Genomic DNA, 115,343 nt, shown 5'->3' on the forward strand with positions numbered 1-115,343 from the left:
ATATTATGAAAAAGTTTGATTTAATAATTATAGGAGCAGGACGAGCTAGTAACCTTGCAGCAAAAGCTGGAAAAATGGGTAAAAAAGTTGCCATAATAGAAAAGTCAAAACTAGGAGGAACATGTCCAAATAGAGGATGTGTTCCATCAAAACTTCTAATTGGTTATGCACATGTAGCAAGATCAATTAAAGAATCAGACAGACATTTCATAGATTCAAGTATAAATAATATAGATATAGAAAAAATATTTGAAGAAACAAATAAATATATATCAAAAATAGACCCTATATATAAAAAGAAATTCAATGAAAATGTAGAAGTATTCTATGGAACTGGAAAATTTGTATCTAATAATATAATTTCTGTTAATGGTGAACAATTAACAGCTCCAAAAATTGTAATAGCAACAGGAACAAAAGCTATAAAAGCCCCACATCCTAAAGCTTGGACAAGTGATGATATATTTCCTTTAGAAGGAGAAATTCCAAAATCAATAACAATTGTTGGTTCTGGCTTTATAGCATGTGAATTAGCAAACTTTTTCTCTGCTGTTGGAATTGAAACTAAACTACTTGTAAGAAGTCAAAGAATTTTAGGAAATGAAGATAGTGATATCTCTGCAATATTTAAAGAAGAGTTTGTAAAAAATGTAGATATTTTATTTGATACGAGTATTGATACAATTGACTATAAAGATAATCAATTTAACTTAGAATTAATAAACAAAGATAATAAAAAAACAAAACATAGCTCACAAGCACTTCTTTATGCAACAGGAAGAGAATCAAATACCAATAGTTTAGACTTAGAAAATACGGATATAGAAGTAAATGATAGAGGTTATATTAAAAGAGATAAATTCTTTGAAACAAAAGCTAAAGGTGTATACGTAGTGGGAGATGCAAGTGGAGAAAATATGCTTCAACACGCAGCGGCACAAGAAGTTAATCATTTAGGTAAGATTTTATTAGAAGATGAAAAAGAAGCCTTAAAGTTTAAATATATACCTCATGGAGTATTTACAGAACCTGAAATTGCGAGTGTTGGAATAACTGAACAAAAAGCAAAAGAGTTAAATATAGAATATGTAACAAGTATTACACCATGGATTGCAAGTGCTAAAGCTATGTCTACAAGATTAAGATATCCAAGAACAAAGTTTATTGTAAATCCAAATACTTATGAAATTTTAGGATGCCATTTAATAGGTCCCGAAAGTACTACTATGATGCATCAAGTTCTTACAGTTATGCACTTAGATAATGATATAAGACATTTAAAAGAGATGCTATATATTCATCCAGCACTAAGTGAAGCCTTACTTCCAGCTGCTGTTGATGCTGTAAGAGAAATTGAAAAGCTAAGTAATTAAAAGTTATCTTTCATCTTTTCAAGAAGAAGACAAAGGTCTTCTTTCTCTTTTTTAGTAAAGCCTTTATAACTTTGTTCTAAAAGTTTTGTTGAAATTTTATCTAATACTATGGGTTTAGTATCTAATCCTTTTTTAGTAAGACAGATAAGAGTACTTCTGTTATCTGTATTAGATTTTAACTTCTTTACTAACTCAAGCTTTTCTAATTTATTAACTAAAGCAGTAATTGTAGACTTATCTTTATTAATACATTCAGATATTTCTCTCATACTTACTGCACTTTCACAGTTATAAAGTTTGATTAAAATATCTCCATGTGATGGTGCAAGACCATTTAAATTATTCTTTTTAAGCTCTTCTATAATAAGTTTGTTTGCACCATTATGAATTTTTGAAATAGTTGAAATAATCGCGTTTATATTTTGCATAGGCAATTATAGTTACTTTTTATTTAAAGTATAGGCTAAGACCTTTACTTTAAAATTTTCCATTTTTATTTTGCCATTTATCTTGAGATAAAATCTCTTCAATAGTATCCCAATGCTCTACGATTTTATTATTCTCAATTCTAAATAAATCATAAAAAGAGACATGTTTTTTCATAAATTCGCCCTCACTTACGCTTAATACAAAATTACCTTCACCTAAAATCATATGATTCTTTTTATAAACCATTGGCATATTTGCTTTATTTAAAGCTTCAATTGCTTCACCAAGTCCTGCTAAACCATCTTTTACATGTGGATTATGTTGGATATATTTTTCTGTTGATATATACTGAGTGATTTTTGAAGGATTTTTACCCATTAATACATCACTTATAAAGTCTTTTATTAAACTCTTATTTTCAATAGTTTTATCTAAATCTGTAATTTTAGCACTTCCATCAAACTGAGTTCTTCCACTTGCAGTTTTCTCTACAATTTCTTGTAAATTATCCCAATGCTCTACGATTTTTCCATCTTCAAATCTAAAAATATCAAACCCTGCTTTTGGTCCAAAAAAATTATATTTTGTATGAGTAAAAACAAAATTCTCGTCTTCAAATGATCTTTGTACTTCCACTTTTGCACTTCCTTTTGGAAGATGTGATAATACTTCACTAAAACCAGCTAAACCATCTTTTACAGATAAATTATGTTGAATATATTTATTTGCATTTACATATGCTATTGGTGCTGTTGCACCTGTTTGAATTGAGTTTAATAACTCAACAGCTTTTTCTTTGTTTGTTAACATTCTATTTTCCTCTTGTTTATTTGTTATTGAACATCCTGTAAATAAAGATGTCACCAAAAATATTACTAATAAAACTTTATTTTTTTGTTTCATAATAATTCCTTTTAATTAATTTAGTTTGATATCAAACTTTATATGTCGAATTATAGTTTGATATCAAACTAATGTCAAGTCTTTTAAAATTTACTTTTTATTTTTCTATATTTTTATAAGAAAAACTAATAATTGATTAATATCATTTTTTTATTTAAATCATTTAAATATACTTCGAAAACAAAGGATATATAATGAAATTATTACAAATATTTATCATGGTTTTATTTATAACTATGAATCTAAATGCAGAAGATTTTATAAGTAGTAATACTTGTAAAGCATGTCATCCAACTATCTATGGAGAGTTTTATAATTCATCACATAGAAAAGCTTCAATCTTTGAAGACCCTATTCATAAAGCTGTTTGGGATTTACATCCAAATAAAGAAAAAGAGTCTTATACTTGTGCAAAGTGTCATACACCAAGTGATACTAAACTAATACAAAAACTTAAAGAAAATAAAAAAGCAATACCAGAAAAAAATAGTATTCAATCACATGAAGCAATCTCTTGTGTATATTGTCATAGTATTAAAAGTATTGAAGAGCATGAAAAAGTAAATACAAATGTTTTAACTAGTGAGAAAAAAGTATTCTATTCTGCAAATGAAGATAATAGAATAGTAAAAGATAAAAAGTATAAAGATGAAGTATCATTATTTGGGATGATGAAAAAGAAATCTGGTTCTCCATATCATACAATAGATTATTCAAATGAAGATTTCTATACAGGTAAAATGTGTATGGGATGTCATCAAAAGCTTCAAAATGATAATAAGTTTGATTTATGTAGAGTTGATATGAAAGGTGCCCAAGATGAAGAGAAGAATTGTATAACATGTCATATGCCAAAAGTAAAAGGAACGGCTACATCTATTAAGATTACAGATAAACATAGGTTCCATGGCTTTGCAAGTGCTTCAAATAATCAAGACTTATTAGCAAAATATATAAAAATAAATTTTGAACAAAAAAATGATAGTTTTGAAATCTCAATTAAAAATGAATCAAGTCATAATCTGTTTTTACAACCTTTAAGATTAGCTCAATTAAAAGTTAATGTTTTAAAAGGAAATGAAAGAATAGAACTTCCTACAAAATCTTTTATGAGAATTATAGGAAAAGATAAAAAACCAACAATGCCATGGCTTGCAAATAGTGTAGTTAAAAACAATATGATTAAAGCAAATGAAAATAGAGTTATAAAATATGATTATATTTTAAAAGCTGATGATTCTATTGAAGTTGTATTTGGATATTACAAAGTAAATCCTAAAATGTGGAAAAAACTAAAACTAGAAAATGATGAAACAAGCACTAAATTTAATGTTTTAAAAAGTGAATTTTATAAGGGGGAGTAAATTGGTTGCGGAAACTGGATTTGAACCAGTGACCTTCGGGTTATGAGCCCGACGAGCTACCGTGCTGCTCTATTCCGCGACTTTTAAGATTAAGCAGACATGATAGCTGATTAACCTTAAAGCAATATCGTATATCTTATAAAGTAAATTAATCTTCCTTCAAGTATTCGTGAGCCATGTAAGAACTTCTTGCATATGGGCTTGCTTTAACATACTCAAAACCTAAATCCATTGCTAACTTTTCATATTTTGCAAACTGTTCAGGTTTTACATACTCAATAACTTTTTCGTACTCTCCTGAAGGTGCAAGATATTGTCCAATACTTAAAAACTTACAACCAACTGCAAGTAAATCTTTGAAAACAGCAATCATTTCTTCTTCTGTTTCACCTAAACCTACCATTAAAGCTGATTTTGTTTTGATTTTATCTCCACCAAGTTCTTTTAATCTTTTTAAAACTTCTAGAGATCTTTCATATTTTCCATTTCTTCTTACTCTATATAAACTTGGAACTGTTTCAACATTATGTCCAATGATTGTAGCTCCCGATTCAATAACTCTTTGAAGACTCTCTTCTTTAGCTTTAAAATCAGGTATTAAAATTTCTACTTTTGTACCAGGAGCTTTTTGTATAATATCTTGTGTAACTTTGTAAAATTGCTCTGCTCCACCATCTTTTAAATCATCTCTTGCAGGACTAGTAATTACTACAAATTTAAGACCCAGTTTTAAAACGGAAGTTGTAACTTTTTTAATCTCACTTTCATCAACACCACTTGGTACTCCTGTTTTAACATTACAATAAGTACATCTTCTTGTACAAGTATCTCCTAAAATTAGAAATGTCGCATTCTTATTTGCAAAACATTCACTAATATTTGGACATTTTGCTTCTTGACAGATTGTATGTAATCCTCCCACATCTTTTAAAAGGTTTTCCATTTCTATTTGAGTGTGTGGCGTTAGTTTTTTTCTTAACCATTCAGGTTTTTTAAATTTTATTTCTTTTGTCATATTATTTTCCCTCGTATAATTCATCATATATATTTTGTTCATTCTCACATAATTTTGATTCTATAAATTCTGCATTAAAAGTCTTTTCAAATGCTTTTTGTAAAGTATCAGCTGCATCATTAAAATTTAACTTAATATCAAAATCTTCTAATGAAGACCCATGTTGTTTATCTTTTTTAATTGTTTTTAGTGGTATTGAGCCATGTTGAAAAATCACGTTTTTCGTTCTTTTTTGCGCATTCCCACCAATCTTTTGTCCATTAATTATAATATCATAAGCTTCAAATCCCACTTGGCAAAATGCATCTTTGCTTAAAACTATCTCTTCTACATCTTTTGCAAAATTAGCTTTTAGATTAAGACTTGCATAAAAATTAAGAATAAATGAGCAAATCAACTCGTAAGTTTCCTTTACCCCTTTTTCTTGAATATAGCTTGATGGGATTATTAAAGAGTATGAAATATCATGCCCATGAAATAAAACTCCACCACCTGTAATTCTTTTTGCAAAATTATTTTTATACTCTTTTAATAGTGTTACATAATCACTTGGATTTTGAGAAAGACCAAAAGTAACACTAGTTTGCCAAGAATAAAGTCGTAAAACGGGTAAACTATCTTTTGTAAAAGTTTTAAATAGTGCAGAATCTAAACAAGAATTAGCTTTTGCACTAAGATTTTGAGATTTAATTAATCTAAACTTATTGTTAAAAATCATTTTAGCCCTAACTTATTTTTTTATTTATATATTTTTATAGTATTTTTATTTAAGAAGAGTTTAAATTTATTACAAATTTCGATAAAAACTAAGTCTATTATAATTTAAAGTCTATTATAATTTAAAAAAATTAATTAATAAAATTAATTATATTTTAAGAATTAAACATTATTTCAAAGGATATTTATGTCGTTGTTAAATTTAGAAGATATTAATCCATTAGAGACAGAAGAATGGATGGAAGCCTTAGAGGCAGTAATTGAAGAAGAAGGTGCAGATAGAGCACACTTTTTACTTGAAAAACTTATTGACAAGTCAAGAAGAACTGGAGCAGATATACCACATAGTGGAAATACGGCATATCTAAATACAATACCTGTTAATCAAGAACCTAAAATGCCAGGTGATAGAGATTTAGAACGAAAAATTAGATCTATTATTAGATGGAATGCACAAACTATGGTTTTAAGAGCTTCTAAAAAGAATTTAGAACTTGGTGGTCATATTGCATCATTCCAATCATCTGCAACTTTATATGATGTTGCTTTTAATCACTTTTTTAAAGCACCAAATGAAAAAGATGGTGGAGATTTAGTATTTTATCAAGGACATATAGCACCTGGTATTTATGCAAGAAGTTTTGTAGAAGGAAGATTAACTGAATCACAAATGGATAATTTTAGACAAGAAGCTTTTGCTGATGGTTTATCTTCATACCCGCATCCAAAACTTATGCCAGATTACTGGCAATTTCCAACAGTTTCAATGGGACTAGGCCCTATTCAAGCAATTTATCAAGCAAGATTTTTAAAATATCTTACAAATAGAGGAATTAAAGATTGTAGTGGTCAAACAGTTTATTGTTATATGGGTGATGGTGAATGTGATGAACCTGAATCTTTAGGAGCAATAGGCCTTGCGGGACGTGAAGGTTTAGATAACTTAGTATTTGTTATTAACTGTAACTTACAAAGATTAGATGGTCCTGTTCGTGGTAATGGTAAAATTATCCAAGAATTAGAACGTGAATTTAGAGGTGCTGGTTGGCAAGTTCTTAAAGTAGTTTGGGGAAGAAAATGGGATGAGCTTTTAGCAAAAGATACATCAGGTAGATTACTTCAACTAATGGAAGAAACTGTTGATGGTGAGTATCAAAACTTTAAACAAAAAGGTGGAGCATACACTAGAGAAAAATTCTTTAACAAATATCCTGAAACTGCAAAACTTGTTGAAAATATGAGTGATGATGAAATTTGGGCACTTAATAGAGGTGGTCATGATCCAATTAAAGTATACTCAGCTTATAAAAAAGCACTAGATACGAAAGGTTTACCATCTGTAATTCTTGCTAAGACTGTAAAAGGTTATGGTATGGGTGAAGCTGCTGAGGGTAAAAATATTGCTCACGGTGTTAAAAAAGTAGATACATCTGTATTAAGACAGTTTAGAGATAGATTCGATATTCCTATTTCAGATGAAGATGTTGAAAATTTAAAATATTATAGACCATCAGAAGATTCTCCTGAATATAAATATATGCAAAAACATAGAGAAGACTTACATGGTCATGTTCCACAAAGAAGAGAAAAATTCTCTCAAGCTCTAGAAATTCCTACACTTGATAAATTTGATGCTGTATTAAAAGGAAGTGGAGATAGAGAAATTTCTACAACTATGGCATTTGTAAGAGTTTTAAATATCTTAGTAAAAGATAAAAAAATTGGTAAAAATATTGTTCCAATTGTTCCTGATGAAGCAAGAACATTTGGTATGGAAGGAATGTTTAGACAATTAGGTATTTATGCAAATGAAGGTCAAAAATATATCCCTCAAGATAAAGAACAAGTTGCTTACTATAAAGAAGATAAAAAAGGTCAAGTACTTCAAGAAGGTATTAATGAATTAGGTGCAATGGGTTCTTGGACTGCAGCAGCTACATCTTATTCAGTAAATGATTGTCCAATGATTCCGTTCTATATTTTCTATTCAATGTTTGGATTCCAAAGAACTGGAGATATGTGTTGGGCAGCAGCAGATCAAAAATCTAGAGGTTTCTTAGTTGGTGGTACTTCAGGTAGAACTACACTTAATGGTGAAGGTTTACAACATGAAGATGGTCACTCTCATATTATTGCAAATACTATTCCATCTTGTGTATCTTACGATCCAACATACGGATATGAAGTTGCAGTTATTGTTCAAGATGGTATAAATAGAATGTATGGTGAGTCTCAAGAAGATATTTACTACTACTTAACAACATTAAATGAAAACTATAAACAACCTGCAATGCCAGAAGGTGTTGAAGAGGGTATTTTAAAAGGTATTTATAAATTTAAAACTTATGAAGCTAAAAATGATTATAAAGTTAAATTATTAGGTTCAGGTACTATTTTAGAACAAGTTAGACTTGCAGCTGAAATTTTAGCTCACGATTATGGAATTGCATCAGAACTTTACTCTGCTACTTCATACAATGAACTAACAAGAGAAGCACAAGATATTGAAAGATCTAACTTATTAAATATTGAAGATGAAGATAAAATAGCTTATGTAGATCAAGTACTTGGAAGTGATGATGAAAATATCATCATTTCTGCAACAGATTATATGAAAGCTTATTCTGAACAAATCGCACCATTTGTAAAAGGTTCATTTAAAGCACTTGGTACTGATGGTTTTGGTAGATCTGATTCAAGAGCTAATTTACGATCTTTCTTTGAAGTTGATACAGATTTCATCGTATTTACAACATTAGCACAACTTGCTAAAAATGGTAAAATTGAGAAATCAGTGGTAGTTGAAGCTATGAAAAAACATAATATTGATCCTACAAGAATCAATCCATTAAATGCCTAAGGAGTAAAAGATGAGTACAATTCAAGATATATTTATTCCAGATTTAGGTGGAGATACTGATGTTGATTTAATTGATATTATGGTTTCTATAGGAGATACGGTTGAAGTTGAAGATGGGTTAATTACCTTAGAAACTGAAAAAGCATCTATGGATGTTCCTACAACACATAGTGGTGTTATAAAAGAAATTTTAGTTGAAGTTGGAGCAAAAGTTAATTCTGGTGATTTAATTGCTAGAGTTGAAACACAAGATGAATCAAGTACAAATGAAGAGGTATCTACTCCTTCACCTGTTTCTTCTGATTCACCTTCATTACAAGAAGCAGAAGCTAAACTTGAAGCAGTTTCAAATGCTAATGCAGAAATTTCTTGTCAATTTGTTGATGAACAAACAATTTGTACTGTTATTGAAGAAGTTAGAATTCCTGATTTAGGGGAAGATAAAGATGTTGATTTAATAGATGTATTAGTTTCTGTTGGAGATACAGTTGCAAAAGAAATGGGTCTTGTAACACTTGAGACAGAAAAAGCATCTATGGATGTTCCAGCTACTTTTGGTGGAGAGATATTAGAGTTATATGTAGAAGCAGGAATGAAAGTAAATTCTGGAGATTTAATTGCTAAAATGACAAAAACTGTTGTTATGGAAAATAAACTTCCAACTCCAGCAAAAACTACTGCTCCAACACAAACAGAAGTTCCAAAAGAGACAAAACAAAAATCAACAATTCAAGAAGCAATGGCTAAAACTTCTCAGGTAGAAGTATCAGCAGATTCAAAAGTTTTATCAACTAAATCAGCTAAAGTATATGCAAGTCCAAGTGTACGAAAAGTTGCACGTGAATTCGGTGTTGATTTAGGTTTTGTTAAAGGTAGTGGTAAGAAAAATAGAATTTTAAAAGATGATATTAAAGCCTATGTAAAAGAGCAATTAAATAAACCAGCAACTTCAGCTGGTTCTGGACTTGGATTTAATCTTCCAGAATTAAAAGAGATTGACTTTAGTCAGTTTGGTGAAATTGAAACTGTAGAGTTAAGTAGAATCCAAAAAATTTCTGGACCTTCTTTACATAGAAACTGGGTTTCTATTCCTCATGTAACACAATTTGATGAAGCAGATATTACTGAACTAGAAAAATTTAGAAAAGAACAAAATGCAATTGCAGATGGATTTAAATTATCTCCATTAGTATTTGTTGTAAAAGCAGTTGCAAAAGCTTTAGCTATTCATCCTAAATTTAACGCTTCATTAAGTGCTGATGGTGATAGTATCATTATGAAAAAATACTTTAATGTTGCAATTGCTGTTGATACACCAAATGGATTAATGGTACCAGTAATTAAAGATGTTGATAAAAAAGGTTTCAAAGACATAGCAATTGAAATGGCAGAAATATCTTCAAAAGCTAGAGAAGGGAAACTTAAATCAGCAGACTTACAAGGTGCTTGTTTTACAATTTCTTCTTTAGGTGGAATTGGTGGAACTAAGTTTACTCCAATTATTAATGCTCCAGAAGTTGCAATTTTAGGTCTTTCAAAATCTGAAATGAAACCTGTTTGGGATGGAGAAACTTTCCAACCAAGACTTACTTTACCATTATCACTATCTTACGATCATAAAGTAATCGATGGTGCTGATGGTGCAAGATTTACAACTACGTTATCACAGTTATTAAGTGATATCAGATTATTAAGCTTATAAGGAGTAAATATGAGTAATATTATTGATATTGTTATTCCCGATTTAGGTGGAGATACTGATGTTGATTTAATTGACATTATGGTTGCAGTTGGAGATACTGTTGAAGAAGAAGATGGTCTAATTACATTAGAAACAGAAAAAGCTTCAATGGATGTACCTACTACACATAGTGGAGTTATTAAAGAGATTTTAGTAAATGTTGGAGATAAAGTAAATTCTGGCGATTTAATTGCTAAACTTCAAGTTACAGATTCAAAAGAAGAATCTGCTTCTGTTGAAGAAGCACCAAAACAAACGCAAGAAAAACAACAGCCCCAAGAAACTCCTACTCCAACAGTAAGTGAAAATGCAAAAGAAGTTAAAGGTCAAGTACTAGTAATTGGTGCAGGTCCTGGTGGATACTCTGCTGCATTTAGATGTGCGGATTTAGGTCTTGATGTTGTTTTAGTAGAACGGCACCCTACTTTAGGAGGAGTTTGTTTAAATGTTGGATGTATTCCATCTAAAGCACTTCTTCATGTTGCAAAAGTTATGGAAGAAGCTGAGCATATTGAACATGCAGGAATTAAATTTCCTAAACCAGAAGTTGATTTAGCTGGTGTTGCTGCATATAAATCAGGAGTTGTAAAAAAACTAACAGATGGTTTATCTGCAATGGCTAAGATGAGAAAAGTAACAGTTATTCAAGGTACTGCCCAATTCTTAGATACACATTCTGTTATTGTAAATCATACAAATTCAGATGAGCAAACTACAGTTAAATTTGACAACTGTATTATAGCAGCAGGTTCTCAGAGTTCTAAAATGGGATTTATTCCACATGAAGATCCAAGAATTTGGGATTCAACTAATGCACTTGAAGTAAAAGAAGTTCCTAAAAGATTACTTGTAATGGGTGGTGGAATTATTGGTCTTGAAATGGGTACAGTGTATCAAAAACTTGGAAGCCAAGTAGATGTTGTAGTTCGAGGTCCTCAAGTTATGACAGGAACGGATAAAGATATTGTAAAAATTTATACAAAATCAAATGAGAAGAGATTTAACTTTATGTTTAAAACTCAAACTCAAGCTATCATTCCTAAAACTGAAGGTATCTATGTAGAGTTCAAAGGTGAAAATGCACCATCTGAACCACAAGTTTATGATGCAGTTCTAGTTGCAATGGGAAGAACTCCAAATGGATTAAATCTTGGCTTAGATAAAGCTGGAGTTAATGTAAATGAAAAAGGTATGATTGCAACTGATAATCAACTAAGAACAAATGTGCCTCATATATTTGCTATTGGTGATATTATTGCTGGTCCTATGCTAGCACATAAAGCTGTACATGAAGGTCATGTTGCAGCTGAAGTTATTGCAGGACATAAAGTATACTTTGAACCAAAACAAATTCCAGGAATTGCTTATACATTCCCTGAAATTGCAACAGCTGGTCTTTCTGAGATTGAAGCTAAAGAAGCTGGCATTAACTATGAGGTTGCAACTTTCCCTTGGTCTGCTTCAGGACGAGCTTTAGCTGCTGATGTTTCAAAAGATGGTATGACTAAACTTATTTTTAATAAAGATACACATCAATTAATTGGTGGTGCTTTAGTTGGAGATAATGCAGGTGAATTACTTGGTGAAATATCATTAGCTTTAGAGATGGATTGTGATGCAGAAGATATTGCACTTACTATTCATGCTCACCCTACTTTACACGAATCTGTAGGTATGGCAGCTGAAATATTTGATGGTGTTATTACAGACCTTCCAAATGCAAAAGCAGTAAAGAAAAAATAGTAAACTATTAACTATCCTTATCTTTGTATATTTTTCTCTAACTTAAAGGAAAATATACAAAGTAATTCTTTTATATTCTCTTAAAACAAAATTATATTTTAAAAACTTTTTAATTCACAATTTTTTAATTGTCAAGAATATGTTAAGAAACTACTCCTAAAAAACTCATCAATTTCATTTATACTTCAAGTATTAAAGATAAAGGAATGAAAATGAAATTAATATATTTATTATTATTTACATTTAGTTTAAGTTATGCATCTGTTGTTACGGATTATTTAAACTCATTAGAGAATGAAGTTAAAAAAGAGAATTCAAACTTCAAAGGTTTTGATAAGAAAAGAGGTGAGAAAATATTCACAGCTAAGCATCTTGGTAAAAAAGGCAAAGAAATATCTTGTGTATCTTGTCATACAAATAACTTTACTCAAAATGGAGAAAACATCTTTACTGGAAAAGTAATAAAACCACTATCTCCAAAAGTAAATCCAAAAAGATTATCAGAATTAAAAACAATGAAAAAATGGCTTAAACGAAATTTTAAAGATGTTTACGTAAGAGAAGGTACAGCACTTGAAAAAGGTGATGTAATCACATATATTTTATCAAAGGATTAAAAATGAAAAAAATCATCTTTACAACATTTACGATACTAACACTTGGTGTAACACTATTTGCAGCTAATAATAAAGAAGTTTATACTTCACAAAACACTTTATATAAACAAGAATGTGCTTCTTGTCATATGGGATATCAAACTGAATTTTTACCAAAACGTTCTTGGGTTAAAATGATGGATACTTTAGAAAATCATTTTGGAGTTGATGCAACATTTGATAAAGTTGACGAACAAAAAATAAGAGAATATCTTATTTCAAATGCAAGTGATTCAAAAAGAGCTTATGGCAAGATTGCAAAATTTTCAAGATCAATTTCTAGTCAATCAACTCCATTAGCTATTAGTGAAATACCAAAATTCAAAAGAGAACATAATGAAGTACCTAAAAGGTTAATAATTCAAAAAGATGTTAAAACTATAAGCAATTGTATGGCCTGCCATACTGATGCAAAACAAGGTTTATATAAAGAGAGAAATATTCTTATTCCAAATTTTGGAAGATGGGATGATTAAGGAGTAAAAATGCAAAAATCGTATATTTGGTCAATACCTACAAGAGTTTTTCATTGGCTTTTTGTAGGGTTCATATTATTAGCATTTATAAGTGCAGATGAAGATAGACTACTTAACTACCATGCAATAATTGGATATGCAATTTTAATACTTTTAGCATTTAGACTTATATGGGGAATATTTGGTCCTAAATATTCAAGATTTAAAGACTTTCCAATGTCAATGAAGAGTATAAAAGAGTTTCAAGAAAATATACTAAATACGAATCAAAAATTTATAGGTCATAATCCAATTGCCTCATATGTGATGATTGGGATGTTTATTACAGTATTTATAATCATTTTAACAGGTGCATTAACTTTAGGTATACAAGAAGGAAAAGGAGTTTTTTCTTATTTAAATTCTAGTTTTTTTAAAGAGATGGAACTATTTGAATCACTTCATGAATTATTTGCTACTTGTTTAATTTTACTTATTGTAGCTCACTTAGGGGGAATCTTATTTGATAAGATATTTCATGGCAAGCATGAAACATTAAACTCTATATTTAATGGATTTAAAAAGACAAAAGAAAAAGAAATTATAAAATTAAATATTTATCAAAAAATTATTGCTTTTATTTTTTTAATAATATTTATAGGGTTTTTAGTATTTAATTTGCTACAACCAAAGAATATTTTAGTTGCGTCAAGTTATAAATCAACTTATTATGAGCAACATAATGAATTATTTGTTAGTGAGTGTGCAGCTTGTCATACTCTCTATCCTCCAAATCTTTTGCCAAAAAGATCATGGATAAAATTAATGTCAGATTTAGAAAATCACTTTGGAGATGATGCATCTTTAGAAAAAGAGGATTACTCTTTAATACTATCTTTTTTAGTTGGAAACTCAGCAGAGACTTCAACTATGGAAGCTAGTGTAAAAATATTAGATTCAATAAAAAATAAAGATATAATAGCTATAAGCCAAACTATTTTTTGGAAAAAAAGACATAATGAAATAGATTCAAGCATATTTGAAGATAATAAAATTAAAAGTAAAGCAAATTGTAAAGCCTGTCATACAGATATAGAAAAAGGATTAATTGAAGATGAAAATATTAAAAATATTAATGATTTTATGTAGTCTAAGCCTTATTAGCTCTTCTTTTGCAGATGAAGATTATGATGATGACAATTATAGAATAAGAAAGCATGGAAAAACACATATATCTAGAAGTTTAGAACATCTTAATCTAAACAAAAATCAATACAGAAAAATTGAAAAAATATTAAAAAAACATAAAAAAGATTATAAAGAATATTATAAATATAAATCCTTAAAACAAAAGGAACTTCAAAAAATCATGAGAAACACCATATTTGATAAAGAAAAATATTTAGAAGTAAGTAATGAAATAAAAAACTATTCTCTTGAACTTGAAGTAAATAGGCTTGAGAAAATTCATGATGTTTTAAATAATAAACAAAAAATAAATTTTTCATATTTTATAGGAGACTAAAATTGAACAATAATATTCTATTAATTGAAGATGATACTCAGATGAAAGATTTTATTGTTGATTATCTAAAAGACTTTAATTATAATTGTAAAGCCTTTGAAAATGGTAAAGATGTTTTATCAGAACTAGAAAATAATAAAAACTATGACATTGTAATTTTAGATTTAATGCTTCCTGATATTGATGGTTTTGATTTATTTAAAAAGATAAAGAAAGTATTAGATATTCCGGTCATAATATCAAGTGCAAGAGGTGATATTGGAAATAAAATACATGGTTTTGAATTAGGGGCAGATGATTATTTATCTAAACCTTATGAACCTAGAGAATTAGTTTTAAGAGTAGAAAATATATTTAAGAAAAACCTTTCAAATAAAATAAAAATTTCTAATTTGATAATTGATCAGAGTACTAGAAGTGTAAGTATAGATGATTTTGAAATAGATTTAACAAAAATAGAGTTTGAGATATTAATATTCTTAGTATCAAATTTAAATATAAATACATCAAGAGAACAAATTCTACATGCAACATCTTTAGATGAAAATACAAAGAATAGAACAATAGATACTCATATTTCAAATCTTAGATATAAGATTGGAGATGATTCAAAAGACCCTAAATATATAAAATCAGTTTGGGGTCACGGATATAAGTTTATAGGATAAAGATGTCATTATTTAAAAAAATTACTATTTTATTTATTATTAGTTTTATACTTATGACAATAATTGGATTATGGATAGATATTATTAATAATAATAGATTAAATAATTTAATTAAAGATAAATATAAAAAAGTTGCTAATGAACTTTTTATAAATATTTATAATAATGAAGACATAAAAATAATTGAAAAAAAATATGGCTTAAAAAAGATATCAAGTGAAAAATCAATTAATATTTTACATAAAGAGAATCTTACTTTTGGATATATAATTATAGGTAAACAATCTTTTAGTGATGAATTTATAATTAAGATAAAATATTTAGATGAAGAATTAACTTATGAGACACAAGATGAAGATGATATAAGAGATAAAAATATATTGAATGTCTTAATTTTTCTTGATATTTTTGTTCTCATTCTTATCTTTCTTTATATTTTTAAATTATTGGCGCCACTAAAAAAAATAAATCTTAAAATGAAAGACTTTTCTCAAGGTAAACTTGAAACAAGAATTAATATAGAATCAAATGATGAAATTGGAGAATTAGCAAGCTCTTTTGACTCTATGGCTTCAAACTTAGAGAACCTAATAAAAACCAGAGAAGTTCTTTTAAGAGATATAGGACATGAACTTAGAACTCCTATTGCAAAAGGGAAATTTGCAATAGAAAAAATAGAGAACAATTCACAAAAAGAAGTTTTTAAAAAGATTTTTTCTGATTTAGAAATTTTAACAAATGACTTAATTGAACTTGAAAAACTTAATACTCAAAGTTTAGAAATTAAAAAATTTTCTGTTGATACTTTAGTTTTAAGCTCTTTACAAAAACTATATATTGAAGATGAATCTTTAGTACAATTACAAATTAATGATAATTTTACAATTAATGCAGATTTATATTATCTAAGTATTGCTGTAAAAAATTTAATTGATAATGCCTTAAAATATACTAAGAAATACCCTATTATCATAAAAGCAGAAAACAATACTCTAAGTATAATAAATAATGCAGATAGATTAAATAAAGACATAAATCACTACTTAAAACCATTTACACAAGAAAATTCAAAAAAAGAAGGTTTTGGTTTAGGATTAAGTATCGTTAATAAAATATTACAAAAGCATAAACTAAACCTAGAATACGATTATCTAGATTCTAATAATATTTTTAGTATCAAATATAATTAACATAAATCTTATATGAATTTTTATTCATATTGTATTCATAAAGCTTTCATATTCATAAGTTAAACTTTCCATAATTAAAAAAGGAAAGATTTGATTTCATTAGCACTTAAAGCTTTAAAAGCGAACCCACTAAAAACAATATTAATATATTTTAGTCTAATTTTTTCTATTACAGCAATATTTTTAATTAGCTCAATTTCAAATGGAATTATAAATATGTACTCATCTATATTAAAAAATGATGGAGATATTATTGTTACTCAAAAAGACATATCAGATACATTTTTTTCAAATGTAGATATAAAACTACTTAGTAAAATAAATACTATCAAAAATATAGAAAGTTCATCTGCTTTAATTGTAGGAGCATCTCCTATTGAGAAACTACCTATTGTTGCTGTTTATGGCGTAAGTAAAAATAGATTTCTAAACTACAAACTAAGTGAAGGTAACTATCCAATAGATAAAGAGGTTTTAGTAGGTGAATCAATTTATAAACAACTCTCAAATAAACAATTTATAAATATTGCAAATAAAGATTATAAAATATCAGGTGTTTTTAAAAGTGATATTGGTTTTGAAAATGGTGGTGTAGTTTTAAATATTAAAGATGCAGGAAAAATATTTAATAAAAGTGCTTCGATGATTATGATTAATACCAAAGTTGATACTAATATTGATTTAATTTTAAAACAAATCAATTCTTTTAGTGAAGAAATTGAAGCAAAATCAACACAAAGTTTTGTAGATAATTATAATCAGTTTAAAATTATACAAAGCTCATCAAATGCAATATCATTCATCGCTTTTACAATGGGACTACTTGGAATTGTAAGTATTATGAGTATTACTATAAATCAAAGAAAAAGTGAGTTTGGAATAAAAAGAGCTATTGGAATACCAATGAAGAAAATAGTTTTTCAAATTATTACTGAGAGCTTTATCTTAGGAGTTTTAAGTTTCCTAAGTTCCTTATTATTATCTCAAATAGTTTTATATTTTATAAAAAATTCAACTTTACTACAAGGTTATGTAAATGGTGAGATTACATCCATTTTAGCTTTATATATTTTTATTACTTCAATTTTAATGGCAATGATTGGTTCAATTATACCTGCATTAAATGCAGCAAAAACAGACCCTATAATTTTAATTCAAGGAAATAGAATATGATTAAGGCAAAAGATGTAAGTCATTCATACAACAAAGATATTGCTTTAAAAAATATTAATCTTGAGATTAAAAAAGGCGAGTTTATATCAATAGTAGGAAAAAGTGGCAGTGGAAAATCTACACTACTCTCAATTCTTTCAACACTTTTAAAACCAATATCAGGTGAAGTTTTTTTTGAAAATATAAATAGTAAGAATATTAAAGATATTGATAGTTTTAGACAAAAGAATATTGGTTTTATTTTTCAGTTTCACTATTTGATTAATTACCTAAATATAAAAGAAAATATCCAAATTGCAAATGAAAAAGCGACACTTCAAGAAATTGAAAAGCTATTAGATTTACTTGAAATCAAATCAATAATAAATAAATATCCAAATGAGATTTCAGGAGGACAAAGACAAAGAGCAGCAATTGCAAGAGCTTTAATAAATAAACCAAAAATAATTTTTGCAGATGAACCAACAGGTAATCTTGATTCAAAAAATTCAAAAAATATATTTAAAATATTTAAGAAACTATCAAAAAAAGGAACAACAATTATTGTTGCAACTCACGACTTGAACTTAGCTTCAAAAACAGATAAAACTTATGAGGTAAACGATGGACAACTTTAATACATTTATTCAAACACATTTTAAAATATCTTTAATATTTTTTGCAATAGGACTTATTTTTGGTTTTATATACTCTATAAACTTATTAGGGTTTAATATTAATTCACAAACTTTACTTCCTTCAAATATAAGATCACTTCATATTTCGTTAATGCTTTATGGCTTCGTTCCTTTAATGCTTTCATATTTACCATTTTTACTTATAAATAAAGAAGTTGGAAGTAGTAAAAAAGGCTTACGTTATCTAAACTTATTCACTATTTTTTGGTATATATTCTTAGTATTTATGATTAACTCACTACTTTTTGGAAATACAAGAGGTTTAGCATTTTATGATTTTCCATATGAGTTAAATTTTATACTTGCACTTGCTGGAGTATTTTATATATTTGCACTATATGATTTTATGAAACAATATAAAACATACCCTACTTGGGTTAGAGTATGTTTAAAAATTGTAGTAATAGCACCAATTACACTTTTGATTTTAATGAATCCAATTATTGGACAAGTAGAAAGTACTGTAAGTGGTCCACATGGAGATAATACTTTAGGAATGAGTTTAGCTTTAATTCCTTTATATTATTTAATTATCAAACTATTAAATAAAGATGAGTTTATAGCTAGATGGAATATCTTATGGCAAATACCAACAATATTCTATTTTACATCAGTTTTATATAGAATATTTTTTGAACCTTTAACATATAATCAAGAGTGGTTTTTGCAATACTTAACACTACTTTATATTCCCCTACTTTACAGATGGTATAAAGATTCTAATATTGAAAAATTTGCAAAGTTCTCTCTTCTTATATCTATTTGTGCTTTTCTTTTTGTTGATATTCAAGGAAATATCTTATTTGTTCCTGAGATTAGATGGTTATTTCATAGAAATGATTTAATTGTTGCTCATGCTCATGTAGCTATGGGAATTGGTGTATTTTTCATGGTTTTATCTATGTTTACTTCATATATAAAAAATTTAAGAAAAATAGGCTTTTATATTCTTTATCTGCTTGGAATTATTGGAATATTTATAAGTTTAAGTATTGCAGGTTTTATAGAAGCTGGAATATTAAAAATGGACGTATCCTTGTTTTGGACTATAAGAACTTTATTTGGTCTTGTTACAATATCAAGCTTAATATTTTTTATTCAAAATAAATACCAACTAACTGCACTTCAAAAGTATAACTTAATGGGTATACTAAGTGATGGTTTAGGTGGAATATTCTTAATATTATTTGCAAGTTTTATCTATCCACTTATTGGCTTTTCTTTTACAGGACAATATGAATATGTAGTATTCTCTTTTGTTAGTATGACGGGTATTTTACATTTTGTAGCTTTTAAATATAAAGAGTATGAAATCATACTAACAAATATTACAGTAGTAATAAGAGTATTTATAAGTTCAGTATTTTTCTCACTATACGTTTCAAAATCATTAGGCTTTGAAGCCTTAGGTATCAGTGCATTTGATATTTCATTTGTACTAATTTATTTAATCTTTTTTTATCAAAAGGAGTCATTATGCAAAAACTAGATTTTAAACAGGATTTTATAGCAAGATTTGCTTTAATACTTTTTATAGCCTCGGAGTTATGTTATTATTTACTTATTGCACAAACAGGTGTAGTCGAGTATTTTTCATCTGATATTATCGCAATAGCGCCATTACCAATTGGAGGGATGATTGGTTCATTTCTAACTTACTATCTTAAAATATCAAATAAAAACAAGATAGCAATATTTTTAAGTTTACAATTATTAATGAGTTTCTTTTATCCTAATTTTTCAATTTATACACTTTTTATTTTAGGAATAAGTGTTGGAGCATTAGCACCTTTACTTATAAACGAACTTAAAAAAGCAAGAGCAATTGATTTAGGATTAGCATTAAGTATTTCATATGCTTTTGGAACATTGTTATTTAACTATGAAGTTTCATTAAGAGGGTCATTAGCTATTATTTTAACTATTATTCCTTTAATTTGTTTATTTTTCTTAGCAACAAAAAAACTTCCTATATCTCTTAAAAGTGAATATTCTTTATTTGTAATGGTCTTATGGATATTTTTAGACTCAGCATTATTTGAAACACTTTCAAGGGATATAAATATTTCAATATGGAGAGATGGATATACACTTGAAATTGTATTATTTCATATCATTGGAGTTTTTACAGCACTAAAATATCAGTTGTGTAAAAATCATAAAGAGTTAATAATTATAGTTTTATTTGCACTTTCATATCTATTATATTTTCTACAAGAGGCTTTTATTTTATCACTTGTTTACCCTTTTGTAATCTCTTATTACAATGTTGCAATACTTCAAACAATTCTAAAAAAAGATTTAAAAGTTATTGCTGTTTACATGATATTTATAGGTTGGATAGCATCAGGTGCAGGTTTATTTGTTGCATTAAATGGCTTGACATTATTTGTACCTATTATCTTTTTATTAGCGTTTCTAAATATATTAAATTCAGAAAAAAAGGAGTTAAATTATGCATAAGTTATTAATGTTAGTTTTTTTAAGTGTATTTGCATTTGCAAATAATTTGGTTTTACAAAATGGAGAGATAGAAGTACACACTGAGGTTTTTGGAGATAATGAAATTAATCCAAAAACACAAAATATTGATTCAAGTTTAAATTATAAAAATAGTATTGAATCAATAAGAGGTAAAATAAATATTCTTTCTTCGTCTTTAAAAAGTAAAAAAGAAGATAGAGATAAAAATATGTATGAACTACTAAATAGTAGTATTTATCCAAATATTACTTTTAATATTACAGATATAAAAAAAGATAAAAACAAGCAATTTCAAATTAAAGGAAATCTAACTTTAAATGCAGTTACAAAAGAAATCATATCTTTAGTGACTATAGAAGAATCAGAAAATATATTTTCAATTAATGGTACATTTTTTATAAAACTAACACAATTTAATATGAAACCTCCAAAAATGTTTTTTTTAACAGTTAGAGACAAAATAGATATAAAGTACAATTTAATCTACAAAAAGGATAATAAATGATAAAGAAACTAATCATCTTTGTATTGTTTACTACATATTTGTTTTCAAATACTTTTGAAGTAAACAAAAAAATAGATAATTTTTCACTTGTAGATCAATTTGATAAAAAACATACTGTAAAAAATGATATAAAAATAATAATTGTTTCATTTGAAAAAGGAACAGGTGCTGATATAAATGAGTTTTTAAGTAAAAAACCTTCAGATTTCTTAGTGACTAATCAAGCTGTTTTTATTGCAGATATTTCAGGAATGCCTTCAATAATTACAAGTATGTTTGCACTTCCTAAAATGAGAAAATATAAACATACCATATTACTTATTTATGATGAAGAGGACAAAAGATTTATTCAAAAAAATGATTATTCAACTTTATATAAATTAGACGATGGTGTAATTAAAAGTATAAGTTATATAAAGAAAGAAGACTTAAAAAAAGTTTTTTAATATGAAGTTACCAATAACACTAACACTTGAAGTATCAGTATACCACGAATCATTAAATGGACTAAAAATACTTCACTTAAGCGATTTACATATAGATAAAAGATTTAAACTATCAAGTATCAAAGAGTTATTATCTATATGTAAAAATTTAGACTATGATTTTATTGTTATCACTGGAGATATAATTGATTGTAAAGTTAAACATATAAAAAATAAATTAGAACTTTTTAATGATCTGGCATTAGAAAAAGCTGTATACTATATAAGTGGAAATCATGATATATTTTATGGCTTAAAAGATTTAAAAAAAGAACTTAGTAACTTTATACTATTAGATAATAAAATGAATACTATTAATTTTAAAGGAAAAGAAATTAATATTGTAGGTATTTCTGATAGATTTGCTAAGTTTTTTAATATAAAAAGAGATGAGAAAAAAGTATCATCCTTCCTAAATTCAAATAAACCAACAATTTTTTTAGCTCATCAACCAAAAGATTATAAACTAGCAGTTTTAAATAAAACAGAATTATTTGTATGTGGCCATACTCATGGGGGACAAATTTTTCCATTTCATTTATTAGTTCGTTTAGTTCAACCTTTTTTAAATGGACTTTTTTATAAAGAACAAACAGCTATTTATGTAAGTCGTGGTCTTGGAACTTGGGGTATAGATTTTAGATATAAAGCAAATAGTGAAATTACCATACTAAAATTAATTTCTAAAACTGTAAAATAAGTTTAAGATTGGGGTAGAATGAAAATATTAATAATTGAAGATGATCAAAAAATTATAAACTTTTTAAAAAAAGGGCTAGAAGAAGAATCATATATAATTGATTATTCACTAAATGGTGAAGAAGGTATTTATTTAGCAAGTATTAATGAATACGATTTGATTTTACTTGACATCATGCTTCCTATCAAAGATGGTATTGAAGTATGTAGAATATTAAGAGCTTCTGATATAAAAGCACCTATTATTATGCTTACAGCTAAAGATTCAATTGAAGATAAGATAAAAGGCTTAGATATTGGAGCAAATGATTATATTGCAAAGCCATTTTCATTTTCAGAATTGCTTGCAAGAATTAGAGTTCAACTAAGATCTCAAAATACGTTCACAACTACTTTAAAAATTGCAGACTTAGAACTTGATTTATTAACTAAAAGTGCAAAAAGAGAAAATAAAAATATTTCATTAACTGCTAAAGAGTTCTCTATCTTAGAGTTTCTAATTAAAAATAAAAATAACGTCTTATCTGAAACAATAATCAGTACTTCTTTATCAAATATTGAAGATGAAAGTATGAGCAATATTGTAAATGTTTATATTTATAGACTTAGAAATAAAATAGATAAACCTTTTGAAAAAAAACTAATAAAAACAATAAGAGGATTAGGATATAAAATAAGTGATGAATAAATTAACTATTAAAAAAAAGCTTTTACTTTATGGTTTTATAATACAAACCTTAGTGCTAGTAATTTTTTCAATCTCTTTACATAAATCATTAGAATTAGCAACTTTAGATAAATTGGAAAATACTTTAAGAATAGTACTTCTTGATATTGCTGATGATATTTTAGAGCATAATAATTTTGATGATTTAACTTTTAATGAAGAAGATGAATATAAGTTTGAACCACTTTATATTAGATTTTCCAAAGTTGATAAAGAATTAAAAATTATAAAAGAAATCGACTTTCCAAAAGAAATAAGTAATAAATTTGAAAAAATCAATTTATATCAAAATGATATTATTTATTTTGAACAAGAAAATTCTTTTATAATTAGTAAATTAAAGTTTAATATCAATAATGAATTATATATTCTAGAAATTGCTACTGATAATAAAAACTTAAATGATACACTTGAAAATTTAATTTATATTCTTCTATTTATCATTCCTATAATACTTATTTTTACAACAGTTGGAGGATATTTTCTAATATATAAATCTTTCCATCCAGTTGAACAAATCATAAAAAATTTAAAAGAGATAAAAGTAAAAGATCTTACGAAAAGATTACAAAGATTAGAAAATGGAGATGAAATTGATAGCTTAAGTAGTGAAATCAATAATCTATTACAAAGGCTAGAAATATCATTTGATAAGATTTATCAGTTTAGTAGTGATGCTTCACATGAACTGAAAACACCACTTACAATAATAAGAGGTGAAATAGAAATTGCACTAAGAAAAGATCGTTCAAATGATGAATATAGAGAGACTTTAAAAAACTGTTTAGATGAAGTTATAATCATTCAACAAACTGTAAATGATCTTTTATATCTAGCAAAGATAGAAGAACAAAATAGTTTAAATTATGAAGAAATATATCTTGATGAAGTTATACTAGAATCAATTAAAGAGTTAAAACCTTTTGCAAAATTAAAAGAAGTAGAAATCCAGTCAAATATAAAAGATGCTTCAACTATTAAAGGTAATTCAAAACTTGTTAAAATAGCAATTAATAATATCCTTAAAAATGCAATCTCTTTTAGTCAAAAAGAATCAAAGGTTTTAATTAATAGTTTTATTAAGGATGAATCAATTTATATTGTTATTAAAGATTTCGGTATTGGTATCTCAGAGGATGATTTGAAAAAAATATTTGAGAAATTTTATAGAACAGATAAGAGTAGAAATAAAAACTCTGGAGGAACAGGCTTAGGTCTATCTATTAGCCAAAAAATTATTCATAATCATAAAGGGACAATATCTTATGAAAGTGAAGAAAATATAGGTACAAAAGTAACTATACAATTCACTAAAAATTCACAGAGTTGAATTAACTTAATTCAACTCCACAAGAATTACACTCTTTTCTAAACCATCCACGACCTGGGAATTTTCCACATTTTGGACACTTCCATAAGAAAACTGTAAATCCCATATAAATCACAAAACCTGCAATAGCAGCATTAAACCATGTTTGTTCATTTAGACCAAATAACTCATCTAACTCTTTTACTTTCATTACAATACTTGGTGTTAGTAGTATAAAAAATAAAAATGCAACTATCTTAGCATTTATGATAACCTTAGCAAACTCTTTTTTTACTTCTTCATTTTTCATTATATATCCCTAAAAATTAGTGCCTTATTATATGTTAAATTTATAAAAAGATGATAAAATTCAAATTATAAAAGGATATTTAATGGCAAAAAGTGCAACAGCTAGACATATTTTACTTAATACTGAAAAATTAGCAAAAAAAATAAAAAAAGAAATCATTCAAAATGATATAACATTTGAAAAAGCTGCAAAAAAGTTTTCTAAATGTTCATCAGGAAAAAGAGGTGGTCATTTAGGTACTTTTTCAAAAGGCGATATGGTAAAAGAGTTTGATGAAGTTGTATTTACAAAAGAGCTATTAAAAGTTCATGGACCAATTAAAACACAATTTGGTTTTCATCTAATAGAGATTACTTCAAGGTATTAAACAAGTAATATTACTTGTTTGACTTACAATACTACAACTAAATTGCATTTAAATATTTTGATATTATAATTCCAATATTAAATGCGACAAAGTAAACAAAAGCTTATTTAAGCCCCTGCTCTCTTAACTTATCTTTCTTGCTTTTTCTTTTACCCTTAATTGGTGTCTTACCTTTTTCTTTTTCTAAAGGAGTTCCAATTAATTCAAAACCTTCAATCTCTTCTCTTTGAAGTTTTATATTTGAGCGTTTTTCAATTAATTTAAAGTGCTCTTCGTTTTCTAAAGTTATAAATGAAATAGCAAGACCTTCACTTCCAGCTCGTCCAGTTCTCCCAATTCTATGAATATAATCAGCAGGTGACCTTGGTAAATCATAGTTTACAACACAAGAAATATCATCAATATGTAAACCACGTGAAGCAATATCTGAAGAAAAAAGAATATCAATTTTAGAAGTTTTAAACTCGTCAAGTGTAAATATTCTATCTTCTTGAACTAAATTTCCATGAAAGGATTCTGCTTTAAAGCCATATTTTCTAAATTTTGCAGCGATATTATCTGATGCTCTATTATTTGCCATAAAAACTAAAACTTTTGAAAAACTATTTTCTTTTAAAAGCTTTTGTAAAAGAGCACTTCTGTTTTCTAAATTTACACTAATTGCTCTTTGCTTTATTAAATCAACTGTTGGTTCTTCATTTTCAATTTCAATTGTGATTGGATTATTTGTAATCTTTTTTGCAATTTTTTGCATTTTAGGAGGGTAGGTAGCTGAAAAAAGTAGGTTTTGTCTTTTTTCTGGAAGATTTTCTAGTATTTTTTCTAACTCTTCTTCAAAACCTAAATCAAGCATTTTATCTGCTTCATCGACTACAAAAAAATCTATAGTTGAAAGATTTATTTGTTTTTTATCTAAAATATCTAAAAGTCTTCCAGGAGTTGCAACTACAACATCACAACCTTTTTGAATATCTAAAAGCTGATCGCCAATACTTTGCCCACCAATAACACTTACAACTTTTAACTCTTTTTCAAAAGAAGAAGAAAGCTTATTAAAAGTATCTGCTACTTGAAGTGTTAATTCTCTTGTTGGTGTTAGAACTAAAGTTTTTATTTTTGATTTACCAAGAGGCATATTATTTAACCAATGATTTAAAATAGGAAGTACAAAACTAGCAGTCTTTCCACTTCCAGTTTGTGCACGAGCAAGAACGTCCTCTTTTTTAAAAACTAAAGGTATAACTTTGTCTTGTATTTTTGTTGGAGTCTCATAATCATTGTTTGTTAAGGCTTCACTAATAGGAGCTAAAAAATTAAATTTTGAAAATGACATAAGTTTTTCCTTAGTAATATTTATCGTATTTTAGGCAGTTTTGGCTTTAGAAAAGGTTTCTTTGATTTCAATCAATGCATAAAAGAAAAGTTTTTAGTATATTTTTACACTATTAAAATTAAAGGATTTATTATTACTTTTACATTTATACATTTAATTCATTTTTTCTCAGTTTTTATATATGGTGGTTTTCTATTTGTTGATAATCTATTTTTATCAAAGATATCTCAGACTTTAAGTGAAGAAGACAGCATTAAAGCAAGAGAAGCTTTTATGATGCATGTACGAAAAGTTGTGCCTTGGTCATTACTTGTTGCAGTTGCCTCAGGTTTATATTTAATAACACAAGTATTTGGACCTATTGCAGAGGATGGTTTAAATAACTTTCAAATCATGTTAAGTATTAAAGCATTTTTTGGTTTATGGTTAGGTATTAGAGGTTTTAATCAAAAGTTTTTTAAGATAAATCCATTTGTATTTACCTCTCATTTATTTCCATTTCTTTGTGTAATTCTTATAATATTTATTTCACAAATTATGTATCTTTAGAAGTCCAAGCGTTCAAATATTTTGAACTGCTTGTTTCATTTTTCTCATTTCCTACATTTGTTATAATTTTTATATCTAATTTCTTACAAATATCCCACTCAGCGATAGTTTTTTCATCATATCTATCACCACCTTTTGTGAAATAATTTGGTTTGATTTTTTCTAAGGCTTTTATAACTGTAGAGTCATCTTTTATCTCAAAAGGTATTACATAATCAACATTTTTAATAGAAGACACAATCATGCAACGCTCTTTTAAATTCATAAAAGCTTTCCCTTTTTTTTGTTTTAAAAAATCATCTCCATTTACAATTACAACTAAGGTCTTTGCATATTTTTTTGATTCTTGAAAGCAGGAAATATGACCAGAGTGAATAGGGTCAAAACCACCTGAAGTACATACAATTGATTCTAAATTTTCTTTAATTTTATCAAACTCTTCAAAAGATACAATTTTTGCTAATTCTTCCAACTATATATTCCTATACATAAATAGAATCATCATCAAAATGTTCAGTTGATACTTCAAATATTTCTGATTTTTCTGCAATTCCTGTAAATTGATGTTTTGTTCCTTTAGGAATATCTAAAACATCTCCTTTATTCATTTCAAACTCTTTTTTAATACCATCCTTAGAAATAGTATTAACTAATATTTTTCCTTCTTGTATATAAAAAGTTTCATCTTTTAATTTATGATAATGCATACTTGAACTTTTATTAGCTTCAACTACTAATATTTTTCCACAATATTTATCAGAGTTATGAATCCAAATCTCGTGTCCCCAACTTTTTGATTTAAATTTTATTGGTTTACTTACTTTCATCTAACTCTTTTTCTAAATCTTCATCGCTAACTGTATCTAACTCATCATAAAGTGCATCAACAGATTTTTTGTAATCTTCGTATGTTTTATGAGGTAAATTACCATTTTTTAACTCTTCTTCAAATCTCTCTTTTGTCATATATACTCTGTCAATCATAACTTTTCCTCTAATTAGTCTTAATATTTTTATTCTTCTCTTCTATCCATTGAGACATATATTTTGTACTTGCCATTGAATGATGTCTTAGCATAGAACCTATAAAGTTATCTAGTCTATGCTCTTCTAGATTTTCATATACCTCATCGATTTTTTCAATTAATTTCTTTGATAAGATATCTGCATCATATTTTGATTTTAGCAATATCGTTGAGTTTTCTTTTGCTTCATTCCATAATTTTTCATCATTATACAGTTCAACTGCCTTTTTTGCAAACTCTTCTAAATCATCACTTATAAAGCCAGGCCAAGTTTCATCCTCATACATACCCTCACTTCCAATACTAGATGTAATACTTGGTGTTTGCATAATCATAGCATCTAAAAGTTTTCCTTTTATCCCTGCACCAAATCTAATAGGAGCTAAACAAACTCTAGAGTTTTCCATAACTTCAAAAGCATCATCAGCCCAGCCTTTTATTAAAAAACCTGTTTTAGGATTATTTAAAGCAGTCGCCTTTGGTGGAGGATATGAACCATAAATATGAAGTTGTGCTTTTGGAAGCTGTTTTTTTATAAGTGGCCATATTTTTTGAAGATATAAAACAACATCCCAATTTGGAGCATGACGAAAATTTCCTATTGTCATAAAGTGTTCACGTTCTTCGTAAGCTTTTGTTTTACTAGGACATTTATCTAAATCAACCATAAAAGGTAAATGATGAAGCAATGAGCTATCAACTTTAAAAGTTTCTTTTAAGAGCTTCATTTCATAAGAAGATATAATCAATGAAATATCACACCTTAATATTGCAGATATCTCTCTTTTTGCTAAAGTAGAAAACAAATCAGCTTTACTCACATCCCTATTCTCTTTTAAAGCTTGATGTCTTGCATTTCTTAAAAGTTGCAAATCTTCAGTATCAAGTATTTTTAAAGCATTTGGACAGTTTGATTCAACTCTCCATCCAAACTGCTCTTCCATCATAAATCTATCAAATAAAACAGTATCAGGATTATATGCTTTTATATATACATCAAAATTATCTGAGTTTAATTCTATACTAGAAGAACTAATCCCCTCTTCTTTTAAATCTATACTATGCTCTGATATAGCACAAGGTGTACAAAACTCTACTTTATATCCATTTGCTTTAAATAGTCTCATTATAGACATTATATGAGTTCCAGCTGCTGAAGAGTTTGGTTCTGGCCATACATAGCCTATAACTAATAGTTTTTTTATTTCAGTCTTTATTTGCTTATCCACTCTTTTATCTTAGTACTTAACTCTTTTGGAACTTCAAGTGGAATATTATGACTAGTTCCTTCACGTGAGATTAAAGTCATTTCATGCTCTAGTGTTTGTAGTTTAGCAATTGATTTATGATTTAACAATCTATCTTTTGTACTATAGTAAAACCATATATTTAATTTTAAACCAACTAAGTCTTCAAGTAAATCAACTCTATTAAATGTACTTGTAAGTTGGGAGATAAAAGTCTCTTTTCCTAAGTCCATAAACATATCTTGAATTGTCTTAATTAGCTCATTATCTTCTTTATTTTGCTCTTCTACTAAAGTTACTGCTTTCTCATAAGGTAAACCTTTAAATCCCTCTTTTTCAATTACTGCAAACTTTTCTCTTCTTCTTTCAATTTCAGCCTCTTCAGATGCTCCAGGAGTTGCTGCTACCATAAATAGTTTATTTACTCTATTTGGATATGTAACTGCAAAGTAAGAAGCTATATATCCACCTAAAGAAAATCCTAATAAATTTACTTTCTCTTCTTTGAACACATCTAATAATATATCAATAGCCTCATCAAAATCTTCAGTATGAGGAATTGGAACATGTACTAATTCATAATCAGTTAAAAAAGGTGTTATTCTACTCCAAAGTCGTTCATCAGTCATAAGACCTGGGATTAAATATATTTTTTCTTTCATTCTTTACCTATATTTTTATACTTTATTTTATTTTTAGTATGATATCTAAAATATTTTTATTTAATGATTTATTAAAACTACTGTGATAACATACAATATGAATAATAATTTACAAATGGTTTATACCTATCATAATGAAACAAAACATTCGCAACAAAGATACGCAAGGTCTTTAGGTTATATGGATTGGGCAACACAACCAGACCCATATAGAACATATAGTAATACAAAAAAAACAAGCTTACCTCTATCTTTTGATAATAAAACTTTAGAATATAGTCAAATATTTACTCAAACTAAAGAAGATAAACTAAGTGCTCCTTTATGTCTTGAATCAATATCACAATTTTTCCAGTTCTCTTTAGGACTTGCAGCTATAAAAGAGTATGGTGATCAATCGTGGGCTTTAAGATGTAATGCTTCTAGTGGAAACTTACAACCAAGTGAAGCATATATAATATCAAATGAGATTCAAGGAATAGATGATGGTTTACATCACTACTCTCCTAAAGAGCATGAGTTAGAACTTTTAAGTTCAACAAAAAACAATCTAAATTTACCTCAAAATAGTTTTTTACTTTGTTTATCTTCTATTGTTTGGAGAGAAGCTTGGAAATATGGTGAGAGGTCATGGAGATATACACAACTTGATTGTGGACATGCCCTAAAAGCTTTAGAAATTTCTGCTTTAATTTTAGGATGGAAAATAGAAGTTTTAAATACTAAAGATTCACAACTTGAAAATTTAATAGGCTTTAATCAAAGTAATAGATATGTTCCAGAAGAGAGAGAATTAGCAGATATGTTAATTCTTGTATCTAAAGATGATAATTCTATATCACAAAATACAAGTATAGATATAGATGTTTTAAGACAAAACTTACAAGAAAAGTATGAGGGAAAAGCAAATCAACTAAGTTTAAGTTGGCATAAATGGGATATTTTAGAAAAAATCGAAGATGCAACATTAAGTGATGAGTTAGATATAAAAAAATATACAAATGACAGATATGAGTTAAACCCATATAGAGAAGCCTCAGCATTAGCAAAAGATATAGTTTTAAAAAGACGTTCAGCACAAGTTATGAATAAAGATGATTGTACAATTTCAAAAAAAGAGTTTGAAACAATTATAGCTTCAGTAAAATGTGATACTTCCACTATTAACTTAGTACTATTTGTACACAGTGTCCAAGAGCTTGAATCTGGACTTTATATACTAATACGAAATAAAGAGCATAAAAGTAAACTAGAAACTTTACTAAAAGATGAGTTCCTATGGGAAAGTGTTGATACAAATGCAGGTGAATTATATAAACTTCAAAGCGGTGATTTTAAATTTTTAGCAAAAGCAATCTCTTGTAATCAAGATATAGCAGCTCATGGAGCATTTACTTTAGGTATGTTAGCAGAATTTACAAGTCAATTAGAGAAATATGGTTCTTCAAAATATAAGCACTTATATTGGGATTGTGGAGCTATTGGACAACAGCTTTATTTAGAATCAACTTCTTTAAACTTATCAGCAACAGGTATTGGATGTTTTCTTGATAATATTCTTCATGAAACTATAGGTCTAAGTTCAAATCAATTTCAAACACTTTATCATTTTACAATTGGACGTGGTTTAGTAGATAGTAGATTAACAACTTTAGAACCTTATGAAAAAAAATAAAGATAAAAGGGGTTAACCTTTTATCTTTTTTCTAAGAAACCTGATGCTCCATGTTTACCATTGTTATAATACCACTTATATTCAGATGTATTACTTGAAGTAAGTTTTATAGTTGCAATACCATTATCAACACATTTTAACTTTCCATAAGTAATTTTTTCTCTAAAGTTTACTTGTGTTTTTGTTGATTTAAGTAGAGTTAATACCCCACCACAATTTAAAGATGGATAAGAAATAGTATATTTACCATCAACGATATTTACTTTTACACTCCATTCAGTGTTGTTATTAAATTGCTTTGCATTTCCAGTCCATGTACCTTGTATATCTTGAGTAACTAAATTTACATTTTTAGGTACTGCATAATTTGAATTACTTGAAACACATCCAGTAAATACAAAAACAGCACATACAGTTAATATAATATTTCTCATTTTTTTCCTTTAAATTATTACTTAATAAATTATAAAAAAATAACCTTTAATTTTTAACCTTTTTTTGTTAGAATCATTAAAAATTTAGGAATTGTTAAATGTCACCACGAAATTTATTTGTTTTCAGTTTAATTGCAATTATTTCAGTATATCTTTATGTTTTTGGACAAGAAAAAACTATTGAACTTATAAAAGAAGAATATTTATTTATATTAGCTCTTTTTCCAATCACTCTTACTTTCTTTTATTTTAAGATGAAAGTAAAAGGAAAAGAGTTAATAGATTTTAATAAAAACAATAGTTTTTCTTTAAAAAATACAATTATCTTTTTTCTTATTTTCCAAGTAGTTGATTATATTTCTGAAGATGGTTTTTTAGGAATGATTAGTATGTGGTTTTTGTATTGGATTATGGGACTAATTGCCCTTTTAATAATGGAAACGATTAACTATTATAGAAATTATAAACTAAATCATATAGAACAAAACGAATAATAAAATAGATTATATATAAATAATTTAGATTTAACATTATTATTTTACAAAAATATTTATTTTAAACTTGTACTTTTAGTATATTTTTGATACAATCTTCCTAAAAATTGGAGATTGCTAGATGATAAATATACTTGTTGCAGAAAATGCAAAAATGCTTTCAAATATTATTTCTAATGAATTAGAAAAAAATAACTGTGATTGCAAGCAAGTATATAGTCTAAAAGATATTAAAAAAGCAGTTTCTATAGAAAAGTATGACTATATAATTTTAAGTCTATACCTAGTTGATGCAGAAGAAAAGAAACTAATTAAAAGTGTTAGAAAAATCACTACTAGTAAAATCATTGTACTTACTTCAAAAAACAATGATGAATTACGTGAATATTTATTTAAGTATGGGATTATTGATTACTTAAATAAAGAAAATATTGAACAAATAATCAAAAATATAAAAAAACTAATAAAGCAAATAGAAGAGAATTCTAAACGTAATATTTTAATTATAGAAGATTCAAATGTAATTAGAAAACAAGAAGCTGAACTATTAAGCAGACGAAACTACAATATATTTGAGAGTGAAACAGGTAAAAATGGAATAAAAATCTTCAATGAACAAAATATTGATTTAGTCATTCTAGATTTAGAACTAAATGATATGAATGGATTAGATGTTTTAGAACAATTAAAAATAAAAAATATCTATACACCTGTTTTAATGGTTTCTGGAACGGGTAATGCAAACTCTGTTAGTAAGTGCTTAAAAAATGGGGCATCAGACTTTATAAGAAAACCTATAATTTTTGAAGAGTTTGTATTAAAAACTGACATGATTATTGATTATTATAGTAAAAGTAAAGAACTACAAGACTATAAAAATAATTTAGAAAAAAAAGTTGATGAAGTTGTAAAGGAAACAAAAGATTTAAATATTGAACTTATAAAACAAAAAAAAGATTTAATAATTGCTAATGATGCAAAAGATATCTTTTTAGCAAATGTAAGTCATGAATTAAAAACTCCTCTAAATTCAATAAATTTAATTAGCTCTATTATGAAAAAGAATAGTGATAATAATCTAAATGAAAAACAAATTAAAAATCTTAAGCTAATTAATTCATGTGGAAAAAACTTACAATGTTTAATAAATGATATTTTAGATATTTCAATGTTAGATGGAGGAGAAGTTCAGTTATTTAATGAAAAATTTGATTTAAACTACTCTTTAAAACATCTTTATGAAACAATAGTTCCTCAAGCAGAAAATAATAATATTAATTTTGAATTTAGTTTTGATAAAAATATAAAATATATTTTTAGTGATGAAAAAAGAATTATGCAAATAATAAAAAACTTTCTTAGTAACTCACTTAAATTTACTAAAAATGGAAATATCTGTTTATCAAGTAAAGAGAGTCCTGATTCTATAAAAATTAGCGTTAAAGATGATGGAATAGGCATTGAAAAAAATAAGATAGAAGGTATTTTTGATAGATTCAAGCAAGTTGATGGTGCAATAGCTAGAAAGTATGGTGGTGCAGGTCTTGGTTTATCTATAAGTTATTCTTTGTCTCAACTTTTAGAGGGTAATATTGAAGTTACTAGTAAGATAACTTCAGGTTCAACTTTCACTCTTGTTCTTCCTAAAAAAATAACACATATAGCAAAGATGGATATTATAAAACCTGTCAAAAAAGATGACATGAAAACTTTTGAAAAAGAGAAAATATTAATCCTTAGTAGTGAAATGTTAGAGATGATGCACTTTGTAATCAAATTAAAAAATAACTTTGAAGTAAAACAAGTTTTAAATTTAGAACAATTTGATAATGAAAATATTGATGAATATAAGCATATTGTAATTAATGAATTTTTAATAGATACCGAAAAAATAAAAGACTTAGATTCCATACTACTTAGTAAGGATTTTAGTAAATATGAAGAGAAATATTTAAATTCGTACAAAAAGAAACTTGATAAACCTATAAAAATTGATGAGCTTATACAATATCTAGAATAAAGATAAAAATGGAGTTAATAAATGAAAACAATACTTTTAAACTTACTAATTATAGCCTTTTTTACAGCTTGTACAAATACAGAAATCACTAGAGATGACTGCAAAAAAGAAGGGAAAATATTCAAATCATCTAAAGTTTTAAACTTTAGAACAGGAGATTTTGAAATAAAAAAAGAGTGTATAGAAAGATAAGTTATCTATTCAAAAGATAAATATTCCCACTATCTGTTGATATATAGATTTCTCCATTTGGTGATTCACTTACATTTCTAATTCTTTCATTCAAATTTTCAAGTAATCTATCTTCTTTTATAACTTCACCCTTTGTATTTAAAACAATTCGATTTAAATGGCGAAGTTTCAATGCTCCACTTAATAAGTTTCTTTTTAAACTCTTATACTTTTTTCCAGAATAAACAATCAAAGAACTAGGTGCAATTGAGGGAGTATAAACCTTTATAGCATCGGTATATTTTTTATTACTACGATATTTACCAACATAATCTGTATTCCAATACTCTTTACCTTTTGAAACAATAGCCCAACCATAGTTTGAACCTTTTTTTATAAGATTTATTTCATCCCCACCTCTTGGACCATGTTCAATTGCATATAGTTTTTTTGATTGTTTATCATAAAAAAGCCCTTGTGGGTTTCTATGTCCATAAGAGTATATTTCATTTAAAGCTTTAAAATTATTTACAAAAGGATTATCTTTGGGTACCGTTCCATCTAGATTTAATCTTAAAATAGAACCTGCATGAGTTTTTAAATCTTGTCCATTTTCTCTAATCCCTCTATCTCCAATAGAAAAAAACAGATGTCCACTTTCATCAAAAGTGATCCGACTACCAAAATGAGCAGTAGTATTTGACAAAGATTTACTTACTAATAACTCTTGGAAGTTTACTAAGCTGTCTTTATCTAATTTTGCACGAGCTATTGTTGTGGCACCTTTCCCATTTATATTTTTTGCATATGTTAAATATATCCAACCATTTTTGTTTTGAATATCAAATAATCCTGCTTGTCCTTTATTAAAAACTTTTGGAACATTTTTAATATTAGTAATTGTTTTTGATTTTAAATCTAAAAGAGATATCTTTCCCTTTTTTTGACTTATCAACATATTATTCTCATCTAAAAATGTCATACCCCAAACTACACCTAAATTTGATGATATTTTTGTAACTTTTGTACTAGAAATTGCTAAGATAGAAAAAATACTTGCAAATAAAAAAAGAAATACTACTCGCATAACCTCTCCTGAAATTGTTTTATATTATTATAACACTTAATTAAAAAATAAAAGGATTTTATAATGAGCGAAGATAAACAAGGATTTTTAAAAAGAGCAGATGCACATATTTTTTTAGCAAACGATCAAATGACAGATGAAATAAGTGCAGGAGAAGTTAGTGCTTCATTTATGTTTGGACTTGCAAGATTTAACGCTTGGATTGCAGCATCTACTTATAAATCTGCTGAAGATATGGCAGAAGAAAAACAAAAAGCTATGGAATACTTTATGAAAGAGTACAAAATCATGTTAGAACAACATTTAGATGAACATATCAAAGGCTATGACTTCTCAAAATAAAAGAGCTTATAATGCTCTTTTATTTGTTACTTGATCTTTCAAAAGGTCCACAAACCAGAGCTTTTTTTACTCCTACACTCAAATTTCCTAATCCATCAATTATTTTTTCTGTATTAATTAAAACATCAACAATTTGACTTGAATATTTTGTAGCACTCTCTTTCATCATACCCAACATTGGCCAACCCCATAAAGCTGAAATAGTAACTCCATCTTGCACAAAAGAAGGTGCAGTTAAATATGTACAATTAATTACTGGTTCAATTGCACTTCTATTAGTGATGCTCCCACCTACAAGATCAATAACTACTGAACCATTAGGAATAACACGTTTTAGATGATCATTGCTTACAAGATATGTAATACCCCTTATTTCTTTTGGGATATCTGCTCCATTTATTACTAAATCAACATCTTCTAAATATTCTTCAATTCTCTCTTTTGAAGTTTGCGTTCGACCTAAAATATGAATATTTTTGAAGCCTTGATTTGAGAGTTCATGCATAGCACCACGTGCAACATTTCCATAACCTAAAACTAATACTTTTGCTTCTTTTATATCTAAAGCTGGTTTGTTTTCTTGTAGTAGTTTAATACCATATCTTGCTCCTGCTTGACCTGTTACGTGTAAACACTCTATTCTTCTTAATCCAAATTCAAAAGGTTTATGTTCTTTTCTATAATTTAAAATGGCATTAATTCCATTTTCTTCTTCAAACTGATGCAAATCAAAAATATGAGCACTTGTTTGTTTTAACTTTTCAAGAAGATTATTTTTAACATTAAAACTTTTACTATCATAAAAGTACATTGTATTTTTATCTGTATATTTTAATTCTTCAAAGGTAATATCCTCATAAAGCATATTAAGTGATTTTGGATTACGATTTCCTGCACGTCTAACAGCACCTGCTAGTCTTTCATTTCTTCCAATTACAAATATTCTTAAATCTTTTATAGTTTTACTTATTATAAAATCTTTTAAAGCATCAGCCATTCCTACACGTGAAAGTATTTGATCATCTGTTTGTACTTTTGGAGACTCTAAAATTTCTTCCATTGCAATTACGTTTATTTGATTATCTTCTAACATTTTTGCTCTTTTGGGAAAAGAATCGAAGTGTGCCATACAAAAAAGTGTAGAACCTTTTTTCATTTGTAGAATAGAATCTAAAGATGGACCTTTAAATTTAATAATCATCTCTTTATTTTTATATATTTCATCAGCATTTTGCATAATTGCACCATTTGATAAATACTCAATATCGCTAAAACCTACACCTAAACCAGCACCATTTTCAACAAAAACTTCAATTCCTTTTTTTGTTAAACGTCCTACATCCAAAGGAGTAAGACTTACTCTTTTTTCTAATCCACCTGGATTTTCTGGGGATTCAATCTCTTTTACTAAAGCAATATTTTTAAATGCATTTGATAATTCTTTCACACTAATCCTTTTAGATAATTAGTATTTTTATGAGTTAGTTTTAATAAACTTCAATATAAATTAATATAAAATTGTTTTTTGATAACAAATAAAAGTATTTAGGAAATAAGCCTAACAAAAATCTGTTAATGTTAATTAGTGTAGATCTAAGCTTAATAAGATAAATTGTTTTTACATTCAGAATATTGTAAAAACGAAGTCAGATACGACCTGTGTAATCTGATATTAGATACAGTCTATCTGAATTTTAGAGATATAAGTAAAAAACAAAGGTTTTATCATGATAAAAAAACTTCTATTATTGGCATTTCTAATTTTTTGTGCAGTAGTTTTAATTTACAATGATATGCAAAAAGATGATAAAAATAGAGATTTTGATAAAGGAACAGCTGTTTGGCATGAGTAAAAGGTTTCTTTTGAAATTATTTAATTTTTATAGGTAATAAACTTAAAAAACTCAAAGCTTCAGGAAGTGAAAATTGAGCTTTTTTTATATCATTGTATTTAGGGTCTATTAAATAGTTTTTTGATGTTTCAAAATTTGCTTTTTGTAAATTATTACTAATAAAAACTGTTTGTTCTAAATTACAGTCCTTAAAAACTGCAGATTCAAGATTGCACTCTTCAAAGCCAGTATCTCTTATCAAAGAGTTAATAAAATGCATTTTACGTAAATCCAAAAGATGAAAAGAGTTTTGAGAGAGATTGCATGAGTCAAACTTTACATCAAAAGGTTCTTGACAAGTACTCCAAGAAATTCCTATTAGTTTGCATTTTTCAAAAATAACATCATTAAAAGTTGAAGATATTAGTTTACTCAAAGATAAATCACAATTTATAAAAGTACATTCAGTAAACTTACAATCACGAAAAGAAGCTTTAGAAAAGTCACATTTTGTAAAAGTACAATTATCAAAATAAATAGAATCTAATTTTTTTTCATCAACTTCAATAAACTCTTCTTCCCAATAATCGTTAGTTTTAAACATAATCTTCTTTTTTATTTTGATTTTATCATATTTGAAATAAAGAGGACTAAAAGTATATGCTAAACTAATTATATATTTTAGGAGCCTATATGAAAGCATTTCATTTTAAAGACCAATTCTCTTCTCAACTACTACATGAAACAGTTGATCATCCAAATATTGAAGTAGGATTTTTTTCTTATTATTCAGGATATCATCATAAGCATGATTTTGTTGAATGTGCAAGATATTTACATGATAAGAGAAAAGATGTAGATAAGCTTATTATTGGTAATTATTGTTCAATTGGCTCAGGAGCAGTTTTTATGATGGCAGGAAATCAAGGTCATAATACAAACTGGCTTTCTACATTTCCTTTTTATTTTCAAGCAAATATTTTCAAAAGTGCAAAAAATGGATTTGTAAAAGCTGGAAACACTATAGTAGGAAATGACGTATGGATAGGTTCTGAAGCTATGATAATGTCTGGTGTAACAATTGCAGATGGAGCAATAATTGCAGCAAGAGCTGTTGTAATAAAAGATGTAGAAGCTTACACTATTGTTGGTGGAAATCCAGCAAGTGTTATAAAATCACGTTTTGAAAATAAAGAGATAGAACAATTACTTATCATGAAATGGTGGAATTGGAAAGAAGAGAAAATAAAAGAGTGTATGCCTTTAATTTGTAGTCCTAAAATTGAGGGATTATGGAAATATTGGAATAAAAATAAAAAAAATTTATTAGATTAAAAAGTTTTTTCTATTAATTGAAGTTTTTTTACTCTTGTAAGTTTTTTTATAGCGTATTCACGTTTAGAAGCAGTACTTCTATTCTCTGAAGATTCTTGATATATTAGTTTTACAGGACGCCTAGCTTTTGTATACTTGGCGCCTTTTTCACTATTGTTATGTTCATCCAAACGTTTTGTTATATCTGTAGTAATCCCTGTATATAAACTTCCATCACTACACTTTAAAATATAAACGAAATATGACACATATATACCTTATTTTATTAAATTTATTCTATTTTACTTAGCTTACGCTACAAGTTCCATCTGTACATTTTTGCTCTGTTTCCTCATCCCAACTTGATAATGCTGTTCTTGAAACTACACCTGCATTTGTTAAGGCAACAAAATCTGTAAGTTCGATTAGTTCTTGTTTTGTAATACCATCTTCTAATGCATCTTTAAATCTTCTATTTGAACAAACTGTACATCCTAAAGTAAGTGTTACGGCTAAACCTACTAAATGTTTTTCTCTTTTTGAAAATGATAAACTCTCACTTGTTTCATTTAATGCTTTTACTGCTTTTAAATCTTGTCCTGTCATATTTTACCCTTTTTTTTGATTTTTCAAATTATAGAATATATATTCTATAATGTCAAGGTTAGAAAAGATAAAATATTTACTATTTAATAATAATTTATTTTTTACTAACTAAAATCCCACCTAAAGCAATAAGCCCAATTCCAAGAAAAGTAAGCATGTCAGGAAGTGAATCTCCAAGCATAATACCAAATCCAACAGCAAAAGGAATACTTGAATAACCAATAACTCCAATAATACTAGCCTTACTTAAACTATAAGCACGAGTTAAAAACCATTGTGAAACAGTTGATAATATTGCCATTAAAACAATAAGTGCCCAAATAAAAAACTCTGTATGAACTTGAAAACTTGCATAAGGAGTAAATAAAAAGAGTAATAAAGGAAGAATCGTACCTACTCCCATAAAAGAAAGCATAATAACTCTTGCATCATAAATATCTTTTATTTTCTTTATAGTTGCATAGGCACAAGCAGCAAAAAAACCACCTAATACTCCTAACACATGACCTTGTGATATTTCAAAGTCTAAAGGTTGAATAACAAAAGCAACTCCAATAAATCCAATAACAAGTGCAAAAATAGTATTAATATTAATAGACTCTTTCATCAAGTAGTATGCAAGTATTGTTACAAAAAATGGCGATGTTTTATTTAAAATAACAGCTTCACCTAATGGAATATTAGCAATTGTATAAAAGTAAAGTAACATAGCTAATGTTCCAAAAAAACCTCTTAAAAATAATAGATGTGATTTTGAAATATCAAAAGATACTTGAACTTTTTTGAAGCTATATAAAATCATTATCACACCTAAAAGGTTTCTATAAAATACTATTTCAATTGGATCCATACTTTCAGAAAGTACTTTTGCTACTGCTCCACTAAGAGAGCCTAGCATTGCACTTAAAAGCATAAATAGGATACCTTTATCCATTAGTTTTAGATTTGATAATAATTTGTAGTTATTTGACATTTAAATCCTTTATTTTGAGCATTGTATTTAAACTTTATAAAAAAGGATTTAAAGTAACTAAGATATCTCTATATCTTATATTTTAATTATTATATTAAAATATTTTTTTAATGCTTCGACTCTATTCTCTTTTGAAATCTTCCAGCTACTTTTTCTATTATTTTCTCTTAGAATCATTTTATCATCAAGCATTGTTATTCTTCCATTTTCTTTTGCTAAAGTTATAAGTAAGGGTACTTTCTTATTAATATTATTCTCTTTATCATTTCTAAAAATATCAATAAAATCAGATGGAAACTTTTCTTCTTTTGTAAAATAATATCTAGGAGTCCAAGTCGCATTTTTATAATTTACAAGAAGTATATATTTATCATTTTTCTTCTGTATTTTATACATATGATTCTCAGCAGTAGAAATAAAATTTTCAGAATCAATATTCATAGCTTCTCTTACATTCTGTCCATTAGCAACATCAACAAGATAATCAATACTATTAAGATTAACCAAAATAAGTAAATGAGGATAATCTTTTCCAATATAAGTTAAATCCTTTACTTTTGCAAAGATTAAATATGCATCAAAGCCTAAGGACTTAAGTAAATATAAAAATAAAGTATGGGATTCATAACAAATTCCACCTCTGTTGTTATTTACAATTTTTTCATATACATTCGATAAGTTTGAAGAAAACTCTTTATTTAAAAAAAAGTCTAAATTTTCATAAGGAACATTAAGAAGATATTGTTTTTGCAATAATTGAAGTGTTTGTAAAGTGGGTTCATATTTTTTTGAACTATCCATATTAATACGCTCTAATATTTTTTCGATTTTCATAAAAATCCTTTGTTAAATATTATATAAGAATTTGTATAAGAAGCAATCATTCGGGTATAGAATTCACAATAGTTAAAAAACTGCATGTATGAGATGCTTAAAAAGCAAAGATAAACTTGACTTAATGTATCATCTTTTCAACAATATTTTAGGGAATACATTGACATCAATTTATAAAAACTACGAAGATATAGACAAAGATCAACTGCAAATTGATATTGAAAAGATTAAAGACTCAATAGGTAAAGCAACACAAGAAGATTTTCAACATTTATTAAAACTTGAAAGATGGGGAAGAGCTTTAACTTTTAGTGGGTATTTTCTTATATTTATTATCAGTTTTTTAGAAATAAGTTCATATGCATTAGGGAGTATTAGCTTTTGGATTTTAGCATTACTAGCTGCTAGTTTAATAGGAGTAGGAAATGTTTCACGTTGGGCAAATGTTGCTCATCCAATACTTCATGGAGCTTATGATAGAGTTCCTAATATTCCAAAAAGATATACAAAAGCTGGTTTTGCAAAAAAAAATAGAAGATATTTAGATTGGCTAGATTGGATTAAACCTGAAGCTTGGATTTATGAGCATAATATCATGCATCATTATCATTTAGGAGAAGACGAAGACCCTGATAATGTTGAGAATAACTTACAATGGCTAATTCAATCAAAAACACCAATGTGGGCTAGATATTTATTTGTATATGCTTTTGCAGGAACTTGGAAGCTAACTTATTATGCACCAAATACGTTAAAGATTTTGCAAAATAAAAAACATCGTAAATTAAAATTACCTCAAATTAAAAGTTATGAATGGAGTCCTTTTAAAAGAAATGGAGCTATATTATGGAAAGAGTATATTCTTCCATATTTTAGTGTTAAATTCGTAATTATTCCTTTGCTTTTTCTTCCTCTAGGATTAGAAGCTGTATTTAATGCTTTTATTATTACTTTAATCGCTGAATATATTGCAAATCTACACTCATTTTTAGTGATTGTTCCAAATCACTCAGCAGAAGATATTTATAGGTTTGATACTCCACATAAATCTCAAGGTGAATTTTATTTACGGCAAATTATGGGAAGTGTGAATTATAACACAGGTACAAACTTAGTTGATTTTTCTCAAGGTTGGTTAAATTATCAAATAGAGCATCACCTTTTCCCAAACTTACCTTTAAGTCAATATCAAAAGATTCAACCTCTAATGAAAGATTTATGTGCAAAACACAACTTAGAATATAGACAAGAAAATGTTTTTAAAAGAATGAAAATGACAGTAGAATTAATGGTAGGAAAAACAACACTTTTAAAAGTTGGAAGTATATAAACTATTCTTCTTCTACTAACTCTTCAAAATCTTCTTTGGACGAGCCACAATCAGGACATTCCCAATCTTCTGGGATTTCTTTAAAATCTGTTCCTGGTTTAATACCAGCATCAGGATCACCTAGTTTTGGTTCATATATATAACCACGTACTGTACATACATAATCATTCATACTAATTCCTTATATTTTATGATTAAACTTTTAAGATTTTTTAAGTAATAACTTCTCTTCTTCTATAGAAAGAAAACGCCATGTTCCACTTTCTATTTTAGAGTCAAAACTACCAATACTAACTCGACTTAAAGATATAACTTTTAAATTTGTTCCAAATTTTGGGTCTTTCAAAGCACCAAAAAGACGACGAATATGTCGGTTTTTTCCCTCTTCTAATTCTATTTTTAGTTTTGTTTTTGCTCCACCAATACCAAGTTTTTCAACTTTTGCTTTTAGTAAGCCATATTTACTTTCAACACCTACTCTTGCTTGCTCTATATGTTCTTGTGTTACAAAGCCTCTAACCCAAACTTCATATATTTTTTTACAATTTCCAGGTTTAGTTAACATATCATTTATTTTACCACTTCTAGTAAATAACAATAGCCCTTTAGATTCTAAATCTAAACGTCCTATAGGCATCCAACCATTATCAAAAGCCCATTGCGGTAAAAGACTATAAACTGTTTTTCTTCCAAGATCATCAGACCTTGTCACTAAATAGCCTTTAGGTTTATTTAGAGCAAATAGCGTTTCACAAGCTTTTGTAATTGTATTCATTAAGTATATTCCTTATATTATAAAAGAGTATACTAGCTTATATGTTAATTAGTCATTTTAATTTAATACTATTTTTTCACTTCCTATTTTATGTGCAATAGGACCTTTACCCTCACCTAAATTTGGTGCATTTTTTATTGCTTGATATATAAACTTATTTGAAATATCAATAGCTTCCAATAGACTTTTTCCTAAAGCAAGGTTTGCAGCAATTGCACTTGAAAAACTACATCCTGTACCATGAGTATTTCTTGAAATTAAATGTGGTGTTTCAAAGGTTGTAGTCTTGTTATTTGAGTATAAAATATCAATACTTTTATCTTTTTCAATACTGTTTTTTATAATAGTTGCACATTTTAATTCTTTAATCTTTTCTATTGATAAGATATCTTTAGATTCATAATCAAAAAGGGCTTCGGCTTCAAATTGATTTGGAGTTATAATTGTTACATAATCGAAAAGTGTTTTCATATTTAAAACTGCATCAGAACTTAAAAGCATTGAACCTGCTTTTGAAATAAATACAGGATCTAAAACAATTGGAATATCCAAATCTTTAATAAATTCTCTTATTGCATCTATTATTTCATTTGAAAAAAGCATACCAATTTTTATAGCACTTATTTCAAAATCCTCAAAGATCATTTCTAATTGCTCTTTTACAAACTTGGCACTTACTTCACTAATACTTTTTACACCTGTAGTATTTTGTGCAGTTAAAACAGTAACAACAGAACATCCAAAAACAGAAAAAGCCTCAAATGTTTTTAAATCAGCTTGAATCCCAGCTCCACCACTACAATCACTTCCTGCTATTGATAATACTACTTTCATTTTTTACCTTTATACTTTAATACTAAAGAATTTAGATTTTAACCTATTTTAGATTTTTTCTATATAAATAATTCATTAACATTTTTTGTTTATAATATTTTAATATTAAAGGACTATGATGTATGACTATTTAAAAATTTTGCAAGAAAAAGCAAAGAAAATCGATGTAGATATAAAAGTATGTGGTTATGATAAAGAGTGTATTATGAATGAACTTGCATGTAAAGTACGCTCAAACTTAGAAAATGAAGAATTATCTGTAATCAAAGAGAAAGCTATTAAAATTCATGCAGTAATAAATACTAATAATATGGATAAAAACTCACTTTTGGATGCAATAGAAGAAAGAATAAAAGAGATTTTAGAAGAAGAAAATGAACGCTATACAAGTATAGAAATGCAACAAAACTTTATGCCTTTAGATTTAGGATAGAGTTAATCAATTTTGCACACTTTTTCTAGATGATAGATATAGTTATTGTCCGAAATATAAATTTCCGATAAGAGTTACAACTACGAATACTTTTACAAATAAGATTTGTGCAATTTTACTTTCTTTTATTTTATCTAACAATGTTTTCCTTTAATAATTTAATTTCTAACAAGTTTTATGTAAATTTTATCAAAGTCTAGCAAGGATGTACTAAAAGTACATCAATGCTAGAATTCGTCGAGAAATATGTGAAAATTCTTAAAAATTATTCCCACTCAATTGTTGCTGGTGGTTTTGATGAAATATCATAAACAACTCTATTAATTCCATCAACTTCGTTGATGATTCTTCTTGAGATTGTTTCTAAAATATCATGAGGAATGTATGCAAATGTTGCAGTCATTCCATCTGTTGCTTCAACAATTCTTACACAAACAGTATTATCATAAGTTCTATTATCACCCATAACTCCAACTGATTTTACGTTTAATAGTACTGTAAATGCTTGCCATGTTTTATCATAGTAACCAGTTGCATGTAATACATCTAACATGATAGTATCAGCTTTTCTTAAAATTTCTAAATCAGGAGAATTAACATCCCCCATAACTCTAATAGCAAGTCCAGGTCCAGGGAAAGGATGTCGTCCAATCATATCTTTTGGAAGTCCTAATTCAAGTCCTAAAAGTCTTACTTCATCTTTAAAAATTTCTCTTAATGGCTCAATTAATTCAAAAGTCATCCAATCAGGTAAACCACCAACATTATGGTGAGACTTAATAGTTTTTGAAGGCCCTTTTACAGATACTGATTCAATAACATCTGTGTAAAGTGTTCCTTGTGCTAAGAACTCAATACCATCATGTTTTTTAGCTTCTTTATCAAATACTTCAATAAATGTTTCACCAATAATTTTTCTTTTTGTTTCAGGATCAGTTACACCTTCAAGTTTTGTAAGGAATTCTTCACTAGCATCAACAGTAATTAAAGGAACACCTCTTGCTTTAAACATTGCTTCAACTTGAGGTCTTTCATTTGCTCTTAATAATCCATTATCAACAAATACTGGAATTAGTTGGTCTCCAATTGCTTCAGCTAAAAGAGTTGCAACAACTGATGAGTCAACACCACCTGAAACACCACATAAAACTTTTTTACTACCTACTTGTTCTTTAATTTTTGCAATTTGTTCTTTTGCAAAAGAACCCATATTCCAAGTTGATTCACAATGACAAATATGTTTTGCAAAGTTTTTAAGAAGTTTTGCACCTTCATCTGAATGATATACTTCAGGATGAAATTGAAATGCATATACATTTCTATGAGTATCTGCAATTGCTGCATATGGTGAGTTTTCACTAGTTGCAATCTTTTCAAAACCAGCTGGAATTTTTTCAACTCTATCACCATGAGACATCCATACAGTTTGTCCATCTTTAGTATCTTTAAAAATAGGATTTTCTTTTTCAAAGTTTAATTTTGCTTTTCCATATTCATGGTGATCAGCAGGAATTACAGAACCACCAAAGTGCTGTGAAATAAGTTGCATACCGTAACAAATTCCTAAAATTGGAAGTCCAAGTTCAAAAATTGTTCCATCTGGATGATAAGAATCTTCAGCATAAACAGAAGCAGGACCTCCTGAAAGGATAATTCCTTTTGGAGTTCTAGCCATTATATCTTCAATACTTTCAGAGTAAGGCACAATTTCAGAATAAACACCTGATTCTCTAAGTTTTCTAGCAATGATTTGTGTATATTGACTACCAAAATCTAATACTACAATTGGTACATGTTTCATATATTAATATCCTCGTTTGATTTGTATATATCTATTATTAAGTGCGATTGTATCTAAAAAGTAGTAAATTTTTAGTTAAGTAGAGAAATAAAGAAGTTTATTTTTTTGCAAAAAAAAAGCTATCAAAATTAATTGATAGCTTTTTTCTATTTTGTAAAAGGAAATTATCCTATATGATAGAATCCTAAAACTTCGTATTGTAAATACCATACACCAATAGATACAAAGTACCCAATTACAATAGTCCAAGCATATTTCATGTGTGAACTAAATGTATAAATACCATGTAATTTACCCATAACACCAACACCAGCAGCAGATCCAAATGAAATCATAGAACCACCAACACCAGCTGTTAATGTAACAAGCATCCATTGATCAAGTCCCATAGCTGGATTTGCTTTAAGTACCGCAGACATTACTGGAATATTATCAACAATTGCAGATAAGAATCCAACTCCAATATTTGACCATGTAGGTCCTAATACTGATGGATCATAAACAACTGCTGCTAATGCTAACCATCCAATAAAGTATAAAGCACCAACTGCAGAAAGAATACCAAAGAAGAATAATAGTGTATTATATTCTACTTTTGCAATTGAATCAAAAATTTTAAAGTGTTCTACTCCATGTCTTTTCTTTAAACCATAAGAGTATACTTTAAGTACAGCTAAACCAAACATCATACCCCACATAGCTGGTAAATGTAATATTTGGTGAGAAAGTACAGCACAAGCAATTGTTAAGATACCTAATACCATAACTACTTTAGCACCTTCAGCCATCTCTGGTTTTATCTCTTTCTCTGCATCAAATGAGGGAACTTCATTTGGAACAAACTTAGATAAAAGAAAAGCTGTTACTAAATATCCAATAATTGAAGCTGGGAATAAGAATAAAAAGTCAGTAAATGTTCCTTTTCCTGCAGTCCAAGCCATAAGTGTTGTAATATCACCAAATGGAGACCAAGCACCACCTGCATTCGCAGATACAACAATATTAATAGCACCTGGCACTAAGAAATCTAATCTCTTTTTCTCTATTGTAACTAAAACAGTCGCTAAAATAAGTGCTGTTGTTAAGTTGTCTGCAATTGGTGATAAGAAAAATGCAATAATTCCAGTTGCCCAGAATAATTGTTTATATGTATATCCTTTTGTTACAAGTTTGTATTTTAAAACATCAAATACACCCATGTGAATTAAAGATTCTATATATGTCATTGCAACAAATAGGAAAAAGAAAATACCTGCAATCTCTAAGATTAAGTGATTTGCTTGAATATGAATTAGATCCATATTTAAATCATTTAGTACATAATAAATTGCAACTAAAATAAACATAAATGTACCAATAAATAATGCTGGCTTAGCTTTATCTATTTCGTATTTATCTTCCGCGGCAATAAAATAGTATCCAATAGCAAATATGAATAAACATGATAAACCAACCCATGTCATCGTTATGTCAGGGTTTTCAACATGTTCACCCCCACCGCCAGCTGCAAATAACGATACTGATGTTATCAGTAATGTCATTAATAATTTTAACATTAATTCTCCTTAAATAATGCACTCATAGCAAAATAGTACACTTGAGTGCTCTTTCTAATTATAGATTTTGCCGTAAACAGCCTTAAAATAATAGAAAATGTAAATTTTTTGTCAAGAAAGTGTCAACTTTAAAATATATGTATCAACTCTTATTACGAATAAAGTGTGCACCCATAGATTCTTTTCTATTAATTGCACTTTGAATTATAGCTTTTGCAGTTAAGAGTCTTAAAAACAATAGTCTTCCAACATCTTTTTGCAAATATTCTTCAATCTCAAATAAGGCATCTTCTAACTCTTTTGTATCTCTTACAATTGAAGCTGCTTTCCACATAATCTTTCTTAGATTGTTTTTAATTTTTTTATCAATTTCTTGATTTCTTGTGTAAGATTTTATATTTTTAGTATAATTTTCATCTGATATTTTAAAATTTTCTTTTAATGAAGTTTCAACTGCTATTTGAGAGAAAACCAATCCTTCTAACAAAGAGTTTGAAGCTAATCTATTTGCTCCATGAACACCAGAACATGCAACTTCACCAACTGCATAAAGGTTTTTTATACCTTTTACTTTTGCATCAAGACTTGTTTCAATTCCACCCATTGCATAATGAAAAGCAGGTGATATTGGAACTTTTTCAGCAGGTAAGTCATAACCTAAATCTTTTAAATTTGAATAAATATTAGGGAATCTCTTCATAAAGTATTTTTTAGTAAACATATCTAAAGATAAGAAAACACCTAAACCAGTTTTTTTATGATAATCAAAAATAGAACGGCTAACTACATCTCTTGGAGCTAATTCTTCATCTTTGTGATAATCTTTTAAAAATCTATATCCATTTTCATCTACAATATGTGCACCCTCACCTCTTAAAGCTTCTGAAAGTAAAGGTTTTCTTGCAAAGTGAGTTCCTTTTACAACTGTTGGATGAAACTGCATCATTTCCATATCTTTTAATTTTAAGCCCTTATGTGCAATAAGTCCTTGAATTTCTCCTGCAATTGCTGTTGAGTTAGTATGATATCTGTAAAGAGAACCAATTCCTCCACTTGCAATTATTGTATTGTGTGCATAAACAATTCTTTGCTCTGTTTCAGAAGTAAAAAACTGAACTCCATAACAAATACCATCTTCAATAAGTAAATCATTTACAACAGCATTTGTTGCCATTTCATGATTACACTGTTCTAATAAGAATACATGAATCATTCTTCCAGTCGCATCACCATCAGCATGAAGAATTCTACTTCTACTGTGTGCTGCTTCTTTTGTATATGCTAATTCACCTTTATCATTTAAATCAAACTTTAAACCTGCATCAATAATATTTTTTACTGCTTTTAAAGATTTTTTGCTTAATAGCTCAACTGCTTCTTTATCGTTGTAATTTACGCCAGCTGTCATGGTATCTTGAATATGAACAGGAATATCTACATCGTCAACAGCAGTTGCAATTCCACCTTGAGCCCAGAAAGTATTACAATCCCAAGGAGATTTTTTACATAATACTAACACTTTTTTATCTGCAGGTATAAGTCTTGCAGCGTTTAAACCTGCAATTCCTGTACCTATAATTATATAATCATATATCATTATTTTGAAACTTCTTTATTACTTTTTATTTTTGTTGTTTTATCTGACACATAAACAGGGTCACCTTTATAACCACAAGCACTAAAAGATAATATAAAACCTGCTATAATTAACATATGAAAAAATTGAATGAAATACTTAGTCATCTTAAAAATAATCCTGAATTCAGAAAGATTAACACATCATCTACAATTGAAAAATTTATAGATGTACTTCCTTTGAAACTAAAAAAGGGAGTTAAGTTTGGCTATATAAAAGGTCAAACCTTATATTTTGTACTAACCCATCCTGTTTATAAAATGGAGTTTGAGTATAACAAAGCAGATATAAAATCATTATTAAAAAACTCCAATTTTGATAATGTAAATGAAATAGCTTTTTTTGTTACAAATAAAATTGAGAGAAAATCAAAAGAAATAAAAGAAGAACCTTTGTATAAAGAACGTTCAAATGGAATATTTATAAATAGAGCAAAAGATGAAAATATTTATAAAAAATTTGAATCTATTAGAAATATCATAACAAAGACTTAAATAAAGCTTCTCTTTGTTTATAATCAGGACAGTAAACTTCTACTAAATCCCAAAACTTTTTTGAATGATTTTTATGTTTTATATGTGCAAGTTCATGAATAACAACATATTCAGCAATTTCTATAGGAAATTTACATAATTGTGTATTAAAATTCAAACCATTTTTATAGTTGCACGAGCCCCATGTTCTTTTATTTTTTCTGTATTTTATTGATGTTGGATAAAGTTTCATTTGTTTTGAATATTTTTCAACTAAAGGTGGAATTATCTCTTCTATTTTTATTCTATAAAACTTATCGATATTTGTAATTTTATAGTCAATTAACTTTTGAGTTTTACCAAAAAATAAAAATTCATCATTTTCTAATTTATTTAAACTGATTTTTTCTAAGCCTTTTAAAAGCCACTGTTTTTTTCTTTTTAGTAAATCTTTAGCATCTTCTTTAGTAAAGTACATATTTGCTCTAATTTGTATTTCATTATTATTTATAACACGTAAATAACAATGCTTAATACTCTTTTTATTTACTAATTTAACAGTAAGCACCAAAGAATCAAGATTATGCTGAAATTCCAAACTTTTCCTTAAGATTATTTTTGTTATAATCACGAATTATATCATAGAAATATGATCCATATTACATAAGAGGAAACATTAATGAAAATTGCAAACAGAATGGAAAATTTATCTCCATCGGTTACTATGGCAATTACAGCCCTAGCAAGGGAGCTAAAAGCTCAAGGTAAAGATATATTAAGTTTTAGTGCAGGAGAACCTGATTTTAATACTCCAGAAGTTATTAAACAAGCAGCTATTCAAGCTATTATAGATGGACACACAAAATATACAGCCGTTGAGGGAATAACTGAAACCAAACAAGCAATCATTAATAAGTTAAAAAGAGACCATAATTTAGAATATAACTTAGATCATATTATTATTAGTAATGGTGCAAAACATTCATTATTTAATCTTTTTCAAGTATTAATTGAAAAAGGTGATGAAGTAATTATTCCAGCACCTTACTGGGTTACATACCCTGAACAAGTAAAATATTCTGATGGAGTTCCTGTAATTATTGAAACAGATGATTCAGCTGATTTCAAAATAACAGCAGAGCAATTAAAAAATGCAATTACTGACAAAACAAGAATTCTTTTATTAAATACACCATCTAATCCAACAGGTGCTGTTTACTCAAAAGAAGAGTTAGTAGAAATAGGAAAAGTTCTTGAAGGTACAGATATTTTAGTACTATCTGATGAGATGTATGAAAAAATCATGTATGATGGAAAAAAATTCACAGCAGCAGCTGAAGTTTCTCATGATATGTATATGAGAACTGTTACAATTAATGGTTTAAGTAAAGCCGTTGCAATGACTGGATGGAGATTTGGATATTTAGCAACTCCTAGACCTGAACTTGTAAAAAGTATGATTAAACTTCAAGGTCAAGTAACTTCAAATGTAAATTCAATCACTCAATATGCAGCAATTCCTGCGCTTGAAGGTGAAGCTGATGAAACAATGGAAATCATGAGAAAAGAGTTTGAAAAAAGAAGAGATGTAGCAGTTAAATCTTTTAATGCAATTGATGGATTAAGCTCTTTTAATCCAGATGGTGCATTTTATTTATTTATAAACATACAAGGTGTTACATCTGATTCTATGAAGTTTTGTGCAGATTTACTTGAAGAAAAAGGTGTTGCTTTAGTTCCAGGACTTGCATTTGGAACAGAAGGTTATGTTAGATTCTCTTTTGCTACAGATTTAGAAACAATTGAAGAAGGAATTAGAAGAATCAAAGATTTTGTAGAGAATAAATAATTATGACTCCACAAAAAAAAGCTACGGTCGTATCATCTTCGGTTGCGGCCCTTCTTACTATAATGAAATTGATTATAGGAATAGCTAGTGGATCAGTTGCTGTTTTAGCTTCAGCAATTGATTCTGTTCTTGATATGTTCGTATCACTTTTTAACTATTTTGCAATATCAAACTCTGAAAAACCAGCAGATAGAGAGTTTAATTATGGTCGTGGAAAAATTGAAGCACTTGCATCCGTAATTGAAGGTACAATTATTACTATATCTGGACTTTTCTTGCTTTATCAAGCAATACAAAAAGCAATAAATGGTGAAATATCAAAGTATGTTGAGACATCAATTATTGTTATGATTATTTCTCTTATTATTACAATTTTTTTAGTAATTTATTTAAATAAAGTTGCAAAGAAAACTAACTCTATGGTTATTAGAGCTGACGCACTACACTATAAAACAGATGTTTATTCTAATGTTGCTGTTTTATCATCTTTAGTTCTTGTTCATTTTACAGGATATGAAATGATTGATGTAATTGTAGGAAGTGGAATTGCATTATATATTATTTACTCAGCTTATGAACTAATTCATGACGGTGTTTTAGTTTTATTAGATAGAGCAGTTGATAGTGATCTTGTTCATAAAATCGAAGATATTATTAAACATAATGAAAATGTAAATGCTTATCATCTTTTAAAAACTAGAGAAGCTGGACATCAAACTTTTGTAGAAGTTCATTTAGTTTTTGATTGTATTATTACACTTATGAATGCGCATAAAACAAGTGATAAAATAGAGCAAGAAATAGAAAACTTAGATAAAAACAGAGATTGGATAATAAATATTCATATGGATCCATATGATGATTTTGAAATTAATGATATGAAATAATTAGGAAAAGAAATGAAAAGAATTCTATTTATATTACTACTTATTACAACTTTTTTATTTTCAAATAGTCAAACAAACTATAAAACTGCAAAGCTTTATAAAGATGATATATCTTCAAATAAAGCTTTTATAATGCAACAAAATGATGCTTTACTAATTGATGTTAGAACAAAACCTGAATTTAAAAAATTAAGAGCAAAAGATTCAATTAATATACCAATTTTTTATGCAAAAAATGGGAAGAGAGTTTTTAATAGAAACTTTTTAAATGAAATTTATGAAGTATCAGAAAAGAATATACATAAAAAAATAATCTTAATTTGTAGAAGTGGTTCAAGAACAAAACTTGCAAGTAATCTATTAGCAGAACAAGGCTTTTCTAACATTTATAACGTACGATACGGATTTCAATATGATTGGTTAAAAGTAAAACTTCCAACTGAAAAATAATAAGTTAATACTAAGTAAATAAAAGTAAATATTTATTATTAAATAATAAACTTTTTTTAGCTATACTAAATCCTTATACAAAAGGATTTTCATGAATTTTATAAAGATACTAGGAGCTAGCGGAAGTAAAGCTAAAGGAATGGGAACAACATCATTCCAAATTTTTAAAGATATTATAGTTGATGCTGGAAATGTTATAAACTCTTTAGGAGATGAAGCTTTAGAAATAAATCATATTTTCTTAACTCATTCTCACTCTGATCATATATCTGACTTACCTTTTATAATTGAAAGTTATTTTGAAAAAAGAAAAACTCCTTTAACAATATATGCATTAAAAGAAACTATTGATATTCTAAGAAATCACTCTTTTAATGATTTAGTATGGCCTGATTTTACAAAAATAAAGTTAATAAATTCGGATCAAGACTCTCTTATTTTTAAAGAAATTGAAATTAATAAACCTATAGAAATTGATGATTATAAAATAAAAGCAATTCCTGCTGTACATATAAAAGGTGCTTGTGGTTTTGTAATTACAAAAAATCATCAAGGTTTTATAATAAGTGGAGATACATATAAAAATCCAACTTTATGGGAAGAAATAAATAAAAACAAAGAGATAAAAGCTCTACTTTTAGAGTGTTCTTTTCCTGATAAATTAACTTCTTTAGCAAAAACTACAAATCATTTATCAGCTGAATTAATAAAAGAAGATTTAGTAAATTTAAAAAGAGATGATATAACTATATTTTTATATCATCTAAAACCTCTTTATACAAAAGATATTAAAAAAGATATTAAAAAGAATGAGATATTAAAAAATGGTGGTAAAATTTTATTAGAAGGTGATGTTATCCATATTGATAAAGGAACAATTGAACATAATCTAATTAGTGAAGATAAGTTTCAAGAGATTATGAAAATAAACTTAGCTTTATCTTCTGAAACAAACAGAGATATCCTTTTAGACAAAATTTTAGCACTTCTTAGAAAGCTTACAGGTTCTGATGCTGGAACACTATATCTTAAATCAAAAGATGGAGCGAAACTTGATTTTAAAGTTATTCAAAATGATTCATTAAAAATGAATAAAAACAATCTTAATTGGGAACCCTTATCTTTTAGTTTAGAAGATGGAACTATAAATAATGAAATGGTTGCAATTGTTTGTGCTAATGAAAAAAGAATTATTAATATAAAAGATGTTTATAAAACTACAAAATATATTTTTAAAGGTACAAAAGATTTTGATAAAAAAACAGGATATAGATCTAAATCTATGCTTGTAATTCCTTTGATTAACCATGAAGATGAAGTTATGGGAGTACTTCAATTAATTAATAAAATGGATAATCATAAAATAGTAGACTTTAATAAATCTGATGAGAAAATAATAAAATCTTTAGCTTCACAAGCTGCTATGTCACTTACAAATACTCAATTAATTTTAAGTTTAGAAGAGTTTTTAAATGCATTTGTATCAACAATTGCAAAAGCAATTGATGCAAAATCACCATATACAACAGACCATATTGGAAAAGTAGAAAAAATAGCCCTACTTTTAGCAAAAGCAATAAATGATGATAAAACTATTTATAAAAAAATAAAATATAATGATAATGATTACAAGCAAATTGCACTTGCAGCATGGATGCATGATATTGGAAAAATTTCAATGCCAGATCATATTATTGATAAAGCAACAAAACTAGAAAAAATATTTGATAGAATTGAGTTAATTGAATTTAGATTTGAAATAATAAAAAAAGATGTAGAGATTAAATATCTTAAAAATGAAATGTCAAAAGAAGATTATGAAAAAGAGATATTAAACTTAAATAGTCATATAGAATTCTTAAAAGCCACAAATAAAGGTGGTGAGTTTATGCATGATGAAGATATCCTTAAATTAAAAGAAATTGCTAAACTAAAATATATAAAAGATGGGAAAGAAATTCCTGTTTTAAATGAAGAAGAACTATATAATCTATCAATTAAAAAAGGAACACTTACACGTGAGGAAATTGATATTATTAGAAATCATGCACACTTATCACTTGAAATGATTTCAACTTTACCTTTCCCTAAAAAATATAAAGACGTTTTAAATATAGCATGTAATCATCACGAAAAATTAAACGGTAAAGGATACCCAAGAGGTCTTCATGCAAATCAAATTACATTAGAAGATAGAATAATGATTTTTGCAGATGTATTTGAAGCACTTACAGCATCACAGCGTCCATATAAGGATGCGATGAAATTATCTCAAGCATATAATATATTAAATAACCTCGTACAAAAGGGAGAAATTGACAAAGATTTAACTGAATTCTTCTTTAATAATGAAATCTTACATAAATATGCAAATGAAGCCCTATCCCCTGAACAAATTGATATGAAGTAAATAAATGATTACAAAGGCTAAGTTAAAAAAAGATTTTATCTATATACTAGCATCTATTTTTATAGCTTTAAGTATAAGTTTAATATATATATTTGCACCTAAACTTCCAAATTCTATTGATAATAGATTAAAAGATTATATGTTTAATATAAGAGGTGAAATAGCTCCAAAAACCAATAGTGTTGTAATTATTGATATAGATGAAAAGTCCTTACAATCTCTAGGACAATGGCCTTGGTCTAGAAATACATTAGCAAAAATATTAAGAAACTTAAAAGATAAAGATATTGCAATAATTGGAATGGATATTGTCTTTGCAGAAGAAGATAGAACCTCTCCACATAGTGTTTTTGATAAATTAAATATCCAAAAAGAAAATATTCCTAATTATGATTTTGAGTTTGCGCAGACAGTTGCTACAACACCTACAATATTAGGATATCAATTTGAATTTCAAAGAAAAAAACATATAAATAAAGAAGCTCCCTCAATTCAAACAATGTTTATTGAGAAAAATAAAAAGCTAGGAAAGAATCATTTAATTCAAGCAAATGGAACAATTTTAAATATCCCAATAATTCAAGATAGTTCATATTCAAGTGGATTTTTCAACAACATACCAGATGATTCAGGGGTTATTAGAAGTGTTCCTTTAATTATTTCATATGATGATGAAATATATCCATCTCTTGCACTTGAAACACTTAGAATTGCACTAGGTATTAAAAGAATCAATATTAATTATAATGAAAATGGTGTAAAAAATCTACAATTAAATGACTATATTATTCCAACTGATAGACATGGTAGATTACTTATTAACTTTAGAGGAAAAGAAAAAACATTTGATTATATATCAGCAGTAGATATTTATAATAATACTTTTAAAAAAGAGGATATTGAAAATAAAATTGCTTTATTAGGAACTTCAGCAGCAGCCTTATATGATTTAAGGGCAACTCCTTTTGAATCAATATTTCCAGGGGTTGAAGTGCATGCAAATGTGATTGATAATATTATTGCAAAAGATTTTTTGTATAAACCATCATGGGTTGATGGAGCAAATATTTTTATTATCTTTGTATTAGTTTTTTTTGTTGTATACATAACAAAAAAGATACATCTATTATTTATTCCTTTATTAACTACTAGCTTACTATTTTTATGCTCTTATTTAATCTATTTCATTCTTTTTAATTATGGCTTAGTATTAAATATATTTTTCCCATTAACAGCAATTATATTATCAACTATTATTACTATTATGTTGCAATATTTTTATGAAATTAAAAAGAAAGATGAGATTAAAAATAAGTTTGCATCAAAAGTATCAAAAGATGTAATGGAACAATTATTAAAAAATGTAAATAATAATCAACTCCAAGCACAAAATAAAGAAATTACAGTTTTTTTTAGTGATATTAGAGGCTTTACTAAAATCTCTGAAGATATTAAACAACCTGATTTATTAGTAAAATATATTAATAAATATATGACACCAATGAGTGAAATAATCACAAAAAACAAAGGTACTATTGATAAATATATTGGTGATGCAATTATGGCATATTGGAACGCTCCTTTTGATATAGAAGACCATGAAGATAAAGCAGTAAAAAGTGCACTAGAGCAATTAGAAGAGTTAGAAAATTTAAATATAACTCTAGAAAAAAACAAGCAGCCTTTAATAGATATAGGAATAGGTATAACAACAGGTATTGCAACTGTTGGAGAGATTGGAAGTATTGGGCGAAGCGATTATACTCTTATTGGTGATACTATCAACATTGGTTCTAGAGTTGAATCTTTATGTAAATTCTATGGAGTAAAGCTAATTATTACAAACTTCACTAAAAATAATCTTAAAAACTCTTATACTTTTAGATATCTAGACTATGTAAAATTAAAAGGTAAAGATGAACCTATTGAGTTATGGGAAGTAATTAGCAATAATAAAATATCAAGTCAATTTAATGAAGAATTAGAAATTTATAATAAAGCAATAAGTATTTTTACAAAAGCACAACTACAAGAATCAAGAAAACTGTTTGAAGAACTAGTTACTTTAAATCCTTGTACTTTATATAAATTATATTTAGCAAGATGTGAAGAATATATATATAGTAACAGTTTCCAAGAGGTTTACAAACATGAAAGCAAATAATAAAAGGCTATTATATATGAAATTATTTTTTACTATTATTCTACTATTTCCATTTTTAAGTATTAGTGCAAGCACCTATACTTTATACATAGCATCAACAAAAAATAAAAATATCGCAAAAAAATATATAGAAGAAGTTAATGATTTATTAAAAATTGAAAATTTAGTTGTAAGAACGCATAAAAAAGAAAACTATAGTTTAATTGTTAATCAAATCAAAGATATTCAAAGTGCAAAAGATTTACAAAACAAGCTAAAAAAGACTACTTATAAAGATAGTTTTGTAAAAAAAGATTTAAAAGATTTAAAATACAATATATTATTTTATACTAAAAGTACAATAGAGAATAAAACAATTGTTAAAGAAGCAAAAGAAGATGAAAAAGAGTACATTCTAGATGTTGAATCTTCTAATGAATATATTACTGCTTCAACGATGTACAATATTGGAAACTATAAACGGTCATATGAACTATTTAATAAACTCTTTTATAAACATAACTATAATCTAAATATTAACTATTTCTTAGCTCAAAGTGCAATTAAACTAGGAATGTATGATGAAGCATCAATAGCATTTGAAAGAGTTTTAATTCAAGATCCAAAGTTTAATAAAGCAAGATATGATTATGCAAGATTATTAACAAAATTAAAGTTAAAAAAAGAAGCAAAAAAAGAGTTTAATATACTTTTAAAAGAGAATATTACAGAAGAGATAAAAAAAGATGTTAAAAAGTATTTAAAATATTTAAATAAAGAAAGAAAATTAACTTATAATTCTGCAACTTTGATTTTAGGAGCAGGACATAATTCAAATGTAAATAATGGACTTTTATCAACTCAATATACACTTCCAGGATTAGGGGATATATCTGTTAGGGGTGAAGAACCTATTAGTGATAATTTTCATAATGAGATTTTATCTTTAGATTTTAATAATATTTTAAAAAGTAATACTGCAATAAAAATAAAAAATAGTCTTCTTGCCCCTGACTTCGTCGCTTATTTAAATTAAAAAACAAGAAACCCTTAATAAAGGGCTTTAGATTATCAATTAACTCATATTTGGGTGTCCCAAGTGTATAATAACTCATGTTTGTAAGAAAAAAGAGTAATAAAAGTGGTACCGTAAGTGTCCAAATTATAGATAAATCATCTGGAAAATATAAAGTTGTTAAAACAGTTGGTTCCTCAAAAGATTTAGATGAAATTGAAAAGCTATATCAAGAAGCATATAAAATAATACCAACACTTCAAAAACAAGATACTTTTAATTTTTTAAGTAATACTGATGAAAATATTTTAAACTTCACAAAATCATTATCAAATTCAAATATAACAGCAGTAGGTGCAGAACTTGTATTTGGAAGACTCTTTGATAGTATAGGCTTTAATGTAATACAAGACCAACTATTTAAAGATTTAGTACTTTCAAGAATAATCTACCAAGGAAGTAAATTAAAATTAACTGATTATTTAAGAAGATATGAACATAGGGAAATATCAGTGCAAAGAATCTATAGATTCTTAGATAAGTTAAATTCAAAATATAAAGATCAAGTAGAAGAGATTGCATTTCTTCATACAAAAAAAGTATTAAAAAATATAACTGTAGTTTTTTATGATATGACTACATTGTACTTTGAAGCACAAGATGAAGATGATTTTAGAAAAATAGGATTTAGTAAAGATGGTAAATTTCAAGACCCACAAATAATGTTAGGATTATTAGTTGGTGAAAAAGGATATCCAATAGGATATGAACTGTTTAAAGGGAATACATTTGAAGGACATACTTTAATACCAGTACTTGAAAAATTCCAAGAGAAATTTGACCTTGTAAAACCAATTATTATTGCAGATAGTGGATTATTATCAAAGAAAAATATAGAACAATTAAAAGTAAAAGATTATCAATACATTCTTGGGGCAAGAATCAAAAATGATACAGATGATATCTCAAAACAGATATTAGATTTAAATATTTGTGTTGATGGACAAAGTGCAATAATTAAAAAAGATGATAAAGATAAACTAATCATTACATATACTGATAAAAGAGCAAAGAAAGATGCTTATAATCGTAAGAAAGGCTTGATTAGACTTGAAAAGAAAGTTAAATCAGGAAAACTTACAAAAGATAAAATAAATGCAAGGGGATACAATAAATATCTTCATTTAAAAAATGATGTAAATGTAGAAATAGATTATGATAAATTTAATGCTGATTCAAAATGGGATGGATTAAAAGGATATATTACAAATACAAATTTATCAGCTGATGCAGTAATATCAAACTACTCAAATCTTTGGCATATTGAAAAAGCTTTTAGAATGTCAAAAAGTGATTTACAAATAAGACCTATTTATCATTTTGCAAAAAGAAGAATAGAAGCCCATATCTCAATTTCGTTTGTAGCATATACAATTTATAAAGAACTTGAAAGATTACTATATAAACATAATGCTCCATTTAGTGTTCAAACTGCTAGAGAAATAATACAGAATATTTATCAATTAGAATTTACTTTACCTGATTCAAAAGCAAAAGAAAAAATACTTTTAAACATGGATGAGGAACAGAAGTTTTTACTAGACATTATTGCAAAAGAAACTTAGGGTGTCCCAGCGATGAAGTCAGGAAAAAGAAGCAAAAAAAGAGTTTAATATACTTTTAAAAGAGAATATTACAGAAGAGATAAAAAAAGATGTTAAAAAGTATTTAAAATATTTAAATAAAGAAAGAAAATTAACTTATAATTCTGCAACTTTGATTTTAGGAGCAGGACATAATTCAAATGTAAATAATGGACTTTTATCAACTCAATATACACTTCCAGGATTAGGGGATATATCTGTTAGGGGTGAAGAACCTATTAGTGATAATTTTCATAATGAGATTTTATCTTTAGATTTTAATAATATTTTAAAAAGTAATACTGCAATAAAAATAAAAAATAGTCTTCTTGCCTATAATAAAAGTTATCTAAATGAAAAAGATGAAAATATTTCTGTTTTTACATACAAACCGAGTGTCTCTTATATTTACAATAAATATTTATATGGTTTAGAATCAAATATAAGTAGAGTTTTAAAAAAAGAAAATAATGATATAAATATATTATCTTTATCCCCATTTATATCAAATAAAAAGTTTAAAGCATCCTTAGATTATCAAAAGTTACTTTATACTAATAGTGAGAATAAAAATAAAAACTTTGAAAAGTATTCATTTGGATTTTTATATAATTTACAAAAAAATATAAATTTATTTTTAAATTTAGGAAAAATAACGAGAATTAAGAAAGAGCGTATAGACATAGATAGAGCATCAAAAGAGCTAGGTATAGCTTATAATTATAGATTTAATAATAAAAATATGTATACTTAGGATATAAATTTGAAATAAATAATTTTAAATATTTTAATTCATTTTTTAATAATAAAAGAAAAGACAATACTCATAATTTGAGTTTTAATTATGTATATAATATTAAAAAAGATGATGCAATTAGTTTATCATCTTCATTTAATAGAAATAATTCTAATCAAGATGCATATTCATATGAAACATTTGAAACAAAACTTAATTATATAAAAAAATATAATTGGTAAGAAGAAAAAAGGAAAAAAATGAAATTATTAGTATTAATACTATTATTTACAAATATTCTATTTGCTAATATTGGAAAAATTGTATCATTAAAAGGTGAAGCAACTATTACAAGGGACAGTAAAACATTTGAAGTTACAAGAGATACTTATTTAAAAGAAAAAGATACCCTCATAACAAAAAACAATTCAAAAGTCCAAATTCTTTTTAAAGATGAAACAATCATTTCTATTGGTAAAAACTCTATATTTAAAATTAATGACTACTTATTTGAAGATAAAAATAACGTAAATGCAGAATTCTCTATGATAAAAGGTGTATTTAGAACTATTACTGGAAAAATTGGAAAAATCGCACCTCAAAACTTTAAATTAAAAACAAAAAGTGCTTCAATTGGTATTCGTGGTACTCAAATAATCACAGACTTATCAAATGGAAAAGAAAGAATATTTTGTACAGAAGGACAAATTGAGATTACTCAAACTTCAACAAATTTAAAAATCCTTGTAAATAAAGGTGAATTTGTTGATATGGAAAAAAACAATGGTAATTCATTACAAAAAAATAGAACAAAAACAAAAGATTTAAAAGAAGTGAATGAAGATATATCCGTAAGTGAAAATAAAGCACAAGATACTGCAACAGAAAAAGAAGATATTGAAACAACTGAAACAACTGAAACAACTGAAACAACTGAAACAACAGAAACAACAGAAACAACAGAAACAACAGAAACAACAGAAACAACAGAAACAACAGAAACAACAGAAACAACAGAAACAACAGAAACAACTGAAACTACTGAAGTAAGTGTTAATACAGCAGATGATAATATATTGGAAAGTACTAACACCTTAGAGGAAACAGCTAAGGAGGAGGAAATAACACAAGAGGCTCAAGAACTTGCAGATGAACTTGCAGCAGAAGAAGCACAGAGACTTGCAGATGAACTTGCAGCAGAAGAAGAAGCTCAAAGACTTGCAACTTTAGAAGAACTAGGTAAAGAGCAAGAAGAAGCAGCTGATGCATTAACAGACAGTTTAGAATTGATTACTCCAGATTCTTTTTATACAAACAATACAAGTAAGGCAAGTTACCTTGGAACATTTAATGAAAATAGTTTTGACTCGCAAACACAATATTATAAAAAAATAGGAAATAACGATAGGTTATTAATTCCAACAGACACTACAATTTCTATGGATATTGACTTTGGTAAAGATGATGATCAAGTAACAAATGGAAAAGTTTCTGTATCAGGTTATGCAGATTTAGAATTTGATGGTTATTTTAAAACAGATAATACATTAAAATTAAAAGCAGCAAATAGTACAGTAGGTGACGGTGGAGATGCTACTTTCTTTGGCTCTGAAGCAAATATTATAAGTGGAGATATTAAGTTACAAAATGATGAGATTAAACTTGAAGGTGAATTTGATGCTGAAAAGTATGAATACGGAGATATTGATGAAATTACAAATACAGATTACTTTATAAATAATACATCAACAGCAACATACACTGGTAATTTTAATAGTACAAGATATGATGAAAGTTCACAATATAGCTCATCTTACTTTAATAAAAGTGCAATTGACCAAAATACAACTATTTCAATGGACATTGATTTTGGAGCAACTCAAGATCATATAACTAATGGTAAGATTGATATGGTTTCTGTGCCAGATTTTGAATTTACTGGTCATATTAACCAAAATAATGTTAGCTTATCTGGTGGAGATTTATGGGGAAGTGGAAGTGCAAAGTTTTATGGGAATGAAGCTAATACAATGAAAGGAAATGTTTATTTTCAGAATTTAACTAATAGTATAAAAGGTGACTTTGAAGCGAGTAAAACTACTGCAGATCAAGCAAATTAATGTATTTATAAGCTACTAATTATTTTTTAGATAAACTCCTTTCAACTAAAAATTAGGATAAGTAAAAATATATGGCATTAATCGACCTACAAAACATTTCAAAACAATATGACACAAAAGTAATTTTGAAAAATGCAAACTTTACTTTAAATCAAGGTCAAAGAATTGCAGTAATTGGCCAAAATGGTCAAGGAAAATCAACATTACTTAAGATAATTACAGAAGAAGTTGAACCAGATGATGGTATAAAAGCAATTGATAAATCTATTAAAATAGAAATGCTAGCACAGCATCCAAAATTTGATGATAATTTACTTGTTCGAGATGCGATTGAGAATCAACTTCAAGAGTTAAAAGATGCAAGAATTGAATATGAAGAAATATCTGTTAAAATTGTAGATGATTATGAAAATACAGAATTAATCAATAGACAAAGCGAACTTGCAACATTTTTAGAATTCCATAATGCTTGGGATTTAGACAATATGATTGAACGAGTATTAAAAGAATTTCATTTAAAAGAGTATGAATTTAAAGATGTTAATCTACTTTCTGGAGGGGAGCAAAGAAGGGTTTCTCTTGCAGGACTTCTTCTTAAAAAACCTGATGTTTTACTTTTAGATGAGCCTACGAATCATCTTGATGTTTATATGGTCGAGTTCTTAGAACAACTTCTAATTAAAAACAATTTTACTCTTATTTTTATTTCACATGATAGATATTTTATTGATAATATTGCAACTTCTGTTATTGAAGTTGAAAATGGAACATTACGTAAGTTCCAAGGTGGGTATTCATCATACTTAGAACAAAAACAGCAACTTTTAGAAAATATGCAAAAAGACCATCATAATATGATTAGATTATTTAAAAGAGAAGCTCACTGGATGCAAAGAGGTGTTACTGCAAGACGGAAAAGAAATGTAAGAAGAAAAGCAGAATACTTAGATTTAAAACAAAAAGTTAAATCAAATCCAGCAGCAATTAGAAAAATGAGTGTTGAACTTCAAAGAGAACAAAAGTCTTTTAATACAGATGAAAATACAAGAACTCAAAATAAAAAGAAAATGCTTTTTGAACTTGATGATATAGCTATAACTCTTGGAGATAAACTTTTAATTAAAGATTTTACTACTAGAATTTTACAAAAAGATACTATTGCAATTGTAGGACCAAATGGTACTGGAAAATCTACAATGCTTAAAATATTTATGGAAAAACTTAAAATCGATTCAGGTCGATTTAAAAAAGGTGATTTTAAAGTAGGATATTTTGACCAACATAGAGAGATGCTAAATGATAATCAAAGTATTATGCACACTTTCTGTCCAAATGGTGGAGATTTAGTTGAACTTCAAGATGGAAGAACAATGCATGTTTATGGTTACTTAAAAAACTTCTTATTCCCAAAAGAGTATTTAGAAAAAAAGATTGGTGTATTAAGTGGTGGAGAGAAAAATAGAGTAGCTCTTGCACTTTTATTTACTAAAAATATAGATTGTTTAGTTTTAGATGAGCCTACAAATGATTTAGATTTGCCTACGATTAATATTTTAGAAGAGTACTTAGAAAACTTTCAAGGTGCAATAATTCTTGTATCTCATGATAGATATTTTGTTGATAAAATTGCAAAAAAACTATTTGTTTTCAAAGGTAAAAATGGACAAGTTGAAGAGAGTTTCCAGCCTTATAGTGAATACTTAGAGATTGAAAAAGAGTTAAAAGATTTAAGCTCGCTAGAAAAAAGTATAAAAAAAGAAGAATCTGAAAAAACAAAAGAAATAACAAAAAAGAGGCAAGTAAAACTGTCATTTAATGAGCAACGAGATTATGAAATGCTTCCTGATGAAATAGAAACTTTAGAAGAGAAAATTGAAGAAATCAATAAATGCCTTATGGATTCAAAATGTTATGAAGCTAAAGGGATAGTAGCAGTTTCTAAAGAGCTTGAAGAAGTTGAAGCAATTTATGAAACAAAAGTTGAAAGATTTTTACAGCTAGAAGAGTTAATAGAAAGTTTTAACTCTTAAAAAGATATAATAATAATATAACTAATAAATAATATAAGGATTGAAATGAGTTTAAAGCAACAACTTAAAGATGATGTTAAAATAGCTATGAGAGAAAAAAATATAGTTAAAAGAGATTCAATTAGATCAATTAATACAATGATTAAACAAATTGAAGTTGATGAAAGAATTGAATTAACAGATGAAGATATTATTAAACTAATTCAAAAAGGTATTAAACAAAGAGAAGAAGCTATTTCTCAATATAAGGCTGCTTCAAGAGATGATTTAGTTGAAAAAGAAGCTGAACAAATTGAAGTATTTAGACTTTATTTACCTGTTCAAGCAAGTGATGAAGAACTTGAAGCTGGAATGAAAGAAATCATTGCTCAAGTAAATGCACAATCTATGAAAGATATGGGAAAAGTAATGGGAACTGCTAGTAAAAAATTTGCAGGTATTGCTGATGGAAAAAGAATTAATGAAATGGTTAAAAAACTTTTAGCTTAATAATATATTTTAGGATTAAATATGAGTAATGAATTTAAAGAAATTTTTTCAAAACTATCTGTAATTGAGAAGAATGAAGTAACAAAAAACAAAATTGAAAAAACTCTAGAAATCATTCCAATCCTTCTAAAAAGAGTTTCTACACAAAATGTAGATGTTTTAGCAGGTATTCTTAAACAATCAGTTCTGCCATCAATATGTCCAGAAACAGATGATGAGATTGAACAAGTATTTGAAAGTATAAATAAAAATCCAAATTTATTATTTGAAAAAGAAATTCAAGAAAAAATACAAAGATTTATCGAACAAAGATTTCAAAGAGATAAGCAAATTGTAATACAAAGAACTTCTGATATTTCAAAATTTGTTACACTAATGGGACAATATCTAAATGATGCTATTTCAAGTAGTGGTTCTGGTTCTAAAAATGTATTAAGTATAAAAGAAAAAATACAATCTATTGATTTAACAAACAATGGTGCAATAGAATTATCAGATCTTCAAACAGAACTTATAAATGCTGCTTCATCAATTGAAGAAGAGATGAATCAAGTAAGTAATAAACTACAAACTGGAAAAACTCAAGTTCAAGAGCTTGAAGAAAAAGTAAATTCATTAGAAGAAGAACTTACTAAAACTAAAAATGAAAGTATGAAAGATCATTTAACAGGTTTACTTACGAGAAGAGCTTATAATGAAGAAATCAAAAAAATCGAAAGTTCTTATAAAAGACATAATACACAATACGCAGTAGTATTTTTTGACCTAGATTTTTTCAAGAAAGTAAATGATACTCATGGACATGAATGTGGAGATGTGATTTTATCAACATTTGCAAAAATATTAGAAAAAAATACAAGAGACCATGATATTGTTGGAAGATATGGAGGAGAAGAATTTGTTGCTATTGTTCACTTTAATCTAAATAGAGAACTTCTTCAATACCTAAAAAGAATTAAAACAATAGTTACTTCTAATAACTTTAAATATAAAGAGCATGAAATTAAAGTAACATTTTCAGCTGGTGTTGCAATTAGATCTGATCATGAGTCTTATGATAGTGCAATTCAAAAAGCAGATATGCTTTTATATGAAGCAAAAGAAAATGGTAGAAACCAAATTAAACTTGAAGATGGAAAAACTATTTAGTTTTTCCACTATTTACTAAAAATTCAGCTACAATTCTTTCAATATTTATAGTACTTGATCTGTATTATAATATCGTTTTTGCAATCTTTCAAAAACATAAAAACAATCTATTGATAGCCTAGATCTACGCTAAATTATTACTCAATAATTAAATGTTAGGCTTCTTTCATGCATATATAATTTATTATATCTTTTTAAATATTCTAAAATTAATGCACTATTTTTATGGAGTAAAAATAAAATGGTACAAATAAGTAACCAGATATTTTGTAAGAAATTTCTTACTCAAATGGATATCAAAACAGGAATATTACCAAATCCTTATTATGATCTTCCATTTATGATTATAAAAAACTTTTTATCAGAAAAAACTTGTGATGAGATTACTTCTTCTATGAGATTAAATCAAGATATTTGCGAAGCAGAGATTAGGAAATATGAAGCAATTAAAAACTTAACAGGAAAAGATACTTCAATAAGAAAGACTAATATTCATAAGTTAAGCCCCACTCAAACAAATCTTTATAATGAAAACTTCTTAAAACATAAAAAGGATATCGAAAAGTTTTTTAATTTGTGTATTACAACATCTACAGAGATACAAGCCTTAGAGTATACAAAAGGCTCATTCTATAAACAACATAGCGATGACTCAAGCGTATTGCTTAAAGATGATGAAGTTGTTGGTTTTCTTCCTGTTGCTTTAGAGCGAAAAATCACATCTGTTTTATTTACAACAAATCATAGTGATATTGTTTCAAAAAATAATTTTGATGGTGGAGAATTGATTTTTAATTACTTATATGATAGAAAAGGAGAAATAGTTCAAATCAAACCAAAAGCTGGGGATATGATATTATTTTTTAGTAATCCTTATTTTACACATGAAGTTTTAGAAGTAAAAAAAGGGTTTAGAGTATCTTTAGTTCAATGGCATGATGCCATTATTTACTAAAGATATAAATTCTTATATTTCGTACTCTAATAATACTTCTTTTGGAATAAAAGCTATTGTTGCATTTGAAGTTGCTTCTACAATTATCTTAGGTGCACAACCAGCTTCATAGGCTTCTTTCCATCTTAAGGCACACAAACACCATTTATCACCCTCTTTAAGTCCAGGAAAGCCATATTGAGGAACAGGAGTTGTTAAATCATTTCCTTGTTCTTTGGAGAAAACTAAGAACTCCTTTGTAAGAACTGCACATACGGTATGTTTACTTGTATCTTCAGGAGATGTTCTACAAACGCCATCTCTATAAAATCCAGTCATTGGACTTGTACAACAAATTTCTAAATTAGTTCCTAATATATTAGTTTGCATTTTTATCCTTTTATTCTTGTATTGTCCAAATAAATTTACTTTTATCAAACTTATGGAATGAAAGTTTTTCTAAAATACTATTTTTAATATCTTCATTTATTGTTTTAGTTCTACTTAAAATCCATAAATACTCTCTGTTTGGACTACCTACTAAGGCATAATTATAATTTTTATCTAAATCAATTATCCAATAATCTCCATAAAAAGGTTTGAAAAAACTAACTTTTAATTTTGAGTTTGTAGAATCAAGAGCATAAGCTTCGCCTATTGCTTCTTTTTTCTCTCCATTATCAATATTTGTACATTTGTTAATTACTTTTATTTTTCCATTATCTTTTAACTCATAAGTTGCAGTTACGTTTTTACATCCTTTTTCAAAGAAATGCTCAAACCTTGCAATTTCATACCAAGTACCTTTATACTTTTGTATATCAACACTGTCAACAGTTTTTAGATATGGATTTTTTGCACCACATCCAATAAAGAAAAAGGCTATAAAAACTGCCATTAAAACTTTTAACATAATTACTTCCTTGATTTATAATTTAATATTTCTTTTGTAACTTTATGTCTGTAATCAAACATCTTTTTAAGTTCATTTTGAATAAAAAAATCAAATAAATCCCCAATTTTTCCAAAAGGTAATTCATATTCAACAATATCTTTTAATTCACAAATGTTACCTTTTTGTGTAAAAACATGAGAATGTTTCCAATATTTAAAAGGCGATTTAAGTGCAATATCAACTAAAATATTTGGTTTTTGAATTTTGGCAATTTGTACTTCCCAAGTAGTAGGAATAAAACTTTTTACAGTCTTGATTTTTAACACTCCACCCTCAACTGGAACAAAATCTTTATTTAATAAATTAACTTTTGTATCAGGAGGAGTAATGTTTTGTAAATTTTTTATATCTATGTGAAACTCAAATAGATCTTCTATTTTACAGTTTATAGTAGATATTTTTTCAAATTTTTTCAAATTTCTTCCTTTATTTTACTAAATCATCAACACATGATTTTATATCTTCAAATTCAAATTCAAAGCCATTATCAAGTAGTTTTTTAGGTTTGACACATTGGCCATCAGTAAGAACTTTTGCACCCTCGCTAAATATAATATTTAGTACAAATTCAGGGATAGGCAAAATAGTAGGTCTATTTAAACTCTTTCCTAGTGCTTTTGTAAAATCATAATTAGTACTTGGTTCTGGAGCAGTTAAATTAAAAACTCCTTCTAAATCTTTGTTTTCATAAACAAAACTATATGCATTTAATAAATCTTCTAAATGAATAAAAGAAAAACTTTGTAATCCATAGCCAATAGTACCACCAAGTCCTAATTTAAACGGTGTTAGCATTTTATCCAATGCTCCACCACCTTTTCCTAGAACAATTCCAAACCTAAAAATTGCAGTTCTTATTCCTAATTCTTTTGCTTTTAATGCTTCATTTTCCCAATCCTTGCAAAGATTTGCTAAAAAATCATCTTCATATTCATAATACTCTTCATCATAACAAGTAGAGTTTTTATATATTCCTACAGCAGAAGTTGAAATAAAAAGTTCTGGCTTTTTTTCTGCTTTTTGCATAGCAGAAACTAACGCTTTTGTAGTATCTAATCTACTGTTGTAAAGTGTTTTTTTATAAGATTCTGTCCATCGACTGATTATATTTGCACCAGCTAAATTTATTATAATATCTGAAGTCTCAATAATTGTTAATAGTTTTTTATCATCTTTTAATTCATCTCTTTTAATTCCAATTACATTGAAACCATTATTTTCAAAAAGTTTTCGTAAATTTGTTCCAACAAATCCACTTGAACCTGTTATTGCTAAAGTTTTCATAGTCTACTCCTTTGAAGTAACTTAATTGCATTATTATATACGTTTTAATGATTATTTGTATTATAAAAATGTTAATTGAGAAGTTTTCTTTCATAAAATACATAAACTGACACACTAGGTCTACTAAAAGTATAGTATAACTCTATAATATAAATAAAAAAGGCTTCAATATGGAACCTAAAAAAAGATTTTGGATTGTTGGTGGGAGTTCTGGAATTGGTCTAGAGGTAGTGAAGTTGTGTCTTTTAAAAAACTATCTAGTTATTGCTAGTTCTAGAACGGCTACTACAAATGAAGAATTAAAAAATTTAAAAAAACAATTTCCAAAACAGTTAAGTTTACTTGACATTGATGTATCTTCAAAAGAGGATATAAAACAAAAAGTCAAACTTGCTTATTTAATATATGATGGCTTAGATATTTGGTTTTATAATGCTGCGGCTTATGATGTAATGAGTATTGATTCTTGGGATATTGAAAAATTTGAGCAAATGAATGAAACAAATTATCTAGGAGTAGTTAGAATAATGTCTAATCTTCTACCCTATTTTAAAAGTAAAGAAAATCTAAAAAAAGAAAGTATAAAATGGATATGGAATTGTAGCTTATCTTCATATTTTGGTCTTCCTCAAGGTGGCGGGTATTCTGCACCAAAAGCAGCTTTAGTTAATCTTGCAGAATCTATTTATCCTGAATTAGAACTTTCAAATATAAAATTACAAATAATAAATCATGGTTTTGTAAAAACTAGATTGACATTAAAAAATGAATTTCAAATGCCACAATTAATGGAAGCAAAAGATACTGCAAAAAAAATACTTGAAAGTATTGAGAACTCATCCTCTTTTGAAATCAGATTTCCTTTTGGTTTATCTTCATTTTTAAGTTTATTAAAATTTCTTCCATATAAAGTTTCTCTTGCTTTAACAAAAAAGATGCTTCCATGAATGCCTTTACTTATGCTGCATTTTTTGAAGAAATAGATAAAAATACTTCTATTGAAGTTTATAGAAAAATATTTGACAAAAATGTACAATTTAAAGACCCTTTTCATGATATTGTAGGAGTTGATAAGTTATATAAAATATTCGAAGATATGTATATAAAGCTTGATAATCCAAGTTTTAAAGTTACTGAAATAGTTGAACAAAACAATATTGCTTATTTAAAATGGAGTTTTCATTTCTCATTTAAAGGTAGTAATAAAGATGAGTCTTTTGTAGGTGTTAGTAGAGTTGAGTTTAATAAAGAAGGAAGAGTAATATCGCATATTGATTACTGGGATTCAGCTAGCAATTTATATGAAAAAATCCCAATTCTTTCTTTTTTTATGAAATTTATTAAAAGTAAAATAAATAGTTAATCATGCAAAATAAACAATTAGTATTTTACTATAGTCTTTTAGCAATTCCCTTAGCAATTGTAGGCTTGCCTCTTTATATATATTTACCAACTTTTTATGCAACTACTGTTGATATAGAAATTGCAACTGTGGGCTTGATAATTTTTTTAGCAAGATTAAGTGATGTATTTACTGACCCATATTTTGGGTATTTAAGTGATAAAAGTATTGAGTATTTTAATAGTAGAAAACCTATTATGATTTTAGGTTCTATTATTTTAATTTTCAGTTTTTATGCACTTATAAATCCAAATTTAGACTTTCCTAAGCTTTGGCTTTTTACTTTTTCTATTTTAGTTTATATAGCATGGAGTATGATAAATATTCCATATCTTACATGGAGTAGTGAGATAAGTCAAAAATATGAAGATAAAACTCTTTTAAATAGTTCAAGAGAATTATTTACAATTATAGGGGTTTTAATAGCTTTACTTATTCCTTATATATATAAAGTCTCAGAAGATTTCGAGCAAACTTTAAACATATTATATATCTCATTTTTAATTCTTTTTATTCCTTTATTTTTTATAACTTTAAAAAAAGTCATAATTAAGACAAATATAAAAGTAGAAAAATATACTCTTGAAAATCTTAAAAACATCTATAAAAACATGAATGATTTAAAGTATTTACAAATAGGATATTTTTTCAATAACTTAGCAAATGCACTTCCTGCAACTTTATTTTTACTTTTTATTGAGTTAGTTATTCAAGAAAAAAGTTCTTCTGGAATGATTTTAATTTTGTATTTTTTCGCAGGAATTACTGCTCTTCCTTTTTGGAATTTTTTATCAAGTAAAATTGGTAAAAAAAACACTTGGATTACATCAATAGTATTAGCTTCAACTGCTTTTGCATTTGTACCTTTTTTACAAGAAGGAGATTTAAATGCTTTTATAATCATAAGTTTAGTTTCTGGATTATCTCTAGGAGCAGATATGGCACTTCCAACTGCTATTCAAAGTGATTTAGTACAGAAATCTAAAAATTATGAGAGCAATATCTCTGGTTTATTATTTGGTATATGGACTATGATTACAAAGTTATCCCTAGCTTTTGCAGTTGCTTTAAGTTTTACTATTCTTGGTATTTTTAATTTTGAAGCTTCTAATCCAACATCAACTTCTTTATTTGTACTATCTTTTCTTTATGGTATTTTTCCTGTAATCTTAAAATTAATATCAATATTTTTTATTAATAAATATGAAGATTCAAAAGTATAGTCTTTTTATCTTATTAACAAACATTTTATTACTACAAAAACTCTTAATATAATCATAAAATAACAGTACAAGGAGTTTGAGATGAAGATACTTTTTATAACTATTATTACTTTTTCTATTCTTTATTCACAAACTCCTCCAAAATACTTAAAAGCACCAAAACCTGTTGATTATGTATCAGCAAAAAAGTTTAGTGGCTTATGGTATGAAATTGCAAGAACATACAATAGTTTTGAAAAAGATTGTGTGGCTGCAACTGTTGAGTACATACTCACAGAAGATATGAATTTTCAAATCAAAAACAGATGTTTTGACACTGTAATTGGTGGAGATTTAATTGAATTTAACGGAACAGCAAAACCATTAAACCAAAATACGATGGCACAAATACAAATGACTTATTTCTGGATATTTACTAAAAACTATAGAGTCGTATATTTAAATGAAGACTATTCCAGTGCCGTAGTAGTTGATAATAATATGAATAATTTATGGATTATGAGTAGAACACCCTTTATGAAAAAAGAGAGACTAGATTATATAGTCTCTTTTTTATCTAAATACATGGATACTAAAAGATTAATATATACTCCACAAGATTCGCAAGGACGATACAAATGAATAATGAAAAAAAATTGAAAATAGCAGTCTTAGGAGCAGGAATAAGCGGACTTGGAAGTGCTTACTTATTAAGTAAAAAACATGATGTTGATTTATATGAAAAAGATAATAGATTAGGTGGACATGCTAGAACTTCTCAAGTTGAAGAAGATGGCAAAACATTTGGTGTTGATACAGGATTTTTAGTATTTAACCTTCCTACTTATCCCTTACTTACAAAACTTTTTAAACAACTAGATGTAAAAATTGAAAATAGTGATATGAGTTTTGCTTTTTGGGATCAAAAGAGTAATTTAGCTTATAATGGAGAGTCTTTAAAAGGTATGTATTTTCAAAAGAAAAACATCTTTTCTTACTCTCACAATAAAATGATTCTTGATGTATTAAAATTCAATAAAAAAGCAAATGAAGATTTAGAAAACAATAGTAGTGATTTAGATTTATCTTTAGGTGAATATTTAAAAGATTATTCAAAGTACTTTAAAGAAAGATATATTATTCCAATGGGTTCATCAATTTGGTCAACACCTAGTGATAAAATGAGTGATTTTCCTGCACGTGCATTTTTACGTTTTTTTAAAAATCACGGTTTATTAGGAGTTGATACTCATCATCAGTGGTTAACAGTTAGTGGTGGTTCTATTAATTATGTTGAAAAAATATCAAAGGAAATATCTGGGAAAATATTCAAGAATTCTGATGTAATATCTGTAGTAAGAGAAGATGATAAAGTAATTTTAATACATGAGGATAATTCACAATCAGTTTATGACAAAGTAATCTTTGCAATGCATGCACCTGATGCACTTAACTTAATAGATGAACCAAGTGTAGATGAACTTAGAATTCTCTCATGTTTTGAATATAAAGAAAACAAAGCAGTTTTACATAATGACAAAAAAGCTTTATATCCTGATAAAAAAGTTTATGCGGCATGGAATTATAAAACAAATGGAAAAGATAAAAATGTAACTTTATCATATTGGATAAATAGACTACAAAACTTAAACACTAAAAAAGAGTATTTTGTATCTTTAAATGAAACAGAACAATTAGGTGAAGTAATAGAAAACATTAGCTATGAACATCCTCAATTTGATGCAAAAGCAATTGATGCACAAAGTAAAAGATCTTTAATAAATGGCAAAAACAATACATATTTCGCAGGCGCTTATTGGAGATATGGTTTTCATGAAGATGGTTTATATAGTGCAAATACAATTGCACAAGAGTTTGGATGCCAATTATGAGTCATAAATTTTTTGAAGGAAATATTTACCATAAAAGGTATAGCCCCAAAGTGCATGATTTTAAATATAAGTTTTTTATGATTGATATAAATATATCTAAACTAGAAAAGCTAGATAATAAGTACTTTTCTCAAAACAGTTTTAATCTTTTCTCTTTTAATACAAAAGACCATTTTGGGAATAGTAGTGATTTTAAAGAGAATATAAAAAATTTATTAAAACAATATGACTTAGAACCTACAGAAAAAATGAGGTTTGTTACCTTACCTAGAATTATTGGTTATGTATTTAATCCTATTAGTATTTTAATACTTTTTGAAAATGATAAACCTAGTACTATGCTAGCAGAAGTACATAATTACAATGGTGGAAGAGTTATCTATCATGTCAAATTAGAAACAAATGATAATAAACACTTTAAAGGTAAAACTTTAAAAGATATGTATGTTTCTCCATTTTTTAAAAGAGATGGAGAATATACATTTGATTTAACATATACAAGTAACAATTTTTCAATAGGAATAAATCTTTTTGAAAATGATAAGAAAGTCTTAACTTCTACTTTTGTAGGGAAAAGTCTTGTCTTTAATGAAGTAAATATCATTTCATTATTTTTAAGACATACATTACTTACATTCTGGGTAGTTACAAGAACAATCTGGCAGAGTTTAAAACTTAAATTAAAAGGTCTAAAATGGAATGGACCACAAGCTATTGATCAAATTAGGAGGGCTTAATAATGAAATCATTTTGGAATAACCTAGGAGATAAGTATTTCTCAAAAATCACAAAAGGAACATTAGAAGTAACATTTTGTGATGGAAAAGTAAAAGTATATGGAAATAATCAAGAACCAAAAGCAAAAATGCATTTAACTAATGCAGATTTATTTAGAAGACTTACTCTTTTTGGTGATATTGGTTTTGCAGAAAGTTATATGGATAAAGATTTTGAATGTGATGATTTAACGTCTCTAATTAAAATAGGAATTATAAACTCTGATGCTTTACAAACAAAAAGTGAAGATGAAAAGAAATTCAGTCTTTACAACCTATTTCCAGTTGTAAACAAACTAAAACATATTATGAGAAAAAACTCAAAAACACGTTCTGCTAAAAATATTCAAGAGCACTATGACTTATCAAATGATTTTTTTGAACTGTTTTTAGATGATACTATGATGTACTCTTCTGCTGTATTTGAAAAACCAGATGAACCTTTATTTGAAGCACAAAAAAGAAAAATTGATTTATTAGCAAAAAAATTAAATCTTAAAAAAGGTTCAAAAGTTTTAGAAATTGGTTCTGGTTGGGGAGCAATGGCTATGCACTTAGTAAAAGAGTATGGTTGTGAAGTTACAACTCTAACACTATCAAAAGAGCAAAAAAAGCTTTGTGAGGGTAGATTTAAAGAGAGTAATATAGAAGAGTCTGTAGATGTTATGCTAAAAGATTATAGAGATATGGAAGGACAGTTTGATGCTGTAATTGCTGTTGAAATGTTTGAAGCAGTAGGTCGTGAGTATTTTGATGTATTCTTTAAAAAATGTGAATCTTTATTAAAACCAAGTGGTATTCTTGTTATGCAAATAATCACAATGCCAGATCAAAGATATAGTTCATACTGTAAAGGAACTGATTTCATTCAAAAGTATATCTTCCCAGGAGGACATCTTCCAAGTGTAGGAAAAATATTAGATGTAACTACAAAAAACACAAAATTAAATCTTTTACATATGGAAGAGTTTACTGAGCATTATGCAAAAACTTTAAATATTTGGCATGAAAACTTTAATCAAAAACTAGAAGAAGTTAAAAATTTAGGTTTTGATGAATATTTTATTAGAATGTGGAAAATGTATCTTTGTTATTGTGAAGCAGCATTTTTAACTAGAAATATAAACCTAGTTCAAATTGCTTTTACAAGATATCAAAATATGGATTTAAACGAAGGGCTTGTAGCATGAAACTACAATTCTTCTTCTTAAGTGCAATATTTCTAATTTTTACAGGATGTTCAAAAATGCAAATAGAAGATTTTACAAACAAGGGACCTGAATTTATTCCTCAAGAATATTTCAATGGAAAACTAACTGCTTATGGAATGGTTAAAGATAGAAGTGGAAAAATCATCAAAACTTTTAAAGGTGACTTAGTAGGCTCTTGGGATAAAAATGGTGTTGGAACACTAGATGAAAAATTTGTTTATGATAACGGAGAAAAGCAAACAAGAGTTTGGACATTAACTCCAACAGGAGATAAAACTTTTATAGGAACAGCCGGTGATATAGTTGGTGAAGCAGAAATGATTGCAAATGGAAATACTGTAATGATAGATTATACTATGAGAGTTCCATACAATGATTCTACAATAGATATAAACGTAAAAGATTGGTTACATCTTCAAGAGGATGGAGTTATATTAAATCACACAAAAATGAAAAAGTTTGGTTTTACTGTAGGTGAACTTGTGATTACAATAATAAAAGAATAATATGAAAAATAACTTTGCAATTAGAAAGAGACAAGTGGAATCAATTTTATATTTAATGATAACATTTTTACCTCTATCTTCAATTGCAAACTATTTCCATAATAGAATTGAGTTCACTTATTTATATACAATATCTTCAATAATAACACTATATATTTTCTATAAATACAAAAAGAAAAAACATATAAGTAAAATTGCAAAGCAAATTTTAATTCTTCTTTATATAATTTTTTTTAGCTTCCTAATTTTAGGGGATCAAAGAAGTTTTGATATTTTTTGGGTTTTAACACTACCTTTGATTGTAGTAACAATTGAAAATTACAAAAACTTAAAAAAGTGGCTATATTTATTTTTATTTTTACTTATTTTATCACTAGTCTTATCTTACTTAGATTTAGAAATTATAAGCTATGACAGTTTTGCTTTATGGTCTTTACTTTGGGCTGGTATTTTTATATCTTATATGTCGTATGATTATAAAAGAAATCAAAATGATTTAAAAAAACAGATTAAAGAGTATCAAAATAATTTAGAAAAAAAAGTTGAAAAAGCAACAGAAAAAATTTTAGATTTAAATACAGACTTAGAAGAAACACAAAAAGAAATCATACAAAGACTAGGAACCTTAGGAGAATACAGATCAAATGAAACAGGAGCTCATGTTTATCGAGTTGGTCTTTATTCAAAAAAATTAGCACTTTTGGCTGGTTTAGATGAACATACAGCCGAACAACTAAATTTAACTGCACCCCTTCATGATATTGGTAAAGTTGGAATTGAAGACTCAATTTTAAATAAAGCAGGGAAATTAACAAATCAAGAATTTACAATAATGAAAGCTCACTCAAAAATAGGTGCAGCCATACTATCAAACTCAAAAAAACCTTTAATTCAAATGGCTTGTGAAATTGCAGGAGGTCATCATGAAAAATGGGATGGTTCTGGATATCCAAGAGGTTTAAAAAAAGAAGAAATACCATTAAGTGCTCGAATTGTTGCAATTGCAGATGTTTTTGATGCCCTATTTTCTAAAAGAGTTTATAAAGAAAAATGGAATTTAACTGAGATTGAAAACTTTTTTAAAGAAAATAGTAGTTTTCATTTTGATCCTAAACTTTGTGATTTATTTTTACAAAACATCGATCAATTTAGAAACATATATAATGAAAACCCAAACTAAATTAGGTTTTATAAGATTCTTTTTTCAAGATATTCTCTAAACTCTTTAGCTCCATCTTTTGAGCTTGTTACAACATCATCAATTCCTTCAAATGATATCTCTAATTTGGATTGTTCCATACTTTGCATAGATTTGATTTTATCTACATTTACAATACAAGACCTATGAATTCTAAAGAAGTTTTTTCCCTTCAGTAGTTTTTCCATATCACCTATTTTTTTTCTTACATAAGCATCTGTATGTTTAATTTTAATAATAACTTCATCCAAATCTGCTTTAATATAAAAAATATCTTCTATATCAATCAAATAGAGTTTATTCCCTCTTTTTGCCATAATTCTTTTTGAACTATCAATATCTTCTTTAATCATATATTTTTCAATCTTCTCTAAAGATTTTTTTATACTTTCATTCGATATAGGTTTTAATAAGTAATCAACACCACCACTTTGGAAAGCTTCTAAGGCATGTTCAGAGTATGCTGTTTGAAAGATTATAAAAGTCTTAGGGTTAATATCTAAGATAGCTTGAGCAAGCTCTAAACCACTCATATTTGGCATAGATATATCTAAAAATGCGATATCAAACTTCTCTTTTGATACAAGTTTTATAGCATCAATTGGATTATTACACTCTTGTATATCTGTAACACCCTCTTCTTCTAAAAGTCTTTTTAATCTACTAAGTGCCAGTTTTTCATCATCTACTATAAGTGTTTTCAATTTTTACCTTTTAATTCTATTATAAAATACATTTTATCATTCTCTTTCTTATAAGTTAAGTTTCCAATATTTAAAAGTTCTAATCGATTTTTTAGATTACTTAAACCTGTTCCAAAACTTACATTTTCACTTAGTCTTCCATCATTAGAAACAATAATATTATCATCTTTAATTGTAATATCTATATTTAACTCTTTTGAATTAAATCCATGTTTAATAGCATTTTCTACAAGAAGTTGAATTGAAAACTTTGGTATTTCTATTTTTTTAAAATCTTTTGAAATATTTGTTTGAAGTTTAATATTATCATCAAATCTAATATTTTCTATTTTTAAATAAGTTTCAACCATCTTTATTTCACTTTCAAGTTCAATCAGTGAATCCCTAGTAATTGCATTTCTTAAAAACTTCGATAAATCTAAAGTTGCCTTCTCTGCTTTTTTTTGATCTAAATATATAAGTTCTGAAATAGAATTCAAAGCATTAAACAAAAAATGAGGATTCAATTCATTTTCTAAGGCTTTTATTTTAGAATCAAGAACTTCACTTTTTATAGATTCATTCTTATATTTCATTGAAATAAATTGATGTAGAATTAAACCAATTAAAAAAGTAAAAAAACCAATCACAATACTAATATAAATCCAAATAGGTTTTAAAAAACTTATAATTGGAAAATCAGTAAATGAAAAAAGAGCATAAGAAACTACAAAGCCTAAAAAGCCAGAAAGAAAAGAGAATATAAAACTAATTAAATACCAAAACTTTTCATTTATTCTAGGAAGAATTAAATCATTTGATATAGATATAAAAACAAAAGCACTTAAAGAAATAGATACAGCACTAGTTGTACCAAAAAGTATAGTTGAGAATTCTTTTAAATTAGCATTTATTAAAAATAAGAAAAATGAAATAAAGAAACCAAAAAAGGCTCCAATTATAATAATATACACCCAATCAAGTCTTGATATTTTAAGCTCTACATTAGACATTTAACTCCTTATTTAAAACCTCTACACCAATAGCAACACCTGGCCATCCTTGACCTGCAAATATTGTATCACCAACATTGAATAATCCTTCAAAAGGAGTTCTACAACTAGGCGTTTGTAAAATATTTTTAAATGTTATTGCTTTTCCGCCACAATTGTATCTATTTATATACTTTTTAAAAGTATTAGAAGTAGCGCTATGAATATCTATTATATCTTCTTTTTTCAAGCTTTCAAAGTTTTCTAAAAAATTGTTTATTATAAAATTTTGAGTTATTTCTTTTTGTTTTTTATACTCTTCTTTTGAAAGACTTTTCCAAAAAACTGCTTTTGTATGAGTTGAAATTGTGACACTGTAGCCATTTTTTGAAAGTTTCTCATCATCTTTTGAAGAAAATGATATAAAAAAAGATTGAGATATAGCATTTGGAATATTTTTATCTAATATAATTTGATAATGATGTAAAAAGTCTTCTTTTGAATCAAGTGTTAAATTTATTACAAAAGCACTTTGATCTGAGAAAGAAAAGCTATCATAATATTTTTTAATTTTCACATCATCAAAAAGTGAAGCACTATCATAAATAGATGAGTTTAAAATAACTTGTTTTGCTTTATACTCATTTTTTGAAGAAATTACTCTATAAAACTCTTTTTCTTTTATAATTTTTAAAATTTGTTCTTTTTTATGTACATTTATATCTTTTAATAAACCATCAAACAAACTTCCCATTCCATTATTTACATAAAAAACATCATGAAAAGGATAAGACAATCCTAAAGCAAGTGATAGCAAAGGAATATCTTTTGAGGTAGTTTGTATAGTAATAAGCAATTGTGAGTCTATAAAGGCTCTATATTCATCACTAATACCATATAAAGTTTCATCTATGAAGCTATTTGCACTTTTTAATACATCTAGTTTAAAAACTTTTAATATTTCTATTACGGCATTTGCAGTTTTAAAATATGAAGAAAAGTTGTATTTAGCGTAATGTAGTTTTTGTAAACTCCAAAACTTCTCATCTAAAGTTTTAATAGTATTCCAAAATATTCTATTATTTTTATGAGGATAAACCCTGTCCATATTATCAATAAAAGTATCAAAATCTTTTACTCTATCAACAGCTTTTTTATTTTGAATAACTCTAATAGCAACTTCACTTTTTTTAATATCTGGAGTATAATTTGCTTTATCAAAAATCTTTTTTATAGGATGATTCTGTTCATATCCAACAAATGTTGTAGCTCCTGAATTATAATAGTTTCCTTTTCTTTTAAAAGTACTTCCACATCCTCCAAGATTAGAATCTTTTTCAAATAGTATTAGGTTTTTATCACTATTGAGTGCAGAGATTAAAGAACCTCCCATTCCTGAACCTATTACAGCTATATCAAAATTGTTCATTCTTAGCTTCTTTAAACTTATCTATTGCTCTTTGTCTTGATAGTTTTATATCTACAATTGCTTTTGGATATTCAACAAATAAGTTTGATTGTAAAGCATTTTCAATATGAAATAATTTTGGCTCTATATTTTCAAACTCTTTAAATACACTTTTAATAAATATGCCATCTTTATCAAACTTTTGTGATTGAGTATAAGGATTAAAAACTCTAAAATATGGAGCAGCATCAGCACCAGTACTTGAACTCCATTGCCATGAACCTACATTTGAACTAGCTTCATAATCTAGTAGTTTTTTTGCAAAATATTCTTCACCTTTTTTCCAATCTACAAATAAGTTTTTTGTCAAAAATGATGCAACTACCATTCGTAAACGATTATGCATAAGTCCAGTATTATTTAAGTGTATCATTGCAGCATCAATAATTGGAACACCAGTTTTACCTTCACACCACTTTATAAAATCCTCTTCATTTTCATTCCACTTAATTTCAAGTTTATTAAGATTATCAAATTCAGAATGTGGAAAATGAAATAGAATATAGTTATAAAACTCTCGCCAAAAAATCTCTCTTATAAAAAATTCGCAATCAGCAGAACCAAAAGATTTAAAGTAGTTAAAAACTTGTTTTGGTGAAATTAAACCAAATCTTAAATGAACTGATATTTTAGAGCTTGCATCTATATAAAAAAAATCTCTTTCTTCTTGATACTTATTTACTTTTGCTCTAAACTCTTCTAAAAGTTCAATTGCATCTTTAGATAAAAACTCTGGCAACTCTTGGGATTCAAATCCCATTTGCTCTAAAGTAGGTATAAAAGAGTAATCAAACTCTATTTTTTCTAGATTTTTATTAAAAGAATACTCTTCAATGTTATACGATTGTGTGATTATATTTAAAGATTTATAAAATGGTGTAAATACTTTATATGGAGTATTGTCTTTTTTCAAATGTGAATTTGGATTTAAAATAAAAGAATCAATAAACCTTTTTATAGGAAGTATAGACTCAATTTCTTCATCTCTATTTTTTGCATAAGAGTCAAAATCAACTGAGCATAATACCTCATCAAAACCATCTTTTTTTAAGTTTGTGAAAACATTTTTTGGTTCATCAAAAAATATAGCTAAATCAAGATTTAATCCCTGTAGTTTTTTCTTTAGTTCTAAAACAGATTTATAAATAAAAGTAACTCTTTTATCATTTTTATCAAGTTTTTTTAAGATATTTTTATCAAAAATAAAAATTGGCAATACATTTTTGCTAGCATTTGCTAAAAGTGCACTATCTTCTACTCTTAAATCTCTTCTAAACCAAAGAACTTGTCTCATCGATACGCCTCTACTTTTGATCTTAAAGCTAATTCTTTAGGATAAGGGTTTAAAAACTTTTGTGTTTTTAAGTACTCGATATTAAATCTTTTAATATAAAGATTAAGTATTTTTATAACAGCAATTAGAGGAATCACTTCATTTTTAAACTCTTCTAATGTATCTAATATCTCTGTTTTTTCATCTTTTGATATATCTTTTTTAAAGTACCCATATAAGTGAAGTAATACATTGTAAGTATTTGAAATACTTCCTTTTAAGCTAATAGCATTTAAAAATGCATGCTTATAATCTTCTAAAACAATTTTGATATCTTTTTTATCATGGTTTGCTACAATTTGTCCTAATTCTTTATATGACTGATGTGATTTTGCATAAATCATATATTTGTATGAAGTGTGGAACTCTACTAAGTCTTTTGCAGATGGATTATTTTTTAAAAATTCAAAAATATTTTTGTATGAAAATATTTGCATTAAGAAGTTTTCTCTAAGCCAAGCATCGCCTAGTCTTCCCTCTTCTTCTAAAGGCAATAAAGGATATTTATCTTTTAATTCTTTAGCAAATACACCTATTCCATTTTTTTCACTCATTGCATTTTTTTTAGATGCATAAACTTTTACACGCTCTAAACCACAAGTAGGAGACTTTGATTTTAAAATAAAACCACATAAATCATCATCTTGAATCTGGTTTGCAAGCTGTTTTGAAATATCTACTAATTTAGAAGTTACATCAACATTCTCTGTAGATGTTTTTACTCTTATATCCTCATCTTCAGTTCTAACTAACCTAATAGCTTCTCTTGGTGTTGTAAAAATCATCTTTTCTGGACAATAAGGTACAAACTCAAAATAATCACCTAACATATCAGTAATAAACCTATCTCTTGAATGACCACCATCATAACGACAATTTGTTCCTAGTAAACAAGAAGAAATCCCTAATTTCATATCAAATCCTTTTGTGAATTATATTACATTAGTATATTCTTTAGTAGCTAAAAAATGTTAGTTTATAAATATCTATATTTAAATAATCTTTTCTTGCCCAATTCTATAAAGTGCAAAATCATATTTGATTGGGTCAGAAAAATCAAACTCTTTTAATTTTTCTGTTATTAACAATGCTGATTTTAAATCATAAGTTTTTCTACTTAATAATCCTAGTTTTTGAGATACTTTAAAAGTATGAGTATCTAAAGGTAAAATCAAATCTTTTTTATCAATTCCATTCCATAAGCCTAAATCAAGCTCATCAGACCTTACCATCCAACGTAAGAACATATTCCATCTTTTATATGGTGCATTTCCAATCTCTTTTATATTTCCCTCTTTATCTCTTTTAAGAGGACTTGAAACTAAAAAAGTAAAACCTTGTGATTTGTAGTTTGCAACTTGATGTATTTTACTTATAACAAAATCTAATCCCTCTAGTGTTGAATTATTTTTAGAATATCCTTCTAAAAAAAGTTCATTTAAACTATAAGATTGTTTTAGTTTTTTAAATGTTTTGAATACTACTTTTATATCTTCACTTGTTTGAAATCTATAATAAAAAGAGTCTAACTCTTTATCTATTTTTTCATCACTTGCATTAAGAAGTGAAAAATCTAAAGTATCTAAAAACTTCACTATCATAGAAGCTTTTCCATAAGCAAAAAGTGCACATAAAAGTATTACATATTCATCTTTGTATCTACTTGCAACTAAAAGTGGGTCTGGTTTATCGTATGATAATTCATAGTGCTTATTTCGTGAAGAAACTTCGTCATTTAAAAGTTTTTTTATCTTATTCATTAAGTATCCAATATTTGATTTGCTATAATACCGATAATTAAAGAAAAAGAGTGTTAAATGAATAATATATTAATTACAGGATGTTCTACAGGTATTGGATTAGAAGCAGCATTGGTTCTTAAGAACAATGGTTTTAAAGTCTATGCAAGTGCTAGAAAAGAAGAAGATGTAAAAAAACTTGAAAACCTTGGCTTTGAGGCATTTAAAATAGATGTTACAAATAAAGAAGAAATTACAAATGCTTTTACTACTATTTTACAAAATGATAAAAAATTAGACGCAGTATTTAACAATGCAGGATTTGGGCAACCAGGTGCAATTGAAGATATTACAACTGAGGTTTTAAAAGAGCAATTTGAAACAAACTTTTTTGGACTACATGAAGTTACTATTCAAGCTATGAAAATATTTAGAAAACAAGGCTTTGGAAAAATAATCCAACATAGTTCAGTTTTAGGAATAATATCACTGAAATTTAGAGGTGCTTATAATGCAAGTAAATATGCGATTGAGGGATTAAATGATACATTAAGACAAGAAGTAATGGGTTCAAATATATTTATTAGTACTATAAACACAGGACCAGTAACTTCAGAGTTTAGAGCAAATGCTTTAAAAAACTTTGATAAAAATGTAGATATAGAAAATAGCTATTTTAACAAAGTATATAAAGAAGAATTAAAAAAAAGATTAGAATCAAAAGAAGATAATACTCCATTTACACTTCCAGCATCTTCTGTTGCAAATGTGGTATTTGATATTATGAATACTAAGAAACCAAAGCCTAGATATTATGTGACAAAAGCAACTTATCTTTTAGGCTTCTTTAAAAGAATCCTATCCACTTCACTTATGGATAAACTTCTTAATAAAATGTAAGAAAAGCTTAGCTTTTCTTCATATTTATAATCAATTCTTGAATTGATTTTTGTACAGATGTTTTTAAAGCATCTTCAAGCAGTACTTTATTATTTAGTAAATCATCTTCTCTGTAATACTTAGAATCATTTACAACTCTATCACTATAGATTACAACACCATTTTTATTTACTATTTCTAAGTCTAGAAAAACTTTTAAGTATGCATTTGAAGTTAATATTGCTCTATCAATTACATATTTAGGTACAAATAAATGAACTTGATAATCTGCTCCAAAAGCTACATACTTATTTTTATAATATGCATCATTCCTCATAGCATTTGAAAACTCATTTTTTACTATATCTTGTAAAGATACATTATGAACAGCAATACTTTTTTCTAAATCTAAGGCTTCGTCATTTACTATATCAGGTCTTAAAACTGTATTCATACTAACACCCACATGTCTAGAAAGACTTCCCCCTACTCCTAATCCAATTGAAAAAGGGCTAGGTACAGTTTTTGGAGCTGACAGAATTACTACCTTCTTATATAAAGAAAAAGTATTCATTTGTTCATTTATTTTTACTTGATTTTTTGAAGAACAAGCTGTGAAAAGTAGTATTATTGAAAGAAGTAAAATATTTGATATATATTTCATGATAAGTTTCCTAGTTATTTTTAATACATATTAACATAAGAAATTAAAAATTTTAATTATGGGTTTTGTATTTCTTTAGTATTAAATTTACTTTGTAAATAATCCGAGATTTGAATAAGACAAAAGGTGATTAAAAATATCATTAAACCTGGAAAGAAACTAACCCACCAAGCTATATCAATTACGCTTTTTCCATCACTAAGTAATGAACCCCAAGACATTTGTGGAGGATTAATCCCTAAACCTAGAAACGAAAGCCCTGACTCAGCTAAAATAGAACCCCCTACTCCAAAAGTAAATGATATTAAAAAAATTGGTGCTAATAAGGGAGCAAAGTACTTAAAAATGATTTTCATAGTTGAAACATTTGATAGTTTTAGTATTTTAATATAAGGTTTATTTCCAATTGCAAAACTTTCACTTCTAATTAATCTTGCCATCCCCATCCATCCTGTAATTGAAATAACAATTATCAAAATAACAGAAGATGCTTGAATATATGAAACTAATGCTAAAAGAAGAAAAAAGGTAGGGAAAGTTAAAAATAAATCAATAACAATAGTAATCGTTTTATCAATATTACCTTTAAAATATCCTGCGTTTATTCCAATAAATAAACCAATCAGTGAAGAAATACTTGCAGCTAAAAACCCTATTATAAGAGAGGTTTGTCCACCTTGAAGTATTCTAGCTAGTACATCTCTTCCTAATCTATCTGTTCCAAATAGATGTTGTAAAGATGGGCTTTCTAGTATTTTTAAAGGATTTAATTCGTAAGCAGATGTTGTGTAAAAAAATGGCAATAAAAAAACTAATCCAATTAGCGAAATTAATAAATATACTGCAAATTTAAACATCTTACTTTTTCTTCTTTTCTATGAGTATTTATAATATGATAAAGAACTCTTCCCAAACTTTTTAGTCTTAGATAAAGAAAATTTACCAAGTGTTTGTGGAATCTCTAAAGTTGATACATGTTCAACAATAATCATAAAAATATTTTCATTTTCTATTTCTTCAATCATTTTAAATGACTTTTGATAAATATCTTCCATTCCATCTCTGTAATCAAATGGTGGGTCAATATATAAAATCACTTCATCATTTGAGTTTTTTACTGATGAAAGAATATTTGGTGTTTGTACAAAAGTATCACCTAATTGTGTTTCACACTTGTTCATATCAATAGCTTTACAGTTTTTAATAAGAATGCTATATGAATTTTTATTTAATTCTACAAAATATGCTCTTTTAGCATCTCTTGAAATCGCTTCAAGTCCAATAGAACCTGAACCTGCAAAAGATTCAATAAAAATCTTATCAATTATATCAAATTGTAAAACATTAAATAGTGATTCTTTAAGTCTTGACTTTGAACTTCTTGTAACTTCTAGTGAAGGTAAAGATATAGTTTTACCTTTATATTTACCTGCTATTATTTTTGTTGTTGGTGTATTAACTTTCATTTTTCTCTTATATCTTTTATTTTTTATCTAGCGTATGATAAAGCTCGTAATTCTCTGATTACATTAACTTTAATCTCACCTGGATATTGAACTTTTTCTTCAATCTCTTTTGCAATTTCAGTTGCTAATATAACTGCCTCATCATCATTTACTAATTCAGCTTTAACTATTACTCTAACTTCTCGACCTGCGTTAATTGCATAAGCATTTAACACACCTGGTTTAGCTGTTGAAATATTTTCAACCTCTTCTACTCTTTTTAAGAAGCTTTCTAATACTTCTCTTCTTGCACCTGGTCGTGCCGCACTTAATGCATCTGCTGCACAAACTGCTGCTGATTCAACATTTATAGGCTCTTCATGTCCATGATGTGCATAAATTGCATTTATAACAGTATCAGGTTCTTCATATCTTCTACAAATATCTGCACCTAAATCGACATGAGATCCTGGCATTTCATGAGTTAAAGCTTTACCAATATCATGTAATAATCCAGCACGTCGTGCTAAAATCGCATCTCCACCCATTTGTGATGCTAATAATCCAGCTAAATGAGAAACTTCTAAAGTATGTGCTAATGCATTTTGACCATAAGAAGCTCTATATCTTAGACGTCCTACAAGTTTTATAAGCTCAGAATGCATAGTTTTAATTCCAAGTTCATGAATTACATCTTCACCCTCTTTTTGAATGTTATTATCAAATTCAGTTTTTACTTTTGAATAAACTTCTTCAATTCTAGCAGGTTGGATTCTTCCATCTTCTAATAAAACTTCAATTGTTTTAGTAGCAATTGCACGTCTATAAAGATTAAAAGAAGAGATAGTAATAGTATTTGGAGTATCATCAATAATAACATCAACACCTAATAACATCTCAAGAGCTTTAATATTTCGCCCCTCTTTACCAATAATTTTTCCCTTTGTTTCATCATCTTTAATAGGTAAATTATTAATAAGTCTCTCAGCTGCAAACTCACCTGCATATCTAGTAACTGCATGTGAAAGCATATTATTAATCTCATTTTTTGTATTTGCTTCTGCGATTTTATATTTTTTTCTAAAAATAGAAGAAATTTGAGCTCTTGAGTCTTCTTTTACTTTTTCAAGCATTAGCTCTTTTGCTTCTTCAACTGTAAGACCACAGCCATTTTCAAGAATTTTAATTGCTTCTTGTGTTTTTAATTCATAACTCTTTTTTTGTTTTTCTAAACCATCTTTAATTGTAGTGATTTTTTTGTTTTTTTCTACAATCTCTTCTTTTTCAGATTTAATTATTCTTAATTCTGATTCAAGATGTTCGTTTAATTCTCTCTCTTTTTTTTCAATCTTAGAAAGCATAGTGTCATATTCACGTCTTGCATTTTTGAACTCTCTATCACAATCAATTTTTGCTTTTAATTGAGAATCTTTTAAAGAAACTTCTGCCTCATGCTCTATAACTTTTGCTTTTGCCTTTGCTTGTTCAATAAAAACTTGAAACTTAGCCTTATCAATTTTTCTAACTACTATTGTACTAATAATTGCAGTAATAATTGCAACTAGTACACATCCAATAATATATTCCATATTCAAAACCTTAATTAGTTATTATATAATCTGCTTGAATATCGTAACTTTCAGATAAAATTTTGTCGCTTTGACAAAGTATTAATTGTGTAAAAACTAGTGTTGGTTTATAAGATATTCTGTCAAAAAACCTATCATACATCCCTTTACCATAGCCTATTCGTTTACCAATAGCGTCTATTCCTACAACAGGTACTATTGCTAAATCAATCTTTTTAGGTTTTAAAAAAGAGTTATTAGGTTCCTTAATTCCAAACTTCTTTTTTTGTAAAGGTAATCTATACTTGACTATCTTAAAACTGTCACCTTCCATATAAGGAACATAAACATTTTTGTTTTTTCTTAATTTATTAATTAATGGATTTACATTAACTTCAATACCTAGTGGTATATATAATAAAATATTTTTTGCTTTGCTTCTATTTATAAAATTTTCTAATTTTTTAATTACAATTTTGTCTTTATAATACTTTGAAGTGACACTTGTAAATTTTAATCTTTTTATACACGATTTTCTAAAATCACTTTTGTGATTCAATTCCATTTTTAAGCCTCACTTGGGTAAAATTCCTACCCAACAAATAATTTTACCAAAAGGAATTAAAATGCAGTTTAAAACATTAGCATTTTTGTCAATATTATCAATTTTAGTACTAAGTGGATGTGATTCAAAGACAGAAAATGAAAGTTCTAATAAAGCAGAGAAAAAAGAAGTAGTAGTTAAAAAAACAAACTTTATATTAAAGACAACAGATAATCTAGATTTAAATGTAAAAGTTGATGGTGATAAAATAATCTTTAAAGATTATCCTGAAAAATTAGTATTATTAAACTTTTTTGCAACTTGGTGTCCACCATGTAAAGCAGAGATTCCAAACCTTATTGAGCTACAAAATAAATATGCAAATGATTTTAAAGTTGTATCAGTTTTACTAGAAGATAATAAATCAAATGAAGATATTATTGAATTTATAAATGAATATAAAATCAATTATGCTGTTACAAATGGAAAACAAAACTTCCTTTTATCAGAAGCATTAGGTGAAATCAAATCTATTCCAACTATGTTCTTATTAGATAAAGAATCAAAAATCTTCCAAAAATATGTAGGCATAGTTCCTGTTGAAATGATGGAAATTGATATTAAAAAACTTTTAGAAAAATAGAGGTATAAATGTTTAGTTTTTTTAAAAAGAAAAAAGTTGAAAAAGAAGAGCCTAAAGAAGAGCTTGTAGTAAAAGAAGAAATTCCAAAAGAGAGTGAAGAAAAAGCTCAAGAGTCAATTGAAGAAACTATTGCTGAAAAAGTTGAAGAGATTGCAGTTCAAGAAGAAAAGATAGAAGAAGTTATTGAAGAAAAACTTGAAGAAGTTCAAGAAGTAATAGCTCCACAAAAAGAACCTAAAGAAGAGAAAAAAGGCTTTTTCTCAAGAGCTTTAGAAAAAACATTTGGAACTATTAAAACAGTAATTCCAACAAAAAAAGAAAAAATTGCTTTTGATGATATTGAAGAGATGCTTATTGAAGCAGATATGGAATATGAAATTATTGAAAAAGCAATGGACGGATTACCTGAAGAGATTACAAGAAAACAGTTAAGACACAGACTTGTAATGCTTTTTGAACACGCACCAGAAGTTGATTTAAACAATTTGCCAAAACCTTTTGTAAGATTAATCATAGGTGTTAATGGAGCTGGAAAAACTACAACTATTGCAAAATTAGCAAATAGATCAAAAAAAGAGGGGAAATCTGTAATCTTAGGAGCAGGTGATACTTTTAGAGCAGCAGCAATTGAACAGCTTTCAACTTGGGCAGATAAATTAGATGTTCCTATTATAAAAACAAAACAAGGTCATGATTCAAGTGCAGTAGCCTATGATACTATTTCTTCAGCAATTGCTAGAAATATTGATAATGTTATTATTGATACAGCAGGAAGACTACAAACACAAAAAAATCTTAATAATGAACTTATTAAAATTGTAAAAGTTTGTAATAAAGCACAAGAAAATGCACCACATCAAAAACTTATGATTTTAGACGGAACTCAAGGAAATACAGCGATTGCTCAAGCTAAAGCATTTAATGAAATGGTTGGTATTGATGGAATTATTGTAACTAAACTTGATGGTACTGCAAAAGGTGGAGCATTGTTCTCTATTTCAAATCAACTTGAACTTCCAATATTCTTTGTAGGAGTTGGTGAAAAGCAAGATGATTTAATCGAATTTTCACCTGATAATTTTGTAGATTCATTACTTGATGAAATTTATATAGAAGAAGAAAAATAGTTATTCTAAAAATAAATATAGATATTATTTAAATTAATATTTAATATCTATATATTATATATCAATACTTTTAAATATTATTAAATTAAAAAAGTGTATACTCTATTAAGGATTATACTATGAAAACATCTATTATAATTACAAGTATTTTTTTTACACTTACAGCTTATTCACAAAGTTTATCTCTTTACCTTGAAAATGATGTTATAGATAAAGAAGACAAACACTATACAAATGGAACTTCTATTGTATATGTAAGTAATTCATATGAAAATAGTTTTATTAATAAAATTCCAACACCTTTTTCTCAAACTAAAAATGCAAATTTTGGATTAGCTTTTAGTAGATTGACTTTTACGCCAAGTACTATAAAACAAAAGAATAAAATAGTTGGTGACTTGCCATATGCAGGTATTGTAAATTTAGATTTTTTTATTTATAAATGGAATGAATCTTTTTTTCATAAGTATATGTTAACTTTAGGAATGGTTGGAAAGAGTACTAAAAGTGAGCAGTTTCAAAAAGCCTTTCATAATATTACAGGGAATACCCAACCCAAAGGATGGGATAATCAACTAAAAGATGATTTTTTATATAATTTTTCTTATAATTTTGGACATAAATCTTATAAAAAAACCTTTGACTATGGGAAACTAGATATAAATAATAGTTTTAGAATTGATTTAGGAAACTATAATCGTGCGGTAAATATAAGCTCTATGATTAGATATGGAAAAGGATACCCTGATAACTTTAATACAGTAGGAAGACTTATAGGTTCAAATGAAAATAAACAATTAAATATTAAAAGAAAAAACAGTAAAGATATAAATTGGTCTATATCTTATGGTTTAGCTTATACATATACTGATTTTTTTTACGTAAATGATTATGATAAGTCTTATAATCTTGAAAAAATCAAAGGAACATTAAGTCAAATAATTTCTCTTGATAGCTATTTTCAAGATTATATAATATCATTTAATTATAAAACTAATAAATCTCTATTTATAAAAAATGATAATTCAAATTGGGCTGGAATATCTTTAGTATATTTATTCTAAAAAAGTAGAAACTTTTCTAAAATATCTTTCAATATCTTCAAAAGAGTGACTTCCACCATCTTCTATAATAAGCTCTGTTTCTTCTAATTTATCAGCAGCTTCATTATAATCCAATACCTCATCATCTGTTTGTAAAAGTGTTAAAATATTACTAGGATTCTTAAGCATTACAACTTCAAAGTTTCTTAGAGATTGCACATGAGAATGATTAAATTCAAATTTTGAATTATCGTAATAATTTATAGCCATCTCTTCTTCATCTTTTCTATAGCTTTCTAAAGTAATCCAGGGAATTACAGCAGGGTTTATTAATACAGCTTTTAAATCATACTTATTTGCAAGAAAAAGGGCATAAAATCCACCAAGTGATGAACCTATTAAAGATACTTTTATTCCACGATTTATAAAAGCTTCAATTATTTGCTCTAAAGTTGCTATTGCTAAAGCAGGAATTGTTGGCAGAGTTGGAGTTATCATTTCTTCTTCAAAATATTCTAAAAACTTTTGTGCTTTAACACCAAAGCCTGCACTTGCAAATCCATGTATATATATAATCATTTTTGTCCTTTTAAACTATTTTTCAAATTTTTCGCTGCACTTGCATATCCACCATTTGAACCATCAACAAAATGTATATGTTTCCCATGTCTTTGAAAAATAAGACATGTCATTAAAGATGAATCTGACTTATGCAAACCATATTGTAAATTTTTATTTTTTGATTCATCTTCTAAATAAGTTTCAAGCTTTTTTGTTTGTTCAAAACTAGTTGCAACTACCATTCGTAGCATATCATCAAATTTTTCAGTATCTGCAGTTTTTATTATTTTATCTTTATAATTACCCCATAATGATACTTTATTTTTTATTAAATAAGCACCTAATGCATTAATTAACTTAAATTTTAAACTTATCAAATGTTTTATAATATAACTTTTAGAATAAATAGAAGCTTCTACATTTAATTCTTTACTTTTAAAACTTAGTTTTAAATTTTCATCTATAATTGGATGTCTAAGAGTATTATTACCTAAAATTTCATCTAAGTCTCTTAATATTTTTTCATAATGACTTTCATCAAAAGCTTTAATAATTATAGAAAGATTCTCTTCTTTTGGAGTTTTTATAGCTTTCCATCTACACTCTAAGCCACTTATATCAAGCTTAAAAGTATCATCAACTTTTTCTTTTATTAGATATTCATCACTTGATTTTAAAAGCTCATCACATAACTCTAAGCCTCCACCTTTGATTAAAGCTTGAGTATAATCTTTTGAAACTTTATATTTAGTAATTAAAATTTGCTTATGTCTTTTAATAATCTCTTCAATAGAAATAATACCAACTCGTAAATTTAAAGAATAAGACTCTTTAGCAATTTTTTTTACAGCAAGCAGTGCTTGTGCAGTTTGATTGTATATTGATTTAGGAATTAATAAAAAAGAACCATCACCTCCAAACACAAAAGGTATATCCAAACTCTTCTTGATATTTAAAATAGAGATAATACTCAAAGCTCCAACCATATTTACTTCTTTATACTTTCCTGCCTCAATTGCCTTAGTTGATCCTATTACATCAGAAACAACAACAAACCAATCTTTAGGAGCACTTTCATAAAACTCATTGTTTGATAAAGAGTATAAATCATCTATTTGCTTTAAATTTAAATAAAAATCTTCATTCATTACAATTTTCTTCTTTTAAATATTCACGTAAAGCTTTTCTTGAAGCTTTATCTACTAAATTAAATAGCTTATCAATCTCATCTTTTTCTTTTGTTTTCTTATGACCCTTTACTTTTTTAAAACTACAGTTAGTATTTTCATTTATAGCATCTATTCTTTTATAAAATTTCTTATAAAGCTCATGGTTTTTAACTATTTTGCCAGTACTTGTATAATAATCATTTAACTCTAATTTTTCTCTTCTTTTCTCTAGCCCAAGTATATTTTGACAATCAGTATATATTAGAATTTCATCTTTTTCAAATTTTAAATCATCAAAGGCCCAAAGTAAAACCTCAAGTTCTAATTTAGTTGAAGAAGTCTCTTCAAACTTTTTAATTTTTATATTTTGATTTATTAGTTTTTGATTATAAATAAAATAAGCTCCAAAGCCTATTTTTCTTTGTGGATTAACACTTCCATCACAAAATAATATTATTTGTTCCATCATCATCCTCTTTAATGATGAATAATAACATTATTTAACTATTTTTTTCTTTGAAAAGAGTATAAAAATGCTCCAATTGTAAGAACAATATACAAGCTAGCTATAAAATAGAGTTGCTCAACTTGTGTTGTATATTCATAATATAAAATCAACACCATTCCTAGAAATAATCCAAACATAGCTAAAATTGTAAGAAATAAAGAGGATGAAGTTTTTTTGTATATTTTAAAATTTGCATAAGCCATAAGAAGTGAAACTAATAAAAAAGTAACACTACTAAACTCTAAAATAACTTTTAAATCTCCAAGTAAAATCAATAAAAAAGAGAATACAGCCATAATAATTATTGCCATATATGGAATATTGTTTTTACGTTTACTTAAAATTTGAGGGGAATACCCATCTTTAGCAATTACAGACATTTGTCTTGATGCACCAAAAAGTGTACCACTAATTGCACTACTTGTTGCTAATAAAGCTCCAAGTATTACTAAATCTGTTCCCCAATGTCCTAATATTTTTTCAGCTCCTGATGCTAGAGCATACTCTTCATTTTGAATTATTACATCAAAAGGTATTGATATTATTGCACCATAAGAGAGTATAAAATAAATTAGCATTGCTAAAAACAATGATATATATATTGATTTAGGAATATTAATTTCTGGTTTTTCCATTTCATTAACGGCATTAATTACAAGTTGGAACCCTTCAAAAGCAACAAATGTTAAAGAAGCTACAAGCAAAATTGAAAAGATATTTAATTCTTCATTATTTTGTATTAAAACAGGAATTGTTGTATTTGAATTATTTATAAGAACAAATGAGATTATTGTTAAAATCACAAGTTTTGTATAAACCATTATGTCTTCAAGCTTACCCATTCCTTTTACACTCCAGATATTTACTAATGTAAAAATCAATATAATAAGACCAGCAACTATTTTTCTAATTATTTCATTATCTGCAAAAGTAAAAGCACTAATTGCATAAGAAGAAAAAGTATATGCATATAAAGCTAAAGTACTTATATAACCAAAGATAACCCACCAAGCAATTAAAGATGCAGCTAAGCTTGAGTTTGGAAATGTTCTTTTAAAAAAAGAGTATGTTGCTCCCTCATCTTTATAAAAGACTGCCAATTTTATATATGAATAAACAGCAAGAAATGCTAAGGCACCTCCTACAATAAAAGCTAAAGGAGTATAAACACCAATCATAGAAACAGAAATACCTAAAACAGTAAATATTCCACCACCTACCATTCCACCTAAGGCAATGGCCACGAGTTCAAGAACTCCTAAATTTTTATCTCTTTTTCTATGAATATGTGACATATAATTATAATCTTTCTTTACTTCACTGAATTTTCAAAGAAGGTTTTTAATTGTTGATTAAACTCTTTTGAATTACTTGAAGGTAGTAATGCATCACCAATACAAACATCACAGTTAAAAGGTACAAATAAAGCTTCACCTTTTGGCAAAGAATTTCCTAAACCTTCCATATGAATAGGAATAACAGGAGTATTAGCTCTGTCTTTAATCATATAATAAAGCCCTTTTTTTAAACGACTTATCTCTTCAGGTTTTCCTCTACTTCCTTCTGGAAATAGTATTAAAATATCTCCATTATCTAAAGCTTCATAAGATTCTTTAAATAACTCTTCAGGTGATGCAGAACCTGATCTATCAAGTGGAATAATTCCAATACAATTTATTGAAATCCATGATGTGAACTTATTTTTCATAAAATAATCAGCAGCAGCAACTGGTCTTATTTTATGAATTTGATTTAATGGATATAAACTCATAATTACCATCGTATCAAGATGACTATTATGATTTGGTGCAATAATTGCTCCTTCTCCAAATGGTAGTTTTTCACGATTTTTTATATTTAAACCTAAAATTACAAATACAATAGGACGTATAATTAAAGCAAAAAATAGTACTTTTATATATCTACTACTCACGACTAATACTTCACATAATATAAAAAGTGAAAGAAAATAGGAGCAGTATAAAGTAAACTATCTAATCTATCTAAGATTCCACCATGTCCTGGAATTAAAGTTCCTGTATCTTTTATCTTTATATCTCTTTTTAAACTTGAAATTACTACATCGCCAAAGAAACCAAACACAGAGATTAGAAATCCTGCTAAAAATCCATATAACATATCTAATGATGTTAAATAAGGTGCAACTAATCCTGAAATTAAAGTTACAGTTACAACTCCACCTATAAAACCTTCCCATGTTTTATTTGGACTAACTTTTGGAATGATTTTATTTTTACCAAATAACTTACCAAAAACATATTGAGATACATCGTTAAACTGTGTCATAAAAAGTAAAAATAAAACAGGACCTATACTTCCAGCAAGAGAGTTTTGAACAGGTAAAGTCAATAAATAAGCAATATGACTAATACTAAAAACAGTAAGCATAGCAGCCCAATGAATTACAGAAGCTGAGTTTATAAAACCATCTGTTTCTCCAATAATTACTAATCTAATTGGTATAAATAAGAATAAAAAGATTGGTATAAAGATAATAAACATTCCATACCATTCAATACTTACCCAATAATACTGCAATGGAATAGATAAATAAACCCAAAATATTGCACGTCTATCTACATGTCTAATTGAGATAATTGATAAAAACTCTTTTAAAGCTAAAAATGAAAGAAAAGCAAAAAATATAATTGCAGTTTGTGAACTAAAACTAAGTGATATAAATACAATAGCAATCATCCACCACCAAGATTTTATTCTAAGTTTTAACTCAGTGTAATCAACTTCTTTGTTCTTATTTTGTTTATATAAATATATTAGAGTTGATATAAGTAATACAAGTATAACTGCAATCATGCCATTTAATGAATTTTGTTCAATACTAAACATCTTATTTACCTTCTAAAGTTTTATATATAAAAAAAGTACGATTTACTACAGTTAAAAAAGACCCTATTGTAATAATAAGAAGTGCAATAAAAAGTATATAGTTTTGTTCAAATATCATACTTTCAAAAATACTAAAGATTAAAGAAAAAGTTAAAATTGCCATTCTATGTTGTTTTGCCATAGGACCTTTAAAACAAGCCCCTGCATTCATACTTGAACCTAATACTCTTATATACGCAGTCATCATTGCAAATAATGCTGCTAAATATCCTAATTCAATAGAAAATGTAAAAGTTGTTAGTGAATATCCAAGTGCTATAAACAAAATAGAATCAGAAACTCTATCTGGTATATCGTTATAAAGCTCACCTGATTTAGTACTTTTTCCACCCTCAAGAGCAACCATTCCATCAAATAAATTACATAAAAGCCTCATTTGAATAAATATAGTAGCCAAAATTGGAAATAAAATTTCTTGATATGAAATAGCAGATGGTATTAATAAAATAAATATAGAAGCGATTATACTAAAAACTATACTTGCAATAGATATTTGGTTTGGAGTTATATCTTTCTTACTTAAGTAACTTGCTATATTTTTTGACCATGTAGCACCTCTAACTTTAAGAGGTCTTCTTAAGTCTTCATTTGACATATTAATTTTCCTTAGGAATTTTGAACGTATTATAAACTAATTAGTCTAAAAAATATAGCTTTCTGCTTTTATCAGAATAAAAGTAGTTTCATTATGTGAAACTCATAAAAAGTACATTTTAAATAAATTTTTGTTTAATTTTTATTTTCTTAAACTATTCAAAATATAAAATAAAAGGATTATAAATGACAAAGAAAATTTTAGTTTTAGCAGGTGACTTTGTAGAAGACTACGAGATAATGGTTCCTTTTCAGTGTTTGAAAATGTTAGGTTACAAAGTTGATGTTGTATGCCCAGATAAAAAAGAAGGTGAGCAAATAAAAACAGCTATTCATGATTTTGAAGGTGATCAAACATATACTGAAAAGCCAGGACATAACTTTACTCTAAATGCATCTTTTGAAGATATTAATGAAAATGATTATGATGCTTTATTAATTCCAGGAGGAAGATCTCCTGAATATATTAGGTTAAATCAAAGAGTTATCCAAATTGTACAAAACTTTAATAATTCAAATAAACCAATTGCTTCTGTTTGTCATGGTATTTTATTATTAGCAGCAGCTAATGTAATTCAAGATAAAACTTGTTCTTGTTATCCTGCTTGTGCTCCAGATGTATCACTAGCTGGTGGAACATGGACTGACATTGGTTTTGAAAGTGCAATAGTTGATGGCAACTTAGTAACAGCAGCAGCATGGCCCGCTCATCCTGAATGGTTAGCTAAATTTCACGAAATGATAAAATAAAAATCATAGTATATGATATAATTATTCAAAAAAGAGTGCTTCATGCCAAATCAAATAAAATCTTTATCAAAGGGTTTAAAAGTATATAAAAGTATTGTTGACCATGGAAAACCAATACTTGCAAAAACTTTATGTAAAAGTCTGAATATTGACAAAAGTACAATGTCAAGACTTTTACAAACGCTAAAAGATGAAGGTTTTATTTCTTATTTAGAAAACTCAAATGAAATAATTGCAAACTCAATTGCAGATAAAACAAATCAAAGTACAAAAATAGAACTTCTGATTAATAAAACAAATATTTTATTAGAAGATATAGCAAAAAGCACAGGAGAATGTGCATATATTGGAATATTTGATAATTATAAGATGTTATATTTAAATCAAATTGATTTTTCAAAAAGGGCTATTAAAACACGAAATAATATAGGTGTTCATGCTCAGCTTCATACAAATGCAATTGGTAAATCTATTCTAGCCTTTGGAAACTATGACTTAGAAAAAATAAAACTCAATCAGTATACAAGTACTACAATTACAGATATAAAAAAATTAGAAGATGATTTGCAAAAAGTAAGAAACAGAGGGTTTTCAATAGATAACAAAGAATATCAAGATGGTATGTGTTGTGTTGCTGTTCCTTTATTTAATAAGGAAAACATCCTAATAGCTGCTGTTGGTATTTCAGGAAGTTCTACACGTTTGGATTTAAATAAGATATTAGAAATTGGAAATAATATTTCTGATTTAGTATCAAAATATGAGATAGTATATTAATATATCACAAATTGTAATATTTTAGTAGCTTTTCTTCACTTTACTATAAAATATATTAAACAAAAACAATATACAATCAGCGTAAGATTTAAAAGGTTAAAATATGGCAAAGAAAAAAACATCACTATTTGAATGTCAACACTGTGGAGAACAAGCTACAAAATGGCTAGGAAAATGTCCAAACTGTGGCTCATGGGATTCATTTGTAGAGTTAAATCAAGACCAACAAGAAGTTTTAAAACAGACATCAAAAGTTATAAACACTGATACTAAAGCAGTTCCAATTACTCAAATAAAACAAGATGATGTAATAAGATTCTCATCAAATAATGATGAGTTTGATTTAGTTTTAGGTGGAGGAATAGTTCCAGGAAGTCTTACTTTAATTGGGGGAAGTCCAGGAGTTGGAAAGTCAACTTTACTTTTAAAAGTAGCAGGTTCAATTGCAGCAAGCGGGAAAAAAGTACTTTATGTATCAGGAGAAGAGAGCGCTGGACAGATAAAGCTACGTGCAAATAGACTAGAAGCAAACCATGATGATGTATATTTATTAAGTGAGATTAAACTTGAAGAGATTCAAGATGAGCTTTTAAGAGTAAATTATGAAGTTGTTATTATTGATTCTATTCAAACTATTTACTCATCAAATCTTACAAGTGCACCTGGTTCTGTATCACAAGTTAGAGAAATCACCTTTGAACTTATGAGAAAAGCAAAAGAATCAAATATTGCAATGTTTATAATTGGACATATTACAAAAGATGGAAGTATCGCTGGACCTAGAGTTTTAGAGCATATGGTTGATACTGTATTATACTTTGAGGGTGAATCTAGTAAAGAGCTTAGAATGCTTAGAGGTTTTAAAAATAGATTTGGTTCCACTTCTGAAATTGGTATTTTTGAAATGACAAATGAAGGTTTAGTAAGTGCTAAAGATATTACATCAAAATTTTTTGATAAATCTAAAGCTCAAAGTGGTTCAGCCCTTACTATTGTAATGGAAGGAAGTAGAGCTTTAATCCTAGAAGTTCAAGCTTTAGTAACAGAGAGTACAAACCCAAATCCAAAACGAAGTGCTACAGGATTTGATGGAGCAAGATTAAATATGCTTTTAGCCCTATTAGAAAAAAAGATTGATTTACCATTAAATCACTATGATGTATTTGTAAATATAAGTGGTGGCATAAAAATAAAAGAGAGTTCTGCTGATTTGGCTGTTGTTGCTGCTATTATTTCATCTTTTAGAGATAGACCAATTTCTAAAGAGTCAGTATTTATTGGAGAAGTTTCATTAACAGGTGAAATAAAAGATGTTTTCTCAATAGATATGAGATTAAAAGAAGCTCAAGCACAAGGTATTCAAAAAGCAGTAATTGCTCAAAAACCTAATATGAAACTAAATCTTAAATGCTTCCCTGTAGATGAAGTATCAAAAATGATAGAACTATTTTAAAATAGTTCTATTATTTACTAACTCTTTTCTTTGCCCCTGACATTAATCTTTCAGTTGAAACTATAGCTCTTGTATGAGTTCCTGTTCCTATTTTTCCACCAGAATCAACAACTTCAATAGAAAACTTATAAAGTTTTCCTTCCATTCCATCAAAAGTTGCAGTTGATACAGCAATATCACCTTCTAATGTTGCAGCTAAATGTGTTACATTTACATTAACTCCAACTGAAAGTTCACCCTCTTTTAAGAAAGGTATTAATATTTTTGCAGCCGAACACTCCATTAAAGCGACAAGTCTTGCTGTTGCAAAAACATCAGGAAAACCATCATCTTTTGAAATATTTAAATTACTTGCTAAATCACTATTTTTAACTTTAAACTCAATACTATCTTTTGTTCCAATTTCTAAATTCACATTAACTCCTTACATAATTCTTATACATAGATAACTTTATTATAATTAAACTTTTAATTTGCAAAAATTAGCTATACTCGCGAAAATTAAAAGGTAAATAATGATTGATATAGAAAATAATACTTCATTTGATATAAATACTTCAATACTTGAAGATATTACTTCTTCTTTAACTTCAAAAGATATAGAATTACTTATTGTAAATAATGAGGAAATTCAAGAATTAAATAAGCAACACAGAAATATAGATAAAGCTACAGATGTTCTTAGCTTTCCTTTAGAGTTTGAAATGCCGAATATGCCATTAGGCTCTATTGTTATCTCTTTAGATTTTGTAGAAGAGAAAGCAAAAGAGTACAAACATACACAAGAAGAAGAGTTTTTTCTTTTATTTATTCATGGACTTTTACATTTACTAGGATTTGATCATGAGATTGACTCAGGTGAACATAGAACAAAAGAAGAAGAATTAATCAAACAATTTAATTTACCAAATAGCTTAATAGTAAGGAATTCATAAAATGGATATATTTATATTTGTCATCTCAATGGCAGCACTTATATATGGTGCTGACTTTATAATCGAACAAAGTGAAAAGATTGCACTACACTACAATATTTCAAGCTTTGTAATAGGTGCTACCTTAATTGCACTTGGAACTTCACTACCTGAAATGGCAGTTTCAATGTCAGCTTCAATGAAAGGAAGTGCAGATATTGCAGTTGCAAATGTTATAGGAAGTACAATATTTAATATCTCCTTGGTCTTAGGGGTTGTATTTTTAATAGCTAAAAAAGTTAATCCTACAAGAGATTTATTTGCAAAAGATTCAGCATGGTCTTTATTCCCAATATTAGCATTTATTCTAATGGGAATTGATGGAAAAATAAATTTTGTTGATGGTATCTTATTTCTAATTTTAATGGCTGGTTATTTAATGTTCTTAATTTCTAGTGATTCAATTGAAGAGTTAGATGAAGAGATTTTAAAAGAGAAATTTGAATGGGGAAAAACTTCAGGTTTATTAATAATTGGATTTATATTCGTTGTTGCTGGTGCTGATTTTGCAATTGATAGTGCATCAAATATTGCAAGAGAGTTTGGTATTTCAGAATGGATTATTGGACTATTTTTAATAGCCTTTGGTACATCTTTACCTGAACTTACTATTTCAATTAAATCTGCTTTAAATAATAATACAGATTTAGCTATTGGAAATATTATAGGTTCAAATGTTGCAAACTTTACAATGGTTTTAGGAGTATCATCTTTAATAAATCCATTAAATGTAGATTTTAACGCAAACTTCTTTGATATTACAGCTGCATTTATTGCATCTTTAATGCTAGTATTTATAACTGCAAATAAACTTTATAATAAATCTGCGGGAATTGCTTTGATGGTAATTTTAGCTTTAGTAGTACAAAATAGTCTAGCTTAAGAGCTAGACTATAATATTTTATTTATTACAGTTACAACATAGTCCTGAAAGAACTAAATTTGTAGAGTCAATTTTAAATTGACTCTTAGAAGTAACCTCAGTTAAAACGCTTGAAATATCTAAACTTACATCTTCAATATTTCCACATTCAGAACACACTAAATGAGCATGCTCTTCTTTTACTAACTCAAAAACTGACTTAGCATTTGGTACTTTTACTTCTGAAAGAAAAACCTTTTCAACCATTGCATTAATATTCTTATATATAGTAGCAAGTGAAATAGAAGGAAACTTTGCAAGTAACTTATGGTATAAATCATCAATATTCATATGACCATTTAAATAAAGTTCTTCAACAATAGCAACTCTTTGAGGTGTTACTTTCAAATCATAATTTTTTAATAAAACTGTATAATTTGTCATGTTTACTCTTCCTTTTGTGAAATAATACAATATTCTATATTTATTTTCACATAATTTTATATTTTGTAATTTATTTTAAAAATATAGTATAACATAAATTTTCTTATATGATAATAATTTTCCTTTAAGTTTAGTTCCACTATAATTCTTCAAAGGATAAAAATTATCCTCTAATAAAAATTAAGCTAAATAGGAAATAAGAAAATGAAACAATATCAAACATATAAATGTAACGCATGTGGATGTGAAGTAGAAGTACAAGAAGCAAACGATAAAGCAAAATTATCATGTTGTGGAACTGAAATGGATATGATTACAGAAAACTTAACTGCGGTTAATTTAATGAAAGCTTTTGCTGGTGAATCACAAGCTAGAAATAAATATGAATTTTTTGCAGAAATTGCATTTGAAGAAGGTTTACATAGAATTGCAAGATTTTTTAAAGAAGCAGCTGAAAATGAAAAATACCATGCAATTGCTGAATTAAAAGCTTATAATAAATTAGTTAATAATGTTGAGTTAGACTCTACTGCTAAAAATATTCAATATGCAGCTGATGGTGAAAAATATGAACATGAAGAGATGTATCCAAACTTTGAAGCAATTGCAAAAGAAGAAGGTTTAAAAGAAATAGCAAGAATGTTTAAAGGAATTGGAAAAGTTGAAGTTGAACATGAAAGAGAATACTTAGAATTAAAAGAAGAGTTAATTAATGAAGGCTTTTTAGAATCAGATGATAAAGATGAAGAGTGGGTTTGTGAAGTATGTGGTCATGTTCATAGAGGTAAAAAGCCACCAAAACAATGTCCTTTATGTGCAGTTGAAAAAGAGTACTTCAAAAAAAGAAATAAAGACGTAACTGTAGGATAATTTAAGAGTAATTTTATAAGAATAGGAATAGAATTACTTATATTAAAATATAAGAGGAACTAATATGAGACAGTATGAAACGTATAGATGTAATAAATGTGGAAATGAAGTAGAAGTACAAAATGTTGGTGGTGGAGCACTTCACTGTTGTGGTGAAAAAATGGAAATGATTACAGAAAACTTAACTGCTGTTAATTTAATGAAAGCTTTTGCTGGTGAATCAATGGCTAGAAACAAGTATGAATATTTTGCAAAAATAGCTCAAAAAGAGGGTTATAGAGATATTGCAGAACATTTCCAAAGAGCTGCAAATAATGAAAAAATGCATGCAAAACTTGAGCTTAAAATGTATAACCAAATGACAATGGGTAAAGAGTTTGGAGATACTGTTGAAAACCTTAAATATGCAATTGAAGGTGAATCTTATGAAAATGTTACAATGTATCCAGACTTTGCAGCAATTGCAAAAGAAGAAGAGCATAAAGAAGTAGCAAGAATATTAGCAGGTATTGGTAAGATTGAAGTTGAACATGAAAACATGTATCGAAATCTATTAAAAAGACTTGAAACTGGTGCAGAGCATGAAAGTGATGATGCAGATGAAGAGTGGATTTGTGAAGTATGTGGACATGTTCATAGAGGGAAAAAAGCTTTAAAAGTTTGTCCTGTTTGTAAGCATCCTCAAGAGTATCAATCAAGATTAAATTCTAAAAAGTAATAAAAAAAAGGATATCTTTGGTAATATAAGAAAAAATTACCGGAGATATTCCTTGTTTAAAATAGTTCTATTATGTTTATTTGCATTAAATATATATGCAAAAGATTTCGTCATTGCTAGTTATAACGCTGAAAATTTATTTGATTTAAAAAAACAAAATAGCGAATATAAAGAGTTTATTCCAAATACTTCTTCAAAATGGAATCAAAATAACTTCAATATTAAGATAAATAATGCAGTAAAAGTAATAAAAGATATTAATGCTGATATTATTGCTCTTCAAGAAATAGAAAATAGAGCTGTACTTCAACTTTTATTAAAAAAACTACCCTCTTATAAATATTCCTCTTTTGCAAAATATTCAAGATCATCAGTTGGCGTTGGATTTTTATCAAAAATTAAAATAAAAAGCAATAGACAAATTGATGTAAAGTTTACAAATAAAATCTTTAGACCTATTTTAGAAACTACTTTTGAAATTGAAAATAAAGAGTTTAAAATTTTCAACAATCATTGGCCTTCAAAAAGAGTAGCTGAAAGTTATAGAGTTAAGTTTGCTAAAAAGCTTCAAGATAGACTTTCAAAACTTCCAAGAGATTATGACTATATTTTATTAGGAGATTTTAATTCGAATTATGATGAAAATAGAAGTTTTAAATATAATAAAAAATTAAATAATACTTCTGGTATTACTGGAATAAATCAAGTATTAAATACAACAGTAGAAAATAAATATATTACTTATGATGATGTTTTAAAACAAAAAAGAAAAGTGCATTTCAATCTTTGGTTAGACCTTCCATCAAATGATAGATTTTCAAATAAATATAGAACACAAAGTAATACTCCTGATAATATTATTCTATCTCCTGCACTTCTTGATACAAAAAATATTTCGTATATTCACAAATCTTTTAAAGTTTTTAAGCCAAATTATCTTTATAGAAATAACAAAGTTTTAAGATGGCAAATGAAAGGGAATAGGTACAATAAAGTTCACGTAGGAGCTGGGTATTCTGACCATTTACCAATTTATGCTTCATTTTCAACATCAAAAGAGAAAACAAATCCTATTAAAGAAATTAAAAAAAATAGTAAAAAAGAGCTAAATAAGATTAGTGACTTATATAATAAAATGAAACTCATTGAACCTGCAATTATAAAAGATGCAGTTGTTATTTATAAAACAAAAACAGGTGCTATTATAAAACAAAAAAACAATAGAGCTATTTATATTTATAAGCATGCACAAGAACTAAAATTAGGATATTCATATACTTTACAAATAAATGAAATAGTTGATTATAATGGCTTAAAAGAAGTAGATTCATTTTCAGTTTTAGAAGAAAATGGCCGATTTAAAAACTATAAATCTTTATTTATAAATGCTAAGAAAAATGATATTTTCAATCCAAATAATCAAAATGAAATAGCTTTTAATTTAAGAGGCGTGATAAAAAAAAGAAAACTATATATAGATGATTCAAATACTATCTTAAAAGGTAAATCAATAAAAATATTTGCAAAAAACAAACAAGACCTACCAAAACAAAATGAAACTATAACTTTTAAAAATGCACATATTGGAGTTTATAGAGGTGTTCCACAAGTACTAATTCATTCAAGTTCTGATTATCAAGTAGGAAATTAATGCTATTAAAATCAATTTTTACAAATAGTACAGGTATTTTGACATCTAGAATTTTAGGATTTATAAGAGATTTATTAACAGCTTCTATTTTAGGAGCGAATATCTATTCTGATATCTTCTTTGTTGCTTTTAAACTACCAAATTTATTTAGAAGAATCTTTGCAGAAGGGGCTTTTACACAAGCTTTTATTCCAGCTTATGCAAAATCAAATCATAAAATCAGATTCTCTTCTGTAGTCTTTTTACAACTATTTGGATTTTTGATTATTCTTTCACTTTTAGTAAGTCTATTTTCATCACTTGTTGCAAAAGCAGTTGCAATTGGTTTTGATCAAGAAACAATAGATTTAGCAGCTCCTTTATTTGCTATAAATTTTTACTATTTACCAATGATATTTATAGTTACCTTTATGGCTGCACTTTTACAATATAAAAATCACTTTGCAACAACAGCTTACTCAACAGCTCTTTTAAATCTAACAATGATAACTGCACTTTTAATATCACAAAATATGGAAAAATATGAGATTACATTTTATTTATCTTATGGTGTATTAGCAGGTGGATTATTACAAATTTTAGTTCATTTATATGCAATTAAAAGATTAAACTTATGTAAAATATTTCATTTTAAAAAGCATAAGAAAAAAGAAGAAAACAAATTTTATAAAAACTTTATGTCTGCAACAGTTGGCTCTTCAACAACTCATCTTTCGGCATTTATAGATACTTGGCTAGCCTCATTTTTAATGACAGGTTCAATTTCTTATCTTTATTATGGAAATAGAGTTTTTCAACTTCCACTTGCCCTATTTGCAATAGCTACTTCTGTTGCACTTTTTCCAATGATTGCAAGAAGTATTAAAAATAAAGATGAAAATAAAGCATTAGCTTTAATGAAAAAGTCTTCTCTAATTTTATTAGGTCTACTTTCAATTTCTACTTTTATTGGTATTTTTTTTAATGAATTTATTATTAGTTTACTATTTGAACGTGGAGCATTTACAAGTACTGATACTACAAATACTGCATTAATTTTATCTATGTACTTAATTGGACTTATTCCTTTTGGAATTGGAAAAATTTTCTCTCTTTGGTTATATGCAAAAGAACAACAATTCTTAGCAGCAAAAATATCTGTATATAGCTTAGGATGGAATATAGTTTTTTCACTACTTTTAATTCAACCTTTTGGAGCTGCTGGTCTTGCATTTGCAAGTACTCTTAGTGGTTTTATTCTATTTTTTCTTACAATAAAAGCTTTTGGATTTCAGAAATTTATTGTGATGTTTAAAAAATAAAAATAGCCCTATTTTTAAATTTTAGTAATTAATTACAATTTAGCTATAATGGCTTTTTTAATAAATATTACTAGGATTTAAATGAAAGAATTTTTCAAACAATACTCCCCTTTTTATAAAAACTATAAACTTCAATTTATATATGCCTTCATAGGAATTATTTTAGTTGCAAGTGCAACAGCAGGAACTGCTTATGCTATTCAGCCTTTATTAGATGATATTTTTATTAATAAAGATGAAGAAATGCTATATATGATGCCTGTTTTTGTTATTCTTTTATATACAGCAAAAGGTTTTGGACGATATATTCAAGCATATTATATCTCTTTTATTGGACAAGATATTACAAGAATTGTAAGAGATAGACTTTTTTCACATGTTCTAAACTTAGATATGGATTTCTTTCAAAAAAAACATGGTGGGGAACTTGTAAGTAGAATTATAAATGATATAAATAGAATTCAACAAGCAGTCTCAAACTATGTTGCAGAATTTATAAGAGAAGTTCTTACAATTGTTGCACTTATTGGTTTAGTAATTTATCACTCACCTGAACTTGCTTTTTATGGACTAGTTGTTCTTCCACTTGCAATTTGGCCTTTATCAAAACTTGCTAAAAGAATGAAAAAACTTTCATTCAAATCACAAGAATCAAATGCTGATATTACATCATCATTAAGTGAATCTTTCAATAATATAGAAATAATCAAAGCAAATTCTACAGAAGAAATAGAAGCAAAGAAATTCTCAATTCATAATCTAAATTTCTTTAAATATAATATGAAAGCAGTTAGAACAAATGAATTAACCTCTCCTTTAATGGAAATAATTGGATCACTAGCTTTTGCAGCTGTTATTTTAGTTGGAGGTTCAAAAGTAATTTCAGGAGAGCTTACAACAGGAACATTTAGTTCATTTATTGCTGCTTTATTTATGTTATATACACCTATTAAAAGATTATCTTCATTATATAATAAAATGCAAGATGCCCTTGCAGCAAACGATAGAATTAATGAAATGCTTAATTCTAAAGCTACAATTATTTCAGGAAATAAAGAGTTTCCAGAAAATATAGAAAAAATATCATTTAATAATGTCTCATTAAACTATGGAGATTTTCAAGCTTTAAAAAGTATTAGTTTTGAAGCAAAAAAAGGTGATAAAATTGCACTTGTAGGAGATAGTGGAGGAGGAAAGTCTTCTTTAATCAATACTATAATTAGATTTTATGATATTTCTGAGGGTGAAATAAAATTAAATGACAACTTATTAAATGAGCTTTCATTAAAATCTTTAAGAGAAAACATTTCAATAGTAACACAAAGAGTTTATATATTTAATGACACAATAAGTGCAAACGTTGCTTATGGTTATGAAATAGATGAGAAAAGAGTAATTGAAGTATTAAAGCAAGCTCACGCTTATGATTTTGTATCGAAAATGGAAGATGGTATAAATACAAAACTTGATGAGTTTGGAACAAACTTATCAGGAGGTCAAAGACAAAGAATTGCAATTGCAAGAGCATTATATAAAAAGCCTAAAATACTTATTTTAGATGAAGCAACTTCTGCTCTTGATAATGAAAGTGAGTCAATTATCTCACAAGTAATAGATGATGTAAGTGTTGATAAAATTACATTTATAATTGCACATAGATTAAGTACTATTAAAAATGCTAGTAAAATTGCCGTATTTAAAGATGGTGAAATTATTGATATGAATACAGAAGAAAATCTTTTAAAATCTTGTAAAGAGTATCAAAGATTATATAACTTAGCAAATATTTAACTCTCCCTTTAAAGAGCTATTATATAGCTCTTTAAGACTTTTAAAACAACATTTATTTTCATTAAAACTTATATTTAACGATTTTTAGATAAAATATCTAAATTTTAAAAAAAGGCCATTCTTGTTTTGTTATAACACAGTAAAAAAAGTACTATTCAAATTTGAACCAGAAACAGCTCACAATATCGCTGAATGCGGTTTAAGAATTGTAGGAAAATGTAAAATTTTAAAAAATATGATGGAAAAGAAGAACTTTAAAAATAATTCTAAACTTTCTCAAGAACTATTTGGTGTAACTTTTACAAACCCAGTTGGACTTGCTGCTGGTTTTGATAAAAATGCAACAATGGTAAAAGCAATGCCTTCACTAGGATTTGGTTTTACAGAAATTGGAACAATGACACCAAAACCTCAAGATGGAAATGCTAAACCTCGAATGTTTAGATATCCAGAAGAAAAAAGTGTACAAAATGCAATGGGATTTAACAACGAAGGTGCTCATAAAGTTTTAAAAAACTTAAAAGAGGTTTATCCTGCAGCTATTCCTGTTGGAGTAAATATTGGTAAAAACAAAACTACTCCAGAAGAGTTTGCATTAAGCGATTATAAAATGTTAATTAAAAAATTTGAAGCAACAAGTGATTATTTAGTAATAAATATTTCAAGTCCAAATACTCCAAATTTAAGAGATTTACAAAATGAAAAGTTTATTACTGAACTATTTACTATGGCAAAAGAGTTTACAAATAAACCAATTTTATTAAAAATTGCTCCAGATATGGAAGCACAACAAGCAATTGAACTTTGTAAAAGTGCAGTAAATGCAGGAGCAGCTGGAATAATTGCTACAAATACAACTATTGATTACTCACTAGTTCCAAATTGTCAAGATTTTGGAGGATTAAGTGGTGCATGTTTAACAGAAAAATCTTATTCGATTTTTAAAGAAATTGCAAAAGAATTATATGGAAAAACAATACTAATTTCTGCTGGTGGAATATCAACAGGAGAGCAAGCATATGCAAGAATAAAAGCAGGAGCTTCTTTAGTACAATCATATTCAGGACTGATTTTTGAAGGACCTTCAATGGTTCGAAAAATAAATGAAGAAATTTTAGAGCTAATGGCAAAAGATGGATATGAAAATATCACTGAAGCTATCGGATCTGATTTAAAATAAGTAGAGATAAAATGAATTTAACGAAATCAACAAAAATTATAAAAACTTTTTTATTCTTTCTTGTTTCATTATTCATTCTTACAGGAGAATTAATGGCTAATAGCTTACCAAAATATTATACTAAGACATTAGAAAATGGATTACAAATAGTTGCAATTCCTATGAAAAATGGCTCAAATGTAGTTTCAACTGATATATTTTATAAAGTTGGAAGTAGAGATGAGAAAATGGGGAAAAGTGGAATAGCACATATGCTTGAACACTTAAACTTTAAATCAACAAAAAATTTAGAAGCTGGTGAATTTGATGAAATCGTTAAAGGTTTTGGAGGAGTTAATAATGCTTCTACTTCTTTTGACTTTACCCACTATTATATCAAATCAGCATCAAAAAACATGGATAAATCTTTAGATTTATTTGCTGATTTAATGCAAAACTTAACTTTAAAAGATGAAGAGTTTCAACCTGAAAGAAATGTAGTTGCAGAAGAGAGACGATGGAGAACTGATAATAGTCCAATGGGTTATTTACAATTTAGATTATTTAACAATGCATATATTTATCATCCATACCATTGGACTCCAATTGGATTTATGAGTGATATTAAAAACTGGTCTATTGATGATATTCGTGATTTTCATTCTACTTATTATCAACCAAAAAATGCAATTATTGTAGTTGCAGGAGATATTGATAAAGAAGAAGTATTTACATCTTCAGAGAAATATTTTAAAGATATTAAAAATAAAAAAGAAATAATTTCTAAAATTCATACAGTTGAACCAAAACAAGATGGGGCTAAAAAAGTTACTATTTTAAAAGATTCAGCAGTTCAAATGCTTGCAATTACTTATCATATTCCAAACTTTGAACATAAAGATCAAGTTGCACTTTCTGCATTAAGTGAATTCTTTAGTTCAGGAAAAAGTTCAATATTACAAAAAAGACTTGTAGATGAAAAAAGATTAGTTAACTCTGTATATGCTTATAATTTAGAGCTTAAAGACCCTGGATTATTTATGTTTATGGCAGTTGCTAATGAAGGTGTTAAAGCTAAAGATGTTGAGAAAGAGATTTTAGCAATTATTGATGAAGTAAAAAAAGGGAATATTAGTAAAAAAGATCTTGATAAAATTAAGATTAATACTAAAGCTGATTTTATATTCTCTTTAGAGAGTTCATCATCAGTAGCATCTTTATATGGTTCATACTTTGTAAGAGATAATATTAAGCCATTATTCGATTATGAGAAAAAAGTTGATGCATTAAATAAAAAAGATTTAATTAAAGCTGCAAATAAATACTTTACAAAAAATAATTCTACTACTGTTATTTTGAAGCAGGAAAAGAAATAGTGAACTATCATGTAAGTAAAACAACTTTGGGTGAGAATCCAAAGTTTGAATACCCTAAGCCAATATTTCTTGAAGAAATGGGTGAAGAAGGTCTTAAAAAACTATTTAGCGAATTCTATGATTTAATAGTAGATAGTGATATAGGAAATTTCTTTCCTCAAGATGAAGAAGAGTTAGAAAAAGTAAAAGCTCATAATGTTAAGTTTTTTATAGAAGCTGCAGGTGGTCCTAAAGATTATACAAAAGCAGTTGGACATTTTGATATGTTAAAAACTCATGAACAATTCTCAATTACTGAAAAAGCAAGAAGAGAATGGTTAGGAACGATGGAAGAAGTTTTAAGAAAAACAGATATTTCAGATGAGGCAAAACAGAGTTTTTGGGACTTTTTAGAAACATTTTCAAAACACACAGTAAATGTAGATGAAAAACAAGAATTAGAAGATTTAGTAGTAAAAAAAGGATAAATATGGAAATTATTACAGGTGCAATGACTGCACTAATTACCCCATTTAAAGATGGAAAAGTTGATTTAGAAAAATATGAGTCTTTAATTAAAAGACAAATAGCACAAGGTATGGATGCCGTAGTACCTGTTGGAACTACAGGTGAGAGTGCAACATTATCACATGCTGAACATAAAGCTTGTATTGAAGTTGCAGTTGCAGCTTGTAAAGGTACTGGTGTTAAAGTAATTGCTGGAGCTGGTTCAAATGCTACACATGAAGCAGTTGAAATTGCTAAACATGCACAAGCAGTAGGAGCAGATGGACTTTTATCTGTAACTCCATACTATAATAAACCAACTCAAGAGGGTTTATATCAACACTATAAAGCAATTGCAACATCTGTTGAAATTCCTTTTATGTTATATAATGTACCAGGACGTACTGGTGTTGATTTAACAGCAGATACAACTATTAGACTTTTTGATGATATTCCAAATATTTATGCTACAAAAGAAGCTACTGGTTCACTAGATAGAACAATAGAGTTATTATCTCAAAGAAGTGATTTAGTTATCGTTTCAGGTGATGATGCAATTGATTTCCCTATGTTAGTAAATGGTTGTAAAGGAATTATTTCTGTAACTGCAAACTTACTTCCAAATCTAAAATCTAGATTAGTTCATGCAATAGAAGAAGGAAAGTTAGATGAAGCAAGAAAAATAAATGAAGATTTATATGCTTTAAACTGTGTATTATTCTGTGAAAGTAATCCAATTCCAATTAAAGCAGCAATGTACTTGGCTGGATTATTAGATACATTAGAATACAGACTTCCATTAACTCCTCCAAGCACAGAGACAATGGACAAATTAGAAAATATATTAAAACAATACGAGGTAATAAAATAATGAGTGAGAATACAATGCAAGGAAAAACTTTAGTAATATCTGGTGGTACAAAAGGTATCGGTAAAGAGTGTGTTTATAAATTTGCACAAAATGGTGTTAATGTTGCGTTTACTTACAATTCAAACAAAGAATTTGCAGAAGATATCTGTAAAGATGTTGAAGAAACTTATGGTGTAAAATGTAAATGTTACCCATTTAATATTTTAGAGCCAGAAATGTATAAAGAGCTATTTTTAGAAATAGACAAAGATTTTGATAGAGTTGATTTCTTTATCTCAAATGCGATGATTTACGGTCGTGCTGTTGTTGGTGGATATGGTAAATTTATGAAATTAAAACCTAGAGGTTTAAATAATATTTATACTGCAACTGTTAATGCTTTTGTTTGTGGTGCGCAACAAGCTGCTAAAAGAATGCAAAAAATTGGTGGTGGAGCAATAGTATCTTTATCATCAACTGGTAACTTAGTATATATTCCAAACTATTCAGGTCATGGTACAAATAAAGCAGCAGTTGAAGCAATGGTAAGATATGCAGCAACTGAATTAGGTGAATTTAATATTAGAGTAAATGCAGTTTCAGGTGGTCCTATTGATACTGATGCACTAAAAGCATTTACAAATTATGAAGAAGTTAAACAAAAAACTATCGACTTATCTGCTTTAAATAGAATTGGTCAACCAAAAGATTTAGCACAATCTTGTTATTTCTTATGTACTGATGATGCTTCTTGGATTACATCTCAAACTTTAGTTGTTGATGGTGGAACAACTTTCAGATAATGAAAGAAAAAGTTCTTAACCTTCCAAATGTTTTAGCACTGTTTAGAATAGCATTAGCTCCGCTAATGCTATGGTTTTTTATAGATAGAGATAATACT

126 protein-coding genes and 1 tRNA gene (1 of these 127 running past the window's edge) are annotated in these 115,343 nt (G+C 27.1%); 75 read left to right on the top strand and 52 right to left on the bottom strand.

All coding sequences use genetic code 11. From position 1 onward, the window contains the following. On the top strand, positions 1-1,373 hold a 1,373-nt coding region (locus GBG18_RS00005), incomplete at its 5' end, for a dihydrolipoyl dehydrogenase family protein (RefSeq protein ID WP_152187279.1). On the opposite strand, the gene GBG18_RS00010 is transcribed toward GBG18_RS00005, so the two are convergent. Both GBG18_RS00010 and GBG18_RS00015 read right to left on the bottom strand, forming a co-directional pair. Beyond that, entirely contained in the window at positions 1,370-1,801 is a 432-nt protein-coding gene (locus GBG18_RS00010) for a MarR family winged helix-turn-helix transcriptional regulator (RefSeq protein WP_152187280.1), read from the bottom strand. The two genes, GBG18_RS00005 and GBG18_RS00010, sit on opposite strands and share 4 nt — an antisense overlap. Positions 1,802-1,850: 49 nt before the next feature. Next, positions 1,851-2,705, bottom strand: a complete 855-nt coding sequence (locus GBG18_RS00015; RefSeq protein WP_152187281.1) for a nuclear transport factor 2 family protein — start codon at positions 2,703-2,705, stop codon at positions 1,851-1,853. Between the two features lie 194 nt (positions 2,706-2,899). Here GBG18_RS00015 and GBG18_RS00020 point away from each other — a divergent pair, with 194 nt between their 5' ends. After that, entirely contained in the window at positions 2,900-4,069 is a 1,170-nt protein-coding gene (locus GBG18_RS00020) for a multiheme c-type cytochrome (protein WP_152187282.1), read from the top strand. Positions 4,070-4,071: 2 nt separating this feature from the next. Here the strand turns inward: GBG18_RS00020 and GBG18_RS00025 are convergent. The 3 genes from GBG18_RS00025 to GBG18_RS00035 form a co-directional block, all read right to left on the bottom strand. Then, positions 4,072-4,148, bottom strand: a tRNA-Met gene (locus GBG18_RS00025). Between the two features lie 69 nt (positions 4,149-4,217). Continuing rightward, positions 4,218-5,084: a lipoyl synthase gene (gene lipA / locus GBG18_RS00030; protein WP_152187283.1), complete on the bottom strand. Its 867-nt coding sequence runs from the start codon at positions 5,082-5,084 to the stop codon at positions 4,218-4,220. Between the two features lies 1 nt (position 5,085). Further along, complete coding sequence (locus tag GBG18_RS00035) at positions 5,086-5,802, bottom strand: lipoate--protein ligase family protein (RefSeq protein ID WP_152187284.1); 717 nt, start codon at positions 5,800-5,802, stop codon at positions 5,086-5,088. A 186-nt stretch (positions 5,803-5,988) separates the two neighbouring features. On the opposite strand from GBG18_RS00035, the gene aceE reads away from it, so the two are divergent. The 18 genes from aceE (at position 5,989) to GBG18_RS00125 (ending at position 24,719) form a co-directional block, all read left to right on the top strand. Next, on the top strand, positions 5,989-8,661 hold the full coding sequence (gene aceE / locus GBG18_RS00040; protein WP_152187285.1) for a pyruvate dehydrogenase (acetyl-transferring), homodimeric type: 2,673 nt from the start codon (positions 5,989-5,991) through the stop codon (positions 8,659-8,661). Positions 8,662-8,671: 10 nt separating this feature from the next. Further along, positions 8,672-10,363, top strand: coding sequence for a dihydrolipoyllysine-residue acetyltransferase (locus GBG18_RS00045; protein ID WP_152187286.1), 1,692 nt, complete (start codon positions 8,672-8,674; stop codon positions 10,361-10,363). Positions 10,364-10,372: 9 nt separating this feature from the next. Then, complete coding sequence (lpdA, locus tag GBG18_RS00050; RefSeq protein WP_152187287.1) at positions 10,373-12,145, top strand: dihydrolipoyl dehydrogenase; 1,773 nt, start codon at positions 10,373-10,375, stop codon at positions 12,143-12,145. Positions 12,146-12,357: 212 nt separating this feature from the next. Next, positions 12,358-12,762, top strand: coding sequence for a DUF1924 domain-containing protein (locus GBG18_RS00055; protein ID WP_152187288.1), 405 nt, complete (start codon positions 12,358-12,360; stop codon positions 12,760-12,762). Positions 12,763-12,764: 2 nt separating this feature from the next. After that, positions 12,765-13,277, top strand: a complete 513-nt coding sequence (locus GBG18_RS00060; RefSeq protein WP_152187289.1) for a diheme cytochrome c — start codon at positions 12,765-12,767, stop codon at positions 13,275-13,277. 9 nt (positions 13,278-13,286) lie between these two features. Further along, positions 13,287-14,405, top strand: coding sequence for a cytochrome b/b6 domain-containing protein (locus tag GBG18_RS00065; protein ID WP_152187290.1), 1,119 nt, complete (start codon positions 13,287-13,289; stop codon positions 14,403-14,405). Then, positions 14,371-14,781, top strand: coding sequence for a hypothetical protein (locus GBG18_RS00070; RefSeq protein ID WP_152187291.1), 411 nt, complete (start codon positions 14,371-14,373; stop codon positions 14,779-14,781). Before GBG18_RS00065 ends, GBG18_RS00070 begins: the two co-directional genes overlap by 35 nt. A 2-nt stretch (positions 14,782-14,783) precedes the next feature. Then, positions 14,784-15,449: a response regulator transcription factor gene (locus GBG18_RS00075; protein ID WP_152187292.1), complete on the top strand. Its 666-nt coding sequence runs from the start codon at positions 14,784-14,786 to the stop codon at positions 15,447-15,449. A 2-nt stretch (positions 15,450-15,451) separates the two neighbouring features. After that, positions 15,452-16,639 (top strand): ArsS family sensor histidine kinase, encoded by a 1,188-nt coding sequence (locus GBG18_RS00080; RefSeq protein ID WP_152187293.1) that lies wholly within the window; start codon positions 15,452-15,454, stop codon positions 16,637-16,639. A gap of 90 nt (positions 16,640-16,729) precedes the next feature. Next, the gene (locus tag GBG18_RS00085; protein ID WP_152187294.1) at positions 16,730-17,812 is read left to right on the top strand and encodes an ABC transporter permease; all 1,083 of its coding nucleotides are present in this window, start codon (positions 16,730-16,732) and stop codon (positions 17,810-17,812) included. Further along, positions 17,809-18,429, top strand: coding sequence for an ABC transporter ATP-binding protein (locus GBG18_RS00090; RefSeq protein WP_152187295.1), 621 nt, complete (start codon positions 17,809-17,811; stop codon positions 18,427-18,429). The genes GBG18_RS00085 and GBG18_RS00090 overlap by 4 nt, the downstream gene beginning before the upstream one ends. Then, a complete protein-coding gene (locus GBG18_RS00095) occupies positions 18,416-19,978 on the top strand; it encodes a heme-copper oxidase family protein (protein WP_152187296.1) in 1,563 nt (520 codons plus the stop codon). Before GBG18_RS00090 ends, GBG18_RS00095 begins: the two co-directional genes overlap by 14 nt. Beyond that, complete coding sequence (locus tag GBG18_RS00100; protein WP_226898678.1) at positions 19,966-20,952, top strand: hypothetical protein; 987 nt, start codon at positions 19,966-19,968, stop codon at positions 20,950-20,952. Before GBG18_RS00095 ends, GBG18_RS00100 begins: the two co-directional genes overlap by 13 nt. Then, the gene (locus GBG18_RS00105) at positions 20,945-21,478 is read left to right on the top strand and encodes a YceI family protein (protein WP_152187297.1); all 534 of its coding nucleotides are present in this window, start codon (positions 20,945-20,947) and stop codon (positions 21,476-21,478) included. Before GBG18_RS00100 ends, GBG18_RS00105 begins: the two co-directional genes overlap by 8 nt. Then, entirely contained in the window at positions 21,475-21,924 is a 450-nt protein-coding gene (locus tag GBG18_RS00110; protein WP_152187298.1) for a hypothetical protein, read from the top strand. The genes GBG18_RS00105 and GBG18_RS00110 overlap by 4 nt, the downstream gene beginning before the upstream one ends. 1 nt (position 21,925) lies before the next feature. Continuing rightward, on the top strand, positions 21,926-22,663 hold the full coding sequence (locus GBG18_RS00115; RefSeq protein ID WP_152187299.1) for a metallophosphoesterase: 738 nt from the start codon (positions 21,926-21,928) through the stop codon (positions 22,661-22,663). Between the two features lie 18 nt (positions 22,664-22,681). Continuing rightward, the gene (locus GBG18_RS00120; protein ID WP_152187300.1) at positions 22,682-23,350 is read left to right on the top strand and encodes a response regulator; all 669 of its coding nucleotides are present in this window, start codon (positions 22,682-22,684) and stop codon (positions 23,348-23,350) included. After that, positions 23,343-24,719 (top strand): sensor histidine kinase, encoded by a 1,377-nt coding sequence (locus GBG18_RS00125; RefSeq protein WP_226898683.1) that lies wholly within the window; start codon positions 23,343-23,345, stop codon positions 24,717-24,719. The genes GBG18_RS00120 and GBG18_RS00125 overlap by 8 nt, the downstream gene beginning before the upstream one ends. 1 nt (position 24,720) lies before the next feature. Here the strand turns inward: GBG18_RS00125 and GBG18_RS00130 are convergent, their stop codons facing one another. Beyond that, positions 24,721-25,008: a hypothetical protein gene (locus tag GBG18_RS00130; protein ID WP_152187302.1), complete on the bottom strand. Its 288-nt coding sequence runs from the start codon at positions 25,006-25,008 to the stop codon at positions 24,721-24,723. Positions 25,009-25,090: 82 nt separating this feature from the next. Between GBG18_RS00130 and GBG18_RS00135 the strand changes: the two genes are divergently transcribed. Further along, complete coding sequence (locus GBG18_RS00135) at positions 25,091-25,375, top strand: peptidylprolyl isomerase (RefSeq protein ID WP_152187303.1); 285 nt, start codon at positions 25,091-25,093, stop codon at positions 25,373-25,375. 103 nt (positions 25,376-25,478) lie between these two features. Here GBG18_RS00135 and GBG18_RS00140 read toward each other — a convergent pair whose 3' ends face one another. After that, a complete protein-coding gene (locus tag GBG18_RS00140) occupies positions 25,479-26,708 on the bottom strand; it encodes a DEAD/DEAH box helicase (protein ID WP_152187304.1) in 1,230 nt (409 codons plus the stop codon). A 273-nt stretch (positions 26,709-26,981) separates the two neighbouring features. Here GBG18_RS00140 and GBG18_RS00145 point away from each other — a divergent pair, with 273 nt between their 5' ends. Further along, the gene (locus GBG18_RS00145; RefSeq protein WP_226898679.1) at positions 26,982-27,257 is read left to right on the top strand and encodes a hypothetical protein; all 276 of its coding nucleotides are present in this window, start codon (positions 26,982-26,984) and stop codon (positions 27,255-27,257) included. Here GBG18_RS00145 and GBG18_RS00150 read toward each other — a convergent pair. Genes GBG18_RS00150 through GBG18_RS00165 form a run of 5 tightly spaced genes read right to left on the bottom strand, consistent with a single transcriptional unit; the run spans position 27,244 to position 30,191 of the window. Continuing rightward, the gene (locus tag GBG18_RS00150; protein ID WP_152187306.1) at positions 27,244-27,729 is read right to left on the bottom strand and encodes an adenylyltransferase/cytidyltransferase family protein; all 486 of its coding nucleotides are present in this window, start codon (positions 27,727-27,729) and stop codon (positions 27,244-27,246) included. The two genes, GBG18_RS00145 and GBG18_RS00150, sit on opposite strands and share 14 nt — an antisense overlap. A gap of 10 nt (positions 27,730-27,739) precedes the next feature. Continuing rightward, a complete protein-coding gene (locus GBG18_RS00155) occupies positions 27,740-28,084 on the bottom strand; it encodes a cupin domain-containing protein (RefSeq protein WP_152187307.1) in 345 nt (114 codons plus the stop codon). Continuing rightward, entirely contained in the window at positions 28,071-28,241 is a 171-nt protein-coding gene (locus GBG18_RS15230; protein WP_193311032.1) for a hypothetical protein, read from the bottom strand. The genes GBG18_RS00155 and GBG18_RS15230 overlap by 14 nt, the downstream gene beginning before the upstream one ends. Before the next feature lie 10 nt (positions 28,242-28,251). Continuing rightward, entirely contained in the window at positions 28,252-29,511 is a 1,260-nt protein-coding gene (locus tag GBG18_RS00160; protein WP_226898680.1) for a glycosyltransferase family 4 protein, read from the bottom strand. Beyond that, on the bottom strand, positions 29,496-30,191 hold the full coding sequence (locus GBG18_RS00165; RefSeq protein ID WP_152187308.1) for an alpha/beta fold hydrolase: 696 nt from the start codon (positions 30,189-30,191) through the stop codon (positions 29,496-29,498). Before GBG18_RS00165 ends, GBG18_RS00160 begins: the two co-directional genes overlap by 16 nt. A 97-nt stretch (positions 30,192-30,288) precedes the next feature. Between GBG18_RS00165 and GBG18_RS00170 the strand changes: the two genes are divergently transcribed. Continuing rightward, on the top strand, positions 30,289-31,866 hold the full coding sequence (locus tag GBG18_RS00170) for a SagB family peptide dehydrogenase (RefSeq protein WP_152187309.1): 1,578 nt from the start codon (positions 30,289-30,291) through the stop codon (positions 31,864-31,866). Positions 31,867-31,886: 20 nt separating this feature from the next. On the opposite strand, the gene GBG18_RS00175 is transcribed toward GBG18_RS00170, so the two are convergent. Continuing rightward, positions 31,887-32,300, bottom strand: coding sequence for a hypothetical protein (locus GBG18_RS00175; RefSeq protein ID WP_152187310.1), 414 nt, complete (start codon positions 32,298-32,300; stop codon positions 31,887-31,889). A 98-nt stretch (positions 32,301-32,398) separates the two neighbouring features. Here GBG18_RS00175 and GBG18_RS00180 point away from each other — a divergent pair, with 98 nt between their 5' ends. The 3 genes from GBG18_RS00180 (at position 32,399) to GBG18_RS15235 (ending at position 35,006) form a co-directional block, all read left to right on the top strand. After that, complete coding sequence (locus GBG18_RS00180; protein WP_152187311.1) at positions 32,399-32,794, top strand: hypothetical protein; 396 nt, start codon at positions 32,399-32,401, stop codon at positions 32,792-32,794. 121 nt (positions 32,795-32,915) lie between these two features. Further along, positions 32,916-34,814, top strand: coding sequence for a hybrid sensor histidine kinase/response regulator (locus GBG18_RS00185; protein ID WP_152187312.1), 1,899 nt, complete (start codon positions 32,916-32,918; stop codon positions 34,812-34,814). 21 nt (positions 34,815-34,835) lie between these two features. Further along, on the top strand, positions 34,836-35,006 hold the full coding sequence (locus tag GBG18_RS15235) for a hypothetical protein (RefSeq protein ID WP_193311033.1): 171 nt from the start codon (positions 34,836-34,838) through the stop codon (positions 35,004-35,006). A gap of 1 nt (position 35,007) precedes the next feature. Here the strand turns inward: GBG18_RS15235 and GBG18_RS00190 are convergent, their stop codons facing one another. Continuing rightward, positions 35,008-36,072: a PQQ-dependent sugar dehydrogenase gene (locus tag GBG18_RS00190; protein WP_152187313.1), complete on the bottom strand. Its 1,065-nt coding sequence runs from the start codon at positions 36,070-36,072 to the stop codon at positions 35,008-35,010. A gap of 63 nt (positions 36,073-36,135) precedes the next feature. On the opposite strand from GBG18_RS00190, the gene GBG18_RS00195 reads away from it, so the two are divergent. Then, positions 36,136-36,414, top strand: coding sequence for a DUF3144 domain-containing protein (locus GBG18_RS00195; protein WP_152187314.1), 279 nt, complete (start codon positions 36,136-36,138; stop codon positions 36,412-36,414). A gap of 19 nt (positions 36,415-36,433) precedes the next feature. On the opposite strand, the gene GBG18_RS00200 is transcribed toward GBG18_RS00195, so the two are convergent. Beyond that, entirely contained in the window at positions 36,434-37,861 is a 1,428-nt protein-coding gene (locus tag GBG18_RS00200) for an alanine dehydrogenase (protein WP_152187315.1), read from the bottom strand. A 280-nt stretch (positions 37,862-38,141) separates the two neighbouring features. Here GBG18_RS00200 and GBG18_RS15610 point away from each other — a divergent pair, with 280 nt between their 5' ends. Next, positions 38,142-38,267 carry a hypothetical protein gene (locus GBG18_RS15610; protein WP_255467340.1) on the top strand — a complete coding sequence of 42 codons (126 nt, stop codon included), beginning with the start codon at positions 38,142-38,144 and terminating at the stop codon, positions 38,265-38,267. Positions 38,268-38,283: 16 nt separating this feature from the next. On the opposite strand, the gene GBG18_RS00205 is transcribed toward GBG18_RS15610, so the two are convergent. Next, positions 38,284-38,850, bottom strand: coding sequence for a pentapeptide repeat-containing protein (locus tag GBG18_RS00205; RefSeq protein WP_152187316.1), 567 nt, complete (start codon positions 38,848-38,850; stop codon positions 38,284-38,286). 89 nt (positions 38,851-38,939) lie between these two features. On the opposite strand from GBG18_RS00205, the gene GBG18_RS00210 reads away from it, so the two are divergent. Then, a complete protein-coding gene (locus GBG18_RS00210) occupies positions 38,940-39,581 on the top strand; it encodes a CatB-related O-acetyltransferase (RefSeq protein WP_152187317.1) in 642 nt (213 codons plus the stop codon). Here GBG18_RS00210 and GBG18_RS00215 read toward each other — a convergent pair. From GBG18_RS00215 to GBG18_RS00230, 4 genes are all read right to left on the bottom strand, one after another. Beyond that, entirely contained in the window at positions 39,578-39,829 is a 252-nt protein-coding gene (locus tag GBG18_RS00215) for a GIY-YIG nuclease family protein (RefSeq protein ID WP_152187318.1), read from the bottom strand. The genes GBG18_RS00210 and GBG18_RS00215 overlap by 4 nt on opposite strands. A 37-nt stretch (positions 39,830-39,866) precedes the next feature. Then, a complete protein-coding gene (locus GBG18_RS00220) occupies positions 39,867-40,166 on the bottom strand; it encodes a carboxymuconolactone decarboxylase family protein (protein WP_152187319.1) in 300 nt (99 codons plus the stop codon). A 94-nt stretch (positions 40,167-40,260) separates the two neighbouring features. Further along, the gene (locus GBG18_RS00225; protein WP_226896510.1) at positions 40,261-41,139 is read right to left on the bottom strand and encodes a DMT family transporter; all 879 of its coding nucleotides are present in this window, start codon (positions 41,137-41,139) and stop codon (positions 40,261-40,263) included. Positions 41,140-41,214: 75 nt separating this feature from the next. After that, positions 41,215-41,973 carry an arylamine N-acetyltransferase family protein gene (locus GBG18_RS00230; protein ID WP_152187320.1) on the bottom strand — a complete coding sequence of 253 codons (759 nt, stop codon included), beginning with the start codon at positions 41,971-41,973 and terminating at the stop codon, positions 41,215-41,217. A 160-nt stretch (positions 41,974-42,133) separates the two neighbouring features. Between GBG18_RS00230 and GBG18_RS00235 the strand changes: the two genes are divergently transcribed. Beyond that, on the top strand, positions 42,134-43,303 hold the full coding sequence (locus GBG18_RS00235) for a fatty acid desaturase family protein (RefSeq protein WP_226898681.1): 1,170 nt from the start codon (positions 42,134-42,136) through the stop codon (positions 43,301-43,303). Position 43,304: 1 nt separating this feature from the next. Here GBG18_RS00235 and GBG18_RS00240 read toward each other — a convergent pair whose 3' ends face one another. From GBG18_RS00240 to thiD, 3 genes are read right to left on the bottom strand one after another with little or no spacing between them, the layout of a single operon-like run. Then, positions 43,305-43,475: a rubredoxin gene (locus tag GBG18_RS00240; RefSeq protein WP_152187322.1), complete on the bottom strand. Its 171-nt coding sequence runs from the start codon at positions 43,473-43,475 to the stop codon at positions 43,305-43,307. A gap of 30 nt (positions 43,476-43,505) precedes the next feature. Beyond that, positions 43,506-44,078, bottom strand: a complete 573-nt coding sequence (locus GBG18_RS00245; RefSeq protein ID WP_152187323.1) for a pseudouridine synthase — start codon at positions 44,076-44,078, stop codon at positions 43,506-43,508. Positions 44,079-44,135: 57 nt separating this feature from the next. Further along, complete coding sequence (thiD, locus tag GBG18_RS00250; RefSeq protein ID WP_152187324.1) at positions 44,136-44,912, bottom strand: bifunctional hydroxymethylpyrimidine kinase/phosphomethylpyrimidine kinase; 777 nt, start codon at positions 44,910-44,912, stop codon at positions 44,136-44,138. A 118-nt stretch (positions 44,913-45,030) separates the two neighbouring features. Here thiD and GBG18_RS00255 point away from each other — a divergent pair, with 118 nt between their 5' ends. Continuing rightward, the gene (locus GBG18_RS00255; protein ID WP_152187325.1) at positions 45,031-45,345 is read left to right on the top strand and encodes a hypothetical protein; all 315 of its coding nucleotides are present in this window, start codon (positions 45,031-45,033) and stop codon (positions 45,343-45,345) included. 265 nt (positions 45,346-45,610) lie between these two features. Here the strand turns inward: GBG18_RS00255 and guaA are convergent, their stop codons facing one another. The 4 genes from guaA to GBG18_RS15240 all read right to left on the bottom strand — a co-directional run bounded on the left by guaA (position 45,611) and on the right by GBG18_RS15240 (position 50,445). Beyond that, a complete protein-coding gene (gene guaA / locus GBG18_RS00260) occupies positions 45,611-47,146 on the bottom strand; it encodes a glutamine-hydrolyzing GMP synthase (RefSeq protein WP_152187326.1) in 1,536 nt (511 codons plus the stop codon). Positions 47,147-47,310: 164 nt separating this feature from the next. After that, complete coding sequence (nhaD, locus tag GBG18_RS00265; RefSeq protein ID WP_152187327.1) at positions 47,311-48,702, bottom strand: sodium:proton antiporter NhaD; 1,392 nt, start codon at positions 48,700-48,702, stop codon at positions 47,311-47,313. Between the two features lie 142 nt (positions 48,703-48,844). Next, positions 48,845-50,299 carry an L-aspartate oxidase gene (nadB, locus tag GBG18_RS00270; RefSeq protein WP_152187328.1) on the bottom strand — a complete coding sequence of 485 codons (1,455 nt, stop codon included), beginning with the start codon at positions 50,297-50,299 and terminating at the stop codon, positions 48,845-48,847. Continuing rightward, entirely contained in the window at positions 50,299-50,445 is a 147-nt protein-coding gene (locus GBG18_RS15240) for a hypothetical protein (protein ID WP_193311039.1), read from the bottom strand. Before GBG18_RS15240 ends, nadB begins: the two co-directional genes overlap by 1 nt. Between GBG18_RS15240 and GBG18_RS00275 the strand changes: the two genes are divergently transcribed. Then, positions 50,416-50,832, top strand: coding sequence for a DciA family protein (locus tag GBG18_RS00275; protein ID WP_152187329.1), 417 nt, complete (start codon positions 50,416-50,418; stop codon positions 50,830-50,832). The two genes, GBG18_RS15240 and GBG18_RS00275, sit on opposite strands and share 30 nt — an antisense overlap. Here GBG18_RS00275 and GBG18_RS00280 read toward each other — a convergent pair. Beyond that, a complete protein-coding gene (locus GBG18_RS00280; protein ID WP_152187330.1) occupies positions 50,816-51,409 on the bottom strand; it encodes a M48 family metallopeptidase in 594 nt (197 codons plus the stop codon). The genes GBG18_RS00275 and GBG18_RS00280 overlap by 17 nt on opposite strands. An 81-nt stretch (positions 51,410-51,490) precedes the next feature. Between GBG18_RS00280 and GBG18_RS00285 the strand changes: the two genes are divergently transcribed. The 14 genes from GBG18_RS00285 to GBG18_RS00350 all read left to right on the top strand — a co-directional run bounded on the left by GBG18_RS00285 (position 51,491) and on the right by GBG18_RS00350 (position 68,687). Beyond that, positions 51,491-52,660 (top strand): pyridoxal phosphate-dependent aminotransferase, encoded by a 1,170-nt coding sequence (locus GBG18_RS00285; RefSeq protein ID WP_152187331.1) that lies wholly within the window; start codon positions 51,491-51,493, stop codon positions 52,658-52,660. Between the two features lie 2 nt (positions 52,661-52,662). Next, positions 52,663-53,547, top strand: coding sequence for a cation diffusion facilitator family transporter (locus GBG18_RS00290; RefSeq protein WP_193311034.1), 885 nt, complete (start codon positions 52,663-52,665; stop codon positions 53,545-53,547). A gap of 12 nt (positions 53,548-53,559) precedes the next feature. After that, the gene (locus tag GBG18_RS00295) at positions 53,560-53,997 is read left to right on the top strand and encodes a rhodanese-like domain-containing protein (protein ID WP_152187333.1); all 438 of its coding nucleotides are present in this window, start codon (positions 53,560-53,562) and stop codon (positions 53,995-53,997) included. Positions 53,998-54,088: 91 nt separating this feature from the next. Next, entirely contained in the window at positions 54,089-56,407 is a 2,319-nt protein-coding gene (locus GBG18_RS00300) for an HD domain-containing phosphohydrolase (RefSeq protein WP_152187334.1), read from the top strand. Between the two features lie 4 nt (positions 56,408-56,411). After that, positions 56,412-58,571, top strand: a complete 2,160-nt coding sequence (locus GBG18_RS00305) for a CHASE2 domain-containing protein (protein ID WP_152187335.1) — start codon at positions 56,412-56,414, stop codon at positions 58,569-58,571. Between the two features lie 16 nt (positions 58,572-58,587). Then, entirely contained in the window at positions 58,588-59,586 is a 999-nt protein-coding gene (locus GBG18_RS00310) for an SPOR domain-containing protein (RefSeq protein ID WP_193311035.1), read from the top strand. 77 nt (positions 59,587-59,663) lie between these two features. Beyond that, complete coding sequence (locus tag GBG18_RS00315; RefSeq protein ID WP_152187337.1) at positions 59,664-61,190, top strand: IS1634 family transposase; 1,527 nt, start codon at positions 59,664-59,666, stop codon at positions 61,188-61,190. Between the two features lie 151 nt (positions 61,191-61,341). Beyond that, positions 61,342-61,962, top strand: coding sequence for a hypothetical protein (locus GBG18_RS00320; RefSeq protein WP_152187338.1), 621 nt, complete (start codon positions 61,342-61,344; stop codon positions 61,960-61,962). Positions 61,963-62,039: 77 nt separating this feature from the next. Continuing rightward, on the top strand, positions 62,040-62,186 hold the full coding sequence (locus GBG18_RS15245; RefSeq protein ID WP_193311036.1) for a hypothetical protein: 147 nt from the start codon (positions 62,040-62,042) through the stop codon (positions 62,184-62,186). Between the two features lie 18 nt (positions 62,187-62,204). Beyond that, positions 62,205-64,064, top strand: coding sequence for a FecR domain-containing protein (locus GBG18_RS15250; RefSeq protein WP_193311037.1), 1,860 nt, complete (start codon positions 62,205-62,207; stop codon positions 64,062-64,064). A 71-nt stretch (positions 64,065-64,135) separates the two neighbouring features. Further along, complete coding sequence (gene abc-f / locus GBG18_RS00335; RefSeq protein ID WP_152187339.1) at positions 64,136-66,094, top strand: ribosomal protection-like ABC-F family protein; 1,959 nt, start codon at positions 64,136-64,138, stop codon at positions 66,092-66,094. A gap of 45 nt (positions 66,095-66,139) precedes the next feature. Next, positions 66,140-66,583: a GatB/YqeY domain-containing protein gene (locus GBG18_RS00340; RefSeq protein WP_152187340.1), complete on the top strand. Its 444-nt coding sequence runs from the start codon at positions 66,140-66,142 to the stop codon at positions 66,581-66,583. Between the two features lie 21 nt (positions 66,584-66,604). After that, a complete protein-coding gene (locus GBG18_RS00345; protein ID WP_152187341.1) occupies positions 66,605-67,732 on the top strand; it encodes a GGDEF domain-containing protein in 1,128 nt (375 codons plus the stop codon). A gap of 241 nt (positions 67,733-67,973) precedes the next feature. Next, positions 67,974-68,687, top strand: coding sequence for a 2OG-Fe(II) oxygenase (locus GBG18_RS00350; protein ID WP_152187342.1), 714 nt, complete (start codon positions 67,974-67,976; stop codon positions 68,685-68,687). 12 nt (positions 68,688-68,699) lie between these two features. Here GBG18_RS00350 and GBG18_RS00355 read toward each other — a convergent pair whose 3' ends face one another. The 4 genes from GBG18_RS00355 to GBG18_RS00370 are packed head-to-tail and all read right to left on the bottom strand — an operon-like array spanning position 68,700 to position 70,905. Further along, on the bottom strand, positions 68,700-69,056 hold the full coding sequence (locus GBG18_RS00355; RefSeq protein ID WP_152187343.1) for a DUF2237 family protein: 357 nt from the start codon (positions 69,054-69,056) through the stop codon (positions 68,700-68,702). Between the two features lie 10 nt (positions 69,057-69,066). Next, entirely contained in the window at positions 69,067-69,579 is a 513-nt protein-coding gene (locus GBG18_RS00360) for a lipocalin family protein (protein ID WP_152187344.1), read from the bottom strand. Positions 69,580-69,581: 2 nt separating this feature from the next. Further along, on the bottom strand, positions 69,582-70,037 hold the full coding sequence (locus GBG18_RS00365; RefSeq protein WP_152187345.1) for an SRPBCC family protein: 456 nt from the start codon (positions 70,035-70,037) through the stop codon (positions 69,582-69,584). Between the two features lie 10 nt (positions 70,038-70,047). Continuing rightward, on the bottom strand, positions 70,048-70,905 hold the full coding sequence (locus GBG18_RS00370; protein WP_152187346.1) for a TIGR01777 family oxidoreductase: 858 nt from the start codon (positions 70,903-70,905) through the stop codon (positions 70,048-70,050). A gap of 170 nt (positions 70,906-71,075) precedes the next feature. Between GBG18_RS00370 and GBG18_RS00375 the strand changes: the two genes are divergently transcribed. The 9 genes from GBG18_RS00375 (at position 71,076) to GBG18_RS00415 (ending at position 79,074) form a co-directional block, all read left to right on the top strand. Beyond that, positions 71,076-71,852, top strand: a complete 777-nt coding sequence (locus GBG18_RS00375) for an SDR family NAD(P)-dependent oxidoreductase (RefSeq protein WP_152187347.1) — start codon at positions 71,076-71,078, stop codon at positions 71,850-71,852. Beyond that, positions 71,849-72,268 carry a nuclear transport factor 2 family protein gene (locus GBG18_RS00380; RefSeq protein ID WP_152187348.1) on the top strand — a complete coding sequence of 140 codons (420 nt, stop codon included), beginning with the start codon at positions 71,849-71,851 and terminating at the stop codon, positions 72,266-72,268. Before GBG18_RS00375 ends, GBG18_RS00380 begins: the two co-directional genes overlap by 4 nt. A gap of 2 nt (positions 72,269-72,270) precedes the next feature. Continuing rightward, a complete protein-coding gene (locus GBG18_RS00385) occupies positions 72,271-73,530 on the top strand; it encodes an MFS transporter (RefSeq protein WP_152187349.1) in 1,260 nt (419 codons plus the stop codon). Between the two features lie 81 nt (positions 73,531-73,611). Further along, positions 73,612-74,151, top strand: a complete 540-nt coding sequence (locus tag GBG18_RS00390; RefSeq protein WP_152187350.1) for a lipocalin family protein — start codon at positions 73,612-73,614, stop codon at positions 74,149-74,151. Further along, positions 74,148-75,401 (top strand): NAD(P)/FAD-dependent oxidoreductase, encoded by a 1,254-nt coding sequence (locus GBG18_RS00395; RefSeq protein ID WP_226896461.1) that lies wholly within the window; start codon positions 74,148-74,150, stop codon positions 75,399-75,401. Before GBG18_RS00390 ends, GBG18_RS00395 begins: the two co-directional genes overlap by 4 nt. Further along, positions 75,398-76,138: a DUF1365 domain-containing protein gene (locus tag GBG18_RS00400; protein WP_152187351.1), complete on the top strand. Its 741-nt coding sequence runs from the start codon at positions 75,398-75,400 to the stop codon at positions 76,136-76,138. Before GBG18_RS00395 ends, GBG18_RS00400 begins: the two co-directional genes overlap by 4 nt. Positions 76,139-76,140: 2 nt before the next feature. After that, entirely contained in the window at positions 76,141-77,367 is a 1,227-nt protein-coding gene (locus tag GBG18_RS00405; protein ID WP_152187352.1) for an SAM-dependent methyltransferase, read from the top strand. Next, positions 77,364-77,894, top strand: coding sequence for a DUF3833 domain-containing protein (locus GBG18_RS00410; RefSeq protein ID WP_152187353.1), 531 nt, complete (start codon positions 77,364-77,366; stop codon positions 77,892-77,894). Before GBG18_RS00405 ends, GBG18_RS00410 begins: the two co-directional genes overlap by 4 nt. Before the next feature lies 1 nt (position 77,895). Continuing rightward, complete coding sequence (locus tag GBG18_RS00415) at positions 77,896-79,074, top strand: HD-GYP domain-containing protein (RefSeq protein WP_152187354.1); 1,179 nt, start codon at positions 77,896-77,898, stop codon at positions 79,072-79,074. Positions 79,075-79,082: 8 nt separating this feature from the next. Here GBG18_RS00415 and GBG18_RS00420 read toward each other — a convergent pair whose 3' ends face one another. From GBG18_RS00420 to GBG18_RS00445, 6 genes are all read right to left on the bottom strand, one after another. After that, the gene (locus GBG18_RS00420) at positions 79,083-79,796 is read right to left on the bottom strand and encodes a LytR/AlgR family response regulator transcription factor (protein WP_152187355.1); all 714 of its coding nucleotides are present in this window, start codon (positions 79,794-79,796) and stop codon (positions 79,083-79,085) included. Next, a complete protein-coding gene (locus tag GBG18_RS00425; protein ID WP_152187356.1) occupies positions 79,793-80,788 on the bottom strand; it encodes a sensor histidine kinase in 996 nt (331 codons plus the stop codon). Before GBG18_RS00425 ends, GBG18_RS00420 begins: the two co-directional genes overlap by 4 nt. Beyond that, entirely contained in the window at positions 80,781-82,196 is a 1,416-nt protein-coding gene (locus GBG18_RS00430) for a phytoene desaturase family protein (protein ID WP_152187357.1), read from the bottom strand. Before GBG18_RS00430 ends, GBG18_RS00425 begins: the two co-directional genes overlap by 8 nt. Next, positions 82,183-83,529, bottom strand: coding sequence for a cryptochrome/photolyase family protein (locus GBG18_RS00435; RefSeq protein WP_152187358.1), 1,347 nt, complete (start codon positions 83,527-83,529; stop codon positions 82,183-82,185). Before GBG18_RS00435 ends, GBG18_RS00430 begins: the two co-directional genes overlap by 14 nt. Then, positions 83,526-84,482: a YbgA family protein gene (locus tag GBG18_RS00440; protein WP_152187359.1), complete on the bottom strand. Its 957-nt coding sequence runs from the start codon at positions 84,480-84,482 to the stop codon at positions 83,526-83,528. The genes GBG18_RS00435 and GBG18_RS00440 overlap by 4 nt, the downstream gene beginning before the upstream one ends. A 78-nt stretch (positions 84,483-84,560) precedes the next feature. After that, entirely contained in the window at positions 84,561-85,328 is a 768-nt protein-coding gene (locus GBG18_RS00445; RefSeq protein WP_152187360.1) for a TIGR02757 family protein, read from the bottom strand. 57 nt (positions 85,329-85,385) lie between these two features. Between GBG18_RS00445 and GBG18_RS00450 the strand changes: the two genes are divergently transcribed. After that, positions 85,386-86,207 carry an SDR family NAD(P)-dependent oxidoreductase gene (locus tag GBG18_RS00450; protein WP_152187361.1) on the top strand — a complete coding sequence of 274 codons (822 nt, stop codon included), beginning with the start codon at positions 85,386-85,388 and terminating at the stop codon, positions 86,205-86,207. A gap of 7 nt (positions 86,208-86,214) precedes the next feature. Here the strand turns inward: GBG18_RS00450 and GBG18_RS00455 are convergent, their stop codons facing one another. The 5 genes from GBG18_RS00455 to GBG18_RS00475 are packed head-to-tail and all read right to left on the bottom strand — an operon-like array spanning position 86,215 to position 90,428. Continuing rightward, positions 86,215-86,850, bottom strand: coding sequence for a hypothetical protein (locus GBG18_RS00455; RefSeq protein WP_152187362.1), 636 nt, complete (start codon positions 86,848-86,850; stop codon positions 86,215-86,217). Between the two features lie 56 nt (positions 86,851-86,906). Beyond that, positions 86,907-87,707, bottom strand: coding sequence for an ABC transporter permease (locus GBG18_RS00460; RefSeq protein WP_152187363.1), 801 nt, complete (start codon positions 87,705-87,707; stop codon positions 86,907-86,909). Between the two features lie 18 nt (positions 87,708-87,725). Next, entirely contained in the window at positions 87,726-88,316 is a 591-nt protein-coding gene (gene rsmD, locus GBG18_RS00465) for a 16S rRNA (guanine(966)-N(2))-methyltransferase RsmD (RefSeq protein ID WP_152187364.1), read from the bottom strand. A 23-nt stretch (positions 88,317-88,339) separates the two neighbouring features. Next, positions 88,340-89,884 carry a ribonuclease Y gene (rny, locus tag GBG18_RS00470; RefSeq protein WP_152187365.1) on the bottom strand — a complete coding sequence of 515 codons (1,545 nt, stop codon included), beginning with the start codon at positions 89,882-89,884 and terminating at the stop codon, positions 88,340-88,342. Between the two features lie 10 nt (positions 89,885-89,894). Next, positions 89,895-90,428, bottom strand: a complete 534-nt coding sequence (locus tag GBG18_RS00475; RefSeq protein ID WP_152187366.1) for a 5-formyltetrahydrofolate cyclo-ligase — start codon at positions 90,426-90,428, stop codon at positions 89,895-89,897. A 61-nt stretch (positions 90,429-90,489) separates the two neighbouring features. On the opposite strand from GBG18_RS00475, the gene GBG18_RS00480 reads away from it, so the two are divergent. The 3 genes from GBG18_RS00480 to GBG18_RS00490 all read left to right on the top strand — a co-directional run bounded on the left by GBG18_RS00480 (position 90,490) and on the right by GBG18_RS00490 (position 93,241). Beyond that, positions 90,490-91,050 carry a TlpA family protein disulfide reductase gene (locus tag GBG18_RS00480; protein WP_152187367.1) on the top strand — a complete coding sequence of 187 codons (561 nt, stop codon included), beginning with the start codon at positions 90,490-90,492 and terminating at the stop codon, positions 91,048-91,050. 215 nt (positions 91,051-91,265) lie between these two features. Next, a complete protein-coding gene (gene ftsY / locus GBG18_RS00485) occupies positions 91,266-92,177 on the top strand; it encodes a signal recognition particle-docking protein FtsY (RefSeq protein ID WP_152187474.1) in 912 nt (303 codons plus the stop codon). A gap of 119 nt (positions 92,178-92,296) precedes the next feature. Continuing rightward, a complete protein-coding gene (locus GBG18_RS00490; RefSeq protein ID WP_152187368.1) occupies positions 92,297-93,241 on the top strand; it encodes a lipid A deacylase LpxR family protein in 945 nt (314 codons plus the stop codon). Here GBG18_RS00490 and GBG18_RS00495 read toward each other — a convergent pair. Genes GBG18_RS00495 through GBG18_RS00525 form a run of 7 tightly spaced genes read right to left on the bottom strand, consistent with a single transcriptional unit; the run spans position 93,233 to position 98,981 of the window. After that, positions 93,233-93,799, bottom strand: a complete 567-nt coding sequence (locus GBG18_RS00495; RefSeq protein ID WP_152187370.1) for a YqiA/YcfP family alpha/beta fold hydrolase — start codon at positions 93,797-93,799, stop codon at positions 93,233-93,235. The genes GBG18_RS00490 and GBG18_RS00495 overlap by 9 nt on opposite strands. Continuing rightward, positions 93,796-94,929, bottom strand: a complete 1,134-nt coding sequence (locus GBG18_RS00500; RefSeq protein ID WP_152187372.1) for a DUF3095 domain-containing protein — start codon at positions 94,927-94,929, stop codon at positions 93,796-93,798. The genes GBG18_RS00495 and GBG18_RS00500 overlap by 4 nt, the downstream gene beginning before the upstream one ends. Continuing rightward, positions 94,922-95,416, bottom strand: a complete 495-nt coding sequence (locus GBG18_RS00505; protein ID WP_152187373.1) for a ribonuclease HI — start codon at positions 95,414-95,416, stop codon at positions 94,922-94,924. Before GBG18_RS00505 ends, GBG18_RS00500 begins: the two co-directional genes overlap by 8 nt. Positions 95,417-95,454: 38 nt before the next feature. Further along, positions 95,455-96,753: an APC family permease gene (locus tag GBG18_RS00510; protein WP_152187375.1), complete on the bottom strand. Its 1,299-nt coding sequence runs from the start codon at positions 96,751-96,753 to the stop codon at positions 95,455-95,457. A gap of 17 nt (positions 96,754-96,770) precedes the next feature. Continuing rightward, entirely contained in the window at positions 96,771-97,391 is a 621-nt protein-coding gene (locus GBG18_RS00515) for a lysophospholipid acyltransferase family protein (RefSeq protein WP_193311038.1), read from the bottom strand. Between the two features lie 2 nt (positions 97,392-97,393). Next, positions 97,394-98,326: a phosphatidate cytidylyltransferase gene (locus GBG18_RS00520; RefSeq protein WP_152187376.1), complete on the bottom strand. Its 933-nt coding sequence runs from the start codon at positions 98,324-98,326 to the stop codon at positions 97,394-97,396. A gap of 1 nt (position 98,327) precedes the next feature. Continuing rightward, positions 98,328-98,981 (bottom strand): CDP-alcohol phosphatidyltransferase family protein, encoded by a 654-nt coding sequence (locus GBG18_RS00525; protein ID WP_152187377.1) that lies wholly within the window; start codon positions 98,979-98,981, stop codon positions 98,328-98,330. Positions 98,982-99,166: 185 nt separating this feature from the next. Between GBG18_RS00525 and GBG18_RS00530 the strand changes: the two genes are divergently transcribed. The 3 genes from GBG18_RS00530 (at position 99,167) to radA (ending at position 101,960) form a co-directional block, all read left to right on the top strand. Beyond that, on the top strand, positions 99,167-99,730 hold the full coding sequence (locus tag GBG18_RS00530) for a DJ-1/PfpI family protein (RefSeq protein WP_152187378.1): 564 nt from the start codon (positions 99,167-99,169) through the stop codon (positions 99,728-99,730). A gap of 42 nt (positions 99,731-99,772) precedes the next feature. Beyond that, positions 99,773-100,507, top strand: coding sequence for an IclR family transcriptional regulator (locus GBG18_RS00535; RefSeq protein WP_152187379.1), 735 nt, complete (start codon positions 99,773-99,775; stop codon positions 100,505-100,507). A gap of 103 nt (positions 100,508-100,610) precedes the next feature. Beyond that, entirely contained in the window at positions 100,611-101,960 is a 1,350-nt protein-coding gene (gene radA, locus GBG18_RS00540) for a DNA repair protein RadA (protein ID WP_152187380.1), read from the top strand. Positions 101,961-101,970: 10 nt separating this feature from the next. On the opposite strand, the gene GBG18_RS00545 is transcribed toward radA, so the two are convergent. Next, positions 101,971-102,375: a thioesterase family protein gene (locus GBG18_RS00545; protein ID WP_152187381.1), complete on the bottom strand. Its 405-nt coding sequence runs from the start codon at positions 102,373-102,375 to the stop codon at positions 101,971-101,973. A gap of 100 nt (positions 102,376-102,475) precedes the next feature. On the opposite strand from GBG18_RS00545, the gene ybeY reads away from it, so the two are divergent. Further along, positions 102,476-102,895 (top strand): rRNA maturation RNase YbeY, encoded by a 420-nt coding sequence (gene ybeY / locus GBG18_RS00550; RefSeq protein WP_152187382.1) that lies wholly within the window; start codon positions 102,476-102,478, stop codon positions 102,893-102,895. Between the two features lies 1 nt (position 102,896). Next, positions 102,897-103,817, top strand: a complete 921-nt coding sequence (locus tag GBG18_RS00555; protein ID WP_152187383.1) for a calcium/sodium antiporter — start codon at positions 102,897-102,899, stop codon at positions 103,815-103,817. 18 nt (positions 103,818-103,835) lie between these two features. Here GBG18_RS00555 and GBG18_RS00560 read toward each other — a convergent pair whose 3' ends face one another. Continuing rightward, positions 103,836-104,240, bottom strand: coding sequence for a Fur family transcriptional regulator (locus GBG18_RS00560; protein ID WP_152187384.1), 405 nt, complete (start codon positions 104,238-104,240; stop codon positions 103,836-103,838). A 204-nt stretch (positions 104,241-104,444) separates the two neighbouring features. On the opposite strand from GBG18_RS00560, the gene GBG18_RS00565 reads away from it, so the two are divergent. From GBG18_RS00565 to pgsA, 11 genes are all read left to right on the top strand, one after another. After that, complete coding sequence (locus GBG18_RS00565) at positions 104,445-105,110, top strand: ferritin family protein (RefSeq protein ID WP_152187386.1); 666 nt, start codon at positions 104,445-104,447, stop codon at positions 105,108-105,110. A 64-nt stretch (positions 105,111-105,174) separates the two neighbouring features. After that, positions 105,175-105,828, top strand: coding sequence for a ferritin family protein (locus GBG18_RS00570; RefSeq protein ID WP_152187387.1), 654 nt, complete (start codon positions 105,175-105,177; stop codon positions 105,826-105,828). Positions 105,829-105,880: 52 nt separating this feature from the next. Then, positions 105,881-107,479, top strand: a complete 1,599-nt coding sequence (locus tag GBG18_RS00575) for an endonuclease/exonuclease/phosphatase family protein (protein ID WP_152187389.1) — start codon at positions 105,881-105,883, stop codon at positions 107,477-107,479. Next, positions 107,479-108,780, top strand: coding sequence for a murein biosynthesis integral membrane protein MurJ (gene murJ / locus GBG18_RS00580; protein ID WP_152187391.1), 1,302 nt, complete (start codon positions 107,479-107,481; stop codon positions 108,778-108,780). Before GBG18_RS00575 ends, murJ begins: the two co-directional genes overlap by 1 nt. 81 nt (positions 108,781-108,861) lie before the next feature. Next, positions 108,862-110,571, top strand: a complete 1,710-nt coding sequence (locus GBG18_RS00585) for an ABC transporter ATP-binding protein (protein ID WP_152187393.1) — start codon at positions 108,862-108,864, stop codon at positions 110,569-110,571. A 121-nt stretch (positions 110,572-110,692) separates the two neighbouring features. Then, positions 110,693-111,751, top strand: a complete 1,059-nt coding sequence (locus GBG18_RS00590) for a quinone-dependent dihydroorotate dehydrogenase (protein WP_152187395.1) — start codon at positions 110,693-110,695, stop codon at positions 111,749-111,751. 92 nt (positions 111,752-111,843) lie between these two features. Continuing rightward, positions 111,844-113,106 carry a M16 family metallopeptidase gene (locus GBG18_RS00595; protein WP_152187397.1) on the top strand — a complete coding sequence of 421 codons (1,263 nt, stop codon included), beginning with the start codon at positions 111,844-111,846 and terminating at the stop codon, positions 113,104-113,106. Further along, positions 113,106-113,573, top strand: a complete 468-nt coding sequence (locus GBG18_RS00600; protein WP_152187398.1) for a globin domain-containing protein — start codon at positions 113,106-113,108, stop codon at positions 113,571-113,573. The genes GBG18_RS00595 and GBG18_RS00600 overlap by 1 nt, the downstream gene beginning before the upstream one ends. Positions 113,574-113,575: 2 nt before the next feature. Then, positions 113,576-114,463 (top strand): 4-hydroxy-tetrahydrodipicolinate synthase, encoded by an 888-nt coding sequence (dapA, locus tag GBG18_RS00605; RefSeq protein WP_152187400.1) that lies wholly within the window; start codon positions 113,576-113,578, stop codon positions 114,461-114,463. Further along, positions 114,463-115,245, top strand: coding sequence for an enoyl-ACP reductase (locus GBG18_RS00610; RefSeq protein WP_152187402.1), 783 nt, complete (start codon positions 114,463-114,465; stop codon positions 115,243-115,245). Before dapA ends, GBG18_RS00610 begins: the two co-directional genes overlap by 1 nt. Then, positions 115,245-115,343: the 5' portion of a CDP-diacylglycerol--glycerol-3-phosphate 3-phosphatidyltransferase gene (gene pgsA, locus GBG18_RS00615; RefSeq protein ID WP_152187404.1), read on the top strand. It continues 447 nt past the right edge of the window; the window shows 99 of its 546 coding nt (coding positions 1-99); it begins with the start codon at positions 115,245-115,247; its stop codon lies beyond the right edge, outside the window. The genes GBG18_RS00610 and pgsA overlap by 1 nt, the downstream gene beginning before the upstream one ends.

This window comes from Poseidonibacter ostreae (assembly GCF_009208075.1).
Classification (GTDB): domain Bacteria; phylum Campylobacterota; class Campylobacteria; order Campylobacterales; family Arcobacteraceae; genus Poseidonibacter; species Poseidonibacter ostreae.

Bases quoted from the DNA above. Each gene is read 5' to 3' on its own strand.
- GBG18_RS00180 (WP_152187311.1), top strand. From the start codon at position 32,399: ATGTCACCACGAAATTTATTTGTTTTCAGTTTAATTGCAATTATTTCA.
- rny (WP_152187365.1), bottom strand. From the start codon at position 89,884: ATGGAATATATTATTGGATGTGTACTAGTTGCAATTATTACTGCAATT.
- GBG18_RS00300 (WP_152187334.1), top strand. From the start codon at position 54,089: ATGAATTTTATAAAGATACTAGGAGCTAGCGGAAGTAAAGCTAAAGGA.
- GBG18_RS00505 (WP_152187373.1), bottom strand. From the start codon at position 95,416: ATGGAACAAATAATATTATTTTGTGATGGAAGTGTTAATCCACAAAGA.
- GBG18_RS00135 (WP_152187303.1), top strand. From the start codon at position 25,091: ATGGCAAAAAGTGCAACAGCTAGACATATTTTACTTAATACTGAAAAA.
- dapA (WP_152187400.1), top strand. From the start codon at position 113,576: ATGGAAATTATTACAGGTGCAATGACTGCACTAATTACCCCATTTAAA.
- GBG18_RS00525 (WP_152187377.1), bottom strand. From the start codon at position 98,981: ATGTCAAATGAAGACTTAAGAAGACCTCTTAAAGTTAGAGGTGCTACA.
- GBG18_RS00375 (WP_152187347.1), top strand. From the start codon at position 71,076: ATGGAACCTAAAAAAAGATTTTGGATTGTTGGTGGGAGTTCTGGAATT.
- GBG18_RS00020 (WP_152187282.1), top strand. From the start codon at position 2,900: ATGAAATTATTACAAATATTTATCATGGTTTTATTTATAACTATGAAT.
- GBG18_RS00315 (WP_152187337.1), top strand. From the start codon at position 59,664: ATGTTTGTAAGAAAAAAGAGTAATAAAAGTGGTACCGTAAGTGTCCAA.
- GBG18_RS00130 (WP_152187302.1), bottom strand. From the start codon at position 25,008: ATGAAAAATGAAGAAGTAAAAAAAGAGTTTGCTAAGGTTATCATAAAT.
- GBG18_RS00475 (WP_152187366.1), bottom strand. From the start codon at position 90,428: ATGGAATTGAATCACAAAAGTGATTTTAGAAAATCGTGTATAAAAAGA.
- GBG18_RS00105 (WP_152187297.1), top strand. From the start codon at position 20,945: ATGCATAAGTTATTAATGTTAGTTTTTTTAAGTGTATTTGCATTTGCA.
- GBG18_RS00380 (WP_152187348.1), top strand. From the start codon at position 71,849: ATGAATGCCTTTACTTATGCTGCATTTTTTGAAGAAATAGATAAAAAT.
- GBG18_RS00355 (WP_152187343.1), bottom strand. From the start codon at position 69,056: ATGCAAACTAATATATTAGGAACTAATTTAGAAATTTGTTGTACAAGT.
- GBG18_RS00095 (WP_152187296.1), top strand. From the start codon at position 18,416: ATGGACAACTTTAATACATTTATTCAAACACATTTTAAAATATCTTTA.
- GBG18_RS00535 (WP_152187379.1), top strand. From the start codon at position 99,773: ATGCCAAATCAAATAAAATCTTTATCAAAGGGTTTAAAAGTATATAAA.
- GBG18_RS00275 (WP_152187329.1), top strand. From the start codon at position 50,416: ATGAAAAAATTGAATGAAATACTTAGTCATCTTAAAAATAATCCTGAA.
- GBG18_RS00110 (WP_152187298.1), top strand. From the start codon at position 21,475: ATGATAAAGAAACTAATCATCTTTGTATTGTTTACTACATATTTGTTT.
- GBG18_RS00570 (WP_152187387.1), top strand. From the start codon at position 105,175: ATGAGACAGTATGAAACGTATAGATGTAATAAATGTGGAAATGAAGTA.
- GBG18_RS00195 (WP_152187314.1), top strand. From the start codon at position 36,136: ATGAGCGAAGATAAACAAGGATTTTTAAAAAGAGCAGATGCACATATT.
- GBG18_RS00120 (WP_152187300.1), top strand. From the start codon at position 22,682: ATGAAAATATTAATAATTGAAGATGATCAAAAAATTATAAACTTTTTA.
- GBG18_RS00140 (WP_152187304.1), bottom strand. From the start codon at position 26,708: ATGTCATTTTCAAAATTTAATTTTTTAGCTCCTATTAGTGAAGCCTTA.
- GBG18_RS00530 (WP_152187378.1), top strand. From the start codon at position 99,167: ATGACAAAGAAAATTTTAGTTTTAGCAGGTGACTTTGTAGAAGACTAC.
- GBG18_RS00230 (WP_152187320.1), bottom strand. From the start codon at position 41,973: ATGAAAATCGAAAAAATATTAGAGCGTATTAATATGGATAGTTCAAAA.
- GBG18_RS00310 (WP_193311035.1), top strand. From the start codon at position 58,588: ATGAAATTATTTTTTACTATTATTCTACTATTTCCATTTTTAAGTATT.
- GBG18_RS00460 (WP_152187363.1), bottom strand. From the start codon at position 87,707: ATGTTTAAATTTGCAGTATATTTATTAATTTCGCTAATTGGATTAGTT.
- GBG18_RS00350 (WP_152187342.1), top strand. From the start codon at position 67,974: ATGGTACAAATAAGTAACCAGATATTTTGTAAGAAATTTCTTACTCAA.
- GBG18_RS00290 (WP_193311034.1), top strand. From the start codon at position 52,663: ATGACTCCACAAAAAAAAGCTACGGTCGTATCATCTTCGGTTGCGGCC.
- GBG18_RS00145 (WP_226898679.1), top strand. From the start codon at position 26,982: ATGATGCATGTACGAAAAGTTGTGCCTTGGTCATTACTTGTTGCAGTT.
- GBG18_RS00305 (WP_152187335.1), top strand. From the start codon at position 56,412: ATGATTACAAAGGCTAAGTTAAAAAAAGATTTTATCTATATACTAGCA.
- guaA (WP_152187326.1), bottom strand. From the start codon at position 47,146: ATGAAACATGTACCAATTGTAGTATTAGATTTTGGTAGTCAATATACA.
- GBG18_RS00370 (WP_152187346.1), bottom strand. From the start codon at position 70,905: ATGAAAACTTTAGCAATAACAGGTTCAAGTGGATTTGTTGGAACAAAT.
- GBG18_RS00490 (WP_152187368.1), top strand. From the start codon at position 92,297: ATGAAAACATCTATTATAATTACAAGTATTTTTTTTACACTTACAGCT.
- GBG18_RS00210 (WP_152187317.1), top strand. From the start codon at position 38,940: ATGAAAGCATTTCATTTTAAAGACCAATTCTCTTCTCAACTACTACAT.
- GBG18_RS00175 (WP_152187310.1), bottom strand. From the start codon at position 32,300: ATGAGAAATATTATATTAACTGTATGTGCTGTTTTTGTATTTACTGGA.
- GBG18_RS00360 (WP_152187344.1), bottom strand. From the start codon at position 69,579: ATGTTAAAAGTTTTAATGGCAGTTTTTATAGCCTTTTTCTTTATTGGA.
- GBG18_RS00070 (WP_152187291.1), top strand. From the start codon at position 14,371: ATGAAAATATTAAAAATATTAATGATTTTATGTAGTCTAAGCCTTATT.
- GBG18_RS00225 (WP_226896510.1), bottom strand. From the start codon at position 41,139: ATGTCAAATAACTACAAATTATTATCAAATCTAAAACTAATGGATAAA.
- GBG18_RS00345 (WP_152187341.1), top strand. From the start codon at position 66,605: ATGAGTAATGAATTTAAAGAAATTTTTTCAAAACTATCTGTAATTGAG.
- GBG18_RS00510 (WP_152187375.1), bottom strand. From the start codon at position 96,753: ATGTCACATATTCATAGAAAAAGAGATAAAAATTTAGGAGTTCTTGAA.
- GBG18_RS15235 (WP_193311033.1), top strand. From the start codon at position 34,836: ATGAAAACAATACTTTTAAACTTACTAATTATAGCCTTTTTTACAGCT.
- GBG18_RS00405 (WP_152187352.1), top strand. From the start codon at position 76,141: ATGAAATCATTTTGGAATAACCTAGGAGATAAGTATTTCTCAAAAATC.
- GBG18_RS00410 (WP_152187353.1), top strand. From the start codon at position 77,364: ATGAAACTACAATTCTTCTTCTTAAGTGCAATATTTCTAATTTTTACA.
- GBG18_RS00065 (WP_152187290.1), top strand. From the start codon at position 13,287: ATGCAAAAATCGTATATTTGGTCAATACCTACAAGAGTTTTTCATTGG.
- GBG18_RS00520 (WP_152187376.1), bottom strand. From the start codon at position 98,326: ATGTTTAGTATTGAACAAAATTCATTAAATGGCATGATTGCAGTTATA.
- murJ (WP_152187391.1), top strand. From the start codon at position 107,479: ATGCTATTAAAATCAATTTTTACAAATAGTACAGGTATTTTGACATCT.
- GBG18_RS00440 (WP_152187359.1), bottom strand. From the start codon at position 84,482: ATGAAATTAGGGATTTCTTCTTGTTTACTAGGAACAAATTGTCGTTAT.
- GBG18_RS00125 (WP_226898683.1), top strand. From the start codon at position 23,343: ATGAATAAATTAACTATTAAAAAAAAGCTTTTACTTTATGGTTTTATA.
- GBG18_RS00115 (WP_152187299.1), top strand. From the start codon at position 21,926: ATGAAGTTACCAATAACACTAACACTTGAAGTATCAGTATACCACGAA.
- GBG18_RS00205 (WP_152187316.1), bottom strand. From the start codon at position 38,850: ATGTTTAAAACTAACGATTATTGGGAAGAAGAGTTTATTGAAGTTGAT.
- GBG18_RS00080 (WP_152187293.1), top strand. From the start codon at position 15,452: ATGTCATTATTTAAAAAAATTACTATTTTATTTATTATTAGTTTTATA.
- GBG18_RS00165 (WP_152187308.1), bottom strand. From the start codon at position 30,191: ATGAAAGAAAAAATATATTTAATCCCAGGTCTTATGACTGATGAACGA.
- rsmD (WP_152187364.1), bottom strand. From the start codon at position 88,316: ATGAAAGTTAATACACCAACAACAAAAATAATAGCAGGTAAATATAAA.
- GBG18_RS00415 (WP_152187354.1), top strand. From the start codon at position 77,896: ATGAAAAATAACTTTGCAATTAGAAAGAGACAAGTGGAATCAATTTTA.
- GBG18_RS00045 (WP_152187286.1), top strand. From the start codon at position 8,672: ATGAGTACAATTCAAGATATATTTATTCCAGATTTAGGTGGAGATACT.
- GBG18_RS15610 (WP_255467340.1), top strand. From the start codon at position 38,142: ATGATAAAAAAACTTCTATTATTGGCATTTCTAATTTTTTGTGCAGTA.
- GBG18_RS00425 (WP_152187356.1), bottom strand. From the start codon at position 80,788: ATGTCTAATGTAGAGCTTAAAATATCAAGACTTGATTGGGTGTATATT.
- GBG18_RS00190 (WP_152187313.1), bottom strand. From the start codon at position 36,072: ATGCGAGTAGTATTTCTTTTTTTATTTGCAAGTATTTTTTCTATCTTA.
- GBG18_RS00610 (WP_152187402.1), top strand. From the start codon at position 114,463: ATGAGTGAGAATACAATGCAAGGAAAAACTTTAGTAATATCTGGTGGT.
- GBG18_RS00245 (WP_152187323.1), bottom strand. From the start codon at position 44,078: ATGAATACAATTACAAAAGCTTGTGAAACGCTATTTGCTCTAAATAAA.
- GBG18_RS00185 (WP_152187312.1), top strand. From the start codon at position 32,916: ATGATAAATATACTTGTTGCAGAAAATGCAAAAATGCTTTCAAATATT.
- GBG18_RS00445 (WP_152187360.1), bottom strand. From the start codon at position 85,328: ATGAATAAGATAAAAAAACTTTTAAATGACGAAGTTTCTTCACGAAAT.
- GBG18_RS00450 (WP_152187361.1), top strand. From the start codon at position 85,386: ATGAATAATATATTAATTACAGGATGTTCTACAGGTATTGGATTAGAA.
- GBG18_RS00010 (WP_152187280.1), bottom strand. From the start codon at position 1,801: ATGCAAAATATAAACGCGATTATTTCAACTATTTCAAAAATTCATAAT.
- GBG18_RS00400 (WP_152187351.1), top strand. From the start codon at position 75,398: ATGAGTCATAAATTTTTTGAAGGAAATATTTACCATAAAAGGTATAGC.
- GBG18_RS00035 (WP_152187284.1), bottom strand. From the start codon at position 5,802: ATGATTTTTAACAATAAGTTTAGATTAATTAAATCTCAAAATCTTAGT.
- GBG18_RS00090 (WP_152187295.1), top strand. From the start codon at position 17,809: ATGATTAAGGCAAAAGATGTAAGTCATTCATACAACAAAGATATTGCT.
- GBG18_RS00385 (WP_152187349.1), top strand. From the start codon at position 72,271: ATGCAAAATAAACAATTAGTATTTTACTATAGTCTTTTAGCAATTCCC.
- lpdA (WP_152187287.1), top strand. From the start codon at position 10,373: ATGAGTAATATTATTGATATTGTTATTCCCGATTTAGGTGGAGATACT.
- aceE (WP_152187285.1), top strand. From the start codon at position 5,989: ATGTCGTTGTTAAATTTAGAAGATATTAATCCATTAGAGACAGAAGAA.
- GBG18_RS15250 (WP_193311037.1), top strand. From the start codon at position 62,205: ATGAAATTATTAGTATTAATACTATTATTTACAAATATTCTATTTGCT.
- ybeY (WP_152187382.1), top strand. From the start codon at position 102,476: ATGATTGATATAGAAAATAATACTTCATTTGATATAAATACTTCAATA.
- GBG18_RS00055 (WP_152187288.1), top strand. From the start codon at position 12,358: ATGAAATTAATATATTTATTATTATTTACATTTAGTTTAAGTTATGCA.
- GBG18_RS00255 (WP_152187325.1), top strand. From the start codon at position 45,031: ATGTATGACTATTTAAAAATTTTGCAAGAAAAAGCAAAGAAAATCGAT.
- GBG18_RS00155 (WP_152187307.1), bottom strand. From the start codon at position 28,084: ATGAAAGTAAGTAAACCAATAAAATTTAAATCAAAAAGTTGGGGACAC.
- GBG18_RS00585 (WP_152187393.1), top strand. From the start codon at position 108,862: ATGAAAGAATTTTTCAAACAATACTCCCCTTTTTATAAAAACTATAAA.
- GBG18_RS00595 (WP_152187397.1), top strand. From the start codon at position 111,844: ATGGCTAATAGCTTACCAAAATATTATACTAAGACATTAGAAAATGGA.
- GBG18_RS00560 (WP_152187384.1), bottom strand. From the start codon at position 104,240: ATGACAAATTATACAGTTTTATTAAAAAATTATGATTTGAAAGTAACA.
- GBG18_RS00170 (WP_152187309.1), top strand. From the start codon at position 30,289: ATGAATAATAATTTACAAATGGTTTATACCTATCATAATGAAACAAAA.
- GBG18_RS00455 (WP_152187362.1), bottom strand. From the start codon at position 86,850: ATGAAATATATATCAAATATTTTACTTCTTTCAATAATACTACTTTTC.
- GBG18_RS00430 (WP_152187357.1), bottom strand. From the start codon at position 82,196: ATGAACAATTTTGATATAGCTGTAATAGGTTCAGGAATGGGAGGTTCT.
- radA (WP_152187380.1), top strand. From the start codon at position 100,611: ATGGCAAAGAAAAAAACATCACTATTTGAATGTCAACACTGTGGAGAA.
- GBG18_RS00555 (WP_152187383.1), top strand. From the start codon at position 102,897: ATGGATATATTTATATTTGTCATCTCAATGGCAGCACTTATATATGGT.
- thiD (WP_152187324.1), bottom strand. From the start codon at position 44,912: ATGAAAGTAGTATTATCAATAGCAGGAAGTGATTGTAGTGGTGGAGCT.
- GBG18_RS00220 (WP_152187319.1), bottom strand. From the start codon at position 40,166: ATGACAGGACAAGATTTAAAAGCAGTAAAAGCATTAAATGAAACAAGT.
- nadB (WP_152187328.1), bottom strand. From the start codon at position 50,299: ATGATATATGATTATATAATTATAGGTACAGGAATTGCAGGTTTAAAC.
- GBG18_RS00435 (WP_152187358.1), bottom strand. From the start codon at position 83,529: ATGAGACAAGTTCTTTGGTTTAGAAGAGATTTAAGAGTAGAAGATAGT.
- GBG18_RS00060 (WP_152187289.1), top strand. From the start codon at position 12,765: ATGAAAAAAATCATCTTTACAACATTTACGATACTAACACTTGGTGTA.
- lipA (WP_152187283.1), bottom strand. From the start codon at position 5,084: ATGACAAAAGAAATAAAATTTAAAAAACCTGAATGGTTAAGAAAAAAA.
- abc-f (WP_152187339.1), top strand. From the start codon at position 64,136: ATGGCATTAATCGACCTACAAAACATTTCAAAACAATATGACACAAAA.
- GBG18_RS00295 (WP_152187333.1), top strand. From the start codon at position 53,560: ATGAAAAGAATTCTATTTATATTACTACTTATTACAACTTTTTTATTT.
- GBG18_RS00395 (WP_226896461.1), top strand. From the start codon at position 74,148: ATGAATAATGAAAAAAAATTGAAAATAGCAGTCTTAGGAGCAGGAATA.
- GBG18_RS15230 (WP_193311032.1), bottom strand. From the start codon at position 28,241: ATGATTGACAGAGTATATATGACAAAAGAGAGATTTGAAGAAGAGTTA.
- GBG18_RS00500 (WP_152187372.1), bottom strand. From the start codon at position 94,929: ATGAATGAAGATTTTTATTTAAATTTAAAGCAAATAGATGATTTATAC.
- GBG18_RS00495 (WP_152187370.1), bottom strand. From the start codon at position 93,799: ATGATTATATATATACATGGATTTGCAAGTGCAGGCTTTGGTGTTAAA.
- GBG18_RS00285 (WP_152187331.1), top strand. From the start codon at position 51,491: ATGAAAATTGCAAACAGAATGGAAAATTTATCTCCATCGGTTACTATG.
- GBG18_RS00480 (WP_152187367.1), top strand. From the start codon at position 90,490: ATGCAGTTTAAAACATTAGCATTTTTGTCAATATTATCAATTTTAGTA.
- GBG18_RS00390 (WP_152187350.1), top strand. From the start codon at position 73,612: ATGAAGATACTTTTTATAACTATTATTACTTTTTCTATTCTTTATTCA.
- GBG18_RS00015 (WP_152187281.1), bottom strand. From the start codon at position 2,705: ATGAAACAAAAAAATAAAGTTTTATTAGTAATATTTTTGGTGACATCT.
- GBG18_RS00340 (WP_152187340.1), top strand. From the start codon at position 66,140: ATGAGTTTAAAGCAACAACTTAAAGATGATGTTAAAATAGCTATGAGA.
- nhaD (WP_152187327.1), bottom strand. From the start codon at position 48,702: ATGTTAAAATTATTAATGACATTACTGATAACATCAGTATCGTTATTT.
- GBG18_RS00100 (WP_226898678.1), top strand. From the start codon at position 19,966: ATGCAAAAACTAGATTTTAAACAGGATTTTATAGCAAGATTTGCTTTA.
- GBG18_RS00240 (WP_152187322.1), bottom strand. From the start codon at position 43,475: ATGAATGATTATGTATGTACAGTACGTGGTTATATATATGAACCAAAA.
- GBG18_RS15240 (WP_193311039.1), bottom strand. From the start codon at position 50,445: ATGACTAAGTATTTCATTCAATTTTTTCATATGTTAATTATAGCAGGT.
- GBG18_RS00565 (WP_152187386.1), top strand. From the start codon at position 104,445: ATGAAACAATATCAAACATATAAATGTAACGCATGTGGATGTGAAGTA.